Genomic DNA, 115,343 nt, shown 5'->3' with positions numbered 1-115,343 from the left:
TGAAGAGCTTTTTCCTATTCTTTACCGTTTTGTACGTTTGCGGGTACCGCAAAGTGATGTTGAGGATGTAACCGCTGAAGTGATTACTAAAATCTGGCGAGCATTGCCTAATTTTGAGGGGAAAAGTACCCTGAAATCCTGGGCGCTCCGCATCGCTTATCATCATATTGCCGACTTCTACCGAACCCGCAAGGGGAAAGGGATGCAAATAGTATCGTTAAGTGAGGAAATAAAATCTACCCAGGCGACAGATGATCATAGTGACCATTTATTGACCGTGCTGAGCGTAAGCGAAACACTGGCCAAGCTTTCTGAACAACAAGTGGCAGTGATACAACTCAGGCTTATTGAAGGATTCAGTGCCATCGAAGTAGCTCAGATTCTGGGCATAACCCAGCAAGCTGTGGATAGTCTCCTGTATCGAGCAAAGAAGAGCTTCCGGAAGTATTACGAGTTGGAGAATGCAGGGGGAATTCGATGATGAAAAAGGATGCATATAACTTATGGGAGCAGGAGGGCGATTTAGAGAAGATGAAGCTTTTCTTTCATGAAACTCGCCCTGATTCAGAGCAAAAAGAACGGATTAAACAGCTTACTCTGGAGAAGATTCGCGTGGAGGAGCTGAATGCTGCTGCCGTCGGTGAATCACCGCGGAATATTCTCATTCCCGATCTCCCGCCCAAGGAGTCATGGGGAGGCAGAGCCCAGAGAAGGCTGAAATCTTTTTGGTGGAGATGGCAATGGAAGCTGGCTTTGCCGGTGGCGGCGGTAGTTATGTTCGCCTTTATCGGGATTGGCATGGAAAGCCTTAAGGATTTCCCCAAAGGATTTGGGGCAGGCTTTACGTCAAACTCCTCGGCAAACACCGCGCCACAGGATTCAGGGAGCCGGGAAAATATCAGTATGGCGGCCCCCAAAGAATCGGCTCAAAAAAGAGCCCCGGAGAGCTATGGGGCAGGCGGAGCGCCTGAGGTTATGATCGGTATGTCGGATATGGCGGCGGAGGAAAGGGGAGCGCTTAAGGAAAGCCCCCAAAGTGCCCCAAGCACCCAAAACGCCCCTATTATGCCCATCCCCGAACCCCAGGCTCCTCCGGCCGCTGACGACCTGGCCAAGAAAATCACCTATACTCTGAATGCCAGCATCCAGGTTGAGGATGTCTCCCAGGCTCTCGCCCGGGTTACTGAGGAGATCACAAGCCTGGGGGGATATGTGGTGAATTCATCAGAAAGCAGCTATCAAAACAACAGTTCTGCTTACGCCACCTTTAAGATCCCATCCCAGCAGCTGGAGGGTTTCAAGGGCCGCCTGGAAGAGTACGGCAAGGTTTTGAATAACTCCACCGATTCTCTGGATGTTACCAATGAATACTATGATACCCAGTCAAAACTGAGGAATTTACAGGCTCAGGAAACACGCTATCTAGAGATTCTTAAAGAGGCCAAAACTGTGGATGAGATCCTGCATATCGAGAGCTATTTAAGCAGTACACGGATGCAGATCGAACAATTGCAGGGACAAGTCAAACTTTGGGATCATCAGGTTGCCTATTCCACAGTAAGCATCAACTTTCAGAACACCCCCAACCCTGTCAGTGTGGATGAGCCCTGGCGGCCTGTTGCCTGGGCCAATACCTGGCAGGCTGCCCAGGATGCTGTTCTGAAAACCATCAGCTCAACCTGGAACGGTATCAACTACCTTGTGGTCGGCATCGCTTATGCCTTGCCTTACCTTCTGGGAGGCGCGGTTCTCTTTGGAGTGTATAAGACAGTTAAGAAAGTCAGACGCCCCAAATAACATGGATCAATGTAAAGAGCTTACGTATAGGTGCGTAAGCTTTTTGTTTTAGAGAGGATGGTCGTATCACACTTCGCCGGACGCAGGCATATAGTATAGTGAGTTGAGGGTTTATCAGTTGTAATAGCCATTGTTCAAACTTTTCTGTCTGAAAGCAGAAACCCGGTTCACATTGCTGGCCGGGGCTTCTGCTTTTTATTTCACTGTCAGAAAGTATAACTTCGTTGCATACTTTCCTCCAGCATAAGTGCAACCAGCGACTTCACCTCATTTGCCAGCATGCGTTTAAGGCACGGCGAAGCCGGGTTTTCTTTACCATAAAAATGGGCTCTAACACTTGAAATAAGCGCTTCCCTTATTAACTTCGGGGGAATATAGTGTTATTATAGGCAAAAAGGGTTATTCTAAGGAACACATGACACCTTACAGTGAGGGAGCGTTATTGTGGAATAGGGAGGTACTTTGCTTGAAACCGTGGGACGTGATCAAGAGGATTGGCAAATTTATCGGCATCGCTTTAGGGGCGAGCATGGTGGCCTACAGTGTTCAGGGGTTTATCGTGCAGGCCGGCCTTGGCGGAGGCGGCATCGGCGGCATCGCTTTGCTTTTGTTCTACACTTTAGGCTTACCCATCGGCATTGTCAACTTCGTCCTCAATCTTCCCTTGTTTGCTCTGGGTTGGAAAGAAGTCAACCGAATTTTTGTCGCTAAAACCTTTTTTGGCATCATCATCTATTCCTTAGCTTTGGATTTTTTCCAAGGAATTCAGCCTTTGGCATTAAACGATGTCTTTCTGAGCGCACTTTATGGCGGTGTCCTGGGAGGGGTGGGTTCAGGCTTTGTGTTCCGTTTAGGCGGCAGTCTGGGGGGAACAGATATCATCGCTAAAGTTATCCAGCGCCGGTTTGGCTGGGCTATGGGCACGACGATGCTGGTCATCAATGCTTTGGTGATTATCGCTTCCTGGGCTATTTTGGGCCCTAAAATGGCCCTTTATACCTTAGTATCCATGTTCACCTTCAGCAAGACGGTGGATGTCATATCCAGTGGTCTTCCTGCCAAATCTGTAACCATTATCTCCAATCAATCGGATCAATTGATTCAGCGCATTCTCCAGGAATTAGGAAGAGGCGTGACCTTCCTGCATGGACAAGGCGGCTATTCTGCAGCGGAGAAAAATGTTATTATCTGTGTGGTCGGTATATCTGAGCTGGGACATTTAAAGCGAATCGTCCGGGAGGAAGATCCGCAGTCGTTTATTATCGTGCAGACAGCCACAGAGGTGGTCGGGCAAGGATTCGCCCTGGAGTAGTGGAGATAGGGTTCGCTCAATTCAATGATCATGGCCGTCTATTTGCCATTGGCCATTTAATTTGATTAAGGTTGCTTTTTGTGAGATGTTTTTGCCGTCATGGGTGGAATAGGTCACATCCACCACAGCCGTATTGATGTCCTCAAAAAGGCATTGGGTTACAGTTACCTTTTCGACACCAACATCATGAAAGACTAAATCATGGTAAATAAGCTCGGCAGCCTGCTTAGGGGTCAGGTCACCGGAGGCAGTGGCCGGTGGGGTAGCGCCGCACCCCGCCAGAAGGAATCCCATAACCAGCATAAGCCCTGCCCAGGTTAGCATTTTTCTTGCCTTTTTGATCATAATGGCCACTCCTTAGCTTAGGGATGCTCTCCCGTAATTTCAATAAGAGTTTCAGCATTCGTGGGTTCCCCCAGCCAACTGAGGGAGGAGAGGATAGTTCCCATGACTTTCAATTGCTCCTCATTAAAAGAAGTATCATTGGTGAGGAAGGCGATTCTCAGCACCTTTTGATTGGGCGTATACAGCCAGTATTCCTTGCCGGACAGTTTGGCCGCTTGTCCGAAGGAGGCTCCCCAACTATTCAGAATCCCTTTAAAATCCCCGATATGGGTGGCATCAAGGGAGAAAGTATAGAAATCAAAGGTGCTCATTTCCTTGCTTTTCTGAAGATAATACTCAAGATCATCGATCTGCCATAATTGAATATAGCCTCGCAATCCCAACGGTTCATCATTTAAATAAGCGCTGTAGTGCAGTTGCTGGCGATCCTCCAGCCAATGCTCCGCAATTTGGGTGGTGGCGGGTAGTTGGAGGCTGATTTCTTTATTCAGGACATGAGGGTTCATGTTGGGAATCGTCGTATCTGCTAACCGGCTTGGTTGCGGATAAAAGACCAGACAGACCAAAAAGATGAGGATTGCCCAAGGGATGATTTTTTTCACATTAATCCTCCCGGAAAGGTTTTAGTACATCTTATTTGGCCTGAGCTTTTTTTATACATAGAGAAGGGATAGTTTTTAGAGCGTCCCCGATAGATCAATCGAGAGAGGAGCACCTTGAGGTGAGTATGCGTTTTATAGTGGGGCGGGCCGGTACGGGAAAAAGCACACTTTGTCGGCAGGAAATACATAAGGAAAGCCAGGAGCATCCTGAGGGCTTACCGCTTATTCTGCTCGTTCCCGAACAAGCTACCCATCAAATGGAGATGAGCCTGGCTCATGATCCTCAATCCGGTGGAATTCTCAGAGCTCAGGTTCTGAGCTTTCGTCGCTTGGGCTGGCGGGTTTTTTCCGAAGTGGGCGGGGGAGGAAAGGCAGTGATTGGCGAAGTGGGCAAACGAATGCTCCTGCGCCGGCTGCTTTTAAACCATCGTTCCGATTTGCGGGTGTTTGCCCGTTCCGCTACCCGTCCCGGCATGGCCGACCTCTTAGCCCAGGCCATTGCGGAATTCAAGATTTACCGGATCACCCCGGACCAGCTGAGGGGAATTGAGGATGCTGATGAATTGCTGCTGCAAAAGACCCATGAATTAGCCTTTCTCTATGAGGAGTTGAATAAGTCTCTAGGGACGGCGGCCCGGGATCCAGATGACGAGCTGAACCTGGTGGCCGGGAAAATCTCTCAGGCACCCTTTCTGCAGGGGGCAAAAATCTGGGTGGATGGGTTTAAAGGATTTACCCCTCAAGAGCTTTATGTTATTCAAGCCATGCTGGGAACGGCTGCCGAGATAACGGTTTCCTTGCCCCTTGATCCTGAGCTGCTCAAAGCAGGAACTCCCCGCTTTAAACCTGGTGAGGAGCTTTTTTATGAGCCCAGGCAGACCTATCAAGGGCTTGTGGATTTAGCCCGGGAGGCTAAAGCCTCGATCAGCCATGTTTTCCTTACGGAAACCCATCGCTTTGAGAAGGCCGGCCTTAAGCATCTGGAACGATTCTATAATGCCTATCCCACTCAGACCTTTCCCGGGGGAGATGACTCCACAGCTCCCGATCCTCTGGGCATCGCCCTGTTTCCCGCCGCCAATAAAAGAGCTGAGGTGGAGGGAGTGGCACGGGAGCTGCGGCGCCTGGCCAGGGAAGAGGGCAGAACATGGCGGGATTGCAGCGTCGTAACCCGCGATTTACCGGGCTATCAGGGGATCATCGAGCAGGTTTTTAATGCTCATGAGATTCCTTACTTCCTGGACCATAAACGCCCGGTTATTCATCATCCTTTGTTGGAGCTGCTTTTATCGGCGATTGAAACGGTGCAAAAAGATTGGGCCTATGAGCCCCTCTTCCGCTGTTTGAAAACTGATTTTTTCCCTTGTTCTAAAGATCGGATCGACCGTTTGGAAAACTACTGCCTTGCTTATGGAATCCACGGCAGCGCCTGGAAGGGCAACCGCTCCTGGAGCTATTACCCTGATCCCAACCACAAGGAAGAAACGGCAGGCCTTAACGAAACCCGGCAGATCATCTATGATCTGTTCAGCCCTTTTGATCAGGCCATCCGCCCCCATCCGGAAGCCGGCGGCCCCTCGGTCACCGTCGCCCAGATCACGGAGGCGATCTATGAGCTTCTCATCCGCCTCAAGGTTCCCGAACATCTTCAGGAGTGGGCGGAGGCAGCCCACAGCCGGGGGGATCTAGCTGAGGCCCAATTGCAAAACCAGATTTGGGATGCCGTGATCCAGGTGCTGGATGAGCTGGTGGCAGGCTTAGGAGAGGAAGTCATGGACCTGTCCGACTTCGCCATGATCCTTACTTCCGGCCTGGAGAATTTGCAGCTGGGCTTAATTCCTCCCGGCTACGATCAGGTTCTGGTCGGTTCACTGGACCGTTCCCGCAACCCGGAAACAGCCGTGCTCTTTTTGTTGGGAGCCAATGACGGAATCCTGCCGGGAAAGCCCTCTGATGAAGGGGTTTTTGATGAATTGGAGCGGCTCCGCCTGGAGAGCAAAGGGATTATGCTGGCCCCCAAGGGTAAGGTGCAGGTGTATGAGGAGCAATACTTTATCTATACTGCCCTCACACGTGCCCGGGAGCAGCTCTATATCAGTTATCCTCTTACCGATGAAGAGGGCAGAGGGTTAACGGTGTCTCCGGTGATCCATCGGCTGAAGATGATTTTTCCCGGGTTGCCGGAAAAATATCTCAGCCTCGATGAGGAAGAACCAGGGGCCCTCCCTCATCCCTACGCTCTGTTGCCGGCTTATGCTTTGCACCTGCAGAAGCTCCGCCAAGGCAGCTCTCTTTCACCCCTATGGCAAGCCATACGGTTGTGGTTTCTCAGCCAAACGGCAGCCTTTCCCCAAGTGCAGCTGCTGGAAAAAGGGCTCCGGGATCAAAACGAGGAAGGGAAGCTGCCCCAGCCTTTGGCCAGGCAGCTCTACGGCAAACGCCTGGTCACCAGTGTTTCCCGCCTGGAACTCTTCGCCCGCTGCCCCTTTGCCCACTTTGCCCAATATGGGCTTAAGCTGAAAGAACGCTCCAACTACCGCCTTTCGCCGCCGGATATGGGACAATTCTTTCATGCCGTCCTCCATGATTATGCCATTGCCCTGAGAGAGAGAGGGCTTGATTGGGGAGAGCTCAGCAAGGAGCAGTCCTGGCAGCTGGTGAATGAGACAGCCGAGCCGATCGCCCTGCAATTGCAGAATAAAATTCTCTTGAGCAATGCCCGTTACCGCTACTTAACCCATAAGCTGAAGCGGACCGTTCATCATGCGGTCCGTGTCCTGGGAGAACATGCCCGGCAGGGAGTGTTTCTGCCCATGGAATTAGAGGTGAAATTCGGTCCCCAGGAGGCACTGCCGCCCTTGGAAGTACCCTTAAGCGGGGGCAACTCCCTTCTGCTCAGGGGTCAGATTGACCGCATTGACGGGGCCGTTCTCGGCCATGAAATCTACTTAAGAATCTTTGATTATAAATCCCGGGAAGCTCATGTCAGCTTAAATCAGATCTATCATGGACTGGATTTGCAGCTCTTGGCCTATCTTGATGCAGCCTTGCAGGGGGCCCAGATTTTAGTATCCTCCTCCGGTCTGGCGGAGGGCTCAAAGGGCTCTGAGGGTTCAGAGGGCTCCGAGGATTCTGAGGATTCAACGATCCACCCCGCCGGATTTTTATATTTCCCGGTTCTTGAACCTCAACTCAAATCCAAAACACTGCTCTATCCTGAGCAGTTGGAAAAGGATCGCATTAAAGCCGTTAAAGTCAAGGGCTATTTGCTGGCCGACCGTCAGGTCCTGCTGGCCATGGATCGGGATCTGGAGAATTCCAGCTTGCTGGGCATTAAACTCACGAAGAGCGGAGAATTCAAAAAAGGTTCGCCGATTCTTACGGAAGAGCAGTTTGCTCTCCTCAGGAAGCATCTTCAGCATTTCCTGCGGTGCAGCGGCGAGGCCCTCCTGGAGGGTGACATTTCCATCACTCCCTATCGGCAGGGCAAGCATACAGCCTGCCAATTCTGCTCTTACAAACCATTATGTCATTTTGATCCCTATCTGCCTGAGAATAACTATCGGAATTTGCCGGTCATCCAGGATGAAGAATTTTGGCAGCGTGTGCAAAGCCAGGACTCCGAGCAGTACCCTGAGCAGCACCCTCCCACCTCTGTTCCTGGGGAAACCAGCCGCCGGGCGCTCCAGAAGGATGGGGGAAATAGCCCCAGGGGTCAGGAGCTGATCTGGTTAGGAGAAGATGAAGCAGGCGCTGGAAAGGAGGATGACGGCCATGAATAATCCCAAATGGACCCCGGCCCAGCAGGCGGCCATTGACTTGAAGGGGCAGCTTCTCGTAGCGGCGGCTGCCGGTTCGGGTAAGACCGCAGTTCTTGTCCAAAGGCTCTTCAAGCAGATTACGGATGTGGATGAGCAAGTGGATGTGGATCGGTTTCTGGTGGTGACCTTTACGAAAGCGGCCGCCGCAGAAATGCGGGAACGCATCGGGAAAGCTCTGGATGAAGCGCTCTTTGGGGCGGCGGAGCCTGCTCAGGTGGAACACCTCCTGCAACAGAGGGCCTTGCTTTATCGGGCCAGTATCACCACCCTGCACTCATTTTGTATGGAACTGATTCGTCAGTATTTTTACCTTATTGAGCTGGACCCGGCTTTTCGCGTAGCCGATGAAGCGGAAGCGGACCTGCTTCGCCAGGATACTCTTGAAGATTTGTTTGAAGCGTATTACGGGGAGGAGACACCGGCCTTTCAAAGCCTGGTCGATGCCTTCGGCACCGATCGTGATGATCAGCCTTTGATGGCCTCCATTCTTAGGCTTCACGAATTTGCCATGAGCCAGGTCCATCCTGGGGAGTGGCTGGAACACCTGCCGGCAGCGTATGATTGGCACAGCCTTGATGACCTGATGGAAAGCCCCTGGGGGCAGGTGGTCCGGCAGGGGGTTCGGGATAAAGTGGAGGAAGGTCTTATCCTCCTGGAGCGGGCCTATCGGCTGGCCGAGTTGCCGGGAGGTCCTGTTCATTATCTGCCTGTTCTGGAAGACGATCAATCCAGGTTGGGTTTTCTGCGGGAAATGGCGGAGAAGGGGACTTGGAGTGACATCGAGACGGCCTTTAAGTCAGCGGCAGCCTTTCCCGGCCTCCCCCGGGGAAGCAAAAAAAATCTGCCGGACTCCTTGATTGATGAGGAAAACAGCAAGCGCTTGCGGGAAGAAAGTAAAAAAGCCCGTGATGAGGCCAAAAAGAAGCTGGAAGAAATCAAGAATACGGTGTTTTCAGTACCCCTGACCGATCAGCTCCCGTTCCTGAACAAGATGGGGGAATTGGTCGGCACTCTGGCTCAGGTCACCCAACACTTTGCCCGGGAGTATCAAAAAGCCAAGCGGCAAAGGAATTGCGTGGATTTTTCCGATCTGGAACACTATGCCTTACAGCTCCTGGCCAAGGATAAACAGCCTACGGAAATTGCCTTAAAACTCCAGGCCTACTATGCGGAAGTTCTGGTGGATGAATATCAGGACATCAATCCCGTTCAGGAGCGTATTTTGCAGCTGGTTTCCCGTCAAGAGGAGGGGAAGGCCAATCTGTTCATGGTAGGGGATGTCAAGCAGAGCATTTATCGTTTCCGGATGGCCGATCCCGGACTTTTTCTGCGCAAGTATGGGGAGTTTCCTCATTATCAGGAAGGGGGGGGAGCTGCCCCTAATTTGGTCATTGACCTCAACCAAAATTTCCGCAGCCGCCCTGAAGTGATCCAAGGGATCAATTATCTTTTCTATCAGATCATGACGGAGGGAGCAGGGGAGATCGTCTATGATGAGCAGGCTGCCCTGAGACCGGGAGCTAAATTTGTCTCCGATGGGGAGCTTAGAACCGCTGAAGGCCCCATTGAAGTTCATTTATTTGATCCTAAGGCCATCGATCTTTCCCTGGGTCAGAAAAGAGGAGCTGAAGATGCAGCCACGGAAGTGGATTCACCGGCTAAGGGTGAGGGTGAGGAATTTGAGCAGAATCGGGAGCCGGAATCAGGCGATGATGAATCATCACTGGAAGAGGCGGAAACAGCCCGTATTGAAGCCCGTTTAGTGGCAGCCCGCATTCAAAAAATGGTTCTGGAGAGGGAATTTCAGATTCATGATAAGGAACTGGGCGATTATCGGCCGGTACAGTATGCGGATATCGTGATTCTTATGCGCTCCCTGGCCTCGGTAGCCTCTGTGTATGCCGAAGAGTTCCAGAAGGCGGGAATCCCTGTCTATGCAGAAACCAACAGCGGTTACTTTGGAACCAATGAGGTGGACACAGTCTTATCCTTGCTCAAAATCATCGATAACCCACGTCTGGATATTCCCTTTGCGGCAGTGCTCCGTTCTCCTCTGGTAGGGATGAATGGAACGGAGTTAGGGAAATTGCGCTCGCTGCTTCCCCAAGGAGATTTTTACGAAACCCTGGTCCTGACCTTTTGGGCAGGTGATGCTCACCGACAAGAAGAGGGGCATGAATTTTACTCAGAAATCAGGGAGATTTTAGGCAAGCACTGGGAGAGCTTACCGCAACTGGAGGTTAAAGTCAGGCATATCCTGGAGACATCACCCGAGATCAAAGAGAAGGTGGATGCCTTTTTCCCCAAGCTGCAGGAGTGGCGGCACCGTTCCCGGCGGACCTCTCTGGCCGATTTGCTGTGGCATCTCTACGAAGATACCGGATATCTGGCTTATGTAGGAACCTTGCCTGCCGGTGCACAACGTCAAGCGAATTTACGAGTTCTCTATGATCGGGCCTGCCGTTACGAAGCGACAAATTATCGGGGCTTATTCCGTTTCCTGCGTTTCCTGGAGAAATTTCAAAGCCAGGGCAAGGATCTGGGCAATGCCAGCATAGTGGGGGAAAAAGAGAACGTGGTCCGCTTCATAACCGTGCATTCCAGTAAAGGGCTGGAATTCCCGGTCGTCTTCATAGCCGGGTTAGGGAAGAAATTTAATACCCGCAGCCTCAGCAGTCAGCTCTTGCTTCACTCACACTTAGGGGTGGGCATTCCTTTAATAGATATAGAGAATCAGGTTCGTTACCCATCTGTTATTCAATATGCCGTGAAAGAGCGTCTATGGCAGGAAGCCCTTGCCGAAGAGCTGCGGATCCTTTATGTAGCCCTTACCCGGGGCAAGGAGCGTCTCTTCCTCTTTGGGCATCAGCATAAGCTTGCGGAGGCTATCAACAAATGGCGGAGCTTAGCCCTGTCCTGCCCCGACACGGCCTTTCCCGACGGTCAGCTGCGGGGGGCCAAGACCTACCTGGATTGGCTCGGGCCGGCTTTAGTACGTCATCCTGAGGATTTGTTCAAACTCGGCTCTTTCCCCACAGCCAGTGAACTTCCTGATAGCTCATCCCAGTGGAAAGTGATCCTTCATGATCAGATCGCCGGCAAGGGACCTGTTCAAGAGGCAACCAGCTCTCAAGATGAAATCATTCTCCCAGATCAAGAAACCCTTGGAGAAAGAGAAGCTTCTGAGGAAACGGAAATTCCCGGAGAAACGGAAGCCTCGGGAAAAACGGAAATCCCTGGAGAAACAAAAAACTCTGAAGAAACGAAAACCTCTGAGGATAAGAAAAACCTTGAAGCCCAAACGCCTGAAACGGCGGACTTGGATACTAAAAATTTACAGGAGGAAGTTTTCCGGCAGCTTAACTGGCAGTATCCTTACCCTGAAGGGGTCAATCAATCCGCTAAGACCAGTGTCAGTGAATTGAAACGGCAGTCATTATGGTACATGGATAATGAATACTCGTCTCCATCTTCATCCTCATCTTCATCTCCGTCCGCCTTGTCCGCGCCCAGTTTTCTGCGCCCTCAATTCATTGTGTCCCGGAAGGAATTGACGCCTGCGGAACGAGGCACAGCAGTGCATGCCGCCATTCAGCATTTACCCTTGGCCCTATGGCGGGATACTTGGGAGGAGCTGGCTCAGGAAGTCCGCGAAAGCATGCTTCAAGAGCATATCGACTCCTTGATCCGGCGGGAGATTCTCAGTGCAGAGCAGGGGGGAGCGGTATCCGTTTCCCAGCTAAAGAATCTGCTGGACTCCACCAGCGGCAAACGTCTCTGGGAAGCTGAAGAAGTGCGGAGAGAAGTTCCCTTTACCCTCTCCTTGCGTCTCAGGGCCCAAAAAGAACCGGTGCTTGTACAGGGCATCATCGATGCAGTGCTGCTCTCTCATCAGGAGCATGAGGCCCAGGTTATGGATTTTAAGACTGATAATTTAGCAGGGGTGCCCGACCCGGAGCTGGTTTTAACCCAGCGCTACGGACTCCAGCTGGGGCTGTATGCCCTGGCGGTGGAAAGGCTGCTCAAGGTCCCTGTCCGGGAATGCATCATCTATGCAACCTCCCTTAATCGTGAGTTTGTTATGCAGAGAGAGGCTGTTCAAGCTGCTCTGGAGTCGGTGGTTATAGTGTAGCTTCAGCAGAGAGTGACGGGGGGCGTAGCTTTACGCACAACGTACCTTCGGGCGTGAGCTCCTGAAACCCTCCACTGGAGGCTTTCTTCATCGGATCTCACGTACTCTATAGCTCCACGGCTGGTTCACTCGCATTCTTAACAGCATCTGCGGCGGATGAGTACACTTTGGGGAATGCCGCCTTGAGCGAAACTGTCCACTGGACACTTTCGGAGCCAAACCTCCGGGTAATACCTGATGTAAACCAGTGGCTCGTCTATGTTAAGAATGCTTTGTTCACCCGACCGCCCCTCCGCTAAAGCCGTTCCCTTTTGTACGTAAAGCTACGCTTTGTGGGTCTCTTTCGGTTTTCTTTGGAGGCTGGAGCCGTTTGTGAGGCATTTCTGGGGGCAGTTCAGGTTTTCTCGGAGCCCTTCCTCAGAGCCTTTTCCAGAGGAGCGCCGACCTTGCCGCCTCAAGCGGCGTCGGTAAAGACGGAAAAGGCGGCTCAGGTCATCATACGAAATTCCCCTGCAGATCCTTCAGAGTCTTGCATGCAAAACCCCAAGAAGCAGCCCAAGGATTTTGCTTTACGAAAGGGAGCGAATTTAAGCGAGCGGAAACAAAACTTCGCGAAAAGCACGCAATCGGGTAGGAGGCTGACCATTATTTGGCCAGCCGACCTCCCACAGCACCGTACGTACCGTTCGGTATACGGCGCTTCCAAAGTTTACACCTTACTTTGCAGAATAACATCCCGTAAAACTGAGATATCCAGCTTGTTCGAATCGTTTGTTGGGTAAAGCAATCCTCAGTATTGGACTATGAGCTGTTCGCCAATATCCTTTTCTTGTGTTTGCCCACATCCACGCTTTTTCTTTGCTTACGCCTGCCTTCTTTAAGTAGTCATAGCGGCTTCGAATTCGTTTCCACTGTTTCCAGGCTACCATTCGTATCCGGCTTCTCATCCATTCGTCTATCTCTTTCAGCTGACTCTTTGCGTCTGCCAGCTTAAAGTAATTCGTCCATCCTCTGACCACTTGGTTCAGCTTGGTTTTCCTTTCTTCGATTCCCATCCCGTTACTTCGCCCTGTGACTTCCCGGATTTTGTCCTTGAGTTTTCTGATGCTTTGGGGATGGATTCTCAGTCGGCCTTCTCCTCGATAGATGTAAAAGCTATATCCAAGGTATTTCACATAGTTGACATGCGTGACCTTGCTTTTCTCTCGGTTGACCTTTAGAAATAGTTTCTTCTCGATGTAAGGCACGATATGCTCCATCGTTCGTTGGGCCGCTTTTCTGCTTCTGCAGAAGATCATGAGGTCATCTGCATACCTTACGAAGCGGTGGCCTCGCTTTTCCAGTTCATGGTCACATTCATTCAACATGATGTTTCCCAGCAGTGGGCTTAAGGGGCCCCCTTGGGGCACTCCCTCTGGACTTTCTTCGAACATTCCTTCGACCATGATCCCTGCTCTGAGGTATTTGTGGATGAGCGATATGACCCGCCCATCTTTGATTCTCTCCGATAGGATTTGGATGAGCTTGCTTTGGTTGACGGTGTCGAAGTATTTCTCCAAATCCATGTCCACTACGTATTTGTACCCTGCTGTAATATAGCTTTGGCTTTTCTTCAGCACATCATGAGCACTCCGGTTGGGCCGGAACCCGAAACTACTCTCTGAGAATTGTTTTTCGAAGATAGGACTCAGAATTTGGGCTATGGCCTGTTGAATAAGCCGGTCTACTACAGTGGGGATTCCCAACTTTCTGGTCTTTCCGTTTTCTTTGGGTATTTCTACCCTTCTTACGGGGGTTGGACGATAGGTTCCTTCTCGAAGAGACTCCAGGAGTTCATCCTTGTGGTCTCTCAGGTAGGGTAGAAGTTCATCCACCTGCATGCCGTCGATTCCACCGGCTCCTTTGTTCTTCTTCACCTGCCGGTAGGCTTGGTTCAGATTTTCGGAACTCAGGATTTGCTCGAATAGTTCTTCGTTCGGCTCGTTGGTGTTGGTGTTGTCGGTTTCAATCATCTTCAGTGGCACGCACGCGTCTGCATCCTCTCTCTGTTCCGCAGATATCCTTTGCAGCTCGCCTTCGTTTCGAAGTTGTCTGTGGTTTAAATCGCCATCTTCAGTAACTTTCATTGACCCACACCTCCTTTGGTTCAGCCCTTCCTTTGGTGTCTTTTCACCTCTGTACTATGGCTTCTGCTGACTCCTCACGATAAATCTTATTTCAACCGGGCTTCTTACTCTGTTTCCGCCCGTCCGTGAGGCCTCCCACGGTAAGATGATTCACTTTCATTCCATCTACCCGCACCATTTACGCTGACGTGTCCGTGTAGCTTTTGGGCTTCGACTTGTCGCGCAGTCTCACCCCACGTTTCGCGCCTGATGCTGTTTGTGTCCCTCAGGCCGGAACTTTGCCGCTGGCTTCCTTCAGATTCCATCTCACGATGGACACCCTTGCCTTAAGCTAATGGTTGGTCGCTACATACCCCCATAGCGGACTTTCACCGCCAAGTTAATCATCATGCGTGGCACACGCGGAGAAAGGTTGGAAACAGGACGTTTCCAACCGGCCATTGAGCAGGAGCGATTTGGCCGGGCACCTTTCGGAGCAGCGGGCTTTTCGCGTTAGTTTTGTCCGCGCAGCTTATGGAGCGACCGCTGTAAAGCAAAATCCTGGAGATTCCCTGGAGACTGAACTTTCAAAAGCCCCAATAAAAAATCCCGACAACGCGTGTCCCCACGCATCATCGGGAAAGAGGTGTGTTAGCACCAGAAAGCTTGCCATCCTCATTAACGAGTTCCGGCCAGCATCATCCGGTCATTATTCATATGAACCCCACTGGCTTTTTCAAACATATCCAGCAATCTGCCAATGGTCATATTCTGGCGTTCAACGCCGCGGATATCAAGAATAATTCGGCCTTCATGCATCATAATCGTCCGATTGCCTACAGCAAGAGCTTGTTCAAGATTATGAGTGATCATTAAGGTTGTTAGTTTGGAGCTTTGTGCCACTTTGCAGGTAAGCTCCATTACTTTTTCGGCAGTTTTGGGATCCAGCGCCGCAGTATGCTCATCCAGCAATAAGAGTTTAGGATTTTGAAGGGTAGCCATAAGCAAAGTTAAGGCCTGACGTTGTCCCCCGGATAAGAGTTTAACTTTTGTGGTTAAACGCCCTTCAAGTCCTAATCCCAGCTTGGATAGCTCATTGCGAAAATAATCCCGTTTATTGACATTTAAGGCCCAGCGCAGACGGCGGGACTCGCCCCGGCGCAAAGCCATAACCAAATTTTCTTCAATAGTCATCGAGGCGGCGGTGCCTGACAAAGGATCCTGGAATACCCGGCTGATCAATCCCGACCGTTTATAGGAGGCCCATTTGGTAATGGGGGTGCCATCAATAGAAATTTCTCCATTATCGGGGATAAACACCCCGGCAATAGCGTTCATCAGGGAAGATTTGCCTGCACCATTGGAACCAATGACAGTGACAAAATCTCCAGGGGCGAGCTCAAGTGAAAGACTGTCAAGGGCTTTTTTCTCGTTGATGGTGCCTTTATTGAAGACCTTAGTTAGATTCTGAACTGTTAGCATAGGAATCCCCCTTCCTCAAAATGCCGCCATTAAACGCGGAGAATTTCGATTTTAAACTGGGCGAGACGAGGGCGATCAGAACAATGACAGCGGTGAGAAGCTTTAAATCAGTGGGCTCCAAGCCGAGTCGGAGGACGATAGCGATAATAGTCCGGTAGATAATGCCGCCACAGATCACGGCAAGTATGGTCCGACCAATAGAGGAGGTTCCCACCAGAACCTCACCGATAATGACGGAAGCCAGTCCGGCCACAATCATACCGACTCCCATGCTGGCATCGGCAAATTGTTGGTGTTGAGCGACAAAGCTGCCGGAGAAAGCGACCAAACCATTGGATAAGCCCAAACCGAGAATTTTCATCACATCGGTATTTACCCCTAAACTCCGGATCATCAGTTCATTATCACCGGTAGCCCGCAAGGCCAAACCGATTTCGGTATTAAGGAAGAGGTAGATCAGGATACCGAGGATAATAATCGTTATAAGGCCCAAGATCAGGGTTCCATATTGATTCATACCGGGAAAATTTTTAAAATCAGTAAAAATAGTCCGTGTTTTGAGCAAAGAGATATTGGCTTTGCCCATAACGCGCAAATTGATAGACCATAAAGCGGTCATGGTTAAAATTCCGGACAGGAGAGCGGTGATTTTAAATTTGGTGTGAAAGATGCCGGTGAAGATCCCGGCGATACAGCCGACAAAAAAGGCAATGGCTGTGGCCAACCAGGGATTATAGCCTTGAAAGATAAGAGTGGCTGCGGTGGCAGCTCCTAAAGTGAAGCTGCCCTCCACAGACAAGTCCGCATAATTCAGTACTCTAAAGGTTAGATAGACTCCCAGGACCATGATTGCATACATCAGCCCGAGTTCCAGAGTTCCTACTACAATTTTTAGGGAGAACATTATTAACACACCTCAATATTTTATCTCTATAGTTTAATTTAGATTATTTAATGGTAGCTTTGCTCTTAATGTCGGCAGGGACTTCGATTCCGAGCAAGTCAATCGCTTCTTGATTTAAGACGATATCGAAGTTTTTCTGACCTTCCACAGGCATATCGGCAGGCTTAGCCCCATCAAGGATGCGGAGAGCCATTTCACCGGTCTGTGCCCCTAAGTTCGTGTAGTTGATACCAATGGTTCCCAGTCCGCCGGCATCGACAACGCTGCTTTCCCCGGAAATGAGGGGAATCTTATTTTCGTTGGCCACTTGAACGACGGATTGAGCGGCAGATACCACCATATTATCGGTAGGAACGTAAATAGCGTTGACTTTTCCGATCAAGGATTGGGCTGCCTGCAGAACGTCGGCACTGGAAGATACGGTGGCTTCAACAATTTCCAGACCCAGGGCAGGGGCTTCTTCCTTGACAATGCGCACTTGAACTTCAGAGTTAACCTCAGCGGCGTTATAGATTACCCCAACGGTCTTAGCATCGGGAACCAGCTTTTTCAAAAGGTCCAATTGTTCTTTAATGGGGTTCATATCTGTTGTACCGGATATGTTGCCGCCCGGCTTATCCATACTGTCAACCAGTTTTGCTTCCACAGGATCGGTAACGGCTGTAATCAAAATGGGGATCTCATCGGTGGCGCTGGCCATAGCTTGTGCTGAAGGAGTAGCAATAGCCAGAATAAGATCGAGATCACTGGTGGCAAACTGTTGAGCGATCGAATTGAGCATGGATTGATCGTTTTGAGCGTTTTGATATACTAATTTCAAATTCTTGCCTTCTTCATAGCCATTAGCCTTCAAGGTATCCAAAAAGCCCTGCCGAGCAGCGTCTAAAGCAGGATGCTCGACAATCTGGATAATCCCAATCTTCACTTGTTTCTCTTCAGAAGAACCTTGCCCTGTTCCCTGAGGGGTTTCACTAGTGCTTGGCGCAGTACCGCCACATCCGGCCAGACCCAGTGCCAAGACAAGACTTAAACCAATTCCCAACATTCTTCTTAAACTACCTTTTTTCATTTTCCTACAAACCTCCTCTTATTTAGGCAATAAAAAATACACCTCCGCAGGGGTGCACTTATGCCTCACACCTACTGTACTACTATTCTACAACTATTCTATTTTTTATTATCTTATAGTTTTATTGAATGAATGTCAATCCTCTTTTATAGAATTGTTTTGAAAATATCATAGTGTTATATACAGCTGTTATATACACCTGAAAGCCTTCATTTTATTACCATTCTATGGTATATCGTGCCCTTGGGGGCATGTTTCAAGCAAAAATAAAAAAATTGAAGGTACATACTCATTATTCCTGTGATTCCATATATTGCTATTAGAAAAGTGTCAGGAAGAATGGGCTTTAATTAGAACCCAAATAACTATGTGTTTAAATGTTTGTATAAATAGAGGAGGAAATCTTATGAATCATCCGATGAACATGCAAAATGGATATATGGGCCAGAATCAATATTTTCCTCAGGGGGGCTTTGCCACTTTAGATCCTAATTGTTGCCCTGGCCAAGTGACAATGGATGCCGGCCAGCCTTATCAATCCTGTTATGGACAGGAAAGTATGCATGGTATGCACCACAACCCTCATCATTGCTGCGTGCCGCCCTGTCCGCCCCCTTGCCCCCCGCCTTGTCCGCCGCCGGCACCGGAACCGGTCACCTATGTTGTCAGAAAAGGGGACAGCGTTTATAAGATAGCTCAGCAATTCGGCACGACGATGCAAGCGATTATCCTTGCCAACAATCTCACTAACCCCGATCTGATTTTCCCTGGTCAGGTTTTCATTATCCCCAATGCATAAGTTCTTTCCCTGATCAATTTGACCAAACGGTTTCCAAGCTAAGCGGCTGGGAATCGTTTGGTTATTTTACTTTTTGGTATATCGTCCGCTGATGAAGTAGCACCGCATTGAAATTGTGCTTATTTATAGGTGATTAGGATAGTTTAGTGCTGCCGCAAGCCGCATGGGGAGCACCAATTAAAGATCAGTCGCCAATATCCGGAGGAAAAGGAGCTCCACCTGACCTTGCAGCGTCAAAAAAGCCGAAAGTGATCCATGAGCTCAGAGAACATAGAGACCAACATGTAAAACACTATTTTAGCGATGATGGCAGCAGAACAGTGGATGTGTCCCCGATTTTAGTTCATGTAGAGACCATAATTCTGCTGCAACGTCAAAACGCTTGATATAAGCGGGGGCGCAGGATTGTTGTTGAAATATGCTTTGACGTGAAAGGATGATGCTTTCACGTCTTTTCTTTTGCAAAATATTAATGGGATTACTCTACCTTACATTAGATGATAAAGGAATGTAGATGAAAACTGTCAGGATTATCCCCACTATACCTAAAGAGAATATAAAGCTTAGGGTTGCCGCCTATTGCCGAATGAGCACGTATGGATCGGCGCAGCTCGCAGCCTGGAGCTTCAGATAAAAACTTATACAAGGATGATATAAAGTCATCTTGGCTGGATGTTTGCTGGCGTATTTTTTGACGTGGGTAAAAGTGGACAGCGGCGAGAATGGCATTAATACCTAAAACATTTTAAGAAGACCTTTAAATATAATAATATGTAGAATATTCCGAAAAGATGCACTATAATGTAAATGAGATAATGTAAATAAGATTAATATTTAGAGGCAACATTAAATTTTGTTGCTCAAATTGCATTAAGCGAAAATAAAAACAACCTTCGTGAATGCTTTATAACTCACAGAAGATGAGATCATGGGTAGTCTAACGGCAATCTGATCATCTCTGAAAGCAAATAAGATGTATGAGATCATACAAAAAGTACTGGGGGGCACAGTTGATGAAATAGTTAACCTCCATATCAAAAAAATTCGCGGAACATCCAAATTGACGTCCTCGTAAAAATCTGCAAGGTGCTTCAATGCGACGTATTCGATATTGTACAAATACAAACCGGCAAGGGGGAATCATAATGAAACTGCAACCGATTATACAAGCGAAGCTCGACAAATTTAAAACTTCCTATCAACTGGCTGATAGTGATGACATTCTATTCGAAAAATTCGTTAATCTTACAATATTGAAAATGCATAATCAGGCGGCTTTCAGTGCCAATGCTGATTTGCTTGACGATGTTTGTATTGGAGGAGCTAATGATACAGGTATTGACGGAGTATGCGTAAAGATTGACGGACGTTTTGTGTCATCAATTGACGACATTAAATCTATCCTTGAATACAACAAAAACGTAGAAATTGAATTCATCTTTATACAATCAAAGCATAAGGAAAAGTTTGAGCAGACTGCAATCCTAAAGTTTTTAAATGGTGTGAAAGATTTCCTTGACGAAAAACAGTATGCTCCTTCCAATGAAGATGTTAAGCGTTGGCTGGATATTAAGAAATTTTTATTCAGTGACGATGTGATTGCCTGTTGGAAGAGTCAACCTACCGTGAGAACATATTATGTTTCAATGGGTACTTGGTGCGATGATGCGAACATTACATCTGTTGGTGAACGGTTCAAGCAGGATATAGCACTCTTTAATTCATACGAAAAAGTATATGTATATTACATCGATGCTTCATCCTTGAAAAACATAAGCGACGAAAATGATAATAGTTTATCTGTTAATTTAAAGTGCATAGGCAGTTTGCCGCCAGCCGAGATAAAAGACGTTTCTAACTTTCTTATTGCAGTTGCTACTGCGGATGAATTTATGAAAATTCTAACCACGAAAGATGGGCTGTTTAGGTCTAACCTGTTTGATGATAATGTGCGCGATTATCAAGGGGATACTTATGTTAATTTGGATATTTCGGAAACGCTAAAAAATGAACCGCAGAATTTTTCACTTTACAATAATGGAGTAACGATTGTATGCAAAACCGCTACTTCTGCGAATGGCAGGATTTTGCTCGAATCCCCGCAAGTTGTAAACGGATGCCAGACATGCAACTCTCTGTATGTAGCAATGAAAAATGGCGTTGATATCAGCGAAGCCGTTATTTTTGTAAAAATAATTGCGACACAGGTCGATAGTCTTACAAACGGGATAGTTAAGGGGACAAACCGTCAAAACATTGTATATGACGAAGCGTTTGAGATAACAAAACCTTTCCATAAGAATCTTGAAGACTTTTTCGAATCAATGAAAGATTCAAGTGGCTCGGTTACTTTATTTTATGAACGACGCTCAAAGCAACATCCTAATATACCGCCGTACAAAAAAACTGTTTTTAAACAATTGATTCAGGGCTTCGTTAGTACATTTTTGTCCGAGCCTCATAACGGGCATATTCATGAGAATAAGTTACTAAAACTGTATGAGAATAGAATCTTTGTCGATTCTCAGTCTTTGCTGCCGTACTATGTCTCTGCCCTTTCTCTCAATAGGCTTGAGGCTTATATGCGTCGTAACAATAGTACGCAACGAGAATTTAAAAATTTTAAGATGCAAATTTTATTTATTTTTTATTTGCAGAATGCCGGAAAAGCAAAAGACATTAATCGTGAAAAAGATATCGATAAATACGCTAATGATGCACTTAACGCAATAAATAGCGCAGATAGCGATAAGAAATTCAAAGCCGCAATAGATAAATTCGTTGAATTACGCGAATCGTGGATAAAAGAAAAGGGCACTGCCTATAAGTTTGCAATAAAAGATAGTCGGGAATTCACAGATTTTGTCATTGAAAAGCTCACCAAATCTAATAGTGAGACAGTAGCCCTATTACCAGTCGGGCAAGTTGTAAAAATTAGTATAGATCGTTACGGACAGTACTATGGGTTCATTTCAAGAAATCCAAATGATATATTTTTTCACAGCGAAAAAAACCATCACTTGGATTTTGAAGAAATTGTAGGAAAAGCTGTCAATTACGAAATTCTGCCTGCAAAGGAAAGTTGGCAGAAAGAACAAGCAATCAAAGTAAATGTACTAGAATAAACTTGAATATCCATGCTACATTGTATGTATTTAAAATACAGGAGGATGATTTGGAGAAAAACTACAATTCCGGCTAACTAGATTCATGATGCATATGTGGCAGCGCTTTACGGGAGTTTTTACTAAAGTGATGAAAATAGGTGAATGTGAAAATCCTGATAAATCTTTTCCCTACAGCAGTGTAACTATCTTCATTTAGTGAGTTGCTATATTTAAGGGGCTGCCTTAGTGATATGCTCCCTTATGGTCAATGTCATTAAGTTAAGAACTCACAGTGCCTCTGTAAAGCTAAAACTCGTGCTTGCAGAGGCACTGATTTATGACTTTAACAATTACTAAATGTTTTAGGGCAACACAAAAACAGGTGCCCGCCCGCAAGCATCTGAAAAAGGTTATATGAAATTTGTTCAGATAATTCTATAGTTAAGACTCATAGCAGAAAGATGCTTTTGATATCTTGGAAAATTTCGGCCAGTACGCACGGGTGAAGTACATCGCAAGAGCATTTGCAGCAGAAAAGCGAACTGCCCAAAGACCAAGTTTTATTATAGATATCTATTTCATATCATCCATATATTGTCGGATACTGATGTTGATATTTCATTTGAATAGACTATTGCTTAGCTGTCTTGTTCGTTAAAAACAAACTTGGAATGACTAATACCAAACTAAGAACTAAAGCTAACATGAAACCATCGTGGTAAGCAGTGGTCATGAGTGGGATCGTTGGCGTTTTACCTTGGATTGAAAGGCTGACGGCCGTGGCCATTACTGCTGAACCAAACGCACCACCGATATTTTGCATGAGCCGGGTTCCGACACTGGCTTGGGCGATTTCTTGTTTGACCATACCTGTGTAGGCATCAGTCATCATGGGAATAGTGACGCCGCCGATCCCCACACCGCGCACAAATAAGACAAGACTGACAACAAAGAGTGAAGATGCCTCATTGATGAATATAAAGGGAATCGTGCCAACGATGGTCAAAGCCAAACTGACCAAGACAACATTACGCGCACCCCATTTGTCAGTTAGCTTACCAATCAAGGGGCGAGCAATCAGCATACCGATACCTTGCGGAATCAAAATCAAGCCGGTGTTCAAAACGGAGAAGCCCTTAATGTTTTGGAAAAACAAAGGCAATAACAACATTGGGCCGTTGGTGGCAATCCCCGCCAGGAACAAGCCAACCATGACAGCACTGAAATTTTTCAACCTAAACAAGTGCAAGGGGAGAATGGCTTGATCCTTTTTGAGAGCAGCGTAAATCATGTAGATGGCTAAAATGGCGATTCCGGCGACTCCATAAGCGATAGTCGTGCTGTTGTTAAATGTAGCACTTTTCGCTGCTTTAGTAATTCCATAAATCAAGGCAGCAGAGGCAGTGCCCAATAAAATGATACCGATGAAGTCGAATTTGGCTTTTATGTTTGCCGGCGTGAAGTCAGGCAGCTTCCAAATCATCAACGTGATGGCCAGAATACCGAGGGGAATATTGACAAAGAAAATATAACGCCATGACAAGAATTGGACAATCACGGCTCCAATAACCGGACCCAGGATTGGGCCCAAGACCGTTGGAATACCAATGGTTGACATCAAACGTCCCATTCGCTCCCTTCCAGCGGTTTCGACACACAAGGTAGTCACCAAGGTCATAATAAAGCCGGCACTGAAACCTTGAACAACCCGGAAAATAATCAATGAATGGATACTCCAGCTGAATCCCGAAGCAATCGAAGCGGCTAAAAATAAGATATTGGCACCAATCATTAACCATTTGCCGTTGAACCGTTGAACCATCCAACCGGCAAGCGGTACGGAAATTGCCATGGCTAACACATAACCCGTAATGACCCATTGAATTAAATCAAGTCCGATACTGAAATCATGACTCAAGTGATTGATCGCAATGTTGACCATTGTTGAATCAAGCAGTGGCATAATTGCCCCAAGCACTAAAATCCAAGCAATGTTCATGATATTCTTGGGAATCGGCTCAAGTTCCGGAGCCTTTCCACTCTTACCCATCATCAATAAACCCTCCCTATTTTGTTCAGGCGCTTATGCCCAGTGTTCTTTAATTTACAAAGCGCCCTCTTTTACTTATAATGAGAGCATAAACTGTAACGTTGCGTTCGAGTCAAGGTTTTTTGAAAAAATCCTGAGCAAGGAGAAAAGGCAATGAAAACTGTCAATGAAGTGAGTAAGCTCTCCGGCGTAAGCCGCCGCACCTTGCAATATTATGATGAAATCGGCTTGTTGCCGCCCAGTGCGGTGAAAGAATCGGGCTACCGCCAATATGATGAGGAGAGTTTGCGCCGCTTATGGAGCATTCTCTTTTATAAAGAACTGGGCCTTTCCCTTGACGACATTCGGCTGCTGCTGGAAAGCCCCAAGGAAATGGAAAAAGAGATCATGCGGCAGCATAAGCAAATTCTCTTGGCCAAACAATCTGCGTTACAAAAAATGATCCTGTCAGTTGACAGAATATTGAATGACGAGTTCGATATTTCCATGCTAAGAGATTTTGATAGAAATAGACTTGAAACCATGAAGAAAACCTATGCCAACGAAATCCGAGGGTTAATGGAAAGCAAATTTTTTCTTCCGTTAGTGAAAAGCGGCATCTTACCGGGCCGTGCATCTCTTGTAAAAAACGCCTCGAATATAATGAATTTGGATTTTGCTGAGCTCATTTCTCTTTGCGGGGATGTCATGCTAAAGTTTCGCGAAGCCATGAGGGATGGCCCGGAGAGTTCAGCGGCCAAAAAGGCGGTTGCTGCTTATAGTGAGTTGCTGAATATGTGGATTCCCTGCGATGATACAGTTTTTCGTAAAATCGGACAGGCGTATTCGATTCACAAAGAAGCATTGGACAAAAAGTCACCGGGGCTTGCCGAGTTTGTATCTAAAGCTATTTTGCATGTGTATCAGTAACCAAACATTCTTGGCGATAGCCAATCAATTCACATCCAGAGACCCCGTGGGTGTTCATAGGAGAACAGAGGAGTTGGATGCAAATAGTTTTTCGACTGATGATTTATGATTTGCCTGAAGTGTTCAATTCGAAAAGACCTTCGAAGTTTTTCGAAGGCCTTTTCTTGGTGCGCCCAGTATAGGCGCTATTGTTCAAAATCTTGACAGAGGACACTGCCGTACTTAACGAACGGGCGGCTCTCCTTTGCAGGATTGGATAAGGGACAGAGCGCTCTCTACTTCAGCAGCTTCACCCTCGATAACCAAGGTGACCGCCCCTTCAGAGCCGGCAACACCGCCGGCCCCGATGCATTTGGCCGTAACTTGATAAAGGGTTTCGAGGGCGGTGATTTCAGTAACGACGGTCGCTCCCAGCATAGGGACGAGGCCGGTTTTAGCACCCAGGGCGGTGTCCGCGGGAGCAGAAGCCATAAACTCAACAGCTTCACGGACATCGGGGATCAATTTTTCAAGGCCGATGGGAACGACCAACCGGACACCTCGGGCATAGAGGGGGCCTAAAGCCGCGCCAATGGTACCGGCCATGGAATTGGAGACCAATACTGCTGCCAATCCGGTGGAATCCAGAGCATTGCCTCCCTTAATGAACACATCTCCCGGTTCCAGCTGGGGAAGAAAATCTTTCCAATGGAGCGAGCGATCAAGGGCCTTGCCTTTAGCAATAATAAAGGGAGGGATGCGCTGCTCTTCTTTGCTTTCTCCGGTTTTGCCGTCGGCGATTAAGCCTACAGTGTAACGAGTTTTTTCTGCAAGGGTTTCATTGAGCAGTTCTTCCACAAGAAACCCATTGGTAGTTCCTCCGGCCAGAATGATCGTATGGTTTTGCAGTGCTTTCCGGAGAATGGGTAGAGCTTTTACTCCTTTGGCAATCAGCCGCTTTGATTCACTGGGGGTTAAGGTGAATTGTGCTTTCATCATCATTCCTCCAACTGATCAGTAAACTCTTATCTCTGATCTTTTTGAATTTTGAATTTTCCACTATTTACATGGCTTTAGGTATTGACTTTTTCTATTAACCCTTATATTATAAAAGTGAAGAAAAGATTCAGTCAAGTTTCTCGCAGAGCTCCTCCAAGTCGGTTTAAGAGTTTACAGGTTACCCATTTCGAGTTGTCTATCCTTATGGTGTTAAAGAACTTGAATCCTTAACCTTGATTTTTAGCTTTTTGGACGTTTTCGCTTTGTGGGAATCCGAAGAACCTTTCCAGAGTAACAGGCTCATGTGTTCAATCCTTAGTTAGTTTGCCCAACATCGTTTCGGTTCACTATCTCAGTTAATATTTTACCCAGGGAAATCTTCTTCGTTGGAGGAGCTTTGCGGGATTATAATTTACTCGAAACCTTTGATCAAGCGATCAAAGGTTTTTTATTTGCTTTTTTCATGAGGATAGTTGCCATTAATACCAAAATATAGTAACACCTTGGCGTCCTGCAACATAATTTAGACTAGGAAAAACATTCCAAAGCCTAAAGATACAGGAGGGAAATAATATGGCATTAGGTGCAGGTTTAGACGGTTGCGGACCAAACTATCTCGCTGGAATCGCTATTGTTGTTGTAATTATTCTTCTGCTCATTGCTATGGGCATCGTATTCTAAGTTGAGCGATATAAATACACTTGTCAGGAAAGGGGGATTACGTTTATGTACGGATACGGTGGCGCCTGCGGCGGTGGCGGCGGATTCGGCGGTTATGCCGGTGTCGGGATCATCGCTATTGCAATTCTTATCCTGATTGCTCTTGGTGTAATCTTCTAATCAATGCTTCTCCTGAGCGTCCCTGTGGGGACGCTCTTTGATTTTGATCTTGATTATGGTAATCTAAAACCAGTAGCAAGGGAAATTACTATGAAGCGGGGGATAATCTTGAAGCCAAGAGTTTTTATTACACGCAAAATTCCAGAAGATATACTTACATTAATAGAAGAAGTTTGTGAGGTTAAAGTTTGGCCTGAGGAAGACACTCCCATTCCGCGCTCTGTTTTGGAGCAGGAAATCCGCGAGGTTGATGGATTATACTGTCTGCTGACAGAGACTATAGACGCTTCTTTACTGGACTTAGGCAAGAATCTTAAAGTAGTCAGCAATATGGCGGTGGGCTACAATAATATCGATATCGAAGCGGCAACACAGCGCAATATTCTGGTGACGAACACCCCGGGAGTGCTGACGGAAACGACGGCGGATCTTACCTTTGCCTTGCTGATGATGACCGCCCGGCGTATGGAGGAGTCGTCCCAATATCTTCGTCAAGGTCACTGGAAGACATGGTCCCCCATGCTTTTAGCCGGTCAGGATATTTTTGGCGCCACGTTAGGGATAGTGGGCATGGGGAGAATCGGCGAGGCCTTGGTCAAGCGAGCGAAAGGCTTTGATATGAAGATCATCTATTATAACCGGACCCCCAAGCCGGAGCTGGAAGAAAGCCTGGGGATTGAATACCGTTCACTGGACGAATTATTGCAGGAAGCGGATTTTGTCTGTATTTTGACCCCCTATACTCCCGAGACCCGCAATCTGATCGGCAAAAGGGAATTGGAGCTCATGAAGCCTACCTCGATACTGATCAATACGGCCCGGGGAGGCATAGTGAATGAAGAAGATCTCTATGAAGCTTTAGCCCAGCAGAAGATTTATGCAGCCGGCCTTGATGTCTTTGAGCAGGAACCTTTGCCCACCGATCATCCCTTGCTGACTCTGACGAACTGTGTGGCCCTTCCCCATATCGGCAGCGCAACCGTTAAAACCCGTCGGGAAATGGCGCGGCTGGCTGCTCAGAATTTGCTTGCATATTTGCAGGGGCAGCGGCCGCCACACTGCGTTAATCCCTCTGTTCTCACCCCTAAACTATAGTTGGGATAAGGAGCCTGCCTTTCATGTTTTACTATTCACATCTGGCGGATGTCGGCATTGAAGAACTCACTCTGGCCTGGAATCGTTGCTGGCAGGGCTATGCTTACGAAGTCCGCTATTCAGCAGCACAAATGCAAGCCTGGTTGGAGAAGTGCCGGATTGACTTGTCCCATTCCACAGCCTTGAGAGATTCCCAGCGGATTCTCGGCTTTGCTCTTTTAGCCCTGGAAGACCAGATGGGCTGGATTGCGGGAACTTGTATCGATCCGGAGTTTAGGGGGCGGCAGCTGTTTCGCCCCCTTTTAGAGGATCAACTGGCAAGAGCGGAGTCCCTGCAATTAAAGGGGATTCAGCTTGAAGTTTTAAGTCACAATCATGCCGCTAAGAGCTATGAAGGGATTGGTTTTCAAAAAAAACGGGACCTTTATGTTTACCGGTACCATGACGGGATTCCTTTGGCCTGCGCCAATCCGGGCCGGGGGTGCTCTTTGCGGCAAGCGAACCTGTCCGATTACTTTCAGGCAAGACATGAAGCCGGTTTTCACCCTCCCTGGCAGAGGCAGGAGGGGTATCTCAGGCGCTATGCGGCACTGAGAGCTTGGCTGAATGCGGAAGGAACGGCTGGAATACTGATGCCCCAGGAAAGCCATGTGGTGTTGGATGCCTGGACCATGGCCTGGGAACAGGCGGAGAAGCTGATAAGCTCCGTTCTAAGCCTTAGCCAAGGGGAGTTTGTCCTGACCAATCAGCCTAAGGACTGGCTGACCGCCTATCTGAGCCGACAGGGAGTAAACCCCAGCGATATACAATATGAAATGCTCTATCCTATGCACCCTATCCAGTCTGCCAACATAGAATAAAAGTAAAATTATCTTTGCTGACATAATCATCAAAAGAGCGCATATACTGAAAAAGTGAGGGTGAAAGATGGGCAAAAGGAGATCCTGTATTTACCTATTGCCAAAAAATGATAAATTTGTTATGATTGAGAAATAGAAGTAGAAGGGGGGAGTTTAATGAGCGATAATGAAAAGCTTGTGATTGAAGCGATACTAGCTTCGATTGGATTGGAATCCATTAAGGGTCCTAATTCAAAAATCAGCTGCAAATCACAGTAATGGGCAGCAAGCCAATTGAATTCATAGAAAGGATCTGGTAATTTGTCGGTCACCCAACAAACGATGTCTAACCTAGATAGTTTCTGTGCACCCAGGTAAAGCGAGTTCCTCATCGAGTAGGCAACTCGCTTTTACTATTTATGGCATTTCATGTATAATACAGACATAATAATGTGAATAATGGGGTGACTTTTATTGAAACCACATATCTTAGGTATCGCTGGGAGTCCGCGGCGCAACGGAAACACGGATCGTTTATTAAAAACAGCTATGAATGCCTTGGCTGAAGCGGGCTATTCCACCGAGATCATTAATATCCGCGATCTGCAATACTCACCGTGTTTAGGATGCAATGCCTGTTCGAAAACCGGCCGGTGTGTTCAAAACGATGATATTCAATATCTTCAGGAACGACTTGTAGCCGCTGACCGGATCATTGTGGCAGCGCCTGTGTTTTTTATGGGAATTAACGCTCAAACCAAAGCAGTGATTGATCGCATGCAGACCTTTTGGGCTTTAAAATATGTCTTTAAACAACCCGTAATCACCGATCCGGAACGATTGCCCCGTTACGGCCTTTTTCTCTCAACGGCAGGGACTCAATTCCCGGATGTTTTTGCCTGCGCCGAGCGGGCTGTAAAGAATCTGTATCATGTCTTGGATGTCAAATATTATGGGAGTTGTGCCTATAAGGGGATTGATCAGAGCGGGGATATTGAGCAGCATCCTGCAGCTCTCCAGGAAGTTCGTGAGAAAGCCTTAATTCTTGCTCAGCTGTAAAATGAATGTGATTAAATTGTGAAACTTGATCTAAAAATAATGGGAGGACTGTGCTATACTTGCCTTAGGATGGATTAGTACATTATCCCGTTAAAAATATAGAATAGAAAGGATATTTGCGTATGGCGGAGCCAATTAATTCCCGGGAAACCAAAATTGCCATCGTCACGGACAGTGCTTGTGATTTAGAGCCGGAGCTTATTGAAGAATATGGCATTGAAGTCGTACCTTTACATATAATTTATCGTGACCGCGAGTACCGGGATCGGGTCGATATCTCGCCCCAGGAGGTTTATGATTCTTTGGAACAGGAGGTTCCCAAAACATCCTTGCCCTCTCCCGCTGAGATTCAGGCGGTCTTTAACCGCTTGCGGGAACAGAAGGTGACCCATATTCTGTCTTTGCATCTATCCAGCGGACTCAGTGGCACCTATCAGGCTGTCTCGCTGATCGCCCAGGAATTTAAAGACATGATCATTGAAGTTGTGGATACCAAGACCCTCTCGATGGGCCTGGGCATGACGGTCATTGAGGCTGCCCGGGAAAGCCGGCGTACTGTGGACTTTGAACATGTGGTGGCTTCAGCCAAGAAGGCTGTTGAGCAAATCAAGGGCTATTATGTGCTCTCTACTTTAGAGTATTTGAAAAAAGGCGGCAGGATCGGCTATGTCGCCGGTACCATTGGCGAATTGCTGAGCCTTAAGCCAATTATCTCGATTAATGAAGAAGGCAAATATTTTACGTTTGCTAAGGTTCGGGGACGGGAGCAGTCTTTGAAACGCTTAAAACAAGTGCTTCTGGACCATTTGAAGGAGAGTATCGCCAGTGTGGCCATTGTCCATGGCGGTTCAGAAAAAGAAGCCCGGGATTTAGAAAAAGTAGCCCGGGAGCACCCCAACGTGAAAGAAGTGTTTTTTGGCCAGATCAGCCCCGCTTTAGGTGTGCATACAGGGCCGGGCCTCGTGGGACTGTTGGTCTATCCCAGACTCGAAGGCAGTATTTAAAAGATAAGAGTTATGTTTCCAAGTAAGATAAGCTTACAGATTGCTCTGTGAGCTTCTTTTGCACCTTAGAGAGGAGAGAAGCCGATGATTCAAGAACGTTACCGATTTTGGCTGACCAGCCCCTACTTTGATGAGGATACCCGCTCGGAAGTGGCCGCTATTAACGATGAGAAAGAGATCGAGGACCGCTTCTATACGGATTTGGAATTTGGCACCGGAGGATTGCGGGGGGTGCTCGGTGCCGGCACCAACCGCATGAATATCTATGTTATCCGCAAGGCAACTCAAGGCTTGGCGGACTTAATCCTGGAAGGGGGAGAAGCGGGGAAGAACCGGGGTGTGGTGATTGCCTACGATTCCCGCCGCTTTTCCGATCGCTTTGCCAAAGAGGCCGCTTTAGTGCTGGCCGGCAACGGCATTAAAGCTTATCTGTTTGATGATCTGCGCCCCACGCCGGAGCTTTCTTTCGCGGTCCGCCACCTCAAGGCTCAGGCAGGCCTGGTGATTACCGCCAGCCATAACCCCAAGGAGTATAATGGCTATAAGGTGTATTGGGAGGACGGCGGCCAGGTTCCGCCGGATCGTGGGGACCGGATTCTGGCTCATATCAAAGCTCATCAGGCTTGGGATGATATCCTCCCCCTTGAGGAGGCAGAAGCCCGGGACAAGGGACTTTTAGTTGAGATTGGGGAAGAGATCGATGCAGTTTATCTGAGCAAGGTCAAAGAACTGGCCTTGTATCCGGAACTTTCCCAGGCCAAGGGAAGCAATCTGTCTATCGTCTATACTCCCTTGCATGGGGCGGGGAATGTGCTGGTCAACAGAATCCTCACCGAGATGGGCTATTCCGTATTTACGGTTCCTGAACAGGAGAAACCGGATCCGGAGTTTACAACAGTTCCTTACCCTAATCCTGAAATCCCTTCCACCTTTGATCTGGCCAGAAGTTATGGCAAAGCCAGAAACGCCCAGATGCTCATCGCCACCGATCCTGATGCAGACCGTTTGGGCATGGCTCTGCGCACCCCTCAGGGTGATTACCGGCAGCTCACCGGGAATCAGGTGGGGACCCTTCTGAGCTATTATCTGCTCACCCAAAAGAAGAGGCTGGGTATTCTGCCTGAGCAAGCCGTCGTCATCAAGACCATTGCCTCCACCGATCTGGCGGATCTCCTGGTCAAAGACTTGGGAGCCCGGGTGGAAAATGTCCTCACCGGCTTTAAATTCATTGCCGAGAAAGAGCAGGAAATGGAAGTTCAGGGCAGCGGAGATTTCCAGTTCGGCTTTGAAGAGAGCTATGGCTATTTAGCCGGGCATTTTGTGCGGGATAAGGACGCGGTGATCGCTTCGCTCCTGCTGGCGGAAGCCGCTCTCTACTATCAGGAAAAAGAAGGCCGTTCCCTGCTGGAGGTTCTGGAGGATATTTACGGCAAGTACGGTTATTTTATTGACGATCAGATCTCCATTACTTTAGAAGGCAAAGCAGGAAAAGAGCAAATGGAGAAGATGATGGTTAAACTCCGTGAGACCGATGTCAAGTCCTTCGGTGGGATTGCCGTCGCCTGCATTGACGATTATGAACTGAGAAAAGGAAGAAGGATGATTGCTCCCTTCCATAGTTATGAGCTTGCTCTTCCCCAATCCAATGTGATTCGCTATTCCTTCCAGGGCGGAGGGTTTGTGATGGCCCGGCCTTCGGGAACAGAGCCGAAAATTAAGTTTTACTTCAATATCAGGGGTGTTAATCCACAAGAACTCCCCACCACCTTGGAAGCTGTGAAAAAGGATTTGCTGGAACTGATTAAGGATTAAGCATTAAGCATTAAGCATTAAGAAATCTTTTTACCCTCTGGGCTGTTAGGCTTAGGGGGTTTTTCAACATATAAAGGTCAAAAAACATCAGAATTATCTCTGACCAATATTGACCTTTCCGGATAAAAGGATCTATAATAGAACTATAAAATTTTACCAAAACTAGTTAGGCATTGATCAAGGAGGGATTGCCATGTCTTTTGATACGAACCGCTTTACCCAAAAATCTCAGGAGGCCATTATTCAAACGCAAACGATGGCGGAGCGTAATGGCAACAGCCAAGTGGAGCCTGAGCACTTGCTTTTAGCTCTCCTGGAACAGGGAGAGGGGGTCGTTCCCCAAGTCCTGACCAAGCTTGATATCCCGGTGGGGGCTTTGGTTCAAAAAGTACGCCAGGAGGTCAACCGCCTCCCGCGCATGATGGGAGCTAATGTTCAACTGACCATTTCCCCCCGGCTGCGGACCGTGCTGGTCTCGGCTCACGATGAGATGGAGACCTTTAAGGATGACTATGTAAGCACCGAACATCTTTTGCTGGCGATCCTCAGCCAAGGCGGGGGCCCAGCGGAGAAAATCTTAAAGCAAGAGGGTCTGAATCGCGAGAAGCTTCTGCAGGCTTTGCGTGTGGTGAGAGGGACTCAGCGGGTGACGAGCCAGACACCGGAAGGAACCTTCCGGGCCCTTGAACAATATGGACGCAATCTTGTCGAACAAGCCCGCCGGGGAAAGCTGGATCCGGTCATCGGCCGGGACGAAGAAATTCGCCGCGTCATTCAGATTCTTTCCCGCAAGACCAAGAACAACCCTGTTCTCATCGGAGAGCCCGGTGTGGGAAAAACGGCCATTGTCGAAGGTCTGGCCCAGCGGATCGTCCGCGGTGATGTTCCCGAATCGGTGAAAGATAAGAAGATCATTGCCTTGGATATGGGTTCCTTGATCGCCGGAGCGAAATACCGGGGAGAATTTGAGGAACGGCTTAAAGCGGTGCTTAAGGAAGTTCAGGAACGGGAAGATATTATCCTGTTTATCGATGAACTGCACACGGTGGTGGGAGCAGGGGCAGCAGAAGGGGCCATGGATGCCGGCAATATGCTTAAACCCATGCTGGCCCGGGGTGAGCTGCATATGGTGGGAGCCACAACCCTGGATGAATACCGCAAGTATATTGAAAAGGATGCCGCTCTGGAACGGCGCTTTCAGCCGGTTACGGTGGGAGCTCCCAGTGTTGAGGATACCATCTCCATTTTGCGGGGGCTCAAAGAACGCTATGAAACCCATCATGGCGTAAGAATTACCGATGGAGCGATTATCGCCGCCGCAGTTCTTTCTGACCGCTATATCAGCGATCGTTTCCTGCCGGATAAAGCCATCGACCTCATTGATGAGGCCGCTGCCCGCATGCGTATGGAGATCACCAGTGACCCCTATGAATTGGATCAGATCAAGCGCCGGATTCTGCAGTTGGAGATTGAGCGGGAGGCCTTAAAGAAGGAAAAAGACGAAGGCAGCAAGGAACGCCTGGAAAAGATTGAGGAAGATCTGGCTAACCTCAAAGAAGAACGCAGTGCCCTGGAAGCCCAGCTGCAAGGGGAAAGAGAAGTTCTGACCAGAATCAACTCCCTCAAGGAAGACATCGATCAGAACCGCCTTAAGATGGAACAAGCCCAGCAGGCCTTTGATTATAACAAGGCGGCCGAGCTGCAATATGGCATATTGCCAAAGCTGGAGAAGGAGCTCAACGCTTTGGAAGAGCAGCTTCGCAACCGGAAGAACACCTTGCTCAAGCAGGAAGTAGGGGAAGAGGACATTGCTGAAGTAGTGGCCAAATGGACCCAGGTTCCTGTTGCTAAACTTTTGGAAAGCGAAATGGATAAACTGGTCCATATGGAAGCGCGCATCCATCAGCGGGTGATCGGGCAGGAGGAGGCTGTGAAAGCGGTAGCCGATGCTGTCCGCAGATCCCGGGCCGGCCTGCAGGACCCCAACCGGCCCTTAGGTTCGTTCCTGTTTCTCGGCCCCACAGGGGTAGGGAAGACGGAGTTGGCCAAAGCCTTGGCTGAATTTCTCTTTGATGATGACCAGGGGATCGTGCGCATCGACATGTCCGAATATATGGAGAAGCATACCGTTTCCCGCCTGATCGGCGCTCCTCCGGGGTACGTAGGCTATGAAGAGGGAGGCCAGCTCACGGAAGCAGTAAGGCGCAAACCCTATAGTGTGGTCCTCTTTGATGAAGTGGAAAAAGCTCATGGGGATGTCTTTAATGTGTTGCTGCAGCTCCTCGATGACGGCCGCTTAACCGACGGGCAGGGACGGGTGGTTAATTTTAAGAATACAGTGGTCATTCTGACCAGTAATATCGCCAGCCCCTTGATTCAGGAATTGACGGCCTCAGGAGCGGCCCAGGAAGTGTTGCGTTCCCGGGTTACCGAGGAACTCAGGCTGCATTTCCGGCCGGAGTTTTTGAACCGGTTGGATGAAATCATCGTTTTCCACCCTCTTGGTCAGGAGCATATTGGTTCCATCGTGCAGATACAGATCAACAAGCTGCGTGATTATCTGGCTCCCCGCAAAATGACTCTGGAGCTCTCCCAGGGAGCCTTAAATAAAATCATTCAACAAGGTTATGATCCGATCTATGGAGCAAGACCCCTGAAAAGGGTGATCCAGCAAAACCTCCAAAATCCTTTGGCCATGAAAATCCTGCAGGGAATCCTTCACGAAGGGGATCATGTCCTGGTCGACCTTGATCCTCAGGGCCAGCTTCTGTTTAAAAAGTCGGAATAAGGTGCTTGCATCCTGCCCGGGAACACTATAAACTAGAGTTGGCACCATGTTGTGGCAGATAGTATTGGCAAAAGGGAGTTAAGAAAGAATGAACAGGTGGGTTTTTCTGACCAATGTCACGACGGAAGTAGAAGCGGATATCGTGATCGGTCTGCTTGAGCAGGGGCATATTCCCGCTCAAAAGGCCTATCCTGGGCTGGGAAATCTGAAGGCGGCCTATGGTATTGTTAATGGGGTCGAGATCTATGTGCCTGAGGATTGTCTTAAGCATGCCAAGGAGATTCTTGCTGCCGAGGGAGCGGAAAATGCTCCGGATGAAGCCCCGGACCCCGATGTTGAATGTGATCGCTGAATAAAATAAGCAATAAAGCAAGAAGAAATCCCCGGAAATGTTCGTTGGTTCATTTCCGGGGATTTCTTAATGATCTGGATTTATCAACCGACTGCTTCGCGGTCGCGATAGGCGATCACTTTACGCCGTATTCTTTGGATGGTATTATCCAAAGACTTAGAACTTACACCAAGGTATTGGGTGATTTCCCGCTGCTTCATGCCGATAAGGTAATGATAGCGAAACACTTTGAGCTCTAATTCCGAAAAACCGTTCATAAGTCCCTGTAAAAAAAGGCGGGTTTCGTCTGATGCGATCACCTTTTTCTCAGGATCATCATGGGTGGCCACAAAGCTGATAAAGGAATCGGTCTTATCGTCAGCTAAAACATTATTCAAGGAATAAGCTTCATTGAGATTGAGGTGTTTCTGCCGGTTATGAGCGCGTAAGCTGTCAATGAGCTTGCGCTTAATCACCATGCGGAGAAAATGCAGGAAAGGAATCTCAGAGCTGGGATCGTAGGATACGATGGCTTTGTATATGGCAATCCGGCCTTCCTGGAGCAAGTCATCATATTCGGCTCGATTGAGAAAATACTTATAGGCAATTTTGCGGATTTCCGGTTCATAATATTGAATAAGCCAGTTCAAGGAATCCTGATTGCCAGAGCGCGCGGCTTCAAGCTGAGTATCGATGTCTGCCAAAAGGGTATTAGATGAAGTCATGCGCACATCTCCTTATCAAAGATATAGACTCAGTCTTTAGTCTAAGAAAATAAACCTGCTTTGACAAGGCACATATTATGGACAACTATCCAATTTTATCCCGAATTATCAAAGGTTTTTATTTATCGAAGGTTTTATTTATTGAATCATTTTTAACAGATTAACGGTTTCAATGGCGGTGATGGCAGAATCGAAGCCTTTGTTGCCGGCTTTTGTTCCGGCCCGTTCAATGGCTTGTTCGATGGTATCTGTGGTTAAGACGCCGAAAACAACGGGCAGTTTGGTTTCTAAACCGACATGGGCCACCCCTTTGCTCACCTCGGCACTGACAAAGTCAAAATGGGGTGTGGCACCGCGAATAACGGCTCCCAGGCAGATAATGGCATCGTATTTTTTGGTTTCGGCCATCTTTTGGGCAACTAAAGGGATTTCAAAGGCTCCGGGAACCCAGGCGATTTCAATATCGCTTTCCGCAACACCATGACGGAGGAGGGCGTCAAGGGCGCCTCCCACCAGTTTGTTGGTGATAAATTCGTTGAAACGAGCGGCGACAATCCCGAATTTTAATCCTTCAGCAATCAGTTTACCTTCATAAGTCATCATAGTTCTTCATCCTTTCTAATCATCGTGAATCACAAGTATGCTTAAAGTGTAAGCATTTTCTAAATACTAACGAACGCCGGGCAGGTAATGACCCAATTTAATTTTCTTGGTGTGGAGATAATGCTGGTTTTCAGGCTTAACCGGCATTTCCATGGAAACGCGCTCCTGAATCTCCAGGCCATAGCCTTCCAAACCGACGATTTTGCGGGGGTTATTGGTCATCAGCCGTACCTTGCGGATGCCTAAGTCCACCAGAATCTGAGCTCCTACGCCGTAATCCCTGAGGTCGGCAGGGAAACCCAAGGCAAGATTAGCTTCCACAGTATCTTTGCCTTCTTCCTGCAATTTATAGGCCTTCAACTTATTGAGCAGCCCAATGCCCCGGCCTTCCTGGCGCATATAGAGCAAGACTCCCCGGCCTTCTTTTTGAATGCTTTCCAGAGCGGCAGAAAGCTGCTCGCCGCAGTCACAGCGGCGGGAATGAAAAACATCTCCGGTCAGGCATTCTGAGTGGACCCTTACCAGCACCGGCTCACCATCGTCCACATCCCCCTTGACCAGGGCAATATGCTCTTGTCCATCCAATAAACTCCGATAGCCCACTGCTTTGAAGTCCCCAAAGTCTGTAGGGAGTTCAATACCGACCACCCGTTCCACTAATTTTTCTTTTTGGCGTCGGAAATGAATGAGATCTTTAATGGTAACCATTTTGAGATCGTGTTTTTTAACGAATTCCATGAGGTCGGGAACCCTTGCCATGGTGCCGTCGTCTTTCAAGATTTCGCAAATGACCCCTGCCGGTTGAAAGCCTGCCAAGCGGGCAAGATCAACGGCGCCTTCTGTATGACCGGCGCGGACCAGGACCCCTCCTTCCCGGGCTTTGAGAGGGAAGATATGTCCGGGACGGCGGAGATTCTCGGGGCGGCTGTGAGGATCAAGGAGGACTTTTACCGTATTGGCCCGCTCAAAAGCGGAGATTCCCGTAGTGCAGTCGCAGCCATCCACACTCACGGTAAAGGCGGTTCCATGGGGATCCGTATTGTGGGTTACCATGGGTTCAAGATTTAAGGCTTGAATGCGCTCGGCGGTCATGGGGACACAGATTAAACCCCGGCCATGGGTGGCCATAAAATTGATCGCCTCAGGGGTTGCTTTCTCTGCGGCCATCAGCAGATCCCCTTCGTTTTCTCTTTCCTCGTCATCCACGACGACAATAATTTTGCCTTGGCGGATGTCTTCGATGGCTTCTTCAATCGTATTAAAGCGAAATTCCATGTTGATCACTCCTGTCTAAAATCTAATCTAGATAAAGCCGTTTTCGGCTAAGAAACTCATGGATAAATCCTTTCGGGGGGCTTCTTTTTTCTCCATGAACCGTGCCACATACTTTCCGATCAGGTCGGTTTCCAGATTAACCACATCGCCCACGCCTTTAAAGCCTAAGGTAGTTTCTTGGCGGGTATGGGGGATCAGGGATACGGTAAAAGCCTGAGGAAGGAGCTCCACCACGGTAAGAGAAATGCCGTCAATGGCGATGGAGCCTTTGGGCAAGACATAGTTTAAAAGTTCCGGAGTGGCTTTGATGGTAAAGACCCGGGCAATTCCCACCGGGGTGATCTTTTGAATGGTGCCCACTCCGTCCACATGACCGCTTACCAGATGGCCGCCCAATCGGGTGGAGAGCTGCAGAGCCCGCTCCAGGTTGACCTGCGTTCCCCGGCTGCATTCCTTGAGGTTGGTTTTATGTAAAGTTTCGGCCATGACATCCACGGTAAATAAATTTCCCTGCATTTTCACCACCGTGAGGCAGATGCCGTTGACAGCGATGCTGTCCCCGATTTGGGTGCTTTCAAGCACTTTAGTTCCTTCCAGGGTCAATTGAGCGGAATCGGGCAGAACCTTCAGATCCGTTACCTTGCCTAACTCTTCGATGATACCGGTAAACATGTTCACTCACCTCTTTTGACTGTTTAATCGGATGACTGCTTAATCGGATGACTACTTAATCGGCATAATTTACTTTGGCCCGTACCCGGAGATCCCCGGTTCCTCCGTCGATCTCCAGAAATTCTAAAGGAATCGCCTGTGCCATCAAAGGAAGCTCAAGTCCGGTCAGGGGGGAAGGACCTTTGCCTCCGATGAGCTTGGGCGCATAGATAAACTCCACCTCATCGATAAGCTGCTCGCGGAGCAGGGAGCCGGCCAGCCCGCCGCCGCCCTCCAGCAATACAGAGTTCCAACCCCGTTTGACTAAATCTCCCAGCAGGTCTTTTAAAGGAACATAACGGGGGGAATCATACTGCCAAACCTCTACATTCTCCAGAGCCCGCAAGGCCTTCAGCTTATCCAAAGGAGCGGAGGCCGTGGTGGCGATGAGACAGGGGGCGGTACAGGAGGAAGCAAGTACGGCGGCCTGCAGAGGAATTTGCAATGTTCCATCCACGATCAAGCGCACCGGATCACGGCCTTCGTCAATCCGGCAATTCAAAGCAGGATTATCCTGGCGCACGGTTTCACTGCCCACCATAATCACATCGAAGTGATCGCGCAGCCGGTGGACATAGGCACGGGAGGCTTCATTGGTAACCCATTTGGAGTCACCTGACTCCGTCGCTATTTTACCATCAAGGGTTAAAGCCGATTTGTAGAGGACAAAGGGAAGGCCGGTCTGCATGGCCTTTAGAAAGCCCTTGTTTAAGGTCCTGGCTTCCTTTTCTTTAAGCCCCACATCAACCTGAATGCCGGCTGCCCGCAAGCGGGTGATCCCTTGTCCGCCCACTAAGGGATTGGGATCCACCATAGCCACGACAACGCGTTGGATTCCGGCTTTAATCAGTGCGTCGGCACAGGGAGGGGTTTTCCCGAAATGAGAACAAGGCTCTAAAGTAACATAGGCTGTGGCTCCCCGGGCATGTTCTCCGGCTGCCTGCAGAGCGTGAACTTCGGCATGGGGAGTGCCGGCTTTCTGATGATATCCTTCACCGACAATAGCGCCATCCTTAACGATGACACATCCCACCAGGGGATTGGGACTGGTTCTGCCCATAGCCAAGGCTGCCAATTCCAGGGCCCGGGACATGTAATGATTGTCAAGTTCCATGTGATCGCCGCCGTTTCCCATCTCTTTGAGTTAGTTTTGCTTAGTTTCCCATAAAAACACTATAAAAAACCCCAGAGTTCATTCTCTGGGGCCTAAAAACCATAGCAAATAAAAAGCGCATCAGCACTTTAATTTCCTCTTCTCATCCAGACTTTACTGTCGGCTCTGGAATTACACCAGATCTGCCATAATGGCTCGCGGGCTTGACCGCCGGTATGGAATTTCACCAATCCCCAGAGGTATTCAATTACTTATATATAATACTCTAACTTATTGATGAATTCAACCCTTTAAGAAAATTTAGATCCCTTGAGGAGGATGAGGGGGATGGTGCTCCAGATATTCATCCCGCAGCAAGCCCATGAGGATCCCATCGCGATACTCACCTAAGACAAAGCGCGCCTGCCTTAATCTGCCTTCAACCTTAAAACCCAGTTTCTCATAGGCTTTTAAAGCACGCAGATTCCCGTCCCATAAATCGAGGCTCAGGCGATGAAAATTCCACTGATAGAAAAGATAGTCGATCAACACTTTCAAAGCGTCCGTGCCATAGCCACGGTTCCAATAATCGCTTTCACCAATAACGATGAACAGTACCGCCGAGCGGGCGGGGAGATTGACATCCCGATAGCCTACGGTTCCGATGGGCTTTTGCTCTTCATTGAGAATGAGATAGCGGCTGCCGTCTTTCTGGGGGGTGAAAAAGCGTTCTTCGATTTCCTCTTCGCTAAGCATTGTGCTCAAAGGCCAGGCGGCATTCGCCCAATAATTAAGGTTTTGGTTGTTATACCATTGATAAAAAATGGGGATATCATCAAGCTCCAGCGGACGGAGAAAGGTCTTTTTTCCCTGCAACATGGCTTTGCCTCCCGTGATATTGATAGGATAGTGTCGTTATGTTTAAATTATACCATATCCGGTATTCCTTGCGTATCGCAACAAAAATAGGCTGACGCTATGTCAGCCTGATTTGCCCTATGAACATTCGGTGGCCATTCGTAGTGGAAATTTAGATTCGCTGAAATCAGTCGATTGATTCCACCATCTTTATCAGTTCATCGGCGCCTACATCGGCTTTCGATGCGCTGAACATATACATCACGCCATTGATATCAACATCTAAATTCTTTCTTCCCTGCAGCGCACTGTATCCATTGATTTCGGTCAGCTTCATATTGCCCAGTTCCGTTGCAAAGCTTGTTTTTTCGTTCATGAGCCTTGTCTGGAGATAGATAAGCCGCTTGCCTTTGGTAAAGAAAATGTCGGCATACTCTCCGCTGATGGCATCGTTATTGGTGGTATACAGGCTGATCCTGTCAAGCTGATAGCCTTCGGGAAGGTAGGTAGGGAGTTTCAGTTCAAAGTCGAGATACGCTTGCGCTTCGGCCAAGTCAGTGAACCCGGGGCGGCGGCTGTCGGTGTGGTTTTCTTCGCTTGAGTCCTTCATTAAGCTGGGATCAGGAACATCATTCGCCGGAACCGGGCCGGTTAAGTAGTATGTGTGCCCGCCCAAAACCACGCCGACAAATTTCTCATAGAACGAACTTCCATATGTGGTTTGAGAGAAACATGCCACAAATAGGGTCAGTGACGCTGCCAGAGCGAGCCATCTTCTGGGGAGCCGATAAGCTTTGGCTTTGGCTTCCGCAGCCGCTGAACGGGTGCAATTCTCAATCAGGCGCTGCTGTAGTTCAGCTGTGATATGTATGCCGCTAAATGCTTGTCTTAACTGGTGTTTTTTCATATCCGAAATCCTCCTCTGTGTATTTGAGCTTTAATTTTTCCCTGCCGCGCTGAAGACGTTTTTTCACCGCTGCAGGCGAAATATCTGCCATATGCGCGATACTGCCCACATCATAGCCTTCGACATAATGCAGAAACAAAACCATTCTGTACTGTGCGGGCAGCGAGAAGACTGCCTCCAATATACCTGAGTCTTCCTCAGATTTGCAGAACTCCGACAATCTCTCAATGTTCATGTGCTTATGACGGAAATTAAACCTGCGCATGTCTTTGCAGACATTTGCAGCCACGCGGATCAGCCAGGCTTTCTGATGTTCCGCCCCGGTGAAAACCGGTGCCTTTGAAATATATTTCACAAAAATATCCTGCAGAGCATCTTCAGCATTCTGCTGTGAGCCAAGCATTACCAAACAGATTCTGTAGAGCATATCGCTGTACTCTCTGATAACGCTCTCGATTTCTTCCGCTGATCGGGATATGCGGTTCATGCTCTCACCTCCTTACACCACTAACACGAATTGAAGGGGCGTTTGGTGACATATATTTTTTGAAAATTCCCCCCAAAAGCGTCGAATCGACTGATAATACTAATCCATACTATTCCGCAATTAAAAACATTTAATAATCCAATCGCGGGCAATATGTAATCCTATAGGTTTATCCGTAATCAATATCTCGTGTTGTAAGTAATCTAAACTCGTAAAGAAAAAAGAGCCCCGAAGGACTCTCTATTCGCCTATGTAGTGGTCGGGGTGACAGGATTTGAACCTGCGGCCTCTGCGTCCCGAACGCAGCGCTCTACCAAACTGAGCCACACCCCGTTTTTACCGAACGCTTTATAATATAACAAAATGCTCACAAGCTGTCAAGGTTATCAAAGCTAAGCGCTAAATTAAATGTTAATAAAATTTTCGTAGACATCATGCATTTAATAAAGAATAATACCGTATTTGATACTCCTTCGGACAATGGTCCGGGGGGTTTTTTACGGGGCGTGGTATATGAAAAAGAGAACGAATCAAGGGCAGATGACAACTTACTAGAGTTTTATAAGTTGTCATCTGCCCTTGATCATGTTAAAATTTTCTAGGAGGAGGTTTGAGCGTATATGATCAAATTCGAAAATGTCAGTAAAAAATACGATGATGGTACCGAAGCCGTGAAATCACTTAATTTCGAGATAAACAGCGGCGAACTGATGGTACTCATCGGCCCCAGCGGCTGCGGAAAGACAACGACGATGAAAATGATTAACCGCCTGATTCCTCATACAGGGGGAAAAATCACCATTGACGGGCAGGATATCGACAGCATTGACCCGGTGCCTCTCCGCCGCAATATCGGCTATGTCATTCAGCAGGTAGGTTTGTTTCCGCACTATACCATTGAAAATAACATAGCCCTGATACCGAGGCTGAAAAAATGGCCGGAGTCGAAGCTCAAAGAACGCGTTGCTTATCTGATGGATGTAGTGGGGCTGGACGCCGGAGTATTTGCCAAACGCTATCCCCGGGAGCTTTCCGGTGGGCAGCAGCAGCGGGTGGGGGTGGCCAGGGCCCTGGCAGCCAATCCCGATATTATTCTCATGGATGAGCCTTTTGGGGCACTGGATCCCATGACCCGGGAGCAGCTTCAGGATGAATTGCTGCGCATTCAGTCGGAAATGCATAAAACCATTGTTTTTGTTACCCATGACATGGATGAAGCCCTCAAGCTTGGCGATCGTATCGCTGTTTTACGGGATGGCGAGCTGTTGCAGCTGGACACCCCCGACCAATTGCTGAGCAATCCTGCCCATGGCTTTGTTGAGGAATTTATTGGCAAGAACAGAATCTACCAAAACCCGGATTATATTCCCATTACCGATATCATGCGTGACAACCCGGCCATCATTCTCCCCTCCAAGACGCCGGTTGTCGCCATCAGCTTTATGCGTCAGCGCAAGACCGATACCTTGATTGTCTGCGATGAAAAAGGAAAGTTGTTGGGGATTATACCCAGCTATGAATTGCATGCTAAAAAAGAAATGATTCAGACTTTAGCCGAAATCGTCCAACCGGTGGACAGGGTTCTCGCCAATACAGCTACAGCCAAGGATGCCCTGCAAATGATCAACACGGCTGCCTATGGCATTATACCCGTGGTCAATGAGCTGCAAAAAGTTGTCGGCGCAGTGACCCGCGGTTCACTGTTAAGTTTTTTTGCCAACCAGTGGTCCGGTGAAGGGGAGGGTGCAGATGAGAAATGAGTCTTTATGGACCCAGATTATACTTCAGTTGGAAATGCGTTGGCCTGACTTAACAGCGGCTTTGCTTCAGCACATTGAGTTGGTCTTCATTTCCATGCTGATTGCCATTACCATTGGTGTTCCCCTTGGTATTCTGATTACCCGTGTCAAAGCCTTGGAAGGGCCTGTTCTGGGCGTAGCCGGTATTCTTCAGACTATCCCAGGTCTGGCTTTGCTGGGTTTTATGATTCCTCTTTTCGGGATCGGTATCAAAACAGCGGTGGCGGCCTTGTTCCTGTACTCCTTGTTGCCCATTATCCGCAACACCTTTACCGGTATTAAGGATGTAGATAAAGCGACCATCGAAGCGGCTAAAGGCATGGGGATGACAGATTGGCAGATCCTTACTAAAGTCCAGCTGCCCCTTGCCCTGAGTGTCATGATGGCCGGGATCCGCACCGCTACCGTCATTAACGTTGGTACAGCTACCCTGGCGGCTTTTATCGGTGCCGGCGGTCTGGGGGATTTCATCTTTATTGGTATATCCAGAAACCTGGATGCCCTGGTGCTGATTGGAGCTTTTCCGGCGGCGTTATTGGCCCTGCTGCTTGATTGGCTGCTGGGCAGGCTGGAAAAAACAACCACACCAAGGGGGCTGAAGGTGTAGGGGGGACTTGATGCGGAGTGGACACTTCGCAAACTACCGAAGAGTATGAAGAGAAAGGAAAGGTGACTATGATGATGAAAAAGAACCTTATGATGTGGAGTTTGGTTGGTGTGTTGATGCTTGCTTTAGTGGGCTGCAGCAGCAGTGCGGCAAAGAGTGGCGAAAGCATCACAGTCGGCTCGAAAAACTTTACGGAGAACATTATTATTGCTCATATGATGGCTGACCTGGTGGAAGCACATACGGATCTAACCGTGGACAGAAAAGTTAATCTTGGCGGCTCCAATGTAGCCTGGACGGCTTTGGAGAACAATGACATCCAGATGTACCCTGATTACACCGGAACTATTGTAGCCAACTATTATCAGGAAGCAACCGGAACATCGGAGGAAACTATGGCCAAAACCTTGGAGTTAACGGCTGAAGATAATCTAAAGGCTTTGGGGTCGCTGGGTTTCAACAATACTTATACTCTGGCAGTGACTAAAGAGACAGCGCAAAAATATAATCTGAAAACCTACAGCGATTTGGTTGGAGTATCGGAACAGTTGGTTCTGGGCTGTGAATTTGAATTCAAAGATCGGCCGGATGGCTACCCGGGGCTTCAAGACACATACAATATGAACTTCAAGGAAGTCAAAGGTATGGACCATGGCATCATGTTCCGCTCTCTGGTCGAGGGTGAGGTTGATGTGGTCGATGCTTATGCCACCGACGGCCAGATTAAAGTCTTCGATTTGGTCATTTTGGAGGACGACCGGGAATTCTTTCCACCCTATGATTGTCTGCCTTTAGTTCGCCAGGACACCCTTGACCAATACCCGGAACTGGAAGAGATTCTGAATAAACTTGCCGGACAAATCAACGAGGCGGACATGCAAGAACTAAATGCTAAAGTGGATGACCAGGGCATGAAAGAAGATGTTGTCGCTCATGACTTTCTGGTATCCGCAGGGTTAATAAAGGAATAATTTAAAAAGTTCCGGCAGCTTATTCTTTGATAATGAGCTGCCGGGTTTTCTTTGCACTGGATTGCTTTCCATCCTCAGGATCCGCTCTTTTTTTTCGGCGAGGCTGACGGCTCATCTCTTCGTGATGCCGTTATTATTTGCTTACTTGCTTCCTGCTTGAGTTGATAGGATGTACGTTTTCCGATATACTTAAATTCAGACAGCGGAAAAGAGCGATACGTTTCCGAATAAAATAGATAAAGAGCGGGGGAGAAGCATTGAAAAAAACCGCAATCATTATGGATTCCACGGGATATTTAACAAACGATATAATTGAGGAACATGATATTCGTGTCGTCACCCTGAATGTGAACATTGGTGATGAAACCTTTCCGGAAATCGATTTAACCAACAGAGATTTCTTTGGTAAACTGGAGCAGCTCTCCGGTTCCTCAACGACCTCCCAGCCTTCGGTAGGCGCCTTTTTAGAAGTCTACAAGGCAGTGCTGGCTGAAGGCTATGAGGAGATTATAAGTATTCATCTGTCCGAAAAGATCAGCGGTACTTATGCCTCGGCCATTATGGCCAAAGATTTGCTGGAAAACCCGCATATCCATATTTTTGATTCAGGTTCTTCAGCTTTAGGATTAGGTTTGCTGACCTGGGCGGCTGCTGATTGGGCCAGGGAAGGGCTTAATGCTCAGGAGATTTTGGGAAAGCTGGAAACATTGCGCCCCCTCTGTGAGCTTTATTTCATTGTCGACACATTGGAATACCTGCACCGGGGAGGGAGAATTGGGGGGGCTTCAGCCCTTTTCGGCACCTTGCTGCAAATAAAGCCTATTCTCTACTTTAATACTGAAGGTATTATTGATGTCTTTGATAAAGTTCGTTCAAAAAACCGGGCCTTGCAAAGAGTTTATAAAGAGCTTGAACGAGCCTTAGCTTCGCAAAAGCCCCACCGGATTGCCGTGATGCATGTTGGCGCCGAAGCTGAAGCGGTCAGCATAGCCGAAGAACTGTCCCAGAAATACCAGGGTCAGGATATCCGGATTTTTGAGGCAGGTCCTGTTATTGCTACTCATGTAGGCCCGGGGGCAGTCGGGCTGGTTTTTCACCCCTGGCCGCACTGATCTTGAATGAGGTTGTTGGCAATGCTCAAGGGTGAACTGATTGAATTGAATGGAAATTGACTGTATATTGCCAATACTTTAAGTCAAGTATAGGCAGAATAATTGGTGGGAAGATAGAGGCAGGAACCTTTTGTGGAGGTGTTAACCCATGCTTAAAATCCCGCGCCGCTTGTTTTTTCAGGTTCAATCTCCGGCAAGACCCTGTGAACCCTTTGCTCCTGCACAATCCGGTGATTTTTATGATGAGGAGATACCTCTGACATCTTTAGATGATATCGAATGGGCAACCAATGTTTTAGAACCGGAACAGCAGCGGGGGCCGTCGGAAAATCCCTGAGCCATGGCTTTCTGCGTACTTTAGAATGGACAGTGATTAGTCTCAGCCCGCCCTTGGGCTGAGACTTTGTATATATTGCGGATTTCTGAATATTTAAATTTTAATTATTTCTATATTTTGAGAAGGAGTTATTGGAAATATAGGGAATACTATAATCATTAGAGCTTTATTTCACAATTTAAAAATATTTGTTAAAAAAATAACTAATCCATTTAATAAAATTTTCTGAATTTTTGAAGGAATTCAGTAAATTACGAAGAATACACTCTATACAGTTGTTGTATCATATTTAAATTAACAACAGTCATATAGTGGGAACATGTAGTAGGAAAAATTATTGTGAAACTATGCACAGAAGTAGATGAAATAGGAGATGAAGTCAATGAAGATTGCGATTTCAGGCAAAGGCGGGGTCGGCAAGACAACATTTGCAGCTAATTTGGCCCATTACCTGTCCGAACAGGGGATGAGAGTCCTGGCTGTTGATGCTGATCCGGACGCCAGCTTAGGAACAGTCTTAGGTATTGCAGAGGATGCTTTGAACCGTTTGCGTCCCATTGTTGATATGAAAGAACTCATCGAACAACGCATGGGCGGAAGCGGTGCCTTTTATCCCTTGAACCCCCAAGTGGATGACATTTTGGATGATTACTCCGTTCAAGTGGGTCCCATCCGCTTTTTCCGCATGGGCAATGTCAAAGGGGGAGGTACAGCCTGCTATTGCAAAGAGAACAGTTTTTTGCATGCTTTGGTCAACTCCTTAATTCTCTCTGAACAGGATACCGTCATTTTGGATATGGGTGCCGGCATCGAACAGCTTACCCGAGGAACTGCCCAGGGAGTTGATGTTTTAGTCATTGTCACAGAGGCCAGCACAGTGAGCGCTCATACTGTCCGGGTCATTCAGAAGCTTGCCCAAGAATTGGGAATTCCTAAAGTCTCCGTCATCGGCAACAAAATCCGCTCCAGCAAAGACGAGGATTTTCTCAAAGCACAATTTACGGAAGATGAGTTGCTCGGCTTGATTCCTTTTAGCGAGGAATTACTCGATATGTCTATTCATACGGATAATTCTTCTTTTCCCAAGGGTGCTCCAGGTTCCCAATTAGAATCTGTCTATAGAAAACTAATGGAGGGGAGGGACATCTAAAACCTAAAGGTGAGCACAGTTGCATGGTGGAAATCTACAGGTCAAAAAGAGGAGGTTAAACAATGCCAAGATATCGGGATTTGACACACACCTCACGGCCTTCCAACGCGCCCCGTGTGGTGGAACCCAAAAATCCATTGCGCACAACAGATCCAGGCACCATAGAGATGCTAAAAGTTGCGCAGGAAAACAAACTTGAGACAGTATTTGATCGCTTTGTTGCCCAGCAGCCCCAATGCGGCTTCGGGTATAAAGGTATCTGCTGTCGTATTTGTCTTGCCGGACCCTGCCGGGTCAAAGCGGAGGATGGACCGGCCAGCAGAGGTATTTGCGGTGCAACCGCCTATACCATTGTCTCCAGAAACCTTGTTCGTATGATCGCAGGAGGAGCAGCGTCTCACTCCGAGCATGCCAGACATGTGCTGCACACTGCCCATGAACTTGTGGAAGGAAAGACTAAAGACTATGAAATTAAGTCCCCGGAAAAACTTCATAAACTAGCCGAAAAACTGGGAATCGAGACCTTAAACAGAGATAATATGGAGATTCTTGGTGACGTAACCGAATTAGCTTATGAAGATTTCGGCAGATATAAAGATCGTCCGGCAGCATTCCTTGACTCTTTCCTGATTGAGCAGCGTCATAACAAGTTTTTAAATACGAATATTATGCCGCGCAATATTGACGGTACTGTAACGGAACTTATGGCGCAGACCGCTCAAGGGGTGGATGCCGATCCTGTTAATATAATTTTCGGTGGCTTAAAAGGCTCCCTCGCCGACTTAGTGGGGGAATATATCGGCACCAACCTCAGTGACGTTTTGTTTGGGATTCCGGAGCCCATTGTTTCTGAAGCGAACCTGGGAGTTATTGAAGAGAAGATGGTCAACATCGCCGTTCATGGACATAACCCTGTTCTTTCCGAAATGGTGGTAGGGGCTGCCCGTGAGTTAAAGGCAGAAGCTCAAAAAGCAGGAGCAGAAGGGGTCAATATCGTCGGTATCTGTTGTACCGGTAACGAACTCCTGATGCGTGAAGGGGTCTATCTGGCCACATCATCCGCCTCTCAGGAAATGGCCATTTTGACCGGTGTCCTTGATGCCATGGTTGTTGACATTCAATGTATTTATCCATCCCTCACCCAATTGTGCGATTGCTACCATACCAAGATGATCACCACGGAAGCCATTATGAAGGTTCCCGGTGCGCAACATTTAGCGTTTAATTCAGAAACTGCCATGGAAGACGCTAAAAAATTAGTGAGAATAGCCATTGAAGCTTACAAGAGAAGAGATCCTAAAAAGATCGCTCTCTCCAAGACGCGCAACTCCCTTGTGGCAGGATTCAGTATCGAAGCCTTGACCGATATTTTCGGCAAGATCAATCCTGAGCGCCCCTTCTCTGTTCTGACCGATGCTATTCTGAGTGGACAGATCAAGGGTGTTGTTCAGATGGCCGGCTGCAACAACCTGAAACGTCAGCAGGATGAATCCCATGTCGCCATTCTCAAGGAACTGGTGAAGAATGATGTCTTTGTGGTAGCCACAGGCTGCTCGGCCGGAGCCTTTGCCAAGATGGGCCTAATGAATTCGGAAGCTGTGGAAGAATATGCCGGAGAAGGCCTGAAGAGCTTTATCAGACAGCTTGAAGAAGCTAATCCTCAATTGTCCACTAAATTACCTTTGGTATTCCACCTCGGATCTTGTGTGGATAACAGCCGCGGTATGGATCTGGTTCAAGCTATGGCCAAAGAACTGGGTGTCGATACACCTAAGGTTCCCTTTGCTGCCTCTGCACCTGAAGCAATGCATGAAAAAGCGGTAGCTATCGGTTCCTACTGCGTCTCCATGGGCATTCCGACTCATGTAGGCACCATGCCTTATCTGGAGGGCAGCGATCTCATCTATGGCATTGCAACCCAAATTGCCCATGATGTCTTCGGCGGCAACTTTATTTTCGAAGTGGATGAGAAGATTGCAGCACAAAAGATCTTAAATGCCCTTGAATACAGAAGCTGGAAGCTGAAGATTCATAAGCAAACCGCTGAAAAATTTGATACAGCCATTGCTCAAGGGTGGTAAGGAAAGGAGGAAGTGATTATGTCCATGGAGCAAATTTACGCTGATGCGATCAAGGATCCCTCAAAAGAGCCTAAAAAATTACTTCGTAAGGCTTACGATGGCACGATTACGGCTATGAGCTATGCGGAGATTCTTTTAAACCGTGCCCTTAAAGACTATGGTCCCCAACAAACGGTTGGCTATCCGGACACCGCTTACCACCTTCCGGTTATTACCTGCCTCTCCGGGGATAAGGTAACCACACTTGGTGAGCTTGTACCGCTTCTTAACCGCGTGCGGAATCAGGTCAAAACGGAATTGACCTTTGAGAATGCCCGCCTCTGGGGGGAATCCGTCCTCTATGCTGCGGAGATTATTGAAATTCTCCACTATTTGCGCAACGACGAGCCCAAGGTAGCCCCTTGGACCGGTTTCCTGGGTGACCCTATTGTGCGTAAGCATGGCATCAAGATGGTGGACTGGACTATCCCAGGTGTCGCCGTTATCTTAGGCCGGGCTAAAGATTCCCCGTCGGCCAAGAAAATCGTCGATAACCTGATGGGCAAAGGCTTCATGCTCTTCCTCTGTGATGAAGTCATCGAGCAGCTATTGGAAGAAAACGTGAAGATCGGTGAAGATTATATTGCCTTCCCCTTAGGAAACTTTACTCAAGTTATCCATGCGGTGAATTATGCCTTCCGGGCCGGCCTGGCCTTCGGGGGAATTCCCGCCGGACAAAGAGAGCAGCATCGTGATTATCAGCATCGCCGGGTACGGGCTTTTGTGCTCCATCTCGGAGAGCTGGATGATGTTAAAGTGGCCGCTGAGATGGGAGCCATTTTCATGGGCTTCCCTGTACTGACAGACCAGGAACTGGGCGAAGATATGCAGATTCCAGACTGGTATCTCTCCGAGCCTGATTATGAAAAGATCGTGCCTCTGGCCCTTGAGGTGCGGGGAATTAAGCTGACCAATATCGAGATTCCCATTCCGGTCAACTTCGGACCGGCCTTTGAAGGGGAAACCATCCGCAAAGGGGATACCTATGTGGAGTTTGGCGGCGGCAGAACTACTGCCTTCGAGCTGGTAAGCATGGTGGGACCTGATGAGGTTGTGGACGGTCAGGTAACCGTCATTGGACCGGAGATCGATACGGTACCGGAAGGAAGCCGGCTCCCGCTGGGAATCAAGGTGGATATCTATGGCCGTAAAATGCAGGAGGACTTTGAAGGGGTTCTGGAGCGCCGGATCCACTACTTTACCAACTATGGTGAAGGAGTCTGGCACGTCGCTCAGCGTGATCTTTGCTGGGTGCGTATTTCCAAGGATGCCCGGGCCAAAGGCTTCCTAATGAAGCATATCGGTGAATTGCTGCTGGCTAAATTCAAGCAGGAATTCCCGGCTATTGTCGACCGGGTACAGGTTACCATCTATACGGATCAACAAGCCGTCGAGGAAAATCTGGTCAAGGCCCGGGAGCGTTATCGGGCACGGGATGCCCGCTTGAAGAGCCTGACCGACGAGAATGTGGAAGAATTCTATTCCTGCCTCCTCTGTCAGTCCTTTGCTCCTAATCATGTCTGCATTGTCAGCCCGGAACGGGTTGGTCTCTGCGGTGCTGTCAGCTGGCTTGATGCCAAAGCAGCCTTCGAAATCACCCCAACCGGCCCGAACCAGCCTATTCCTAAGGGTCTGGCTATTGATGAAGTCAAGGGAATGTGGCAGAGCGTCAATGATTATCTGCGGCCTTCTTCCAATAATACCCTTGAAGAAGTCAATCTCTATACCTTGATGGACCGCCCCATGACATCCTGCGGTTGCTTCGAGGCGATTATGGCCATTGTTCCTGAGGCCAACGGCCTGATGATCACTACCCGTGAGCATAGTGGCATGACGCCTTGCGGCATGACCTTCTCGACCCTGGCCGGAACGGTTGGCGGCGGCTTGCAGACACCAGGCTTTATGGGAATCGGCCGCAGCTATATTATCAGCAGGAAGTTTATTCCGGCTGACGGCGGCATCTCGCGGATTGTCTGGATGCCTAAAGAGCTGAAGGAGTTCTTAAAAGAAGATCTTGTAGCCCGTTCGATTGACGAAGGTTTAGGCGAAGACTTTATCGATAAGATTGCCGATGAGAGCGTCGGCACGACGGTGGAAGAGATCATTCCCTTCCTCGAAGAAAATGGACACCCATGCTTCAGTCTGGACCCATTAATGTAAGATAAATGTTGGAGACAGAGCATTATGCTCTGTCTCCGGTGAGAAAAAGTAATGATGGAAAGGGGTCACTGTTATGGCTTTAACAGGCTTAGAAATTTATAAACAACTCCCCAAGAAGAACTGCGGTGAGTGCGGTACTCCTACCTGTCTCGCTTTCGCGATGGCATTGGCTTCCGGTAAAGGATCCTTGGATGCTTGCCCTTATGTTACCGATGAAGCTCGGGAAGCCCTGGATTCCGCATCGGCACCACCGATTAAGGCTATCAAATTCGGCAACGGCTCGGTTTTAGGAGATGAAACGGTTCTTTTCCGTCACGATAAAACCTTTTATCATCCTACCACCTTGCTGATTGAGATTGCCGATACGTTATCCGATGAAGAAGTTCAAGGGAAGCTTCAGGAAATAGAAGGCTTGGAATTTGATCGGGTGGGATTGCATTATACCATCGACGGAGTGGCTGTGATCGAGGCCTCCGGCTCCCCGGAGCAATTTGCTAAAGTAGTCGCTCAAGTGGCCGCAGGAACTGAGCGTTCTTTGCTGCTTTTAAGCGACAACGCCGATGCTCTGAAAGCCGCTTTACCTGGAGTTGCCGGCCGCAAACCTCTGATCGGCTCGGCTACCGAAGCCAATTATGAGGCGGTTGTCAACTTAGCAAAAGAGCATAATGTTCCCGTTATCATCAAGGCGGATGGTTTGGATGCTTTAGCTGCCTTAGTGGAAAATGCTCAAAAACTTGGCTATAAAGAATTTGTCCTCGATCCGGGCGCCCGGACACCGAGCCAGACTCTTGCTAATCTGACTCATTGCCGCCGCCTGGCGATTAAAAAGAAATTCAGACCCTTCGGCTATCCGGTGATTGCTTTCACCAGCAAAACAGAACCGCTGGCCGAAATCACGGAAGCCTCGGTTTATGTGGCCAAATATGCCAGTGCCATTGTCTTAAAGGCATCGGCTAAGGCTCATATCCTGCCCCTGATGGCACTTCGTCAGAATCTGTATACAGATCCGCAAAAGCCCATTCAGGTGGAGCCTATTTTGCATACAGTGGGTGAAGTCAACGAGAATTCACCGATTTATATTACGACGAACTTCTCCTTAACCTATTACAGCGTTGAGGGAGAAGTGGAAGCCAGCAAGATTCCCAGCTATATTCTCCCCATCGATACAGATGGTACTTCTGTGCTTACAGCTTATGCAGCAGGCAAATTTGAACCGGAAAAGATCGCGGACATCTTGGCCAAGAGCGGTGTAGGGGATAAAGTAAACCATCGCAATTTGATCATTCCCGGCTATGTGGCTGTTATCTCCGGAAAATTACAGGAGATTTCCGGCTGGAAAGTCATCGTCGGACCCCGCGAATCCAGCGGTATTGTTTCCTTTACACGGGCAATGTAAGGTTGCAACGGCATGGAGGGGGGAGGAGGACACCATGGAGAAATACCAGGTTAAATTTATGCCGGATCAGCAAGTGATTGAGGTGGAAAAAGGAACCTCCCTGCTCAAAGCAGCTTCTCAGGCAGGTATTTTTATAAAATCCAGCTGCGGCGGCAAAGGTACCTGTGGTGCCTGTAAAGTTACGGTGATATCCGGTGAAGCCAAAAGTGAAAGAACGGGAAATTTATCTCCGGAACAACTGAGCCGTGGGGTGCGTTTAAGCTGCCACACCTTTGTTGAAGGGGATCTGACCGTTGAGGTCCCACCGGAATCACGCCTACAAGCACATCAGGTTCTTCTTGAGAATGCCAATGCAGCGCTGCTCACAGAAACCAGTAAAGATCTGTTAACTTATTATGGGTATCATCCCCTGGCCCGCAAGGTCAATATTCGTTGCTCTGAACCTACCCTAACGGATAATGCCGGCGACTGGGCTCGTTTGTCCCTTGAGTTAAAGCGGGTGCTTCAATCCGATAAACCTTTGACCATTCCCTTATCCGTATTGCAAACTTTGCCGGAAACCTTGCGTCAGGCACATTGGGACCTATCCGTTATTTTAACGGATTTAGAATTAGGGTACACTGTGCTCCATGTGGAGCCTGCCAATGACCGCCCGTGCTATGGTTTGGCAATTGATGTGGGTACCACCACCGTGGTTGTCTACTTGGTCGATCTGGATAGCGGAGAAATCGTGGATAAACAAGGCTCCTACAATAAGCAAGCCCAATTTGGGGATGATGTCATTTCGCGGATTGTCTATGCGGTTGATAGTAAGGAGAACATGGCTGAGATTCAAAAAGCCGTAGTGGATACCGTCAATGCCCTTATTGATGGAATACTTGAGCGGCAAAGCCTGACCAGCCAGGATATAGCCAGTGCGGTGATCGCCGGCAATACGACCATGTCGCAGCTCTTCTTAGGCATCAACCCCCGTTATATTCGCTTAGAACCCTACATCCCAACCGTCAATTCCACACCGGCGGTATCAGCGCGGGAAATAGGGCTTAGACTTCTTCCTGAGGCACTCATTCATACCTATCCTTCAGTGGCCAGTTATGTGGGCGGAGATATCGTTTCCGGTGCTTTAGCCACAGATATGGCCAACTCCGATGAGATTATTTTATTTATCGATATCGGAACCAATGGGGAGATAGTGCTGGGGAATAAGGATTGGCTTGTTTCTTGTGCCTGCTCGGCCGGACCGTGTTTTGAAGGAGGAGGAATTCTCTTTGGCATGAGAGCTATGCCCGGTGCTATTGAGCGGGTGGACATTGATCCGGAAAGCCTTGATGTCAAGCTGAAAGTGGTCGGCAAGATTGCTCCTGTTGGCATCTGCGGCTCGGGATTAGTGGATTGCCTGGCCAAGCTGCGCAAGGCAGGAATTATCGATCGTGCCGGAAACTTCCAATTGGAACATCCTTCCCAATCGGCGCGGATTCGTGCCACCGAGGATGATAAAGAGTTTGTTTTGGCTTGGGCCCATCAGGCAGGGGGAGATAAGGACATTGTCATTTCCGAAAATGATGTGAAGAATCTGATTCGGGCTAAAGGGGCGATCTATGCAGGGATTCGTTCATTGCTGCAAACAGTGGCCCTGGAAATTGATATGATCGAGCGAATCGTCATTGGGGGCGGCTTCGGCAATTACCTCAATGTTCACGATTCGGTAGAAATAGGCCTGCTTCCCGACCTGCCTCAGGAAAAGTTTGAGTTCATAGGCAATTCTTCTGTTAAAGGGGCACGTCTTGCCTTGCTTTCGCAGAAGGCTTGGAACGAGGCTGCCGATCTTGCCCGCAAGATGACCTATATTGAACTGTCCATTGGCACCACTTTTATGGATGAGTTTGTATCGGCCTTGTTCCTGCCCCATACTGATTTATCGTTATTTCCTTCTGTAGAAGGAACATTTTAGGAAGCATTGGAGGGAAGAATCATGACAAAATATGTTGCAGTTGCAGGTAAAGGAGGAGTAGGCAAAACAACCTTCACAGCTCTTTTACTGCGTCAAATGGTCAAAGGATTGCAGAGTAAATCCATTCTAGCGGTGGATGCAGACCCCAATGCCAACTTGAATGAAGCTCTTGGCCTCGAGGTCACAGCAACGATTTCCGAACTTCTCGAAGATACGAAGAATCCCAAGGCCATTCCCACAGGGATGCCCAAGGATGTCTTTGTGGAATACAAACTCCAACAAAGCCTCATTGAGTCTCAGGATATTGATTTACTGGTTATGGGAGGGCCCCAGGGTCCCGGCTGTTATTGCTATCCCAACGACCTGCTCAGAAAGTATCTGGAGACCCTGGGCGACAATTATGATTATGTGACAGTGGATACCGAAGCGGGTCTTGAGCATATCAGCAGGAGAACCATTCCCCGTGTGGACGTGATGTTCGTCATCAGTGATTCTTCCGCACGAGGGATTCGTTCGGCGGGGAGAGTCTACGAACTGATTAAAGGGTTGCGCTCTGCGGTCGATGAGGTGTACCTGGTAGTGACGAAAACCACAGAGGGAAGCCTGGATTCTTTATCAGGAGAGATTGAAAAAACCGGTCTGCAATTGATCGGCGATATTCCCCTTGATCCTATGGTAGTGACCCATGACTTGGAGGGGCGTCCGCTCTATACTTTGCCGGATGACTCCCTTGCCGTTCAAGCAGTAGAAAAGATTATGAAAAAAGCCTTTAAATGAAACTAGAGAGGAGAGAGGTTCAAATGGCCGTAGCCCTCGTCAAAGAAAGATACCAAAGTAAAGTTGGAGAAGTAGTTATCGGTGCAACCGCTGCGGAAGGTGGCACCCGTACTTCTGTTGTTAAAGTAGGTGGAGACTCCACCCTGCCGTTTCTTCATTTTGAAGGAAAAGTGGAGAATCGTGCCGCTATCGCCCTGGAAGTCACCGATGTTCCTCCCGCATGGAACGATATTGTCAAAAGTCAATATGGTGATGTGATCAATGATCCTGTAGCTTGGGCCAAGAAATGCGTTGAAGAATACAATGCCGATATGATCTATCTCAAACTGATCGGAGCTAATCCGGAAGGTGAGAATCGCAGCCCTGAAGAATGCGCTAAAGTGGTGAAGGATGTCTTAGCCGCGGTTGGTGTTCCTTTAATCGTTGCTGGGTGCGAAGATCCGGAAAAGGATAATGAAGTATTGGCTGCAGTCGCCGAAGCTACTTCAGGTGAGAATCTTTTAATCGGTATCGCTGAACAAGATAATTACAAATCCATTACCGCAGCCGCCATGGTGCATAAGCATAATCTTATCGCCCGTTCACCGCTGGACATTAACATTTGCAAGCAGCTGAATATCTTAATCTCGGAAATGGGCCTGCCCCTGAACCGTATCGTGATTGACCCTATGATCGGCGGTTTGGGGTATGGTATTGAGTATGCTTACTCGATCATGGAACGGGCACGGTTAGGATCCTTAGCCAATGATAAGATGCTGTCTATGCCGATGATTTGTACAGTAGGTTATGAAGCAAACCGTGCTAAAGAAGCCAATGCCGCTGAAGAAGAGTTCCCAGGCTGGGGAGATCTGAACGATAGAGCAATCCTCTGGGAAGCTTTAACAGCGGCCGGGCTTTTGCAAGTCGGTGCCAGCATTCTCTTAATGAGAAACCCTGCAGCCGTTAAACTTGTTCAACAGAATATAGCTGATCTCATGGAGATGAATGCCTAATCGGAAGTGTCGATCTATCCGGCCGACAGGGATTATCTCTTAAATATGAAAGGATGTGGCTCAATTGATTATTATTGGTGAACGGATTAATGGAATGTTTAAGGATATCGGAGACGCTCTTCGCAATAAGGATGCCAAGCCCCTTCAACATTGGGCATTGAAACAGGAAGAAGGCGGAGCCCATTACCTTGACGTTAACTCCGGTCCGGCAGTTCCCAAAGAGGAGCGTCCTGAAGCCTATGAGTGGATGGTTAAGGTTATTCAAGAAGTCTCCAACCTGCCTCTGTGCCTGGATTCCACGAACTATGATGCCATTGAAGCCGGTTTAAAGCATCTCAAACGCCCTGGCATGATCAATTCAGTTCCTGCCGAGCGTGACAAGATTGAGCGGGTTTTCCCCATGGCTGTCCAATATAATGCATCGTTAATCGGTTTGACCATGGATAAAGTAGGGATTCCCAAAGATGCCGAAAACCGTATTGTTTTCGCCATGGAATTGGTGGCTGCAGCGGATGAATTCGGCTTACCTACCGATGAACTCTATATTGACCCCCTGATCCTGCCTTGTAATGTTGCCCAAGAGCACGCACCTGAGGTTTTGGAAGCCATCAGAATGGTCAAAACCCTGTCCAACCCAGCCCCGAAAACCGTTCTGGGCCTTTCCAACGTGTCCCAGAAATCTCCGGACCGCCATCTGATCAATCGCACCTATCTGGCCATGGCTATGGCTGCCGGCCTCGATGCGGCGATTATGGATGCCAACGATGACGATTTGGTTGACGTAGCTGCAACCGGTCAAATCCTCTTAAATAAGAGCATCTATGCTGATTCTTACCTGAAGGTTTTCCGCCAGCGGTAGGAAGAGTCTGTGCTTCAATTATGATGCCGTCAACGGCACGCCTGGGAGAGCCCTCTCACGTTTAAGGTGAGCAGGGCTCTCCTTTTTGTGTGCGCTGGCTGGCTTTCATGTGGTATGGCGGTATCACGCTAGATGAAGGGCGTTGTCCGGGTCGCGTAGCTCTACGCACAACGGTCACTCTATAGCTCCAGAGCTGGTCAACTCGCCTTCTCAACAGCTCCGCCAAACCTCAGGGTAATACCTGATGTGAACCGGTGGCTCCGCTAAGTTAAGAAAGCCTTGTTGCCCCTAACGCTCCTTCGCTAAAGCCGTTCCCTTTTATGCGTAAAGCTACGTCTTACAGGTCTCTTTTAGCACTGCGTTTAGGAAGCCTTTGAGTATTTTTGAGGCCGCCTTCAGAATCATTCCCTGAGATAGCCGGCCATGCCGCCGCAAGCGGCGCCGGTAAAGACGGAAAAAGCGGCTTAGATCAGGCGACTTGCCCTGCATTTTCCACAACGCTCTACTTATTTTGACCTGCAAAGCAGCCCAAGGATTTTGATTTTACACAAGGGAAGCGACTTTAAGCGAGCGGAAACAAAACTTCGCGAAAAGCCTGCAGCGGAGTCGGGTTGGAAACAGGACGTTTCCAACCGGCCATTGAGCAGGAGCGATTTGGCCGGGTACCCGACGGAGCGGTGGGCTTTTTGCGTTAGTTTTGTCCGCGCAGCTTATGGAGCGACCGGTGTAAAATCAAAATCCTGGAGACACCTGCCTAAGAGAATCTGCATAAAGTAGCTGTTTTTCCGGCCAAAAATCAGACATACTCTGCCGCCAAACCGCATAGCTATCATGGAAAAGATGTATGCGGAGGTGGACAATCTTGGAAGCCTTTTTCAAAGAGGATCAAGAAATTCGCGAATGGATCGACTTATTCGTGGAAAAATTACTTACTGTGAATCTGTTATCGGGAAACGAAGCTGATGGTGAATTTCATCAAGGCAGGCAGGCCATTGAAAAAATCGCATCATCATTTCAGGAGATGCTCGATCTACCGAAAGAAGTGCTCATGGATGGGATTCGCCAATTGGTGGAACAGAGATTACCGGACCATCGGGTCATAGAGAATTTTCCTGATTTTTACCGGCTTATGAATGATATGATCAGTGCAGGACTACAAAACGTAGAAATGCAGGAACAGGAGTATTTTCCCCAGCCGCTGGCTCATTTAAGGGTCCTGGGCAGTCAGGCGGAAGGTATCACTGTGCCCAGCTCCAAGGTGCCCCTTAATGGCGGGGGAGCACAAACGAAGGAATTGGATTCCTTTTTTTCACTTAAGCAGCATGTGTTGAAAACTACGGATTCACCACAAACTCTGAGCCCTAAAGAGCCTCTTAACAAGGGACCGGCGACGAATACAGAACCCCCTCCCACTTACACCGAGGTTGATGAGAAGAAAGAGCTTATGAAGCAGGAACCTCTGGATCAAGAATTGAGTGAGGATATTAAAAATAAATCAGGTTCAAATGAGCTTGGCTTTAGTCCAAACTCAAACCCAAGCCCAGCCCCAGCCCCAGCCCCAGCCCCGGGCCCGGACGAAATGGACAAAGGTATCGATGATGCAATCGACGAAGTGATCGGCGAACCCCTGACAGATCCTATCGCCAAATCCCTTCATGAACTTATTGACGAGTCCTTAAAGCAGCTCTTGCTGGAATCTCATAGTGTCATTGATGAATATACTTCGGTCTATACCCAACCTCTGGAAAACCTTGAACCTGACTCAAAAGATGAGGTTCACGAGGAAGCTGTGCCGTCTCTGAGTGTTTTGACCGCCCTGCCAAAAGAAAATGAACCGGTAAAAGTGAAAAGTCATGGTGTGCCGCCGGTCAGGGATCCATTTCGCTTCAATGCCAATAAAAAGAAAAATAATCGGGCTGTGATTGAGCCGCCAGTCAAACCTGCAGCCGCGCCCCAGGAAATTCCTCAGAGCGGTAAAGCTCTTGCTCAAGTTCTCAAGCATCTCTGTGGAGATGCAGCGATTCAATGGAATGTCTCGGTTGATGAATATAGCTTTTTTGCTAAAATAGATAATATACTCATTCGGGTGATATCAGAGGATGACCCGTCTTTAGAAGACGGCCTTACAAAAGAGATAAATGTAAAAATGAAAAAACAAGGCTATAAGGTCTTTGCTTGTAGTCAGGAGGATTTAATGTACCCGCGGCGTTTAGAACGGGAAATTCGACGCGTACTGCGTTAAAAGATTGAATTTCAGCACCAATTTTGCTCAAAATTAGTAGGAGATTACAGAAATCATGTCGAATACTACCAAGAGTATTGTGGTGAAGAGAGGGACGAGAGTGGCAGACCGATTGGGTCTCATAATGAGCAACACTTTAAAAGCTATTGAGACAAGCAAAGAAGAGATTTTCTACATAGCAGAAACGACACGTGCAGAAACCCAGCGGCTTATTCAAGAGCTGGCTCAGCTCAAGGAAGAAATTGTCTATACCATTGCCGAGGTGGATAAATACCAAAAATTAGAGCGCCGGCTCCGTCAACGCTTAATGGAAGTAAGCAGAGAATTTGGCAATCATTCTGAGCAAGAGATGATAAAATCTTATACTGAAACGAAGGATGTCCAGGTTCAGCTTCAACTTATGCAATCCAAGGAGATGCAATTGCGGGCACGGCGGGATGAAATCGAACGTTCTCTGATCCAGATGGAGAAGACTATCGAGCGAGCCGAAAACTTACTCAATCAGGTAACCATGGCGATCAATCTTTTGCATGGTGGAATTTCTGAACTGAGTCAAAACAATAATCCCGAACACCGGCAGGAAATTGCCCAAAAGATCATCAGGGCTCAAGATGAAGAACGACGTCGGGTTGCCCGGGAGATTCATGATGGACCGGCTCAAAATCTGGCCAATATTGTTTTACGCTTAGAAATTGCTGAAAAACTGCTCGCACTGGATCCAACTCGAGTGCGGGCAGAGATCACGGATCTTAAAGGATTGGTCCGTTCAAATCTGCAGGATATTCGACGGATTATTTTTGACCTGCGCCCCATTGCGCTGGACAATCATGGGTTTATTTCTGCCCTGGAAAAGTATCTCATGACATTTCAGGAAACCTATCATTTGACCTGTGATTTTAAAGTGATCGGCAAAGAGAGACGTTTATTGCCGGCAGTGGAGGTAGCCTTATTCCGTTCCCTTCAGGAGGGATTGACAAATATCGCCAAGCATGCCCGTGCTGATTGGGCCAGGGTCCTTATCGAGTATGAGGAATGCCAAATTCAGATTCAAATCACGGATCGGGGGATCGGATTCAATGTGGAGGAGGCATTTGCCAATCCCGGTGACCACTTTGGGCTGGTAGGGATGAAAGAGAGAATTGAGATGTTCAATGGCCAAATAATCCTTACCTCAATTCCTAAGAAAGGGACTACGGTGAAGCTCATTGTGCCGAATTATGAGGAGGGATGGGAATGATAAGAGTCGTTATCGCAGATGATCATCCGCTCCTTCGTGAGGGATTAAGACGAATTCTTGAATTTGAAGAAGGAATCCAAGTTGTCTGTGAAGTAGGAGACGGCCAAGGTGCGATTAATGTTTCACGCACCTTGGATTTTGATATTTTATTAATGGATTTAAATATGCCTGGGGTAAATGGTTTGGAAGCCTGTCGTGTCATTCGCCGTGAAAACGAGACGATTGGCATTCTGGTGCTGACTGTGGATGATTCCGATGAAAAAGTATTTCAGGTTCTTCAATTGGGGGTTGCAGGCTATCTGTTGAAAGATGTGGATCCCAAGACCTTGATCGATTCCATTCGCAAAGTCCATTCGGGCCAGCCGATTCTTTCACCTGCAGTCACCGGTAAATTGCTGGGGCAGCTTGTTCATCCTACCCAGAACAGGGATACCTGTGGATTAAGTGACAGAGAACTGCAAATCCTAACTTATGTGGTTAAGGGGTCATCCAATCGTGAGATTGGACAGGCCTTATTCATCAGTGAAAAAACCGTCAAAAATCATCTTTCCAGTATTTTTCGCAAACTGGCGGTGGAGGATCGCACCCAAGCTGCGCTCAAAGCAGTGAAACTTAAACTTGTTCAACTGGATTAAGCTCCGGATTGAACGTTCATAAAGCAAAGTCAGCTCTGCAAACGCGATCGGGGTGAATGCTTGCTTTAAAACAGGAGGATTTCATGAAACTATATTTCTATGGAGCCGCTCAAGTCGTCACCGGATCATCTTATCTGGTTGAATCCGAAGGCTATCGAGTCCTGATCGATTGTGGACTTTTTCAAGGCTCAAAAGCCTTGAAAGAGCTGAATTATGGTGATTTTCCCTATAATCCCGCGGAACTTAATGCCGTGATCCTGACCCACGCTCATACGGATCATTCGGGCTTAATTCCGAAGCTTATCAAATATGGGTTTCAGGGAAAAATTTATGCCACCCCGGAAACCATAAAATTGTGTTCGGTGATGCTCCCGGACAGCGGTCATATTCAAGAGATGGAAGTTGAGCGCAAAAACCGCAAGCTGAAACGGGCCAGTCAGGATTTGCTAACCCCCATTTATACTGCCCAAGATGCTCAGGATTCCCTTAAATTCTTCACACCGGCTCAATATGATCAAAGCACTCAGCTTTCTCCGGAGATCAGCTTTACCTTTCACGATGCGGGCCATATCCTGGGTTCGGCATTTGTCCAAATGACAGTCAAGGAAGGTGAACTGGAGAAGACCCTTGTGTTCTCCGGGGATGTGGGGAATTCCGAGCAGCCCTTTATTGAGAATCCCCGGATTATTTGCGGCGGAGACATTGTCATTGTCGAAACAACTTATGGGGATCGCCAGCATGAGAACAGGGCCAATCGCATTCAGCATTTAGCCGAAATCATTCGCGAGGCTCACCAAGCAGGGGGAAACCTTGTCATCCCGGCTTTTGCTATCGAACGTACGCAAGACCTTTTGTTTTATATACGTAAACTGCAGACTGAAAACGAGATTCCGGTGATGCCTATTTATGTGGATAGTCCCTTGGCCATCGCCGCGACCAAGATTTTTCAGGAAAATCCTCAGAATTTCGATCAGGAGACTTTGGATATGATCCAAAGGGGTGAGCACCCCTTATTGATGCCCAATGTTCATTATAGCTTAACCAGCGAAGATTCCATGGCCATCAACTCTATTCAGGGCGGCGCCATCATCATTGCCGCCAGCGGTATGGCTGACGCCGGGCGGATTAAGTATCATCTCAAATATAACCTATGGCGGGAAAATGCCACCGTTTTATTTGTCGGCTACCAAGCCCAGGGAACGTTGGGGCGGAGAATTATTGAAGGAGCCAAAGAGGTAACCATTCATGGGGAAAAGGTGGCTGTGCGCGCCAATATCCGCCGCATGGAAGGTCTATCAGCCCATGCCGATCAGCCCCAGCTCCTGGAATGGTTGTCCTGTCTGGGTGAGGATGCCGAAAATATTATCTTAGTCCACGGTGAACCTGATGTCCAAAAAACCTTTGCCCAGAAGATTCAAGAGAAGTTTGGGAAAATCCCCTGGATTCCCCAGTTGGGCGAAGTATTGGAAATTAAGAACAGGGAAGTTATCCCCTATCCGCCGTCAAAACCCTGGCTGCAGGTCATCGAGGCGGAAGCCCAACAAGCCTCAGAAACCAGGCAGGCTATGGCTCATGGCGGAGCAGAAGTAGCTCAGCTTCCGACCTTAAGCAGGGGAAAATCCGGTCAGGCTAAGATTACTCAGGCTCAGATTAATAGGGCAATGCAGCGGCTTCGCCATCGTTTAAAGGTTCTGGTGGATAACGGAAGGCGGTCGAATAATCTGGAGCATACCTTAGCTGTTATCGATACCATCACCCGCTGGCTGGACGATATGGACAACAAGAAAAAGAAGTAGGGCGATAAGCAGCCTATAAATTCACAAACTCAGCAGTTTGTTTCCTGATGCCGGAGAGGAATCTTAAGATCTCCTCTCGGCGTTTTACTGCCAGCCGTTTTCCCGTTTTCGTATAGACCTTATTAGGTAAGGCTTCAGCAAAGGTTCTGGCCCGCTCCAAGGCATCTTCAGGTGTACGGATCAACTCATCCTGGCCGATCAAGCTGAATAGACGGGTGATACCGATATTGCCCAGGTTATCCAGAATATCCGAATCCCTTAGATAAACGGCTTCGTCGCTGCGGCCCGGCTCGGAATAGTACATGTGAGATTCGACAGCTTCCAGGACAATGGGCAGTTTATCGCTGGGAAAGGCCATCCGCTGCAGTATATTGGCGGCAACCCCTTTGGAACGAAGAGAATGGTCCACATTGGCTAAGGCATAGACGGGATATCTTCCCGTATCATGAAGCATGGCTGAAAAAAAGAGGATGTCATCATCAAGGTCCAGATGCTGGGACAGTTCTTTGGCCAGAAGGTAGACCCGGTTGCAGTGCTTTAAACCCCAGGCGGGGTGAGCACCGGATTGATTAATGATATGAACAAGTTCTTTTCTTTGCTCCATATTGATATCGACCTCCTAAAAATTGTATAATTATATATACGCCAAAGAGTCAATGGAGTCCTTCATAATTTTGCAGGTAATGGTATTATTTACCTATATCTTTTCGCGCTCATCAGCCTTATTGTCTTAAATAGGGCAAATATCAGGAAGAAGTTTCGATAATTCGTAGTAATAGGTTATATTAATCGCTTGAGGAGTGAATTTCGTGCCTAGAGCCAATGTTTTTGGGAGCTTTGTACAAGCTCTTTTCTTTTCCGGTACAGTAGGAGTGCCTAAGTATTTTCTGAATCACTATTCTGAACTGGAGATCAGCCATATCGAGGCCTTATTGATTATTCAAATTATGGGAGAAATCGAGAGTAATCCTTATCCCTCTTCCCAGCTTTTAGCTCAGCGCATGAATCTTGATGTGACCCGGGTGGAGGAGATGATAGCTCATTTAATGGCACGCAATTATCTTTCTCTTGAGCAGCAATGGGATTCTGCAGCGGGGAAATCTACCATGTCCTACAGCTTTGTCGGCCTTATCGATGAATTATCAGAACGATGGGCCATTGAGCAAGTGAAGCGCTATGAGGCCGAACAGAGTCAGCAAAAAGAACGTTTTAACCAGCAGGAAAGCTTATCCTCTCCCAACACTACCATCGGCCAGATCATCAAAACCTTTGAACAAGAATTAGGCCGCCCTCTGACTTCGATAGAGTGCGAGGTCATCGAGACCTGGATTGCCTCAAAATTCTCTGAAGAACTCATTCTGGCCGCCTTTAAGCGCGGCGTCATGGCCGGCATTCGCAACTTCCGCTATATTGACTCCATTTTGAGAGAGTGGGAAAAGAAAGGATTAAGAACTCTGCATGAGGTTGAGGCCGATGATGCCTATTTCCAAGCAAAGCATGAGAAATCCCGAGGGAAAAAGACTCCACAGCAACAGCCGGCCCGGAAAGTATCTCCGGGTAAGTATGAGGATTTTTACCTTTCCTAAGCTTATGGCCATGATTGAGTAATGAAAGGGGAGAGAGCGCCCATGAAATCCGTTAAACATATTATGCAAGAGAGTTATCTTGACGAACTTAAACATAAACGGGAACAATCTGAGTCGCCGGCAGCTCATAGCCAGCTCAAGCCGTCTGTAAACTGCCCCCTCTGTGAAGACCGGGGGATAATTTTCGATGGGGAATCGGCGCGACCCTGTGCCTGTATGCGGCAAAAACGGATGGAGAACCTGTTCCGCCACGCGCGCATGGCCCGTGGCTTGCTTAATTGCCGTTTTGAGGCCTTCAGACAGGAGTATTATCTGAGCCAAGCCAATCCCCAGGACCGGAGTTATCTGGAGGGAGCCTTAACGGCCTTGCATGCTTCAAAGGAGTTTGTGGCCCGTTGCCTCGACGATTATCATGGCTTAGGTTTGATCCTGATCGGGCCGGTGGGGGCCGGGAAAACCTTTCTGGCGGCAGCCATTGCCAATGCCTTAATGGAACAGGAGCATCAAGTCCTTTTCCTGGTTGTTCCGGACCTTTTGGACCAATTGCGCGCCACCTATAAAACCGATGAGAATGAATTGGATCTTTTGGATACGGCCCGGGAAATTCCTATTCTCATTTTGGATGATCTGGGGGCCCATAATTACACCGACTGGACTCGCAATCGTCTTTATTCTATTATTAATTATCGTTTGAACCAGCAGCTGCCGACGGTGATCACTTCCAATTTGTCTTTAGAGGAGATGGAAGAGCATTTGGGGGCGCGAACCACTTCGCGGCTCATTCAATCCTGCCGGATCTTCAGAATGCATGTTGAACAGGATATTCGGCTGCGCCAATATCAGGATAGAGAAAAAGAACGAAAAAAATAATAAATAAGTTAAAGAAAGTATGCATGTCTTCTTCAGGACATGCATACTTTTTCATAGAGAAGAATCCGAATGGAGGTGCCTGAAATGGCCAAAATTATTGCGATTAATCGCAAATACTTTACGTTGATTTTAAGTGCTTTGTTAGTCTGCTTAATCGGGATTGCTGGAGTAACCCTCTGGAAAACGGCACAAGTAAGTGCAAATGGGCCTGTCCCAGAAGTAAAGATGCTGGGAGTTGCCGTCGAACCCGGTTCTTTTACCCAGGATTTAACTTATGGAACCGTCACAATTAAGTCCAGCCAAGTGATCAATGCCAACAAATTTGACCTCATTGCCACGGTTCAAAATACAACAAGCGGGAAGATGGCGAATATACCTGTTGAGCTGGAAGTGTCATTAGTAGGAGATAACGCGCAGAAAGTCAGCAAAATTGGCACACTGCCCTCGCTTGATCCAGGCGCTACGGCAAGAGTAGCCTTCCGGGATATTAAAGCATTAGGGGATGCTGCCGGTAAAAGCGCCACTGCCGGACAGCACAAAATCACCCTGAGAATTAAGCCCAATGCAGAAGGGGGCATTACCCAAGCCACTGAGGCCAGTTTTTTCTTTAATGTAGATTCCACTGTAAAAGCGCCTAACGCTGCGAAATAAGATAATGAATTATTAAATGCAATATTGATATCGGATGTGATGCTAATATCAATTATGATATTAGTATCGAGAATGGTATAAGTATCGCACATGATAATGATATCGAACATGATAACAACTTCTAATATGATACTATAAAAAAATTGTTGAGGTGCAAAAAATTTGTACCTCTTTTTCTATTTCTTCTCTAATGGGACATAATAGGCATAGAAGTATATTCCTGCAGAAAAACCATCTCCGGCTGCCAAATTTCCGAACAGGACAATAGCAATTACCATATATTGCTAAAGAGGGGAGAGGGTGACTAAATGAATTTCCATGAATTTCTAATTTCTGATCAATGCGATACGCCGCAAGATGGTGGGCTGCAAAATATTATTGCGGGATTTGCCCTTCTAACCCGTATCAGCGCTATGCCGGGGAGCCCTGTCTTGTCATTTGTTCAACCTCTCATTATCAGTCGCTTGTTTCAGGCTTCTTGGGTTCTCCTGGGCTCCCAAATTCTCTTGCTTTTGGCAAAACATATTTTTCATCTCGAGAAATTGCCTGTTCTTGATCTGGCCAGAGGACAAAAGCTCCAGATACCTATCGAGGAACTGCAGAATTTAATTCAATATTTAGGCACCAGGCAGAAAGCTGCACCATCCAATCAGGGAGCCGCTTTTAATAACACCACCAACGGAACCGGCGCACTTGCCTTTCCCACGGAGCTGCCCCCCGATAGTCCGGTTTATGCAGCTATTTTTATATCTGTGGATTATGCAAATGAGGTGTACACGCCAACCCTGCTTGTTTATGTACCGATCTTGAGTTTTCCGGGCTTAAGAGGGGCATTGCCCTTTCTTATCCTGGCCCTATTGGCTGTTATCTTGGTGCGCTGCGTCGTCCCGCCGGAGACTACAGGGGCGAAACCGGTCCCAAAACCGAGAACGGGACAGAATCAATCCTTTAATCTCTCCTCAGAGGATGTGATGGCAATTCTAAGGCGTTTTGGCAGGTTTTTTGGCTCTCCGTAATTTGTTCGCTCCGCGAAATTAGTGTAGAATTGAGCCTGTGACGATATCTTAAAAATATTAAAGGAAGTGTATTGCTTCATGGTACAGGATAATAAGCTCGGGCGGGAACGTCTATCCAGCTTGATCATAATTTTTTGTCTATTCCTAACTGTTTTGACTTCAATAGGAGTAAATTATTTGGATGTAAAAGTACTCAATATTGAGCTCATCGATCGTGAACTCTATACAGTAATAACGGAAAAAGGCAATGTGAATATTCATCCGGATGATGTCCTGCGGATTGAACGAACCTATACCAAGGAAGCTTTCACCGGTGAATCCGTGGAATTAGACAAGATTTACACTGACAAAGGTTTTGTTTATCTTTCTTCTCAGGCACCTTACGCTGAACTCGGTCAGAAATTAATGAATACAGTGGATTATTACGGCTTTCCTCTGTGGGAGCGTTCGGGAGTGGACTGGAATTCCCTAACAAAATACAGTTATGCTGTGGGGACTCCTGCCCAGCAGGTTCCGCTGCTCTTTTTCCTGCTCTCGCTTCAGTATGCTGCTTTAACCATAGGTGGGATAGCCTTAATTGTCCTTGTTTTTCCTCTGCGCTTAGGGGAAGAAGAGTGGGAGAGTTCTTCAGCTTTTGCTCAGGGTGAGGAGGAGTCAAACCAGGAGGAACAGGATGAACTGCGGCAGGAAGTCATGAAATCCCTGGCTAAATAATAATTCCAAAGGGTAAAAAGAGTTAAAAAAAGAGCCTGACGGCTCTTTTTCTAGATCTGGCGACTGACATATTCGACAAGGTCGACGACACGGCAGGAATAACCCCATTCATTATCATACCAAGAGATGACCTTAATAAGGTTATCCTCCATAACCATGGTGGACAGACCATCGACGATGGATGAGGCGGAGCTGCCATTGAAATCGCTGGAAACGAGGGGAAGATCGGTGTAGTCCAGGATTCCCTTCAGTTTATTTTCGCTGGCGTGGCGCAAGACTCCGTTGAGTTCTTCAATCGTGGTATTCTTCTCAATTTCGGCGACTAAATCAATCACAGAGACATTGGGTGTAGGGACACGCATGGAAAAACCGTTGAGTTTTCCCTTAAGCTCAGGCAGTACAAGGGCTACAGCCCTCGCCGCTCCTGTAGTGGTGGGGATGATGGAAAGTCCCGCCGCCCGGGCCCGGCGCAAATCTTTGTGAGATTGATCCAAAATTTGCTGGTCATTGGTGTAAGAATGAACAGTGGTCATTAATCCCCGTTTGAGTCCGAAGTTTTTGTGAATCACTTTGGCTACAGGAGCCAGACAATTGGTTGTACATGAGGCATTGGATATGATATGGTGTTTTTGCGGATCATAGATTTCTTCATTGACGCCCATGACAAGGGTAATGTCTTCTTCTTTGGCGGGAGCAGAAATAATAACTTTGCGCGCCCCATTGTTGAGGTGTTTTTGACAGGCCGGCCCATTATTGAATTTGCCGCTGGATTCAATGACAATGTCCACACCTAATTCACCCCAAGGAATATCTCCGGGATCTGTGTGGGAAACTACTTTAACCAGTTGTCCATCCACAGTGAAGCCATCTTCAGTGTGCTGGATCTGAGCAGGGAAGATACCATGTACGGAATCGTATTTTAAGAGATGAGGTAAAATCTCACCTGTCGATCGATTATTCACTGCAACGATTTCAATGTTTTCTCTTCCAAAAGCCGCTCGAAAAACGTTTCGTCCAATTCGACCAAATCCATTAATCCCAATTCGAATTGTCAACTTACCGCACTCCTTTAATCTAAATTCATATGTCCATGTGATAGTTTAACATCTTTTTCAGTATGACACAATTACTTTTAAGCGGTAAATGTGACATACTTGTGTAACTTAAAGGCAAAAATTATTGGCATATTTTTACTTTGAGGCGTTCGCGCAGTTACATGTCTATAAAGAAGGAGGTCGTTCAATGCAAGTCACGGTAACTCATATTAAAGGAATGCACTTCGAAGGAGAAGGTCAGTCCAAGCTAAAGACACAAATAGACAGCAGTGTAACCACAGGGGGCTCAGGATACGGCTCCAGCCCTATGGAGCTTGTGCTGATGGCCGTGGCAGGGTGCAGCGGCATGGATATCGTTACGATCCTGGAGAAAATGCGGATTACCTATGAACGGTTGGAAATCTCGGTAGTAGGAGAGCGGGCGGCAGAGCACCCCCGTATTTTTACCGATGTTGAATTGACATTTAAATTCTGGGGCAGTAACCTACCCCAGGAAAAACTGCTTAGGGCCATTCAATTATCCATGGAGAAATATTGCAGCGTGGCCAATATGATCGATAAAGTTGCCAACCTCACGTACAAATTGGAAACTTATCCAAATTAAAGGGGTCGTTAATAAATAATTAATATTGAGAGAGTTGAACCCATAGTGAGCATTTGCTATACTAATCGTGTTTAGGTTACCATTAGGATAAGCATTCTACTTAAGCCGCATTGAAACTGCGGCTTGTTTTTAGCTGTTCAGAAGGAAATTTCATGGTGCACAAGGGCAACCAAGGACTTCGCCTTTTTGCGATACGTGGAGATAAAACTCGGCGAAGCCGGGTTTTCTTTCACTGTCGAGAAGTGTAATTTATTTTCTTTACACTCTGCCCCAATATGATAAAATAATCGATGCTGAAAGATAGTAATGAAAAAGAACACAATTAAGGAGTGATCAGGGCGCATGATGAAGAAAAAGCGCAGGGTCCGTTGGAAAATGATTGTCGCATTTCTGGTTTTTAATATCATCTTTGCCGGTTGCCTCGTGCCCTTTGTGCTGTTTTGGGGACCCTTTGAAGCTTTAAAAGTTATGGCGGTAGGTGCTGTAGAAACATCACGTCACCCTCAGGTGGTGCGCTTCTTTCTTTCCGAGGAAAAAATCAGTGAGATTATGCACACTTATGATGATCACGGTAACCAAGTGGGCGGGAATATTGACAGACAAACCGATGTTGAGGATACTTCTTCCGGTATTGTCATTGAGGATATACAAGGTAAGAATTTTAAAGGAAAAGTTATGCTGATCAGCGATCCTAAGCGGGTTAAGTTAGCTGTTACTCAGGAAATCGGCGTTGCTGGGGAGCGGCTTTCGGATATGGTGAAACATGCTGGGGCCATTGCGGGTATCAACGCCGGAGGCTTCTATGATCCCGATGGCTCAGGCAATGGCGCCTTTCCTGATGGAATCACTGTTCAGAATGGGGAAGTCGTCCACAACAATGCAGGGAATAAAGTGGTTGATTTTATCGGGATTGATGCCGAGGGCAAACTGATTATTGGGCCTATGGATGTTAATCAAGTCAAAGAAAAGAACATCCAGGAAGGAGTAAGTTTTTACCCTCCCCTGGTTAAAAATGGCAAGCCTGCTGTCTCCGGGGACGGCGGCTGGGGGATTGCCCCCCGTACCGGAATCGGACAGCGCGCAGACGGGACCATTATTTTTGTAGTGATCGATGGACGCCAGCCCACCTGGAGTATCGGAGCAACCTTAAGAGATATGATGAATGTCTTTTTGGAGTATGACGCCGTAGAAGCGGTTAATCTGGATGGCGGCTCCTCTTCGGAGATGGTCTATAACGGCAAGATCATTAATAAGCTCTGGAATATTTTTGGCGAACGCTATATCCCCACCGGATTTGTGGTGACGCCTTAATGTGGGAAAGAATGAAGGGGGTGGATTCGTGAAACGAAAAACGCGCGCTCTGCTCAGAACAATAACCAGTTGGATTATGGTTTCATTAATGCTGCAGTTTGCTTTTTACTATTTTCTTAATTATAAAGTTGAAGGGATCATGGCGCCGGTTAATGCTCAACCCATTGTCGTTAAGAGTTTGGAAACAGAGATACCGGGTACGAATCTGGAGAACCTTCAGCTCTCTTATGGCAAAGATTATTTAGCTTATCAGGAGAATGGTGTACTCAAGGTCTATAATCTGCAACAAGAAAAAGTTGTCTTTGAGAAGTCTCCCCAAGGGGAGAGTGAATATGATATGGGGCCGATCTATTATCAATGGCTCCCGGACCGTGACACCCTTGTTTACTTCTATGCCCGCAGGAACCCCAATCCTACCACGACGGTGGTCGTTCCTGTCGAAGAGGAGCCCACGGAGCAAGGAAGCACCGGCAGCAATAACACTGCTGAGCCCGATGCCGTGGAGGATCCCAATCAGGCGCCTCCCGTTAAAAAGACCCCCAAGACCCGCACAGAAGTCCGCTATAACAATCCGCAAATCACTGAGGTTTATACTTTGGAGCTGCCTCCCAGCGATGAAGAGGAGACGGCACCCGATGATCGGTATAACCGCAGCATTGATAGTTTCCCTGCGGTTGGACAGATCAAGCAGATGGTGGTATCCACCTTTACCAACCTGCTCTACCTTGCCATTGAGAACAATGGGAAGTTTCAGCTGATGGAAATCGATATTATGAAAAATGTCCGCACCTTAAACCAGGCAGGGGAAGTCATCACCCAAATGGCCGCTTCGGATAAGTTCGGCACCCTGTATGCGAAAAGCACTTCCGGGAAATCAGAGCGAATTATTGGTTTACAGGGATGGAACAGGGAAGTGGTGTCTGATGATGCTGATGATGTGATTTTAGGCAACCGGGAAGGCATGCTTTACCTGGGGAATATTAAAGATGGCAAGTTGGTAAACATCCGCAGCGGTGAGGAAAATTCCGAAGAAAAAAGCCTGAAATTCAAAACCGTTTGGGAAGGGTCCATACCTTACGATGATGCCAAAGATGTTATTATCGGGGCCAATGGTGAAATCATTGTCTATAACGATTTGACTGCCTATATTATCAAGGAAGGCAGCGATAAAGAAGTAAAGCTTGACGGGGAAGAAAACTATATCTCTTCCGATGGTGTGGAAGTCATTCAAGTTACACGGGTAGGGATGTCCACCAAAGTAAAACTGCATCCTCTGCAATAAGCTAAAAGGCGGAAGAATAACATCTTCCGCCTTTGGCAATCATGGGTTGGTTTTCGACTGCTCTGAGCTCACAGAGCCCTCAGGATCGGTTTGAACATCATGAACATCTTCATCGGCTTTTTTGCCGCCTTCCACATCCACAGAGTCTCCGGTTATCTTTTTGAATTGCTGCTCCAACTGATTCAGCATCTCCCGTATCTGTTCGATTTGCTTTAAGAGAGCCTGAGTATCCTCCTGCGGGTCGATGGGTTCTTCAGTCTCTTCAGTTGTCTCTTCAGTCTCTTCTGGTTTCAGTTCGGCGTTCATAGGGGAAACTGCTAAGGCGGATACGTTAGCCGGAGGAGGAGGAGAGAGCTTTAAACGAACCCCAAAGAGTTGGGCAAGGGCTTCTTCGAAGGTCTCGCTCATCACAATTTTATCCCCATAAGCCACAATAACCCGTTTCATTTCCGGAATGCTGCCGGCTTTTTCGGATTGCAAATAAATCGGCTCAACATATAAAAAATTGCCTGCCAGGGGAAGGACCACAAGATCGCCGCGAATGACACTGGAGCCCTTTTGATCCCATAAAGCCAGCTGTCTTGAGATTTCAGGAGCCTGGTCAATTCGTGATTCAACCTGCAGAGGGCCGTCCACTTCCGTATTTTTCGGGACTTTATAGAGTTTCAGTTCTCCGTAATGTTCACCATCCATGCGGGCCGCCAGCCAGGCAACCATATTATTGCGAATATTGTTGGCGTTGGATGAGGGAGTAAAAGGAATCATCAGGACCGACTCGGGCTGTTCGCTGTCAGGGAGCCGCATTACGCTGTAATAAGGGGCAATATTCTGAGGCTCGGAACCAAAGAGTTCTTTGGCAATATCCCAGGTGTCTTCCTTGTTATAGAATACCGTAGGATCCGTCATGTGAAAATTTTTCAGCATGGTGCTCTGAATCTTAAAAAGGGTCTCCGGATAGCGAAGGTGTGTCTGGAGAGTGTCAGGCATGGCGGATAAATCTTTAAAAACCCCAGGGAATATTTTGCAATAGGTCTGTAAGATGGGATCCTGGGCATCCACAGCAAAGAAGTCAACCGTGCCATCATAAGCATCCACGACGACTTTCACTGAGTTGCGGATATAATTGAGTTCCCGTTCGGGGTACATGCTGGAATAAGGAAAGGTCTTGGAAACAGTATAGGCATCAATAATCCATTTGAGCCGTCCTTCATCAACAACCAAGTAGGGGTTATCATCATATTGCAGAAAGGGCGCCAGCTTTTCCACACGGTCCATGATATTGCGATGAAGGAGGATGCGGCTTTGGGAATTGATCTCATTGGCTAAATAGAAACGCAAGGTGCCATGCTTTATGGAAAGCATAAGCCGGTTGAAGGGAGTCAGTTTAATGCCCGATTTGCCTTCATAGCGTGTTTCCGCATTGACTTTGCCTTCCGGATAATCGAATTCTTTTAAATCCGTATTGACCACAACCCAGTCATGGGTCATTTCTCCGAAATAAATGCGGGGCTGACTGATTTGAAGCTCCTGGTAGTCCGTAGTCGGCGGCACATCTTTAATAGTAAAGGCGGGAAGCCCTTCCGGTGTGACCGCATTGGCAAAGGAGGCCACCACACCAAAGCCATGGGTGTATTTGAAGCGTAAATTAACGAAGGTTTGAGCCGTTTTTTCTAAATCCTGATAAGAGAACTCACGGGGAGCAAGCATGACTTGCCGATATTCCCCATTGATCCGATAGCGATCCATATCGATATTATAGAATTTGTAATAAGGCCGGATGCCCTGTTTCTGCGTATAGGTTCGGAGCAGGGGGTGAGGGTCATTAAGGCGGACATTATTCAAAGTCGGCAGCTCTTTCTGGAGAGTTTCCGAAGTCAGAGGCTGGTCGGCCTGATAGTCTTCTTCGCTGATTTGATCAAGGCCATAAGCAAAGCGGGTTAAAGCGATTTCGTTTTGGATATAGGGTGTTTCTTTCTCCAATTCATTGGGAATGACCACCAGAGATTGAAGGACCATCGGTCCGAGACCGGAAAGAAGGGGAATGCTGATAAAAATCGCCAGAATAGGGAGGGTCAGCAAACGCACTTCGTCTTTAAAAAAGGCTAAGCCCCCTCCGATAACGCCTAAGGCACATAAAACCATCAAGGCTTTTAAGGCCGGCAAAGTGGCATGGAGCTCTGCGTAGCCGGCACCTAAGACTAAGCCATGCTGAGAATACAGCAGGCGGAAGGTATCGAAATAGCAGCCAAATCCTTTGAAGAGAAAAAGCACCGTAATAAGCAGAGCAAGATGGCGCCGTGCAGCAGAATTGATCTCAATGGCCTGTTTCTTCCAAATAAGCAAGGATTGAAAATGAATAACTCCGGCAAAACTATAGAACACTATCGTAAAAAAGGTGAGAAAAAAAAGCGGTCCGAAAAAAGCATTATAAATGGTAATGAAAAAAGGTAATTGAAACACATAAAAGCCTAAGTCTTTAAAGAAGATAGGATCTCCCTGCCCAAAAGGAGTGGCATTCAAAAAAGTCAGGACCTCAAGCCAACCGGTGAAACCGGTAACAAAACTGACCCCAAAGCTGATCAGGACGGAAATGATAATGAGCCAAAGAGTCATTTTGCGCTGGCTTAAGTGATAAAGAGGACGGTCCATTTCATGAACCAAACGGAGGCGCTTGCGTAACCGTTCATTGACGAAAGTCAAAATTGCGTGACGTATGGAAAAAAGAGTGCCCGCTATGAACGTAAAGAGAATGGTCCCATTGATAATTTGAATGATTCCTTTGCTGATTAAGGGGGTCCAGAAAAGTTGACTGTACCCCAGGTCGGAGTACCATAAATAATCTTCGAACAGGCCGCTGAGTGCAATAAAAAGAATTAATCCTATGCCCAGTAATACCAACATGATCCGTGCTGTTCGTCTCAATCCCATACCCCCTTTACACTTGAAATTGCTGCCTAATAGTATTCTGCCCAATCCTAGAAAAACCCTGCACCCCTATCTTCTTATATTCAAAAATTACTAAAAATAGTTAGGGTTTTTATTTCCTTTGTGATATAATTATCTTTGTTTTTATTTGGAATATTTGCTCTTCAGTAATTAAGTAAATTTTTATTATATTCTGTTAATTAAATAACTTGTCTTTTTTCTCCTGTTGTACTATGCTGTACATGTGGGATTATGTATATCTTTATAAGCAAAAAGGGTTAGAGGAGGGAGTTTTTTGCATTTCGTAGTTTGTCTAAAACAAGTTCCGGACTCATCTGAAGTTCGGATTGACCCCAAAACGAACACGCTAATGCGTGAAGGGGTACCGTCTATTATTAATCCATATGATGCCCATGCCCTTGAAGAGGCAATCCGTCTTAAAGAGAAAATGGGTGGGAAAGTTACTATTGTCACAATGGGTCCTCCCCAAGCGAAAGAAGCACTCCGGAAAGCCATGTCCTTTGGGGCGGATCGCGCTATTCTGTTAAGCGATCGGGCCTTCGGTGGTTCAGATTCGTTGGCAACAGCTTACATTATCACTCAAGCCATCCTCAAAATCAATGAAACAGATCCTGTCGATTTGGTATTGGCCGGTAAAGAAGCTATCGACGGGGATACTGCTCAGACAGGCCCCGGCATTGCCAGCCGTTTGGGTTTTCCGCAATTGACTTATGTTATTAAGGTTACCGATATTAATAAAGACACCATAACCGTTCAGCGCAAGCTGGAAACAGGTAAAGAAGTGGTGCAGGCTAAATTACCGGCCCTGCTCACTGTTGAAAAGGAGCTTAATGATCTGCGTTATGCATCCTTGCCCAACATGATGAAGGCTGCTTCTTATGAGCCGGAGATGATCGACTCCAAGTCCTTTGAGTTCGATGTGACTCAAATGGGACTTAAGGGATCCCCCACCAGCGTGAATAAGATTTTTGCCCCGCCGGCCCGCTCCGGTGGAGAAACATTCGATGGCACCAAGGATCCTCAAGGTGTAGCAGCTCAAGTGGTAGAGAAAATGTTCCAGCATAATATTATCATGGTTAATCCCGCTGCGAAGGGAGGCAATCGGTAATGGCAGTTATTATTGGACCTGGTTGTATTAGTTGTGGACTCTGCGTGGGGGAATGCCCCTCTGAGGCCTTAGAATTAGGGGATAGCGGCGTAGTCGTCGATGCCGGAAAATGTACCGAATGCGGAGACTGTGTAAGCGTTTGTCCCAGCAATATCCTCTCTTTGCCTGAGGGAGCCGGAAAAAGTGCCGAGGAACCCAAACAAACCTCCACTGAACCATCTCCAGCAGCACCTGGGGCAAAGGTGGAGAAGAAAGCAGCGCCGGTTCCCGGCGGCGACGTTTGGAGCGGGGTATGGGTCGTCATCGAATATAACCGTGGCGAAGTAGCCCCTGTTTCCTGGGAACTTTTGGGCGAAGGACGCAAGCTGGCCAATGATATTGGTTGTGAATTAGCCGGTGTTCTGGTTGGGCATGATGTGGAAGCCGTGATTCCGGAAGCCTTTGCTCATGGAGCGGAAAAAGTCTATGTGGTGGATGATCCCGTTCTCAAGGATTATCGGACACAGCCCTATGCTGAAGCGGTTGCCGATCTGGTGCGCAGGTATCAGCCGGAGATTATCCTCATGGGTGCTACGGCCATGGGCCGTGATATGTTCCCCGTGGTGGCCACCAAGATGCAAACAGGCTTAACCGCCGATTGCACCGTCTTGAGCATCGATCCTGATTCCAAGCTGTTGCTGCAAACCCGTCCCGCTTTTGGCGGCAATATCATGGCGACGATTCTTTGTAAAACCCGCCGTCCCCAAATGGCTACGGTCCGTCCCCGGGTTATGGCTATGCCTGAACGGGTCGAAGGACGCACAGGGGAAGTGGTTCGCGAAGAACTGGGCATGACGGAAGATCAAGTGCTGACCAAAATCGTCGATTTTATAAAAGGGGATGCCAAAAGTATCTTCTTAGACAAAGCCGAAATCCTTGTGGCAGTCGGCTTAGGTCTTGGTTCTAAGAAAAACATGGTTCTGGCGGAAGAATTAGCCGAAGTCCTGGGCGCGACCCTGGCAGGAACCCGTGGCGCCGTAGAAGCAGGCTGGATTACCCATGACCGGCAAGTCGGTCAAACAGGTGTAACCGTCCGGCCCAAGCTCTATATTGCCATTGGTATCTCCGGAGCCATCCAGCATTTGGTAGGAATGGAAACATCCGACAGCATTATTGCGATCAATAACGATCCCGACGCGGCAATCTTCCGTGTTGCAACCTACGGCATCGTGGGAGATCTTAATGAGGTCGTACCAGCTTTAACAGCTGAGTTTAAGAAACGCCTACAGCACGGCTTGGCGAAATAAGGAGGGCCAACATGGAAAAGTTTGATGTAATCGTCGTTGGCGGCGGTCCAGCCGGCCTATCTGCTGCCATTAGTGCTGCACAAGCCGGCATGAAGACTGCTGTTATTGAACGGGGAGACTATCCCGGTACTAAAAATGTCATGGGTGGGGTACTCTATACTGAGGCTACCAATGAAGTCGTACCTGATTTTTGGAAGGAAGCTCCGCTGGAAAGACCGGTTATTGAGCAGCGCTATGCTTTCTTAAGCAAAGACGAGATACTCTCCGCCGGTTATCGCGATCCGGCCTGGGGACAACCGCCTTACAATGCCCACACCGTATTGAGAGTAAAATTTGACCGCTGGCTGGCCGATCAAGCGGTCAAGGCCGGAGTTATGATCATCACGGAGACGTTGGTTGAGGATCTCCTCTATCACGGCGATGATGTGGTCGGCGTTCGCACCGGTCGTGCTGAAGGAGACCTGGGAGCGCAAGTGGTCATCTTAGCGGAAGGGGCGAATAATTTCCTGGCCTGCAAGGCTGGACTGGCTAAGCCTCTGCGCCCTGAGAATATGGCCGTGGTCGTTAAAGAAATTATTGAACTTCCTCCTGAGAAAATCGAAGACCGTTTCTGCCTGGAGCCTCATGAAGGGGCAACCATCGAACTTTTCGGTGATTCGACAGATGGCATGATGGGAACATCCTTCATCTATACCAACAAAAACTCTCTTTCCATTGGGGTGGGGGCCATGGTTCACTCCATGTCTGAAAAAGGCTGGTCCCCTAATGATCTCCTGGAAAACCTAAAGGCCAAACCTTATGTCAAACGATTGCTGCAGGGTGGGGAAACCAAGGAATACTTGGCTCACCTGATCCCGGAAGGCGGTTACAATGCTATACCCAAGCTTTATCGGCAAGGGGTTATGGTCGTCGGTGACACAGCCATGTTCGTTAACGGCTTGAACCGTGAAGGCTCCAACTTAGCGATGATTTCCGGTAAAATTGCCGGAAAAGTAGCTGCTGAGGCCATTCAATCCGGAGATCTCAGCGCCCATGGTATGAGTGTCTATGAGAGCCGTCTCCGTGACTCGTTTGTGATCAAAGACCTCTACAAGTTCAGAAAGCTCATGCCTTTCATCGAGTCCAATCCCCACCTGCTGGGCCAATATCCGGAAATCCTCAACCAGGCAGCCCGGATGTACTTCACAGCAGATGGCACACCCAAGGCACAAGTGTTCAGCAATATTATGGATATGATGTTTAAGAAGCGGACCAAGACCGGACTTGTCAAAGATATGTTTAATGCTTGGAGGGCACTGAAATGAAATTAGATGATAAATTGTATTTGGTGCGCTTTAACACAGACAAATTAAATCACATCAAAATCAGCAACGGCGAACTTTGTTTAAAGTGCAAAGACAAAGTATGCACCTTTATTTGCCCGGCCCATGTCTATGACTGGGATGAAGAAGAGAATCGCATTGCTGTCGGCTATGAAGGCTGTTTGGAATGCGGTACCTGCCGTGTAGCCTGCCCCCATGGCAATATTCAATGGGATTATCCACGGGGCGGTTTCGGAGTCTCCTGGAAGAACGGCTGAGCAAAGCTTGATAATTTTTAGTGGGTATAAAGAGGGGGGCAGCGGAATTTCCGCTGCTCCTCTACTATTTTGACAAACCCCCCGTCATCCCTATAAAATAAGATCAACATAGAGAAAGACCTTAAATTTTGGTAAAGGAGGGGCTTGTTATCCTCGAGCGCATTATTCAAGGGCTTCATGAGGATCTCTGGTCCATTGAAAAGGATGGGAATCAGTGGATTATGGCCCGTAAAGGGGAAAATGGGCTGCTTTTTTCTTTCTTAAGGAAAGGTGCTCCCTTGGAAGGACCCCAGGGTTCATTCGCTGCAGATGCTTCTATAAAGCACTGGGAAGCGATTATCTTATGTCCGGAAGGTTTGTCTTCCCAGGATTTAAAGCAACCTGCCTTAAAAAGCATCCAAGCCTGGTTTATTGACCTGCAGACGGGTTCTATTTTTGCTGCTCCGGCCACAGCCAAACGAGAGCATTTAAATAGGGTATTATCCTATCTTGAAGTCAATTCTTCCTCATCAGCCTCAGTGTATGAGACTTCAGAATCCACACCCTCTGCCCGGAGCGGCCAAGGACCTCCCTATCTTACTTACACGCTCATCGCCATTAACCTGATTGTCTTTGGCCTGATGACCTTAGCCGGAGGCTCAACCCGGACCGGAGTTCTTATTTTATTTGGGGCTAAAGTCAATGCTCTGATTATCCAGGGTGAATATTGGCGGTTATTTACCAGCATGTTCCTCCATATTGGTTTTCTTCATCTCGCCTTCAATCTTTATGCTCTCTGGGCCTTAGGAGCTATCGCCGAAGAATTGCTGGGACGGGTTCGCTATATCACGGTTTATATTCTCAGCGGCATCCTGGGTTCGGTGGCCAGCTTCTTCTTTACGGATGCCATTTCGGCTGGGGCTTCCGGAGCCATTTTCGGCATTTTGGGCGCTTTGGTGGTGTATTCCCGCCGCAAGCCCTTTCTCTGGAAATCAGGTTTTGGCAAAAGTCTGGCTGTCGTTGTTTTGATCAATTTAGGCCTGGGCTTTTTTCAAACCGGAATCGATGTCTATGCTCATCTGGGCGGTTTGGTGACCGGCATGCTTTTTACTTGGTTAATTTCCATGAAATAACACAGCAATGATCGGTATGCAATGATTGATAAAGGACAAAATAATGACAAAGCTCATGGTTTCTTAGCAAGGTGGTCCTTACAAAACCATCGATAGTTAAGAAAACATGGGCTTTCTTTGCTAAATAATCTCTTAACTCTCAGTAAAGAGTGATATAATAGTGTTTGCATGAAAATAGGTTAGAGACGGTGGGAAGGGTTATGAAACGCAGCTACTTTGCTCGGGAAAAAGTTCTTTATCTGGTCTTGGTTCTTATGGCGACGGTCATCGTCGGCCGGTTATTTATGCTTCAGGTCATTGACGCCGCCGAGCTCAAAGCCAAGGGGATCGAAAGAAGAACCAGCAGTGCCAGCCTGCTGCCTGAACGGGGAAAAATTCTGGACGCCCAAGGCAATGTTTTGGCGCAAAGCATACCTGTCAAAGAGGTTTATGGAGATCCACGGGCAATCAATGAACTTATAGAGAGCAAACAAACCAAGTGGACCAAAGAAGAGATTGCCGCCAAACTTAGTGAAATCCTGTCGATAGAGCAAGAAGTTATTCTGGAAAAACTTAATAGAGACCTGGCTTGGGTAAATATTGCCAACCATGTGGAGCTGGAAAAAGCGGATCAGATCAAGGCCCTTAAACTGCCGGGCATTGGCTTCAGCGATCAGCAGAAACGTGTTTACCCTATGGATAGACTGGCCGCCTCCGTATTAGGGATCGTGACCTTGGACGGGAATGGTGCGGAAGGGTTGGAAGCCTTTTATAACAAGGAACTCTATGGCACCCCGGGCTATTCCTCACAGCAGTCTCTCCTCAATCCCTCGCAGCTCAATGAGCCGGCTATGAGAGGAGCTGATCTCCGGCTTACTTTGGACGCCACGATCCAATATCTTATTGAGCAGCAATTGGATCAGCTTTTGGAGACGACCCAGGGCAAGCATATCGCCATTTTAGCTATGGATCCCATGACCGGAAGGATTTTGGGAATGGGGTCGCGGCCTACCTACAATCCCAATGATTATTCAACCACGGATCCCGAAGAACGCCGCAATTTAACCATCAGTATGTCTTATGAACCCGGTTCCACTTTCAAAATCATCACAGGCGCCGCTGCCTTGGAAGAGGGAACGGTCCAGCCGGATGATCTCTTCGAAGATCCGGGTTACATTCAAATTGGCCCCCGCTACATAACCAACTGGGATTCCGATTTCCGGCCCCATGGTAAAGTGACCTTTACCGAGGGCATGATGCTGTCCTCCAATGTGGTCCTGTCTCAAGTGGGGATGAATTTAGGCAAAGAGACCTTTTATACTTACTTAAAAGCCTTTGGCTTCGGCAGCCGGACGGGGATCGATATTATCGGGGAAGATAGCGCTCTCCTGGTGCCTCAGGACCAGGCCCGGGATATCGATATGGCCACCATGTCCTTCGGGCAGGCCAACCTGGTTACTCCCCTGCAGCTGTTGACAGCCATCTCCAGCGTTGCCAATGGGGGAACCCTCTACAAGCCCTATATCGTTGACAAAATCACCTTTCCAGACGGAACGGTTCAAGAAAAGAAGCCGGAACCGGTCCGCCAGGTTATCTCCAAAGCCACAGCAGAACAAATGACGGCTATTCTCGAAGCGGTGGTCAATGAAGGCACCGGCGCAGCAGCCAAAATCCCCGGTATCCGGGTCGCCGGTAAAACAGGAACCGCCCAAAAAGTGGATCCGGATACCAAAGGCTATTCCAAAACGGATTTTATTGCTTCTTTCGCAGCCTATGCTCCGGCCGATAATCCGAAGATCGCGCTCTTGATTCTCATCGATACCCCTCAGGGAGAAAGCCATCAGGGGGGAACTTTAGCGGGGCCTGTTGCTAAAACGATTATCGAAGGGACACTCCAATATTATGGCATTCCTGTGTCCGGTGAGACCCCAAGTGAAGTGAGTGAGATCCCGGAAACAAGCTTTGAGCGTCCGGCACCGGGGGAGGTCGTTCCGGAACGAACACCTTTGAAGGGTGAGAGCGTTGTTCCCGATCTAACCGGGTTAACCATGCGGCAGGCCGGGGAAAAACTGGCGGCAGCGGAGCTTCATTTTCATTTCTCTGGAACCGGCCTGGTCCGCGGACAAAACCCTCAGCCGGGTAAAGTGGTTAATGCGGGTACCGTGATCAATGTGGAATTTGCTACTTTGGAGGAAATTTTGCAGCAAGGCTCAGAGGCAGAGCCGCCGCCCAATCCTTAAACTTTACTATAATTTCTTGGTTAAAAGGGGTATCCTAGCATAAGATGAAGTTTGCATGATTCAATGAAGTGGAGGAAATGACTATGCATGATGAAAATCTGAACCAACATATTGACGGCCTTAGAGATGAATTGATTAAGGCCGTCCAGGACTGCGTCCAATTTAAAAGTGTCAAAGATATGGACCATGTTTCCCCAGGTGCTCCCTTTGGGCCTGGGATCAGGGATTGTCTGGAATGGACCTTGAGTCTTGGCGAACAGTTAGGATTTGAGGTTAAAAATATTGATGGTTATGCCGGTCAAATTGAGATGGGCAGCGGGGAACTCCTGGGCATCCTGGGGCATTTGGATGTGGTTCCCGAAGGTGATGGCTGGTCTGTCCCGCCTTATAGCGGAACCATTAAGGAGGGCAGAATATATGGCCGGGGGGCTCTCGACGATAAAGGACCGACTCTGGCAGCTCTCTTTGCTATGAAAGCCCTTAAAGATGGCAACATCCCCCTTAAGAAAAAAATCCGCCTGATCCTGGGCACCGACGAGGAATCAGGATGGGAGGATATGGACTATTACAAAACGAAAGAAGATATTCCTGTCCTCGGATTTGCCCCCGATGCAGAATTTCCCTTAATCCATGCTGAGAAAGGTATCTTTCACCTGGAATTGAGCAAGCAATTCAACCCCTTGCCTCACCTGATCAGGATCCAGGGAGGAGAACGGGCCAATGTGGTTCCCGATTCCTGCCAGGTTGTGCTGAAAGGGTTTACCCGGGAAGAGCTTGCCCGGAAGCTTTCCCAGTACACTTTCCCCGAAGGGGTCACAGGAGATCTGGAGTCCCTTTCCGGAGCAGAAGAGGAGGGTCTGGTCCTGATCTTTAAAGGAGTGGGGGCCCATGGCAGCCTGCCCCAAAAAGGTAAGAATGCCGTACTCTATGCTCTGCAATTTCTCGCCGGCCTGGATTTGAGCCAAGAGGAGGCTGAACTCATCACTTGGTTAAACAACCGGCCGGGAACAGGATTTTTTGGGGAAGGCTTTAATATTGCTTTTGCCGATGAACCCTCAGGAAAGCTGAGCTTAAACTTAGGCATTATGGATCTTAACCCTCAGGGGCTTCGTTTTGTTATTGATATAAGATATCCTGTCACTTTCCAGGGTGATCAGATCCTTAAACCTGTGGAAGCATGCGGGCAGGAGATCGGCTTGGAAATGAAAGTCCTTACCCATCAGAAAGCCCACCATGTCCCCAAGGACAGTCCTTTGGTAACTTCTTTACTGAAAGCCTACTCCGATGTAACCGGTCTGGAAGGGTATGCTTTTGCGATTGGCGGCGGTACCTATGCTAAAGTATTGCCCCAGGGAGTGGCGTTCGGGCCCTTGCTTCCCGGGGAACCGGAGGTTATTCATTGCCCGGATGAATATATGGCCATTGACAGCCTGATTCTGGCGTGCAAGGTGTATGCTCAGGCTATTCTCAATCTGGCAGGGGAGTAAAAGCTTGTCTGGGGCGAAGATCCGATCTGGGTCGCGTAGCTTTACGCACAACGCGTACTCCATAGCTCCGGGGCTGGCTCACTCGCTTTCTTAACAGCTCCCGCCAAACCCCGCTGTTTTCTGCATGTGAACCGTGGCTCCGCTACGTTAAGAAAGCCTCGTTCACCTGACCGCCCCTCCGCTAAATCCGTCCGCTTTTGTACGTAAAGCTACGTCTTTCGGGTCTCTTTTCGTTTTTCTTTAGGGTCCTGAGGCTTAAAGCTTTCTATGGGGAATTACTGGAGTCAACTTTGGGGATCTTCAGGGCCTTTCCCAAAGAGCCGGCCCTGCCGCCCCAAGCGGCGCCGGTAAAGACGGAAAAAGCAGCTTGGGTCAGTCACTTGCCCCACATTTCCTGCAATCTTACCACCTTACAACGCCCTGCATGCAAGCCAGAAAAGCAGCCCAAGGATTTTGATTTACACAAGGGAAGCGACTTTAAGCGAGCGGAAACAAAACTTCGCGAAAAGCCTGCAGCGGAGTCGGGTTGGAAACAGGACGTTTCCAACCGGCCATTGAGCAGGAGCGATTTGGCCGGGCACCCGACGGAGCGGAGGGCTTGAGCGTTAGTTTTGTCCGCGCAGCTTATGGAGCGACCGGTGTAAATCAAAATCCTGGAGACTTAGCTTTCATGCTTTCTCCAGCAGGCAAGCAGCAGTAGAAAGCATAAGTCTGCCCTTACATATGCGACGACTACATAGGCAAGATAGGAGGCTGAGCCCATTGAATAACGCGCAATTATCCAGCGCGAAGGAATTTCTAAAACAACTCTCGGAAAATTCCGGTGTATCAGGATATGAGGAAACTCTTGCTCCCTTGGTCCTGGCAGCGTTCACCCCCTTAGCCGATCAGGTCGGCCAGGATGCCTTGGGCAATATTTATGCCCACAAAAAGGGGACCCAGGGGCGCTATAAAATCATGCTGGCCGCCCATATGGATGAAATAGGCCTCATGGTCAAAGGGATCGAACCCAGCGGCTTCCTGCGTTTTACCCCAGTAGGGGGTGTGGATCAGCGTACCCTGCTTTCCCAGGAAGTCATCGTCCATGGCAGAAAGCCTGTCCTGGGGGTCATCGGCTCCACTCCGCCCCATTTAATGACCGCAGGTGAAGAAAAAGCCGTGAAAGCAGAACAGATGGGGATCGATGTGGGAATGACTTTTGAGCAGATCAAGGAGGTCATTCAGGTGGGGGATATCATTACCCTGCGGCGCAATACTTTGGAATTACTGAATCATGTCCTGGCCGGCAAGTCCTTTGATGACCGGGCAGGAGTGGTCGTTATGAAAATATGTCTGGAAGAACTGCAAAGGCTGCAGCATGCTCATGATGTCATTGCCGTCAGCACCACTCAGGAAGAGGTTGGCTATAGAGGGGCAACCACCAGTGCCTATAGCTTAAATCCGGATTTGGCCATCGCTATCGATGTCACCCATGCCAGCACTCCGGATACCAAAGGGCAAGTAGAAAAAGAGTTGGGGAAAGGTCCGGCCATTGCCCTGGGGCCCAATATCCATCCCTTCGTCTATGAAGAATTGGTTAAGGCGGCCAAAGAAGCCCGTATCCCTTATCAAAACCATCCCGTTCCGGGACGCAGCGGCACAGATGCCTGGGCTATTCAGGTGACACAAGCCGGTGTGCCCACGGGCTTAGTGTCCATACCTTTACGCTATATGCATACCTCTGTGGAAACCATTGATATGCAGGATGTGATCCTGACCGGAAAACTGCTGGCCTATTTTATCGCCGGACTTCCTGAAGATTTGGAGGGAAGAGTATGCTACTAAAGATATTGTCGGAGCTTAATGGCACCTCGGGAGCGGAAAAGGAAATACGCCAGGCCCTGGCCGCGGAGCTGGAACCTTGCGTGCATTCCCTGAGCACGGATAAAATAGGCAACCTCATCGTCCAAAAAAATCCCCCCCTTTCCGCTCCCAAGGTGATGATCGCCGCCCATATGGATGAAGTGGCCCTGATGATCACCGCCATCACTGCAGATGGTTTTCTGAAATTTCAACCTGTAGGGGGTATCGATCCGCGGATCCTGGTCTCTAAACCTCTGAAGATCAACGCCCTGACGGGAGTGATCGGTGCCAAAGCCATTCATCTCCAGAAACCTAAAGAGCGGGAGCAGGCTTTGACCATCGAGCAATTGTATATTGACATCGGCGCCAAATCGAAAGAAGAAGCAGAAAAACATGTGAAGATCGGGGATTATGCCTATTTCTTTACAGAGATGGAAAAGCTGGGCCAAGGCTATTTAAAGGGCAAAGCCTTTGATGATCGGGTGGGCTGCGCCATACTGGCCCAGCTGTTAAAACGGGATTATGCCCTTAATCTGATCGGTGCTTTCACCGTACAGGAAGAAGTAGGGCTCCGGGGGGCGACGGTAGCCGCTTACCACGTCCAGCCGGACTTTGCGATTGTCCTAGAAGGGACTGTGTCCGCCCAGATGATGGAAGTGGAAGAAGGGGAGTGGGTTACTGAACCGGGCAAAGGTCCCGCCCTCTCCATGCTGGATAACGCCACTCTATATCAGCCGCAGCTGCTCCGGCAGGTCATCGATCTTGCCGAAAAGATGGGCATCCCTTACCAGCTGCGCAGAGGGCACAGCGGGGGAAATGACGCCGGCAGAATTCATCTGAGCCGTGAAGGCATTCCCACTATCGCCCTCAGTGTCCCTTGCCGGTATATTCATTCCACAGCCTCTGTCCTGGCTGAAAAGGATATTGAGCATACCCTGAATTTAGTGGATGGTATCTTAAAGGCGATTCCCCATGAATTTTCTTTCCGCTGAATGAGATTAAAGGAGGACATTCCATGCCATACGATCACAAACCTTTGGATTATACACTTTTGGAACGATTAACCCAATGTTTTGGTCCATCGGGTGTTGAAGGCAATGTAAATTCGCTGATTGCTGAAGAAATCCGCCCCTACTGCGATGAGATAAACACAGATGCCTTGGGAAATCTTATGGCGGTACGCCGGGGAACAGGCAAAAAAATTATGATCGCCGCCCATGCCGATGAAATCGGAGTGATGATCACCCATATTGATGAAAAGGGTTTTTTGCGTTTTGCCCCCCTGGGCGGTGTCTCGATTCAGGGGTTGCCCCACCGCCGCGTTCAGTTTCAAAACGGGCTCATGGGCACCATTGGTGTCGAGAAGCTTGAAAAACCCACCGATTTAAAGCTGAATAAGCTCTATATTGATATCGGAGCCACCTCCTTAGAGGAAAGCAAAGCTAAGGTGCAGGTGGGAGAAAGCGCTGTCTTTGTGGGAAGCTTCCACAAACAAGCCAAGCGCCTGACTGCCAAAGCTCTGGATGACAGGGTGGGCTGCTTTATCGCTATTGAAGTGCTGAAACGCCTGCAAACCCAGCATGAAGTGTATTTTGTCTTTACAGTACAGGAAGAGGTGGGAGTTCGCGGTGCCCAAACGGCAGCCTTTGCCCTGGAACCCGATTTAGCCCTGGCGGTGGATGTTACCGGAACAGGGGACACTCCCAAGTCCCACCCTATGGATGTGAAGCTGGGCCAGGGGGTGGCGATCAAGGTATTTGACCGCTCCATGATTACCCATCCCAAGATCAAGTCCTGGATGGCGCAAACCGCTGAACAGCATCACATCCCTTATCAATGGGAGGTTCTCGAATTTGGCGGTACAGATTCCGGGGCCATCCATCTCACCAAAGGAGGGATCCCTTCCGGGGTCGTCTCCATTCCCACCCGCTATATTCACAGTCCCTCGGAAATGGTGGATCAAGGGGATATCGAGGGAGCGGCTCAATTGCTGCTGGCTCTTTTGGAAGGACCTGCTGAACTGTAGGTTCAACCGTGATTCCCTGTTCATCATGTAGCGTCGTTTATCATGGATCAGAGAAAACGTAAAAGCCGGATTCCCACTGCTGCTTAGGAGGGAGTCCGGCTTTTGCTTTTAAAGGATTCCTGGTGCTGCTGGCGGGATGAAAGGTAAAGGGCAATATCATACAAGAACTCCAGTACCGCCTGTGGTATGCTAAATAGCAGATAACCGGGAAGGGAGGATAAGTTTCATGAAACAGGAAATGAGAATCGTAAAATATGACCCGGAATTAAAGGTTGAAGCCTATCATTTTCAAGGGATTATGCAGAAGTTTCCCAACCATTTTCATGAGTATTATGTGATTGGGTTTATTGAAAAAGGTCAGCGGTTTTTATCCTGCAAAAATAAGGAATATACCATTGAGCCGGGTGATCTTCTGATCTTCAATCCCCGCGACAATCATATTTGCGAACAAATTGACGGCAAAACATTGGATTATCGCTGTATCAATATCCAGCCGGAAATTATGAGCAAGGCGGTCTTGGAAATAAAAGGGGAAGAGTATTTGCCTTATTTTACCTCTCAAGTCGTTTTTCATAGCGAGTTGGTTACTATACTCCGGGAGCTGCACCAAATGCTTATGGAGGAAGAAAAAGATTTCAGGAAAGAAGAACTATTCTTTTTCCTTTTAGAGCAGCTCATAGAAGAGTATACAGAGCAGGCAGCAACGACTGCAACTGCAGAACAAAGCGCGGAAGCACGGGCTATCTGTGAATTCTTAGAAAAACACTACATGGAAACTATCACCCTGGCCGACTTAGGCAATTTGACCGGGCTGAGCAAATACTATCTGCTTCGTTCCTTTACAAAGCAAAAAGGCATCTCTCCCTATAGCTATTTGGAAACGATACGGATTGATAAAGCAAAGAAAATGCTGGAGAGGGGGGGTGTTGCCCATTGACGTGGCATTGCAGACCGGGTTTACTGATCAAAGCCATTTTTCTAACTTTTTCAAAAAGTTTATCGGGCTAACCCCAAAACAATACAGGAGCATTTTTAAGGATTCTCAAAGCTGATTTTTTTTGAATGGAAAGGGGTTTCATGGACACAAGAAAAGAGCTTCAAGGACATTTGCTGGCATTTATGACGATTTTTATTTGGGGTACAACCTTTATATCCACCAAGTTGCTTTTAGAATCCATAACGCCTGTGGAAATACTTTTCTTAAGGTTTGCGATTGGTTTTCTTATCTTGCTCCTCGCTTATCCTCACAGGCTCAGGATCAGGGAAAGAAAGCAGGATCTATATTTTGCCGCCGCCGGTTTATGCGGGGTTACCCTGTATTTCCTGCTTGAAAATATAGCATTAACCTATACTTTCGCCTCCAATGTAGGGGTAATTGTCGCAATCTCACCTTTTTTTACCGCTTTGTTTGCTCATCTGTTTTTAGATACTGAGAAATTGAGGGTGCGGTTTTTTATAGGTTTTAGTGTTGCTGTTGTCGGGATTATCCTGATCAGCTTTAACGGAAGCAACAACCTGCAACTGAATCCCTTGGGAGATATACTGGCTGTTTTAGCTGCCGTGGTATGGGCCGCCTATTCTGTGCTGACCAAGAAAATAAGCGGGTTTCACTACAACACCATTCAGGCAACACGGAGAATTTTCTTCTATGGGTTGGTGTTTATGATACCCGCTTTATGCATATTGGGGTTCAATCCGGACATAACTGAATTAACACGACCAAATAACCTATTCAATATTCTGTTTTTAGGGTTGGGGGCATCGGCGCTTTGCTTTGTGACCTGGAACTCGGCGGTGAAACTATTGGGCGCAGTCAAAACCAGCGTTTATATTTATCTGGTTCCTGTCATAACCGTTATTACTGCCGTTATTGTGCTGCGTGAGGAAATTACCGGAGTTTCAGTATTGGGAATTGTACTGACATTAACAGGGTTATTGATTTCGGAGAGGAAAGGCAGGCATATCCCTCAGCAGACAGAAGCGAGTAAAGCTTAGCAACCCCAAATGACATTTTAAGCATAGTCAAATGGCTATGCTTTTTATTTGCCGCTGTGAACTTGAGAAGTGTGACCCAAAACACAACACCAGAGTCTGGGGATGGTACAATAAGTTCAAATGATGAGCAATGGAGGAGGCATAATGATCGATCATCCTGGCTTTGTCCTGGAGCACTGCCGGAGAAACTGCGGTAAATCTGCTCAGGACTGGTCTTTATTACACCAACAGTTAGAGCAGATGCTCAAGAATCTGGATTTATTATCCCATTTGAAGCAAAAGTTTCCGGTGATTCATTATCATCATTTACCGAAGATCAGCATAGCCGGTTGTCCTAACGCTTGTTCCCAGCCCCAAATCAAAGATATCGGTCTGACCGGTTTTCTTATGCCTAAGCTTACGGAGGCGGGGTGTACGGGCTGCCAGGCCTGCTGCCGTTCTTGTCAGGAAGGTGCCTTATCCTGGCAGGGAGAGCTGGAATTTGAGCCGACGAAGTGCATTGGCTGCGGGGATTGTGTCCGTTCCTGCCCCACAGATAAAATCCTCCCCGGGGAATCGGGATGGACTCTTCATCTCGGCGGACGCCTGGGAAGGCATCCCCAATTGGCGCGATTGTCCAGGGAAAAGCTCCAGACTTCTGAACTTCCCCGGATCATTGGCCGCATCCTTGAAGACTATATAGACAATGGCCTGCCTCAGGAAAGGCTTACTCATTTTCTGGACCGCCGACCGCACCTGTAAGGTTTTACAAAGAGTTTTGGCGTTCGTGAATCCAGCTCCTCAGTTGCTCTAAATCGCTGATGGTGATTTGTTTTTTCTCCATTTTAAGTATTCCTAAATCCCGCAATTCGCTTAAGATGCGGCTCACGGATTCCCGCGCTAAGCTGCACATTCCCGCCAGCTCGGTAGCGGTCAGAGGAACAGTGATCAGAATTCCCTCAGGGGTCTCCTGGCCGTGGACATGAGCCAGGGCAAAGAGTTTGGCCCCCAGCCGGGAACGAGCATCCCCCAGAGCGATGTTTTTGATTTGCCGGTAGGCTCTGCGGAGATCCAAAGCCATGTTTTGATAAAAAGGCAGAAGGGTGGAAGGATTTTCCTTAAAATACTGGACCAGTGCTTTGCGATCCAAAACGAAAACATCGGAGGCTTCAGCAGTGAGGGCTGCATAAGGATAAGTTTTACTATCTAAAACAACTTCCGGAAAAAATGCGGGCGGCTGCAGAATCCGGAAAATTTTTTCGGTAAATTCACTCATAAGCAGGATTTGAATGCGGCCTTTGAGCAAAAAATAAACTGAGTTGCTTTCTTCTCCGAAAAAGAAAAGGAATTGCTTTGCTGCATAATGGCGAACCCGTCCATGAGCAGAACAAAACTCCCAAAATGAATCGGGCAGTTCCTGCCAGTTAGGATTGCTTTTAAATAGTTCAAACCCGGTGATATTACTAGCCATACTTCTCTTCCTCTCATAAACTATCATAGAAGTTTATTATGAAGAAAATTCTCTATTCCTTGGCAGAAACCCTTTAAAAGTAGAAAAAACTATTTTCTTGAGCAGTGAGACATTCCCTGATTGCTGCTTATGGTTTATAATAGGGAATGGCCGAGCCATATTTCCTACTGACTGAAGCAAGTCTGACGCTATCTACGGAATTTTGGCCGTTTCAGAAATATCTGAAACCAGGGTATGCTTAGAAATGAACATGCCTTCCGTAAAGAAAAGGAGGAACCCCTATGCAGAAGATTAAAGTACAGGATGCGATTGGATCGGTGCTTATGCACGATCTGACACAAATTATTCCAGGAAAAACAAAAGACGCCCGCTTTAGAAAGGGTCATGTGATCAAAGAAGAGGATATTCCCACCCTGCTTAGTATGGGAAAAGAGCATATTTTTGTCTGGGATCAGACTCCGGGTCTTATTCACGAAGATGAAGCGGCGGAGCGCCTGGCCAAGGCTGTGGCCGGTCCGGGGCTTTCTTTCAGTGAAACGAAAGAGGGAAAGGTCAATCTGATTGCTGAAGAGGATGGTTTAATCTATGCTTCGGAAGAAGGGATCTACGCCCTTAATTCTTTGGAATATATTATTCTTGCCACCCTTCATAATCACCGCCCGGTGAAGAAAGGGCAGAAGATAGCCGGGACCAGAGTGGTTCCTTTGATGATTGATGAAAATGTCGTGATCGAAGCGGAAGGAATCGCCCGCCGCTTCGAGGAACCCATTCTGCAAATCCGCCCCCTGCAATCCAAAAAGGTTGGGGTGGTGACCACGGGAAGTGAAGTATACCATGGCCGTATCCAGGATAAATTCGGACCGGTTCTGCAAAGAAAAGTGGCTGAATGGGGTTCTGTCCTGCTGGGGCAAACCTTCGCCGACGATGATGTGGAGATGATTCAGGAACGCATCCGCGAGCATATCGAACAAGGCGCGGAAATGGTCCTGGTCACCGGCGGCATGTCCGTGGATCCCGATGATTTAACCCCTACAGCCATCAAAGGTCTGGGGGGAGAGTTGATCACTTATGGCACTCCTGTTCTTCCCGGAGCCATGCTGTTGCTGGCTTACCTGGATGATATCCCGATTCTGGGATTGCCCGGATGTGTCATGTACTCAAGAAAAACGGTCTTTGACCTGGTGGCCACCCGCATTCTGGCCGGTGAGCGGCTTACCCGCCTGGAAATTGCCAAATACGGTCATGGCGGCTTGTGCCTGGAGTGTCCGGAATGTACCTATCCTCACTGTCCCTTCGGCAAATAAGCGTTAAAAAAAACCCGGCTTCGCCGTGCCTTAAACGCATACTTACGAAGGAGGCGAAGTCGCTGGTTGCCCTTATACTTTCTGATAGTGCAAGGTAAGGGAGCCTCGCCCAACGGCTTTAGGTAATTTAAAGCAGTTGGCGAGGCTCCCTTTTTTACAACCTTTGCTCAGCCAAATTACCAACCTGTTGGCAATTTGGCTGAGCAATGGACCGTTGATAAAAGAGCTGGCGCCGCTTCTTCAGGAGAAGACTTTTTTAGAGATCTGCCATAGATCACTGAGGTTCCGGCAGGGAAAAACCCGGGTGCAATAGTTTCTGTACTCGTCCATAAGATTGTCCGGCAAAGTCCAATCCTTTTCAGCCAAGGGGTTCAGCCAGAAGACATGCTTAATCTTCCCTTGGATCTCCTGCAGATAGTCTGCTTGGGCAGGGCGGAAATTGTTGCGGCCATCTCCCATAATCAACAGGGTTCCCCGGGTAGAAAGTGAAGGCAGGACATCCCGGGCAAAGTCTTTAAATACCTTGCCATAATCGGTAAAGCCGGAAGAATGCTTACGGCCCCAGGAACGGATCTCGGCCATGGAGTCGCCGCTTGCCAGCCATTCTTCATGGGTGATATCCCAGATGCCATCGATGAAAAGGTAAAGCCGCACTTTACGAAAGCGGGATTTCATACGTTGGCATAAGTAGAGAAGGAATTGAGAGAAGGGAGCCACAGAGTTGGATACATCGCATAAGACAATGAGCTCGGGATGCTTTAAGGCGGGAGTTTCATACTCGAAGCGAAAGACAGCGCCATTCCCCCGCACCATTTCTTGGAGCAAAGAGGAGAGGCGCAGCCTGCCCCGGGAGGCCTTTTTTTTCCGCAAGCCCCGGTGAACGGCCAATTGGTTGCCCATTTGCCGGAGGGCTTGCTGGACCATCCCTTCTTCAGCGGCGGTAAATGAATTCAGGGGCTTAAAGCGCCAATTTATTTCACGGAAGCTGTCCCAGCGATTCTGCTCGGATAAACGTTCCTGCCAAAGGACCTGGTGAATCCGGCGCTGCCAGAAGTCCTGATAAGCTTCGAATTTCTGCCACTGGTCTTCCGGGACTTCCCCCCGCTCTCTAGCCAGCTCCAAAGAATTGGACCAAGTCAGAAACCCTGACTGTCCCAGGATGAATCTGGCCTGCTTTCCCAAATCAAATTCCTTAGTTTCTTCTTCCTCGATGGTACTGGGGAACCCCTTAAGTCCCATCAAATAGTGGAGATCCGGCATTTGAAAGGAAATGGACCGGGCTGGAGAGGACTCTCCCGCTGATTTAAGGTGCAGGGTGATTCCTCCTTGCCCGGTACCGATGCCCTGGTGGGAGCCATCCCCAGCCTCCCCTTGGTCTGAGCCTGTACATTGCCCAGGAGCGGTAGGCTCTGAATCCGGAGAGGATGGAGCTGGGGCCAGGAGTTCATAGACCATGTCAAAAAGCTGCTGATCCTCCTGGCGATGGATGAAGAGAGATTTAAGCACGAGCTTAGGCGCCAGGTCCGGGTACCGGGTTAAGGCCTTTAAAGCATCCTGAATCTCATCCAGGGTGATATGGATGCCCACCGAACGCAGTGCCGAGATAAGCTTCAGCAGCTGCCAGCCGTTGATCGTTAATTCTTTCATGGCTGCACCCCGCCTTAAGCCTGAGTTCTTCTGGCAGCTTCCTGCTGCCAGGCTTTTAAACGATCCTCAAGTTTTGCCAAATCACTGGGATATTTTAAAAGTATGGATAGGGTACCTTCCAATTGCTGCATATCGAGGGAGTCCTGGCGCAGAATATGGAGAGCCCGGGCAAAGTCCATGCTTTCGGAGACACTGGGCAATTTGCGCAAAGGGATCTTGCGGATTTTGGCCACAAATTCACAGACATCCTGAATTAAGGCTGCGGCAACTTCCGGACACCGTTGGGCAAGAATCCTCATTTCCTGTTCCACATCGGGATAAGCTAAGAGCAGATGAACACACCGTCTTCTTAAGGCTTCGGAAAGATCCCGGGTGTTGTTGCTGGTTAAAAGGACGATAGGAGAATTTTGGGCTTTAAAGGTTCCTACTTCCGGAATGGTGACTTGAAATTCGGCAAGCAGCTCCAGCAAAAAGCTTTCAAATTCTTCATCGCTTTTGTCCAGTTCATCAATTAAAAGAATAACGGGCTCTTCCGCAAGCACAGTTTGCAGCAAAGGCCTGGCCAATAAAAACTCCGGTCCATAAATATTCTCCTTAATCTCTTCCCAGCCGGAGATTCCCACCTGCAGACGCAGTAATTGTTTGGCATAATCCCATTCATAAAGGGCTTTATTTAAATCCAGCCCTTCATAGCACTGGAGGCGAATCAGTCTGCGGCCGGTGCTGCGGGCCAGAGCCAGGGCCAGCTGAGTTTTGCCGACTCCCGCCGGTCCTTCAATAAGACAGGGCTTGTGAAGGGCCAGGGCCAAAAATAAAGTGGTCCCTTTATCCTGATCAAGGATATAACCTTCCTGTTCCAAAGCATTCATTAATTCCCGAGGAGATTCCCACATCATGAATCCTCCCTTCCAGACTTTACTAGAATTTTACACGCTTTATCAAAGATTGACAATTATAAATAGGGGAGTTAGGATAAGCTTGACATCCTCTGGTACTCTGAAACGCTTAAACTATTGAGGGGTTATCTCACATATACATATGGAAAGGCAGGTAGAATTTCATGAACAAAAAAATTGCCATCCCTACCGAAGGGGAGAAGGTTAATGCTCATTTTGGCCGCAGTCAGGCCTTTACCCTTTTCCTCATTGAAGAGGGTAAGGTGTCCGGTCAGGAACGGATTGATACGGCTGATTTCCAACATCAGCATGAAGGAATCGCCCAGCTTCTCAAGTCTAAAGGAGTGGAAACTGTCATCTGTGGCGGGATTGGCCCCGGAGCCATCACCGGCTTGGAAAATGCCGGAATAGAGGTGTTAAGAGGAGCCAATGGCCCGGCTTTGGAAGCAGCTCAAGCCTATGCGGCAGGGACCTTTGTCTCCACCAATGCTGTCTGCAACCATAGTCATGACCACGATCACCACGGTCACGGTCATGACCATGATCACCATCATCATCATTAATGAGATTAATCTTTAACTTCAGATAACTGCATATTGATCAGCAAATTAACTCAGAATAAATCATGGGTGCTCAAACTATAGCGTAGAAAGGGCTGATTACGGCATGGGAAAACATAAAAAAGTCTCACGTCCAAAATCTCCTGTTACCGTGAGAGACCCCCATTATCAGGAGTATGATAAGCAAAAAGAGCGGAACATCTACGACTACAAAGGATACAGGCATCCGTAAACCATGGGGGGACAGTCCAACTGTTCCCTCTTTTTTATCATTCGACAGGGATTTTCGTCACTCTTGCCCCTGCTCCTGAATATACTTAGTGTTGCAGGAATAAAGCATGGAAAGGGGAGTCCTTATGGCCAAGAATCCAGTCATTAGAAAAATGTTCCCCGGTGGTGTTACTTATCTTGGTTTTTACTCCTATTATCATTACCTGGCGGACGCTACCGCCCGGCATATCTATGTGATCAAGGGTGGCCCAGGTGTGGGGAAATCAACCTTCATGAAAAAAATTGGGGAAGAAATGCTCAAAGCAGGTTTTGATCTGGAGTATCATTGTTGTTCCTCCGATAATCAGTCCATAGACGGTATTGTTATTCCAGAGTTGGGGATTGCTTTACTGGACGGTACTGCTCCCCATGTGGTGGACCCCAAGATCCCCGGTGCGGTTGACGAAATCATTAATCTGGGCGAATACTGGGATGAATCCTTGATCCGGCCTTACAAAAAAGAGATTATTGTTTGCAGTCAGGAGATCAGCCGCTGCTTTGAAAGCGCTTATTTTGCCCTGAAGGATGCCAAAAACGCCATGGATGAATGGGAATTCTATATTAAGCCCGATCAGGATTGGCAAACGATCAATCAAATCTACCTTAAAACGAAGCAGGAGCTTTTTAAAACTCCATCAAGCAAAGGCACCGGCAAAACCCGTCATTTATTTGCCTGGGCTCATACTCCCCAAGGCAGAACCCAACATATTGACAGCCTTATTCAAGGCATGGATTCTCTGTACTCCTTAAAGGGGCAGGCGGGAACGGGAAAATCGACCCTTTTGGCACGCCTGGCCGAGGAGGCTAAAGTTCTCAATTATGATCTGGAAATCTATCATAATGCCCTTGAGCCGGATAAGATCGATCTGCTCCTGATCCCTGAGCTGCATACTGCCCTGGTTATTTCTTCAGAGCATTATCCCTATCATCCGGAATTCAGCGGTACCCTTCATTCCCTTGACTTGGACAGTGGGCTCCATAGAGCAGGGCTCAACGGCACCCTGGATTTTATTGACTCGTGCCGGAACAGGGTAGAGGAGAGCATACTGCGGGCCCAATCCCACTCGCAAAGGGCCAAAACCCTCCATGATCAACTTGAAGAATATTATATCCCAGCCATGGATTTTGAGGCTATCGATGAGAAACGCCGTTCTATTTTAAAATCGATCATGGAAAATTATTCATAAAGTCTGGACCATAAACACTTTATCAGGTATTCTATAAATAAGGGGAGAAGACTTTAATGCAGAGCAACAGGCTGTGCAATTTTTTTACCCTGCCGGGGAACTATAACTTGGATATGAAGCATAAACATCCCAATATCTGGCCAAATCATAAGCTAATAAGGTTGATTTTAAGGAGGGTTTTCCTGAATGAGTGTGCGAATTGCAATTAACGGCTTTGGGCGAATCGGTCGGCTTTCCATGCGGGCAATCCTGGAACGAAAAAGTTCCCTGGACATTGTTGCTGTTAATGATCTGGGGAGTCCGGATCTGTTAGGTCATTTATTCAAGTATGATTCAATTCATGATATCCTGCCTTATGATGTTGAGGTCAAGGAAAACACCCTTGAAGTTTTGGACCAAAAGGTGGCTTTTTTGGCGGAAAAAGATCCTGGGAAACTTCCCTGGCGGGAGCTGGGGGTAGATCTGGTGATTGAAGCTACGGGGCGCTTTACCAAGCGGGAGCAGGCGGCGTTGCATCTCCAGGCCGGAGCGAAAAAGGTGATCATTTCCGCTCCGGGAAAACACGAAGATATCACGATTGTGATGGGGGTAAACGAACATCTCTATAACCCCGCTGAGCACCATATCCTCTCCAATGCCTCCTGTACCACCAATGGTTTGGCCCCCCTAGCCAAGGTTTTACTCGAAGAATTTGGGATCGAGCAGGGCATGATGACCACCACCCATTCGGTGACCAATGACCAGCGGATTCTGGATTTGGAGCATAAGGATTGGCGGCGGGCCCGGGCGGCCTACGAATCGATGATTCCTACGACCACAGGAGCAACCAAGGCGGTGGAACTGGTGCTTCCCGACTTAAAGGGCAAGCTCAAAGGATTAGCGGTGAGGGTTCCTACCCCTAATGTCTCGCTTATTGATTTTGTGGCTAATTTAAGCCGTTCCACCACCAAAGAAGAAGTAAATCAAAAACTTAGGGAAGCCGCCGAGGGAAGCCTCAAAGGCTACCTGGCTTATTCCGAGCTGCCTTTAGTTTCCCACGACTTTAATGGCAACCCTCACAGTGCCATTGTTGACGGGTTGTCTACGCTGATGCTGGGAGAGCGCATGGTCAAGGTCCTGGCCTGGTATGACAACGAGTGGGGATACTCCAATCGGATTGTGGACTTGGTGGAATACATCGCCGGCCAAGGACTATAAGAAGCCTCTATCTTTTTGTGGAAAAGAATAGTAAACTTTCAATGTATGGTTTTTTATAGCAGATTTCTAACATTCTACAAAATAAACGACGGAGGTAATCTATGCGCCGCACCAAAATAGTATGTACCATCGGACCGTCCAGTGAATCCAATGAGAAGATTCGCCAATTACTTAAGGCCGGCATGAATGTAGCCCGTTTAAATTTCTCTCATGGAACCCATGGTGAGCATGGCAAGCGGATACGAACCTTAAGAGAAGAAGCACAGAAACTCGGTGTTCATTTAGGGGTTCTTCTGGATACCAAAGGCCCGGAAATCAGAACGGGAACGGTTCCGGAGGAGGGAGTTCAATTAAACAGCGGTGATACCTTTATTCTTGATACCGATCTATCGACTCTGGGGTCCGCAGAGCGGGTGGGTATAACCTACCTTCAGCTTTGGCAGGAGGTTCATCAGGGTACGCATATCCTTCTTGATGATGGTCTCATCGACCTTGAAGTCATTGCCAGTGAGGAAGGAAAGATCATCACCAAAATCCAAAATGGCGGAGTTCTTAAATCGAAAAAAGGGGTCAATGTGCCAGGTGTTCCGATTCAGCTGCCGGCGATTACGGAAAAAGATCGTGATGATATCATCTTTGGCTTAAGGGAAGGAATCGACTTTATTGCTGCTTCTTTTGCCCGCAAGGCTGCCGATATTTTGGCCGTAAGGCGTTTGGTTGAGGAAGAAGGGGCCAATGTCAAGATTATCGCTAAGATTGAAAACCGCGAAGGTATCGAGCATTTAGATGAGATCCTGGAGGTTGCCGACGGTCTGATGGTAGCCCGCGGGGATCTGGGAGTGGAGGTGCCTGTAGAAGAGGTCCCCATTCATCAAAAGGACATGATTGAAAAATGCCATCATCTGGGTAAACCCGTCATCGTGGCTACACAGATGCTGGATTCCATGATCCGCAACCCGCGGCCGACCCGGGCGGAAGCCAGTGATGTGGCTAATGCCATTTTAGACGGTACCGATGCCATCATGCTTTCCGGGGAGACGGCTGCCGGACAGTATCCGGTAGAAGCTGTGGAGATGATGAATAAGATAGCTCTGCAGATCGAAAAACATTATGAACCGCGGAAGATTTATGACCCCCATATCAATATTGCCGAAGCCATCAGTCATGCCAGCTATACCGTAGCCAGAGATCTGGAGGCGGCCGCTATTCTTACTCCTACTCATTCCGGGTTGACGGCCCGCATGATCTCCAAGTACCGTCCCACCTCCCTGATTATTGCTGCCACACCTTTTGTTCATGTAGCCCGCCAACTCTCTTTGACCTGGGGAATTTATCCTTTGCTGATTCCCGAGAGCTTAGGCACGGATCAGCTTTTATCTGTTTCTGTGAATGAAGCGATTTCCCATCACCTGATCAAGACCGGTGATGTGGTTGTCATTACCGCAGGGGTTCCCGTTGGTAAAGTAGGGACCACCAATATCATCAAAGTTCAGGTCATCGGGGATGTGATCGCGAAAGGAACGGGGATTGGCCGCAAAGCTTATTCCGGAACGGCACGGATAGCCACTTCGGCTGCTTTGGAGCTTTTCCAAAAAGGAGATATCCTGGTAGCGCCTTATACCGATAAAGAGCTGATCCCCTTAATCGCCAAAGCCGGGGCAATTCTGGTGGAAGAAGGGGGACTCACCTCCCATGGGGCGATAGCCGCCTTAAACTATGGCATTCCGGCTATTGTCGGTGCCGCCGATGTGCTGATGAAGGTTAAGGATGGGCAAGTGCTGACTGTGGATGCTTTGGCAGGTGTGGTCTATGAGGGCACCGTCAGTATTATCTAGTCAGGTCGCAGCAACTCAAACCAGGTAATCTACAACTCAAATCAGGCAATCTATACAAATGCTCCCTCAAGGCCGCTGCTTTGTCAAACAGCTGACCTGGAGGGAGCATCGTTGATCTGGAAAGGCTTCCTGTTGGATAGATGTCGGTTACTATAGATGTCGATTGCTTTCCTGCACTTCTTCAGTGTTGACTCCGGCATTGGGAGTCTGGGTATCCACGGTATCCTGATCGATGGTGCTTTGTGTGCGTTCATTCAGTATTTCAATCATCCCTGCATCGCTCAATTCCCCGGCGATTTCAAAGAGTGAGTCCTTTTGATCGGGAGCCAGCTGATTAACAAAGCGGTTGATTTTGACTGGAGGCACAAGATTACGAAATTTTACTCCACCATATTTCATGACTCGTTCCGGCAAAGACAATCCCTCCTCAAGAAAGCATAATCATGTGTTTAGAATTAGTATGCTTGCTTGAGGATTTATCATACGCCGGCGAGAAAAAACAATCCGGTCCGCTTAGGATTTTTCAACCTTTACCTGACTGAGACTATCAATGACCTGGCCGCGAATAAAGCCCAGATATTCCTGCCGAAGAGCTTCCTGCTCAGCTTTTTCCCATTCTTCCAAGCCAATTGTTCTCTGCTTCCGTGAAAGCTCATTAATGCGCTCAATAAGAGTATTGATTTCCATGGTTGTAACTCCTTTTTCTTTTCAACCCTCAGCCAAGGGCAAGATAATTTTCTTTAATCGTGGCGATTCTATGATATAATATTTAATGAGACTTGTCCAATTGGAAAGGGGGCTTAGACGGTATTAGTCAGAGCATAAAAGAGAACCTGACTAAGGTGTTGGGAAGGTTTTCTGAGTCAAAGGTAGCTTGGGAATTTCCCAAAATCGTCCTTGGGGTGATGGGACTGATGGTAGTATTAGGTGGCGGCCTTTATTACAGCCAGACAACCACGGCAGCCGCACTGATGCTTAATGGTCAGGAAATTGGGTATGTAGCATCCCCGGACGCAGGCAAACAATTGGTGGATTCCATCCTTGTTTCCCAAGGGGATTCCTCAGATCTTGTTGCAAAGACTCATGATCAAATCGAGTTCCAGGACACGCGGATCAGGAAAGGGACTCTTCAGGAGAACTCTGTAACAGAAGCTAAGCTGAACAATTTAATAAGTACATATTTTGAAGGAGTGCAATTTTCTATCGAAGATGCTCCTATAGCAATCCTGCCCAGTGAAGACGATTTCCAGAAGATTCTCCAAGCTTATCAAGAAATCTATGCCAAACCCAGTGAGAATAATACCATCACTTCCGTAGAATTCAAAGAACTGATTTCTTCTCAGCCTGTGGAAGTGCAGCAGGCGGAATTTAGTTCGCCGGAGATGGTTCTGGAAACCTTAAGGAAAGGACATGAAGCCAGAACAGAGTATGTGGTTCAACCCAATGACTCCTGGTGGCTAATCGCCCGCAAAAACGATATGCTGACCAAGGAAGTATTGGCCGGGAACCCGGGTATGGATGAAGATAAGACTCTTCAGGTTGGTGAAAAAATAAACTTGGTCAAAGTGACCCCTTATCTCACCGTAGTAAGTAAGGGAATCTATACCGGTACCGAGACGATTCCCTTTGATGTTGAATCGAAAACCGATTATAGTTTGCCCAGCGGTTCTTCAGTGGTTCGCCAGGAGGGAAGCGATGGCAGCAAAAAAGTCACCTATTCCTATGTTCAGGAAAACGGCAAGAACATAGAAAAAGTAGTGTTGGAAGAAAAAATCATCCAACAGCCGGTGACTCAAGTTATTGCCAAAGGACCCACCTACGCATCGGCCAATGTGGCCCTTTCCCGGGGAAGCGGCAAAGTCAGCGGCTTGGGTTGGCCTCTCAGAGGAGGGCTTAATTCCTATTACGGCTACCGCTGGGGAAGTTTTCATACCGGTTTGGATATTGGCGGCGATACAGGACAGCCTTTTGTGGCTGCAGCCGGCGGCACAGTATCCTCGGTGGGCTGGAGCGGCGGCTATGGCAATATGATTCTTATCGATCATGGCAATGGTGTGGCTACCCGTTATGCCCACGCCTCCAAAGTAAGCGTTTCCAATGGACAACAAATAAGCAAAGGGGAGTCCATAGGCCTTGTGGGCTCAACCGGCCGTTCAACAGGACCTCATTTGCACTTTGAAGTGATCATTAATGGCGATACAGTCAATCCTCTTAACTATTTACCGTAAAAATAGTGTAAAAATCGAACTAATATGTAAAAGGTAGACACTTCAAAAATGAGGTGTCTATTTTTTTACCCAATTCTGGAATAAATCGTTGGGTATTCATACTTAGCAAAACGGGAACAGCTTCTTTTATATATTACTGTTATAATAAAGCAATCCTATGGGAGAAAGGCACAGGTGCTGGGCATTGAATTATAGGAAAGAAATTGAAAAATGTATTGAATTCATTGAAAACCATATAAAAGAAGATATTACTATTGAAGAAATCGCTAATCAATCAGGGTATTCTCTTTACCATTTTTGCAGAGTTTTTAGTCTATGTAAGGGTATATCTGTTATGGAATACATACGAGGACGCAGGTTAGCTTTAGCAGCAACAGAATTATTCAAGGGCAGAAAAATTATTGATATTGCTTTTGATTATGGATTTGAAACACCCAGCGGATTTGCTAAAGCTTTTCGTAAAGCTTATGGTTATAGTCCCACACAGTATATGATGCGGATGCCTCAATATGCTGATACAAAAACAACATTTGAAATTGGCGGCTATATTATGAAGCCTGTTATGGTTAAAAGACCTGCATTTAAAGTTGCCGGTTATGGAATCAAAACCAATATTACCGGGGTTACTTATACAAAAGATATTGCATCTTACTGGAGCAATTATGAAGGTAAAAATTTAGAAAGCAAAATGTACAAAATTTTAAATCCGGCTGAACATGGTGAAGTGGGCTTGTGTGTTCCGTTATCTGAAGATGGAAATGTAATATATCTCAACTTTCGCAGCGCGAAAATCTGTTCAAACTCAGTCTACTACTGGATTAGGCTAAAAATATTTTGTTCATTGACAGAAAAACACCTTTCGAATTGGTAAAATGGAAGTGACCAAACAACCATAATTTCCAAAACAGAAAGGTGCGTATCTCCATGTTACAACACAACTCTCTGCCTGAACAGCATCAAAATCAGCTTTCTTTAATTTTTTCTTCCCTTAAGCTTAGTCAGCTGCTTCGAGCCGCTGGGATCCGCAAGTCCTATGGGGTTTCAAGCTTCGTTGTCTTCCAAATCATTTTCCAACTCGTTTTTCAAGGTCGAAATCTGTTTCGGCTGTTAGAAGGAAGCCGGGCAGAATCTCTTCCAGGTAAAGATGTTGTTTATCGGTTTCTCAATGACTCTCGGTATAACTGGAGGCGTTTTTACCAGTTACTCAGCCTCAAGATGGTCGGACGCTTTGAAAAGCTCACCTCTGCGCAGCGTATCCGTGTTTTTATCGTAGATGATTCTGTAATGGAGCGCGAACGAAGCAAGAAAGTTGAACTCTTAGCCCGAGTGTTTGACCATGTTTCGGGCCGCTTTGTTCGCGGTTACACCTTACTAACCTTGGGCTGGTCTGACGGGTTCAGCTTCGCACCCCTTGATTTTACATTGATGAGTTCTGCAAAAGCTAAAAATCGTCTTTGTGAAATGAGAGAGGACTTAGACAAACGCTCCGTAGGCTATAAGCGTCGCCTGGAAGCGATGAGCCCTAAACCGGACACCGTGGTTCAAATGCTTGAACGAGCTCTCAAAGCCGGATTCTCAGCGGATTACGTCCTAATGGATAGTTGGTTTACCCATGCTCCACTTTTGCAAAAGCTAAGGGATAAGGAGCTTCACGTTATTGGAATGGTTAAAGAACTTAAGCAGCGTTATCTCTTTGAAGGAAAATCACTCAGTTTACGAGAGCTCTACGCGAGAGTCCCAAAGAACCCGAAAGCAGAAATACTGGGTTCAGTGCGTGTTCATACCCCTTCAGGCTTAGCTTTAAAAGTTGTTTTCGTCCAGAATCGAAACAACCGAAGAGAGTGGTTAGCGATCTTAACCACCGATCTTTCCTTAGAAACTACTGAAGTCGTAAGAATTTACGGGATGCGTTGGAGTATCGAAACGTTTTTCAAAATGGCCAAATCGCATTTGAAGCTAGGAACTGAATTTCAGGGCCGATCCTTCGATATGATGGTTAGTCACACAACCATAGTCTTTACCCGTTACCTCATCCTGGAGTGGGAACGAAGAGAAAACAATGATGAACGCTCTCTTGGGGGACTCTTTTATCTTTTTGCTGATGAGGTTATGGATTTAGACTTGAAAACAGCACTACGTCAGTTAATGACGTTTGTTCTTAATCTACTACCCAATAAACCAGAGAATAACGAATCACTCAGTCAATTACAAAAGTGGATTGCTGCATTACCCAGTTATATCAAGGCTCTATTCCCTCAACTGGGGTGCGAAAGTTGAGTAATATATCTTTTAGGTGTAATTGTTGATGACTTTTCAAAGGTAGAGGAAGATATGCTGACAGTAGAGGTTCCGGAGGCCGAGTATGCAGTTTTTACAACGGTTCCTGTGGATACTTCAAATGACAAAAAACAAATAGAGTTTGCAGAGATTATTGCAAGGACATGGAAATATATTTTTGAAGATTGGTTTAAAGGTAGTGAGTATATTTACGATGAAAGTAAAATTGATTTTGAATTCTACGATGAACGCTGTCATCACAGAAAAGATACCGTTATGGATATTTATATTCCCATTAGAAGTGGAATAAAGTAAAAAGTTTAGAATAAACAAAGAACGAAAGGCGCTAAAATATGTTAAGTTATTATGGCAGATTATCTTCAGAGGTATATGATATAGATAAACCCATAGATCATTCTTTTAGAGATGTGGAATTTTACATTGATAGATTAAACTTGTGCAGGGGGCATATTCTTGAGCCTGCAACTGGAACTGGCCGTGTGCTGGTTCCACTTTTAGAAAAAGGATTTAAAGTAGATGGATTTGACAGTTCGAAAGACATGCTGAATATATGCCGTGACAATTGCAGAAAAAAGGGTCTTAATCCTAAGCTTTTTGAAGCGAAGATGGAATCTTTTATACAGGATACGAGATATGATGCAATTATAGTTCCAGCGGGAACGTTCCTGCTGCTGCACCAAAGAGCGGACTCAATAAGGGCATTGCAGAATTTCCATAAGCATTTATGTACCGGAGGACGATTAATTATTGATATATTAATGCAGACAGATTTTTCTACAGGTACGGTTTCTACAAGAACATGGGTCTGTTCTAATGGTGATCTAATTACTTTAGAAAGTAAAGTCGTGGAAGTTGACTATATAAATCAATATACTGTTTCTCACAACAGGTATGAAAAATGGCGTGAGGGAGTGCTTATTCAAACTGAATTAGAGCGCTTTCCGTTACGATGGTATGGACTGGAAGAATTTAAATTGATACTTGAAAGCACGGGGTTTAAAGATATAGTGATTTCTTCAGATTATAAATTTGGACAGTATCCATCAAATGTTAAAGATGTCATTACTTTTGAAGCTGTTGCTATTAACTAAAAATAGTATTTTCATAATCCTGAAAAAACTCTGAACAAAAGTAGCATTCTATGCTAAAATAAAAAACATAGAATGTTATTTTTACGGCAAACAAAAAGCGCCATGGTGGCGCTTTTTGTTTACATCACATCCCAGCCAGGATGAGAAAGGCTGTTCTGAAAAAACTCAGAAAAGCCCCTAAGCGTTGTAAACCCAATTAAAGATAAAAATAGAGGGTATTAAGGAGGACGTGTTATGTTTTTAACCCATCAGACTCCGGTACGAGTCCGTTATGCCGAAACAGACCAAATGGGCGTCGTCTATCATTCCAATTATTTCATCTGGTTTGAGATAGGCCGGGCCGAACTGCTGCGCAATGCCGGATTAGCCTATACCACCTTTGAAGAACAAGGTCTGGCCGTTGCGGTGGTTGATGCCGGCTGTCGTTATCGCCGCCCGGCACTCTATGATGATCAGCTGGTCATTGAAACAAGCCTGGAAAGCTTTTCCTCGCGCAAACTCACTTTTACCTACAAAGTGCTTAGAGATGACACCTTGTTAGCCGAGGGAACAACGATTCATGTCTTTGTGGATCGCACAGGAAGAAGCACTGATGCCCGGAATTATCCCATCTGGAAAGAATTCGAAGAGATTGTCAATGAAAACAAAGAGAGCGAAAAGGCAGAGGCAGGAGCGCAGGTTTAATTCCATCTACCGCTTGGTTGGGGGTGTCGCCAACTACTTCAGTATAAGTAGTGACGATGCTCCCTTTTTAATTGAGCCGCCTGGTTAGAAAAAGGCCAGGAAATTCTCTCCGCTCAGGGTAAGGTTATTGAAATAGTTAAAGAATTATGGTATTATGTATACACAATACAATGTGCTGATAAGCAAGGAGGGATTTCCATGTTTCTGGTCACATGGATAGAAGCGGAAGAAATCAATTATCGTTTGGTTAAGAAACATGAGCTCTCACAGTTTATTTCGACACATCTCATTACTCCTTTGGATAATCATCTGATGGTCCAGGAATTAATTGTCTAGTGAGTATTTAAAATGGAATATTGTGCATAAAATAGGATAAGCCCACGTAAATGTGGGCTTTTTTGTATAATAAAGTATTAGCAAAGTATAAGATACAAAGCAGGAAAAGCCCTTAATTTTCACGAATAATATTTACTTAGTACAAAAGGAGGTAAAGATATGAGTTATATAGTCCTTGTCGACAGTTCCTGTGATTTGCCAAGCGACTTAAGCCAAAAAGAAGGCATTGTGGTCGTCCCCATGCCTGTTAGCATAGAAGGAAAGACCTATTCTGAAGGGGTCGATATTTTCCCTGCTGGGTTTTATCCTCGGTTTTCTGAGTTCAAGGAACTGCCGAAAACATCGCAGCCGAATCCGGGGACGCTCAAAGATGCCTATGAGGCAATCCTTGCCCAGGGGCATGAAGTGGTGGCCATTCATCTTTCGTCAGGCTTGAGTTCCACCTTCAGCACGGCCCAGATGGTGCGCGAGATGTGTTCTCAGCCGGAAAAGATACATGTTATCGATAGTTTAGGGGCATCCTTAGGTTACGGGCTATTGGCTCTGGCGGCCAATCGGCTTGTGAAAGAAGCTAATTCCTGGGAAGAAGCTGAAGCAGAGATTTTCCAGGTGCGCCGGCAAATGCGGTATGTTTTTACTCCCGATACTTTGGATTACCTCGTCAAAGGCGGCCGGGTCAGCAAGACGGCCGGTTTCATCGGCGGCTTACTGGATGTTAAGCCTATTCTCAATATTACTGCCGAGGGCCGCATCGAGCCTCTGACCAAAGTGCGTTCCCGGAAAGCTGCTCTGCGCAAATTGGTTGAATTGATTCAGGAAGAAATCCGTCATCCTGAAGAGCAGGAGATCGGTATTTCTCAGGCGGCGTGCCCGGAGGAAGCCAGAGCGCTGGCTGAGGAAATTAAAATGAAAGTACCTGTCAAGGATGTTATCATTAGTGACATAGGTTGTGTGGTAGGAAGCCATACCGGTCCTGGTACTATCGCATTATTCTACCAACGCTAATAGGGGGAACATCATTGAAACGCATAATTGCTCTCATCACCTTATTATTATATTTTTTCATCTTTGTCCCGGCTCTGACAGCGGCGCCTGAAACACAAACAGCAGCCCCTCCGGAAATCAGCGGGGAAGCCGCCTACCTGATCGATGTGCAATCAGGACAGACATTGTATAGTAAAAACGGTGATCAGCTTATGGCTCCTGCCAGTACGACCAAAATCATGACAGGGCTTTTAGGGATAGAATTGGGGAATCCGGAGGATATCGTTACTGCCAGCGAAACTATGCTGGATTATAACACAGTTTATGGGACACGGATTTATTTGGAACCCGGGGAGCAGCTTTCTCTGGAGGATATGCTCTACGCACTCCTGCTCAATTCAGCCAATGATGCCGCAGTAGCCATCGCCGAGCATATCAGCGGCAATACCGCCGCTTTTGTCAGCTTAATGAATCAGAGGGCCGCAGACCTGGGGTTAAAAAATACCACCTTTAAAAATCCCAGCGGCTTGAATGAAGAAGGACATTTAATCACAGCTCATGATCTGGCCCGCATTGCTCAAGCCGCTTATGCCAATCCAGTGTTCAGGGATTACATAAAAACCAAGTCCCATGTTATCCCCAGGGCAAAAGAAAATGTACCCATCGAAATGATCAATGAAAATAAGCTCCTTTGGCGTGATGATACGATTACAGGGATGAAGACGGGATATACTTCCGTCGCCCAGAACTGTTTAGTCGCCTCGGCATCCCGGGATGGTCGTGATGTGATTGGAGTGATTCTCAAATCTCCCGGCCGGGAAATCTACACAGATATGCAGGCTTTATTGGACTATGGATTTGAACAGTTTGAGAACACGCTCTATAAAGGGGTAGGGGACTCCTTGGGTCAGCTGGAAATTCAAGGCCAGCCGGTTAATCTCCTCATCGATCAAGCCCTGTGGATTACGCAAAAAAAGGATAACACCTTGCCTCAGCCGCGGATCAACATTCTGCCTATAGATGGGGAATTGGCAGAAGTTGCGGAGGGACAAGTCCTTACCCGCCTTGAGGTGTGGGAAGATGAAGAATGCTTAAGAGTCGTTCCTTTAGCCGCGGATCGGAATATCATAACTGAAGCCGCCGTTGAAAAAAAATCCTATGCTTTATTCACCGGTTTGGGACTTATGGTCAGCGGGGTTATACTTTACGGAGCAGTACAGCAAAGAAAACATGCGGAACGGAGAAGAGAGCGGGCTAAACTGCGGCAAGACAGAATTCAGGATCCTAACAGATGCCAGCGCCGATGAGAGTATTTCAAAAAATGAGATACTCTCATTTTTTGTTAACAAAAAAGGCAGGCGATATTTAGAAATGTTCGTGAAAGAACTTGCAAATTTTCGTGAATATTTTAACATAGTCTGAAAAATCTAAAAATTATCAGTAGCGTTGCATAAAGCTAACAACAAAAATGTCAAAGCTCAAATTTAGCTAAATTTAAGCAAATAGACCCGAAATCAGCGTATATTCCTGATTATCACTGTAAATACACATAAAAAATCCTTATAATAAGAGATAGGGTAGTCCTTGCCCAAATCTCAAATTATAAGGAGATTTAAAATGCAGGACAAGGATACTACGCATTCCACATTTATGCAAGCCTTTCAGCCGCTTTTTTCAAAAGATTTATGGAAAGATATCCATCAGCAGGTCCCAGACCTCGATCGCAGGACCCAAAAACTAAAGACAAATCAACTCACTCTCCTCATTAGTAACGCACAACTTCAAGAATACAGAGCTTTACGAAAGATCAGTACGAGCGTTCTAAGTGACAATCTTGGTCAAGCCATCGGTTTAAAGAGCATTAGTCACAGTCAGATTTCTCGAAGGTTAAAGACTTTGCCTACTAAGGTTTCGGAAATGCTCTTTAGGCGCACTTTACACAAAGTAGCTCAAAAGCAAGGGTATGGGAAGATTCGGCAGCAACTCGGTAAATTGTACATGATTGACGCATCGACTATCAGCCTATGCCTTTCCCGTTATCCCTGGGCCGTGTTCAGAAAGAGCAAAGCCGGTGTAAAAATACATCTACGCTTAAGCTTTGATGGAATAGCTCTACCCGATGAAGTGGTCATTACCCCAGCCAAAATAGCCGATCGCAAGAAGCTGGATGAACTTATTGTTGAAGATAAGGATGCCCTCAATATTTTTGATCGAGGTTATGTGGACTACGAGCTATTTGATGATTACTGCGAAAAAGGGATACGCTTTGTTACTCGTCTCAAAAACAACGCAATCATGGAGTTTACAGGCGTTGAGCGTCCCGTAGAAGAAGATGGGATTATCGAGGAAGACGTGGATATCATCCTAGGAACAGGTTCCCGAAAAATGAAGCATACCCTCCGGGAAGTGACCATAGATGATACCATCAACGAACCCTTTACGATCTTGACCAATGATTTTGAACTAAGTGCCGAAGAACTGGGTGAGATCTATCGTTATCGCTGGCAGATTGAATTGTTCTTTAAATGGCTCAAGCAGCACGCTCAAATTAAACACTTTTACGGTACAAGCGAAACCGCAGTAACCAACCAAATTCTATTAGCACTGATGACTTATTGTTCTTTAATGCTGCTTAAACTTGAAGTGGAATATCCAAGAGACTTGCTCACCTTGCAAAGACTACTGATTACCTGTCTCTTTGAGAGCTATGAGGAGTTTTTAGAAAAACTCCGACGACGAAGAAGGAAAGCTGCCAAAAGGATTAACCATGAAAAGATCTACCAAATGACAGAGCATTACATCATCACTGAGGAAGACACAGGATGGTTAAATGACTTGATATATGACCCTGTGATTCTGTGAGATAATATGTGTAAAAATGTGGAAAAGGGCTATCTGTTGCCTGGTCTTTCTTTGGACTGAGGGGAGTAAACTCGGATGGTTGTATACACCAATTATGATAAATAATTGAAGGAGACCTGAGGCGAATTTTCCCTTGACAGTAACCATCTTAATTTAATGCAACGCTACTGAAAAATTATAGCAAACTTTGCAGGATTTTATGTGGTGGTAACGAATATAGATTTTTATAGATTAGAAACCCTACAGATTCAGAGGTCTACAAGGGGTATATGGAGGTATTGTAATGGGAAAATCAGATTTTCTTCAAGCCCGTGGAATCAGTCGTCGTGACTTCATGAAGCTCATGGCCGCCACAACTGCAGCTCTTGGCCTGCCTGAAGTCCTGGCTCCGCAAGCGGCAAAAGCTGTGGAAGCAGCAATGGAAAAACCCCCTGTCATTTGGCTGCATGGTATGGAATGTACTGGCTGCAGTGAATCCTTACTGGCGACGCTTAATCCCAGTATCGAATCATTAGTACTTGATACTCTTTCCATTCGATACCATGAAACCATTATGGCCGCATCCGGTCATGTAGCAGAACAAGCTTATCAGGATACTCTCGATGAGAAGTTTGTGCTTGTGGTGGAAGGTTCCGTTCCGGCATCGGAAGCAACCGATTCGTACTGTATGGTGGGAGGGAAACCTTTCCGGGAAACAGTACTGGAAGCTGCTGCCAAAGCCCAGGCGGTTATAGCGGTTGGAAGCTGCGCCACCGACGGGGCTGGGATCCCTGGTGCATGTGATATTAAGCCCATTGGCGTCAGAGAGCTTTTGCAAAAGCACAATATAGCGACTCCTGTGATTAATCTTCCCTGCTGCCCAGTCAAACCCAATACTCTGATTGGCACCATTGTTTATTATCTGACCTTTAGCGCTGTTCCTGAACTTGATGAGCAAGCCCGCCCCCTGATTTACTACGGCAAGCTGCTTCATGACAACTGTCCCCGCCGTGGTCAGTTTGAAGCCGGAAATTTCTTGTCCGATTGGAATGATCCTGCTCAAAAGGATTATTGCCTGCTCCTCAAAGGGTGCAAAGGACCAAAAACCTATACCGACTGTGCTCAAGTCTGGTGGAATGATAATGCGAATTTCTGCATCAACGCCGGTTCTCCTTGTTCCGGATGTTCAGAATCCGGTTTCTATGGCCAATTCAGTCCTCTTTACGCCAAACAAGAAAACTTCTCCTTGCCTGGACTCGGTCAGATTCATGCCGATACCGTTGGCAAAGTTGTGGGTGGGGCAACTGTCGTAGGGCTTGGTGCACACCTGATCGCCACAGTTGCCAGCGGCAGACTAAAAAATAACGACTCGGAGCAGAAGAAGGAGGACTAAGAGATGGGTAAAGTAGTTATTGATCCCGTGACTCGAATCGAGGGTCACTTAAAAGTAGAAGTAGAAGTTACCAATGGTGTGGTTACGGATGCGAAATCAATCGGTACTATGTATCGCGGCTTTGAACCCCTGTTAAGAGGAAGGGATCCCCGGGATGCCACCTATGTCACGGAAAGAACCTGTGGTGTATGTGCGGGCTCCCACGGATGGGCATCTTCCTTGGCCTTGGATCAGGCCTTTGGCGCAAAAGTCCCTACGGGGGGCCGGCTGATCCGCAATCTGATGATCGGTGCCATGTGGCTTCATGACCATCCGCTGCATTTTTATCATTTAAGCGCCTTGGATTATTTGGATATTACGGCGGTAGCAAAATATCAAGGACAAGATCCCGGCCTTTTGCGTGTTAAAGACAAAATCAGCAAGCTGATTGCGGCTGGGGATACAGCTCCACTGACACCACGCTATGAACCCGATGCGTTTTGTGTCAATGATCCTGAACTTGTTACTCTCGCTGTTTCCCACTATCTGCACGCTTTAAATATGCAGGCCAAAGCCAAAAAGATGTCAGCTTTGTTCGCCGGCAAACAGCCTCACCAATCGTCTATCGTAGCAGGCGGCGTAACCATGCTGCCCAATATTGAAGTGGTGGAGCAATTCCGTTCCATGCTGCTGGAGCAAATCGATTATCTCGAGAATATCTATTTGCAGGATGTGCTGACCTTTGGAACCGGCCCCTTACTGCCCCTTGCTCAAGCCGGAGTCGGCGGCGGCTATGGCAACTTCCTTGCTTACGGCGGATTTGGCCTGGATGATGAAGGTAAAGATTTTCTCTTTAAGCAGGGAATTGTCTTGGACGGCAACCTCAGCAATGTGATGCCTGTCGATCAAAGCAAGATTACCGAAGGAGTAACTCATGCTTGGTATAAGGATAATCCGAAGGGGGATCATCCCTATGATTCGGATACGGTTCCCGATCTGGCCAAAAAAGATGCCTATTCCTTTGTTAAAGCTCCCCGCTATGACGGGAAACCTATTGAGGTTGGCCCCTTAGCCCGTATGCTGGTTATGCAGCCTCAAGGGCTGATGGATATCATTGCCAAATACAATATTAAACCAGGTGCTGTGGCCCGTCACGCCGCCCGTGCTTTTGAAACGGTCATCCTGGCTAAAGAAATGATTAATTGGGTTAACCAGCTGGAAGCAGAAATGGGCAAAGGCCTGAGAATTCATGATACCGAGCACTGGAATCCGCCGGCAACAGGGCAAGGCATTGGGTTGACGGAAGTTCCCCGCGGCGCTTTAGGCCACTGGATCAAAATCAAGGATCATGTTACCGAAAACTATCAGATGGTCGTTCCTACCACTTGGAATTTCTCACCTAAAGACGCCCAGGGAAATTATGGCCCCCTTGAAAAAGCTCTGATCGGTGTGCCTATTCCTGATGAGAACAATCCGATTAATATTGTGCGGGTTATCCGTTCCTATGACCCTTGCCTGGCTTGTGCTATTCATCTTATTGATCCCCAAACCAATGAAATCCGCAAATTCAAAGTCAACTGATCTTTCAGTGGACGGCTCAAGAGGATTGATGAAGGGATCAATAGAAATGGAATAGAAAGCGAGGGAAAACTATGGCGAATCCAGCCGATCATCCGTTGTCTCACCGGATTACCCATTGGATTAATCTGATCAATTTCATAGCCTTGATTATTACCGGCATGATGATTCATTCTCCCTATCAGGGAATGCCCATGAATCTTGTCCGCAATATCCACTTTATCTTTATGTTTAGTTTAATTTTCACCGGTATCGTGCGCTTCTATATCTCTTTTTTCACCAAACAGCGGGATTACCGGAAGTTTCTGCTTGATTCCTATGATATTAAGACGTTCATTCCCCAGATTAAGTATTACTTGTTCCTGCAAAAGGACCATCCTGTTAACCCCAATCCCTATAATCCTCTGCAGAAGCTTGCTTATATCGGTCTGCCTATTCTGGCTGTGCTGCAAATCCTTACGGGGGCAATTCTTTATCTGCCCATGGTCTTTCCCGGCTTAGAAGCCACCCTGGGCGGTCTGGCAGCTATTCGTGGCTTCCACTATGTGATTACCTGGCTGTTCATTGCGATTATTGCAGTTCATGTCTACATGGTATTCACGGAAGCCGTGGATCAATTCTGGTATATGTTTTTCGGCAAAACCCGTAAGAAAGATAAGGTCCCGCCTTCTGATAAGGCGACCACAGCCCGTTCTTAACCCTGCCCTTGACGGTGCAGCCTGAGCCGCGTATTATTGTAGAAAAGACAAAGGTTTTAGAAAGGGTCAAACACCATGCTGCAACCAAAGATTATGGTCATGGGAGTAGGGAATGTGCTTCTTTCCGATGAAGGACTCGGGGTTCAGTTCCTCACCCTATTAGCCCAGGAGACTCTGCCGGATCATGTCGAACTTCTGGAAGGCGGAACCGCAGGACT

At 47.5% G+C, this 115,343-nt stretch carries 94 protein-coding genes, 1 tRNA gene, 4 pseudogenes and 2 riboswitches (2 of these 101 only partly in view); of the genes and pseudogenes, 74 read left to right on the top strand and 25 right to left on the bottom strand.

The annotated features are described in order from the left end of the window. The 3 genes from DHAF_RS14190 to DHAF_RS14180 form a co-directional block, all read left to right on the top strand. On the top strand, positions 1-481 hold the 3' portion of the coding sequence (locus DHAF_RS14190) for an RNA polymerase sigma factor (protein WP_005816082.1). 29 nt of this gene lie to the left of the window's left edge; 481 of the gene's 510 nt are visible here — the last part of the coding sequence; its start codon lies beyond the left edge, outside the window; it ends in the stop codon at positions 479-481. After that, positions 478-1,797, top strand: coding sequence for a DUF4349 domain-containing protein (locus tag DHAF_RS14185; protein WP_011459836.1), 1,320 nt, complete (start codon positions 478-480; stop codon positions 1,795-1,797). The genes DHAF_RS14190 and DHAF_RS14185 overlap by 4 nt, the downstream gene beginning before the upstream one ends. Before the next feature lie 415 nt (positions 1,798-2,212). Continuing rightward, entirely contained in the window at positions 2,213-3,109 is an 897-nt protein-coding gene (locus DHAF_RS14180; RefSeq protein WP_173361714.1) for a YitT family protein, read from the top strand. A gap of 21 nt (positions 3,110-3,130) precedes the next feature. Here DHAF_RS14180 and DHAF_RS14175 read toward each other — a convergent pair whose 3' ends face one another. Together DHAF_RS14175 and DHAF_RS14170 are read right to left on the bottom strand one after the other, a co-directional pair. Continuing rightward, on the bottom strand, positions 3,131-3,454 hold the full coding sequence (locus DHAF_RS14175) for a DUF4878 domain-containing protein (RefSeq protein WP_015944255.1): 324 nt from the start codon (positions 3,452-3,454) through the stop codon (positions 3,131-3,133). A 17-nt stretch (positions 3,455-3,471) separates the two neighbouring features. Continuing rightward, complete coding sequence (locus tag DHAF_RS14170) at positions 3,472-4,056, bottom strand: hypothetical protein (RefSeq protein WP_011459833.1); 585 nt, start codon at positions 4,054-4,056, stop codon at positions 3,472-3,474. Positions 4,057-4,181: 125 nt separating this feature from the next. Between DHAF_RS14170 and addB the strand changes: the two genes are divergently transcribed. Together addB and DHAF_RS14160 are read left to right on the top strand one after the other, a co-directional pair. Beyond that, on the top strand, positions 4,182-7,838 hold the full coding sequence (gene addB, locus DHAF_RS14165; protein ID WP_005816091.1) for a helicase-exonuclease AddAB subunit AddB: 3,657 nt from the start codon (positions 4,182-4,184) through the stop codon (positions 7,836-7,838). Next, a complete protein-coding gene (locus DHAF_RS14160) occupies positions 7,831-12,009 on the top strand; it encodes a UvrD-helicase domain-containing protein (RefSeq protein WP_015944254.1) in 4,179 nt (1,392 codons plus the stop codon). Before addB ends, DHAF_RS14160 begins: the two co-directional genes overlap by 8 nt. Positions 12,010-12,725: 716 nt before the next feature. Here the strand turns inward: DHAF_RS14160 and ltrA are convergent. From ltrA to DHAF_RS14140, 4 genes are all read right to left on the bottom strand, one after another. Beyond that, positions 12,726-14,135 carry a group II intron reverse transcriptase/maturase gene (gene ltrA, locus DHAF_RS14155; RefSeq protein WP_015944253.1) on the bottom strand — a complete coding sequence of 470 codons (1,410 nt, stop codon included), beginning with the start codon at positions 14,133-14,135 and terminating at the stop codon, positions 12,726-12,728. Positions 14,136-14,792: 657 nt separating this feature from the next. After that, the gene (locus tag DHAF_RS14150; RefSeq protein WP_005811779.1) at positions 14,793-15,596 is read right to left on the bottom strand and encodes an ABC transporter ATP-binding protein; all 804 of its coding nucleotides are present in this window, start codon (positions 15,594-15,596) and stop codon (positions 14,793-14,795) included. Continuing rightward, positions 15,571-16,500 (bottom strand): ABC transporter permease, encoded by a 930-nt coding sequence (locus DHAF_RS14145; RefSeq protein ID WP_005811777.1) that lies wholly within the window; start codon positions 16,498-16,500, stop codon positions 15,571-15,573. The genes DHAF_RS14150 and DHAF_RS14145 overlap by 26 nt, the downstream gene beginning before the upstream one ends. 43 nt (positions 16,501-16,543) lie before the next feature. Next, positions 16,544-17,569 carry an ABC transporter substrate-binding protein gene (locus tag DHAF_RS14140; RefSeq protein WP_005811776.1) on the bottom strand — a complete coding sequence of 342 codons (1,026 nt, stop codon included), beginning with the start codon at positions 17,567-17,569 and terminating at the stop codon, positions 16,544-16,546. Between the two features lie 406 nt (positions 17,570-17,975). Here DHAF_RS14140 and DHAF_RS14135 point away from each other — a divergent pair, with 406 nt between their 5' ends. The 3 genes and pseudogenes from DHAF_RS14135 to DHAF_RS14130 all read left to right on the top strand — a co-directional run bounded on the left by DHAF_RS14135 (position 17,976) and on the right by DHAF_RS14130 (position 21,493). Then, a complete protein-coding gene (locus tag DHAF_RS14135) occupies positions 17,976-18,368 on the top strand; it encodes a LysM peptidoglycan-binding domain-containing protein (RefSeq protein WP_005811774.1) in 393 nt (130 codons plus the stop codon). 1,047 nt (positions 18,369-19,415) lie between these two features. After that, positions 19,416-19,514, top strand: a pseudogene (locus DHAF_RS26780) (helix-turn-helix domain-containing protein); the annotation flags it as partial. Next, complete coding sequence (locus tag DHAF_RS14130; protein WP_005811771.1) at positions 19,514-21,493, top strand: AIPR family protein; 1,980 nt, start codon at positions 19,514-19,516, stop codon at positions 21,491-21,493. The pseudogene DHAF_RS26780 and the gene DHAF_RS14130, both read left to right, overlap by 1 nt. A gap of 613 nt (positions 21,494-22,106) precedes the next feature. Here the strand turns inward: DHAF_RS14130 and DHAF_RS14125 are convergent. Further along, positions 22,107-23,528 (bottom strand): MDR family MFS transporter, encoded by a 1,422-nt coding sequence (locus DHAF_RS14125; RefSeq protein WP_005811769.1) that lies wholly within the window; start codon positions 23,526-23,528, stop codon positions 22,107-22,109. Positions 23,529-23,678: 150 nt separating this feature from the next. Here DHAF_RS14125 and DHAF_RS14120 point away from each other — a divergent pair, with 150 nt between their 5' ends. Next, positions 23,679-24,434, top strand: coding sequence for a MerR family transcriptional regulator (locus DHAF_RS14120; RefSeq protein ID WP_005811767.1), 756 nt, complete (start codon positions 23,679-23,681; stop codon positions 24,432-24,434). 222 nt (positions 24,435-24,656) lie between these two features. On the opposite strand, the gene DHAF_RS14115 is transcribed toward DHAF_RS14120, so the two are convergent. After that, a complete protein-coding gene (locus DHAF_RS14115) occupies positions 24,657-25,415 on the bottom strand; it encodes a hypothetical protein (RefSeq protein WP_080518279.1) in 759 nt (252 codons plus the stop codon). A gap of 927 nt (positions 25,416-26,342) precedes the next feature. On the opposite strand from DHAF_RS14115, the gene DHAF_RS14105 reads away from it, so the two are divergent. The 7 genes from DHAF_RS14105 to DHAF_RS14075 all read left to right on the top strand — a co-directional run bounded on the left by DHAF_RS14105 (position 26,343) and on the right by DHAF_RS14075 (position 35,201). Beyond that, entirely contained in the window at positions 26,343-27,347 is a 1,005-nt protein-coding gene (locus DHAF_RS14105) for a 2-hydroxyacid dehydrogenase (protein ID WP_015944249.1), read from the top strand. Between the two features lie 23 nt (positions 27,348-27,370). Next, positions 27,371-28,207, top strand: a complete 837-nt coding sequence (locus DHAF_RS14100) for a GNAT family N-acetyltransferase (protein WP_015944248.1) — start codon at positions 27,371-27,373, stop codon at positions 28,205-28,207. Positions 28,208-28,660: 453 nt separating this feature from the next. Further along, positions 28,661-29,245, top strand: a complete 585-nt coding sequence (locus DHAF_RS14095) for a flavodoxin family protein (protein WP_015944246.1) — start codon at positions 28,661-28,663, stop codon at positions 29,243-29,245. A gap of 122 nt (positions 29,246-29,367) precedes the next feature. Continuing rightward, the gene (locus DHAF_RS14090) at positions 29,368-30,249 is read left to right on the top strand and encodes a DegV family protein (RefSeq protein ID WP_015944245.1); all 882 of its coding nucleotides are present in this window, start codon (positions 29,368-29,370) and stop codon (positions 30,247-30,249) included. Positions 30,250-30,333: 84 nt separating this feature from the next. Further along, positions 30,334-32,061: a phospho-sugar mutase gene (locus DHAF_RS14085; protein WP_015944244.1), complete on the top strand. Its 1,728-nt coding sequence runs from the start codon at positions 30,334-30,336 to the stop codon at positions 32,059-32,061. Positions 32,062-32,254: 193 nt separating this feature from the next. Next, entirely contained in the window at positions 32,255-34,849 is a 2,595-nt protein-coding gene (gene clpB / locus DHAF_RS14080) for an ATP-dependent chaperone ClpB (protein WP_015944243.1), read from the top strand. Between the two features lie 88 nt (positions 34,850-34,937). Then, entirely contained in the window at positions 34,938-35,201 is a 264-nt protein-coding gene (locus DHAF_RS14075; protein WP_015944242.1) for a putative signal transducing protein, read from the top strand. Between the two features lie 83 nt (positions 35,202-35,284). Here the strand turns inward: DHAF_RS14075 and DHAF_RS14070 are convergent, their stop codons facing one another. The 9 genes from DHAF_RS14070 to DHAF_RS14030 form a co-directional block, all read right to left on the bottom strand. After that, positions 35,285-35,905 (bottom strand): sigma-70 family RNA polymerase sigma factor, encoded by a 621-nt coding sequence (locus DHAF_RS14070; RefSeq protein ID WP_005811754.1) that lies wholly within the window; start codon positions 35,903-35,905, stop codon positions 35,285-35,287. A gap of 138 nt (positions 35,906-36,043) precedes the next feature. Continuing rightward, complete coding sequence (ribH, locus tag DHAF_RS14065) at positions 36,044-36,508, bottom strand: 6,7-dimethyl-8-ribityllumazine synthase (protein WP_005811752.1); 465 nt, start codon at positions 36,506-36,508, stop codon at positions 36,044-36,046. 66 nt (positions 36,509-36,574) lie between these two features. Beyond that, positions 36,575-37,783, bottom strand: coding sequence for a bifunctional 3,4-dihydroxy-2-butanone-4-phosphate synthase/GTP cyclohydrolase II (locus DHAF_RS14060; protein WP_015944241.1), 1,209 nt, complete (start codon positions 37,781-37,783; stop codon positions 36,575-36,577). A gap of 27 nt (positions 37,784-37,810) precedes the next feature. Further along, positions 37,811-38,455 carry a riboflavin synthase gene (locus tag DHAF_RS14055; RefSeq protein WP_015944240.1) on the bottom strand — a complete coding sequence of 215 codons (645 nt, stop codon included), beginning with the start codon at positions 38,453-38,455 and terminating at the stop codon, positions 37,811-37,813. Between the two features lie 55 nt (positions 38,456-38,510). After that, positions 38,511-39,629 carry a bifunctional diaminohydroxyphosphoribosylaminopyrimidine deaminase/5-amino-6-(5-phosphoribosylamino)uracil reductase RibD gene (gene ribD / locus DHAF_RS14050; RefSeq protein ID WP_080518278.1) on the bottom strand — a complete coding sequence of 373 codons (1,119 nt, stop codon included), beginning with the start codon at positions 39,627-39,629 and terminating at the stop codon, positions 38,511-38,513. A gap of 109 nt (positions 39,630-39,738) precedes the next feature. Then, positions 39,739-39,853: riboswitch (FMN riboswitch) on the bottom strand. Positions 39,854-39,908: 55 nt separating this feature from the next. Beyond that, a complete protein-coding gene (locus DHAF_RS14045) occupies positions 39,909-40,466 on the bottom strand; it encodes a GNAT family N-acetyltransferase (protein WP_015944238.1) in 558 nt (185 codons plus the stop codon). Between the two features lie 166 nt (positions 40,467-40,632). Continuing rightward, a complete protein-coding gene (locus DHAF_RS14040) occupies positions 40,633-41,352 on the bottom strand; it encodes a DUF4367 domain-containing protein (RefSeq protein ID WP_015944237.1) in 720 nt (239 codons plus the stop codon). Beyond that, a complete protein-coding gene (locus DHAF_RS14035) occupies positions 41,321-41,839 on the bottom strand; it encodes an RNA polymerase sigma factor (protein WP_015944236.1) in 519 nt (172 codons plus the stop codon). The genes DHAF_RS14040 and DHAF_RS14035 overlap by 32 nt, the downstream gene beginning before the upstream one ends. Positions 41,840-42,095: 256 nt before the next feature. Continuing rightward, positions 42,096-42,172: transfer RNA gene (locus tag DHAF_RS14030), tRNA-Pro, on the bottom strand. A 287-nt stretch (positions 42,173-42,459) separates the two neighbouring features. Here DHAF_RS14030 and DHAF_RS14025 point away from each other — a divergent pair. The 17 genes from DHAF_RS14025 to DHAF_RS13945 all read left to right on the top strand — a co-directional run bounded on the left by DHAF_RS14025 (position 42,460) and on the right by DHAF_RS13945 (position 63,980). Beyond that, positions 42,460-43,599, top strand: a complete 1,140-nt coding sequence (locus tag DHAF_RS14025) for an ABC transporter ATP-binding protein (protein ID WP_015944235.1) — start codon at positions 42,460-42,462, stop codon at positions 43,597-43,599. Then, entirely contained in the window at positions 43,589-44,245 is a 657-nt protein-coding gene (locus tag DHAF_RS14020) for an ABC transporter permease (protein ID WP_015944234.1), read from the top strand. Before DHAF_RS14025 ends, DHAF_RS14020 begins: the two co-directional genes overlap by 11 nt. A 17-nt stretch (positions 44,246-44,262) precedes the next feature. Next, a complete protein-coding gene (locus DHAF_RS14015; RefSeq protein ID WP_015944233.1) occupies positions 44,263-45,216 on the top strand; it encodes a glycine betaine ABC transporter substrate-binding protein in 954 nt (317 codons plus the stop codon). 257 nt (positions 45,217-45,473) lie between these two features. Further along, positions 45,474-46,328, top strand: a complete 855-nt coding sequence (locus tag DHAF_RS14010) for a DegV family protein (RefSeq protein ID WP_011459812.1) — start codon at positions 45,474-45,476, stop codon at positions 46,326-46,328. Between the two features lie 148 nt (positions 46,329-46,476). After that, complete coding sequence (locus DHAF_RS14005) at positions 46,477-46,665, top strand: hypothetical protein (RefSeq protein ID WP_005811734.1); 189 nt, start codon at positions 46,477-46,479, stop codon at positions 46,663-46,665. A 382-nt stretch (positions 46,666-47,047) separates the two neighbouring features. Further along, a complete protein-coding gene (locus DHAF_RS14000) occupies positions 47,048-47,815 on the top strand; it encodes an ATP-binding protein (RefSeq protein WP_011459811.1) in 768 nt (255 codons plus the stop codon). 62 nt (positions 47,816-47,877) lie between these two features. Further along, complete coding sequence (cooS, locus tag DHAF_RS13995; protein ID WP_011459810.1) at positions 47,878-49,896, top strand: anaerobic carbon-monoxide dehydrogenase catalytic subunit; 2,019 nt, start codon at positions 47,878-47,880, stop codon at positions 49,894-49,896. Between the two features lie 18 nt (positions 49,897-49,914). Continuing rightward, positions 49,915-52,095: an acetyl-CoA decarbonylase/synthase complex subunit alpha/beta gene (acsB, locus tag DHAF_RS13990; protein ID WP_005811727.1), complete on the top strand. Its 2,181-nt coding sequence runs from the start codon at positions 49,915-49,917 to the stop codon at positions 52,093-52,095. 73 nt (positions 52,096-52,168) lie between these two features. Beyond that, complete coding sequence (acsC, locus tag DHAF_RS13985; protein WP_005811725.1) at positions 52,169-53,491, top strand: acetyl-CoA decarbonylase/synthase complex subunit gamma; 1,323 nt, start codon at positions 52,169-52,171, stop codon at positions 53,489-53,491. Positions 53,492-53,525: 34 nt separating this feature from the next. Continuing rightward, positions 53,526-55,442 (top strand): ASKHA domain-containing protein, encoded by a 1,917-nt coding sequence (locus DHAF_RS13980; protein WP_005811724.1) that lies wholly within the window; start codon positions 53,526-53,528, stop codon positions 55,440-55,442. A gap of 21 nt (positions 55,443-55,463) precedes the next feature. Further along, a complete protein-coding gene (locus DHAF_RS13975; protein WP_005811722.1) occupies positions 55,464-56,219 on the top strand; it encodes an ATP-binding protein in 756 nt (251 codons plus the stop codon). A 23-nt stretch (positions 56,220-56,242) separates the two neighbouring features. Continuing rightward, positions 56,243-57,211, top strand: coding sequence for an acetyl-CoA decarbonylase/synthase complex subunit delta (locus DHAF_RS13970; protein WP_015944232.1), 969 nt, complete (start codon positions 56,243-56,245; stop codon positions 57,209-57,211). 64 nt (positions 57,212-57,275) lie between these two features. Continuing rightward, positions 57,276-58,070 carry a methyltetrahydrofolate cobalamin methyltransferase gene (locus DHAF_RS13965; protein ID WP_015944231.1) on the top strand — a complete coding sequence of 265 codons (795 nt, stop codon included), beginning with the start codon at positions 57,276-57,278 and terminating at the stop codon, positions 58,068-58,070. A gap of 862 nt (positions 58,071-58,932) precedes the next feature. After that, the gene (locus tag DHAF_RS13960; RefSeq protein WP_015944230.1) at positions 58,933-60,312 is read left to right on the top strand and encodes a hypothetical protein; all 1,380 of its coding nucleotides are present in this window, start codon (positions 58,933-58,935) and stop codon (positions 60,310-60,312) included. Positions 60,313-60,367: 55 nt separating this feature from the next. Further along, entirely contained in the window at positions 60,368-61,549 is a 1,182-nt protein-coding gene (locus DHAF_RS13955; protein WP_015944229.1) for a sensor histidine kinase, read from the top strand. After that, positions 61,546-62,184 carry a response regulator gene (locus DHAF_RS13950; protein ID WP_015944228.1) on the top strand — a complete coding sequence of 213 codons (639 nt, stop codon included), beginning with the start codon at positions 61,546-61,548 and terminating at the stop codon, positions 62,182-62,184. Before DHAF_RS13955 ends, DHAF_RS13950 begins: the two co-directional genes overlap by 4 nt. An 83-nt stretch (positions 62,185-62,267) precedes the next feature. Then, entirely contained in the window at positions 62,268-63,980 is a 1,713-nt protein-coding gene (locus DHAF_RS13945; protein WP_015944227.1) for an MBL fold metallo-hydrolase RNA specificity domain-containing protein, read from the top strand. Positions 63,981-63,993: 13 nt separating this feature from the next. Here DHAF_RS13945 and DHAF_RS13940 read toward each other — a convergent pair whose 3' ends face one another. After that, the gene (locus DHAF_RS13940; RefSeq protein ID WP_005811706.1) at positions 63,994-64,584 is read right to left on the bottom strand and encodes an HD domain-containing protein; all 591 of its coding nucleotides are present in this window, start codon (positions 64,582-64,584) and stop codon (positions 63,994-63,996) included. A 205-nt stretch (positions 64,585-64,789) separates the two neighbouring features. Here DHAF_RS13940 and DHAF_RS13935 point away from each other — a divergent pair, with 205 nt between their 5' ends. From DHAF_RS13935 to DHAF_RS13915, 5 genes are all read left to right on the top strand, one after another. Continuing rightward, entirely contained in the window at positions 64,790-65,566 is a 777-nt protein-coding gene (locus DHAF_RS13935; RefSeq protein ID WP_011459806.1) for a DnaD domain-containing protein, read from the top strand. 42 nt (positions 65,567-65,608) lie between these two features. Next, positions 65,609-66,436 carry an ATP-binding protein gene (locus tag DHAF_RS13930; protein ID WP_015944226.1) on the top strand — a complete coding sequence of 276 codons (828 nt, stop codon included), beginning with the start codon at positions 65,609-65,611 and terminating at the stop codon, positions 66,434-66,436. 84 nt (positions 66,437-66,520) lie between these two features. Beyond that, the gene (locus DHAF_RS13925) at positions 66,521-67,087 is read left to right on the top strand and encodes a hypothetical protein (RefSeq protein ID WP_015944225.1); all 567 of its coding nucleotides are present in this window, start codon (positions 66,521-66,523) and stop codon (positions 67,085-67,087) included. A gap of 308 nt (positions 67,088-67,395) precedes the next feature. Continuing rightward, a complete protein-coding gene (locus DHAF_RS13920) occupies positions 67,396-68,103 on the top strand; it encodes a hypothetical protein (protein ID WP_015944224.1) in 708 nt (235 codons plus the stop codon). Positions 68,104-68,181: 78 nt separating this feature from the next. Next, positions 68,182-68,817 (top strand): hypothetical protein, encoded by a 636-nt coding sequence (locus DHAF_RS13915; RefSeq protein WP_005811695.1) that lies wholly within the window; start codon positions 68,182-68,184, stop codon positions 68,815-68,817. Between the two features lie 50 nt (positions 68,818-68,867). Here DHAF_RS13915 and gap (DHAF_RS13910) read toward each other — a convergent pair whose 3' ends face one another. Then, a complete protein-coding gene (gene gap, locus DHAF_RS13910) occupies positions 68,868-69,872 on the bottom strand; it encodes a type I glyceraldehyde-3-phosphate dehydrogenase (protein ID WP_015944222.1) in 1,005 nt (334 codons plus the stop codon). Positions 69,873-70,059: 187 nt separating this feature from the next. Between gap (DHAF_RS13910) and DHAF_RS13905 the strand changes: the two genes are divergently transcribed. From DHAF_RS13905 to DHAF_RS13895, 3 genes are all read left to right on the top strand, one after another. Further along, the gene (locus DHAF_RS13905; protein WP_005811690.1) at positions 70,060-70,476 is read left to right on the top strand and encodes an OsmC family protein; all 417 of its coding nucleotides are present in this window, start codon (positions 70,060-70,062) and stop codon (positions 70,474-70,476) included. Between the two features lie 342 nt (positions 70,477-70,818). Continuing rightward, on the top strand, positions 70,819-71,787 hold the full coding sequence (locus DHAF_RS13900) for a phosphodiester glycosidase family protein (protein ID WP_005811688.1): 969 nt from the start codon (positions 70,819-70,821) through the stop codon (positions 71,785-71,787). 1 nt (position 71,788) lies between these two features. Continuing rightward, a complete protein-coding gene (locus DHAF_RS13895; RefSeq protein ID WP_242659885.1) occupies positions 71,789-73,069 on the top strand; it encodes a hypothetical protein in 1,281 nt (426 codons plus the stop codon). Between the two features lie 39 nt (positions 73,070-73,108). On the opposite strand, the gene DHAF_RS13890 is transcribed toward DHAF_RS13895, so the two are convergent. After that, complete coding sequence (locus tag DHAF_RS13890; RefSeq protein ID WP_015944220.1) at positions 73,109-75,991, bottom strand: UPF0182 family membrane protein; 2,883 nt, start codon at positions 75,989-75,991, stop codon at positions 73,109-73,111. A gap of 298 nt (positions 75,992-76,289) precedes the next feature. On the opposite strand from DHAF_RS13890, the gene DHAF_RS13885 reads away from it, so the two are divergent. The 14 genes and pseudogenes from DHAF_RS13885 (at position 76,290) to DHAF_RS13820 (ending at position 91,410) form a co-directional block, all read left to right on the top strand. After that, positions 76,290-77,123 (top strand): electron transfer flavoprotein subunit beta/FixA family protein, encoded by an 834-nt coding sequence (locus DHAF_RS13885; protein ID WP_015944219.1) that lies wholly within the window; start codon positions 76,290-76,292, stop codon positions 77,121-77,123. Further along, the gene (locus DHAF_RS13880; RefSeq protein WP_005811679.1) at positions 77,123-78,409 is read left to right on the top strand and encodes an electron transfer flavoprotein subunit alpha; all 1,287 of its coding nucleotides are present in this window, start codon (positions 77,123-77,125) and stop codon (positions 78,407-78,409) included. The genes DHAF_RS13885 and DHAF_RS13880 overlap by 1 nt, the downstream gene beginning before the upstream one ends. A gap of 11 nt (positions 78,410-78,420) precedes the next feature. Further along, positions 78,421-79,713, top strand: a complete 1,293-nt coding sequence (locus DHAF_RS13875) for an FAD-dependent oxidoreductase (RefSeq protein WP_005811677.1) — start codon at positions 78,421-78,423, stop codon at positions 79,711-79,713. After that, positions 79,710-79,988 carry a ferredoxin family protein gene (locus tag DHAF_RS13870; protein WP_005811676.1) on the top strand — a complete coding sequence of 93 codons (279 nt, stop codon included), beginning with the start codon at positions 79,710-79,712 and terminating at the stop codon, positions 79,986-79,988. Before DHAF_RS13875 ends, DHAF_RS13870 begins: the two co-directional genes overlap by 4 nt. A 128-nt stretch (positions 79,989-80,116) precedes the next feature. Beyond that, a complete protein-coding gene (locus tag DHAF_RS13865) occupies positions 80,117-81,100 on the top strand; it encodes a rhomboid family intramembrane serine protease (protein WP_005811674.1) in 984 nt (327 codons plus the stop codon). 200 nt (positions 81,101-81,300) lie between these two features. Then, positions 81,301-83,319 (top strand): penicillin-binding protein, encoded by a 2,019-nt coding sequence (locus tag DHAF_RS13860; RefSeq protein WP_015944218.1) that lies wholly within the window; start codon positions 81,301-81,303, stop codon positions 83,317-83,319. 83 nt (positions 83,320-83,402) lie between these two features. Beyond that, positions 83,403-84,806 (top strand): dipeptidase PepV, encoded by a 1,404-nt coding sequence (pepV, locus tag DHAF_RS13855; protein WP_015944217.1) that lies wholly within the window; start codon positions 83,403-83,405, stop codon positions 84,804-84,806. 526 nt (positions 84,807-85,332) lie between these two features. Beyond that, on the top strand, positions 85,333-85,506 hold the full coding sequence (locus DHAF_RS26095) for a hypothetical protein (protein ID WP_015944216.1): 174 nt from the start codon (positions 85,333-85,335) through the stop codon (positions 85,504-85,506). Positions 85,507-85,568: 62 nt separating this feature from the next. After that, positions 85,569-86,630, top strand: coding sequence for a M42 family metallopeptidase (locus DHAF_RS13845; RefSeq protein WP_011459800.1), 1,062 nt, complete (start codon positions 85,569-85,571; stop codon positions 86,628-86,630). Continuing rightward, the gene (locus tag DHAF_RS13840; RefSeq protein WP_005811665.1) at positions 86,621-87,640 is read left to right on the top strand and encodes a M42 family metallopeptidase; all 1,020 of its coding nucleotides are present in this window, start codon (positions 86,621-86,623) and stop codon (positions 87,638-87,640) included. The genes DHAF_RS13845 and DHAF_RS13840 overlap by 10 nt, the downstream gene beginning before the upstream one ends. Before the next feature lie 23 nt (positions 87,641-87,663). Next, a complete protein-coding gene (locus tag DHAF_RS13835; protein ID WP_005811663.1) occupies positions 87,664-88,674 on the top strand; it encodes a M42 family metallopeptidase in 1,011 nt (336 codons plus the stop codon). 226 nt (positions 88,675-88,900) lie between these two features. After that, a pseudogene (locus DHAF_RS13830) lies at positions 88,901-89,726 on the top strand (AraC family ligand binding domain-containing protein). A gap of 25 nt (positions 89,727-89,751) precedes the next feature. Continuing rightward, on the top strand, positions 89,752-90,669 hold the full coding sequence (locus tag DHAF_RS13825) for a DMT family transporter (RefSeq protein ID WP_015944215.1): 918 nt from the start codon (positions 89,752-89,754) through the stop codon (positions 90,667-90,669). A gap of 144 nt (positions 90,670-90,813) precedes the next feature. Further along, positions 90,814-91,410 (top strand): 4Fe-4S dicluster domain-containing protein, encoded by a 597-nt coding sequence (locus tag DHAF_RS13820; RefSeq protein WP_005811656.1) that lies wholly within the window; start codon positions 90,814-90,816, stop codon positions 91,408-91,410. Positions 91,411-91,414: 4 nt separating this feature from the next. Here DHAF_RS13820 and DHAF_RS13815 read toward each other — a convergent pair whose 3' ends face one another. Further along, positions 91,415-92,119 carry a Crp/Fnr family transcriptional regulator gene (locus tag DHAF_RS13815; RefSeq protein WP_015944214.1) on the bottom strand — a complete coding sequence of 235 codons (705 nt, stop codon included), beginning with the start codon at positions 92,117-92,119 and terminating at the stop codon, positions 91,415-91,417. 136 nt (positions 92,120-92,255) lie between these two features. After that, positions 92,256-92,408: riboswitch (molybdenum cofactor riboswitch) on the top strand. Here DHAF_RS13815 and DHAF_RS13810 point away from each other — a divergent pair. Beyond that, the gene (locus tag DHAF_RS13810) at positions 92,401-93,423 is read left to right on the top strand and encodes a molybdopterin-binding protein (protein ID WP_005811650.1); all 1,023 of its coding nucleotides are present in this window, start codon (positions 92,401-92,403) and stop codon (positions 93,421-93,423) included. It overlaps the preceding riboswitch by 8 nt. Positions 93,424-93,663: 240 nt before the next feature. On the opposite strand, the gene DHAF_RS13805 is transcribed toward DHAF_RS13810, so the two are convergent. Then, positions 93,664-95,070, bottom strand: coding sequence for a VWA domain-containing protein (locus DHAF_RS13805; RefSeq protein WP_011459795.1), 1,407 nt, complete (start codon positions 95,068-95,070; stop codon positions 93,664-93,666). A gap of 14 nt (positions 95,071-95,084) precedes the next feature. Then, the gene (locus tag DHAF_RS13800) at positions 95,085-95,966 is read right to left on the bottom strand and encodes an AAA family ATPase (RefSeq protein WP_005811646.1); all 882 of its coding nucleotides are present in this window, start codon (positions 95,964-95,966) and stop codon (positions 95,085-95,087) included. Positions 95,967-96,130: 164 nt separating this feature from the next. Here DHAF_RS13800 and DHAF_RS13795 point away from each other — a divergent pair, with 164 nt between their 5' ends. The 4 genes from DHAF_RS13795 (at position 96,131) to pyk (ending at position 101,015) form a co-directional block, all read left to right on the top strand. Continuing rightward, positions 96,131-96,529, top strand: coding sequence for a NifB/NifX family molybdenum-iron cluster-binding protein (locus DHAF_RS13795; protein ID WP_005811644.1), 399 nt, complete (start codon positions 96,131-96,133; stop codon positions 96,527-96,529). 353 nt (positions 96,530-96,882) lie between these two features. Further along, a complete protein-coding gene (locus tag DHAF_RS13790) occupies positions 96,883-97,983 on the top strand; it encodes a PRK06851 family protein (RefSeq protein ID WP_041272101.1) in 1,101 nt (366 codons plus the stop codon). A gap of 186 nt (positions 97,984-98,169) precedes the next feature. After that, the gene (gene gap / locus DHAF_RS13785; RefSeq protein ID WP_005811636.1) at positions 98,170-99,180 is read left to right on the top strand and encodes a type I glyceraldehyde-3-phosphate dehydrogenase; all 1,011 of its coding nucleotides are present in this window, start codon (positions 98,170-98,172) and stop codon (positions 99,178-99,180) included. A gap of 101 nt (positions 99,181-99,281) precedes the next feature. Beyond that, the gene (gene pyk / locus DHAF_RS13780; RefSeq protein WP_005811634.1) at positions 99,282-101,015 is read left to right on the top strand and encodes a pyruvate kinase; all 1,734 of its coding nucleotides are present in this window, start codon (positions 99,282-99,284) and stop codon (positions 101,013-101,015) included. Positions 101,016-101,165: 150 nt separating this feature from the next. Here pyk and DHAF_RS13775 read toward each other — a convergent pair whose 3' ends face one another. Further along, positions 101,166-101,429: a hypothetical protein gene (locus tag DHAF_RS13775; RefSeq protein WP_015944211.1), complete on the bottom strand. Its 264-nt coding sequence runs from the start codon at positions 101,427-101,429 to the stop codon at positions 101,166-101,168. 99 nt (positions 101,430-101,528) lie between these two features. Then, positions 101,529-101,702 carry a DUF896 domain-containing protein gene (locus DHAF_RS25175; RefSeq protein WP_005811630.1) on the bottom strand — a complete coding sequence of 58 codons (174 nt, stop codon included), beginning with the start codon at positions 101,700-101,702 and terminating at the stop codon, positions 101,529-101,531. Between the two features lie 92 nt (positions 101,703-101,794). Between DHAF_RS25175 and DHAF_RS13770 the strand changes: the two genes are divergently transcribed. The 14 genes and pseudogenes from DHAF_RS13770 to DHAF_RS13710 all read left to right on the top strand — a co-directional run. Next, positions 101,795-103,243, top strand: coding sequence for a M23 family metallopeptidase (locus tag DHAF_RS13770; protein WP_015944210.1), 1,449 nt, complete (start codon positions 101,795-101,797; stop codon positions 103,241-103,243). Positions 103,244-103,427: 184 nt separating this feature from the next. After that, a pseudogene (locus DHAF_RS13765) lies at positions 103,428-104,015 on the top strand (helix-turn-helix domain-containing protein); the annotation flags it as partial. Between the two features lie 152 nt (positions 104,016-104,167). Beyond that, complete coding sequence (locus tag DHAF_RS13760) at positions 104,168-105,520, top strand: IS4-like element ISDha5 family transposase (protein ID WP_005808317.1); 1,353 nt, start codon at positions 104,168-104,170, stop codon at positions 105,518-105,520. After that, positions 105,521-105,835 (top strand): annotated as a pseudogene (locus DHAF_RS13755) (GyrI-like domain-containing protein); the annotation flags it as partial. Positions 105,836-105,873: 38 nt separating this feature from the next. After that, positions 105,874-106,632 carry a class I SAM-dependent methyltransferase gene (locus DHAF_RS13750; RefSeq protein WP_015944209.1) on the top strand — a complete coding sequence of 253 codons (759 nt, stop codon included), beginning with the start codon at positions 105,874-105,876 and terminating at the stop codon, positions 106,630-106,632. A 234-nt stretch (positions 106,633-106,866) separates the two neighbouring features. Next, the gene (locus DHAF_RS13745; protein WP_015944208.1) at positions 106,867-107,316 is read left to right on the top strand and encodes an acyl-CoA thioesterase; all 450 of its coding nucleotides are present in this window, start codon (positions 106,867-106,869) and stop codon (positions 107,314-107,316) included. A gap of 198 nt (positions 107,317-107,514) precedes the next feature. After that, positions 107,515-107,652 (top strand): hypothetical protein, encoded by a 138-nt coding sequence (locus DHAF_RS26090; protein WP_005811620.1) that lies wholly within the window; start codon positions 107,515-107,517, stop codon positions 107,650-107,652. Positions 107,653-107,811: 159 nt separating this feature from the next. Continuing rightward, complete coding sequence (locus DHAF_RS13740) at positions 107,812-108,657, top strand: DegV family protein (RefSeq protein WP_015944207.1); 846 nt, start codon at positions 107,812-107,814, stop codon at positions 108,655-108,657. A gap of 14 nt (positions 108,658-108,671) precedes the next feature. Continuing rightward, complete coding sequence (locus DHAF_RS13735; protein ID WP_015944206.1) at positions 108,672-109,943, top strand: D-alanyl-D-alanine carboxypeptidase family protein; 1,272 nt, start codon at positions 108,672-108,674, stop codon at positions 109,941-109,943. A 310-nt stretch (positions 109,944-110,253) separates the two neighbouring features. Beyond that, positions 110,254-111,498 carry an IS4-like element ISDha2 family transposase gene (locus DHAF_RS13730; protein ID WP_015943229.1) on the top strand — a complete coding sequence of 415 codons (1,245 nt, stop codon included), beginning with the start codon at positions 110,254-110,256 and terminating at the stop codon, positions 111,496-111,498. 283 nt (positions 111,499-111,781) lie between these two features. Beyond that, entirely contained in the window at positions 111,782-112,870 is a 1,089-nt protein-coding gene (locus DHAF_RS13725; protein ID WP_015944205.1) for a hydrogenase small subunit, read from the top strand. Positions 112,871-112,873: 3 nt separating this feature from the next. Further along, positions 112,874-114,430: a nickel-dependent hydrogenase large subunit gene (locus DHAF_RS13720; RefSeq protein WP_015944204.1), complete on the top strand. Its 1,557-nt coding sequence runs from the start codon at positions 112,874-112,876 to the stop codon at positions 114,428-114,430. A gap of 71 nt (positions 114,431-114,501) precedes the next feature. Continuing rightward, the gene (gene cybH, locus DHAF_RS13715) at positions 114,502-115,125 is read left to right on the top strand and encodes a Ni/Fe-hydrogenase, b-type cytochrome subunit (RefSeq protein WP_005811610.1); all 624 of its coding nucleotides are present in this window, start codon (positions 114,502-114,504) and stop codon (positions 115,123-115,125) included. 75 nt (positions 115,126-115,200) lie between these two features. Further along, positions 115,201-115,343, top strand: partial view of a HyaD/HybD family hydrogenase maturation endopeptidase gene (locus DHAF_RS13710; RefSeq protein WP_015944203.1) — the 5' portion only. The gene runs 352 nt beyond the window's last position; 143 of the gene's 495 nt are visible here — the first part of the coding sequence; the start codon lies at positions 115,201-115,203; its stop codon lies off the right edge, out of view.

It is taken from the genome of Desulfitobacterium hafniense DCB-2, assembly GCF_000021925.1.
GTDB lineage: Bacteria > Bacillota > Desulfitobacteriia > Desulfitobacteriales > Desulfitobacteriaceae > Desulfitobacterium > Desulfitobacterium hafniense.
The sequence above is the reverse complement of the archived record's forward strand: the minus strand, read 5'-3'. Positions and strand labels throughout refer to the sequence as shown.

Coding starts and splice junctions, on each gene's coding strand:
- DHAF_RS14185 (WP_011459836.1), top strand. CDS start 478: ATGATGAAAAAGGATGCATATAACTTATGGGAGCAGGAGGGCGATTTA.
- DHAF_RS14180 (WP_173361714.1), top strand. CDS start 2,213: ATGACACCTTACAGTGAGGGAGCGTTATTGTGGAATAGGGAGGTACTT.
- DHAF_RS14175 (WP_015944255.1), bottom strand. CDS start 3,454: ATGATCAAAAAGGCAAGAAAAATGCTAACCTGGGCAGGGCTTATGCTG.
- addB (WP_005816091.1), top strand. CDS start 4,182: ATGCGTTTTATAGTGGGGCGGGCCGGTACGGGAAAAAGCACACTTTGT.
- DHAF_RS14160 (WP_015944254.1), top strand. CDS start 7,831: ATGAATAATCCCAAATGGACCCCGGCCCAGCAGGCGGCCATTGACTTG.
- ltrA (WP_015944253.1), bottom strand. CDS start 14,135: ATGAAAGTTACTGAAGATGGCGATTTAAACCACAGACAACTTCGAAAC.
- DHAF_RS14150 (WP_005811779.1), bottom strand. CDS start 15,596: ATGCTAACAGTTCAGAATCTAACTAAGGTCTTCAATAAAGGCACCATC.
- DHAF_RS14145 (WP_005811777.1), bottom strand. CDS start 16,500: ATGTTCTCCCTAAAAATTGTAGTAGGAACTCTGGAACTCGGGCTGATG.
- DHAF_RS14140 (WP_005811776.1), bottom strand. CDS start 17,569: ATGAAAAAAGGTAGTTTAAGAAGAATGTTGGGAATTGGTTTAAGTCTT.
- DHAF_RS14135 (WP_005811774.1), top strand. CDS start 17,976: ATGAATCATCCGATGAACATGCAAAATGGATATATGGGCCAGAATCAA.
- DHAF_RS14130 (WP_005811771.1), top strand. CDS start 19,514: ATGAAACTGCAACCGATTATACAAGCGAAGCTCGACAAATTTAAAACT.
- DHAF_RS14125 (WP_005811769.1), bottom strand. CDS start 23,528: ATGATGGGTAAGAGTGGAAAGGCTCCGGAACTTGAGCCGATTCCCAAG.
- DHAF_RS14120 (WP_005811767.1), top strand. CDS start 23,679: ATGAAAACTGTCAATGAAGTGAGTAAGCTCTCCGGCGTAAGCCGCCGC.
- DHAF_RS14115 (WP_080518279.1), bottom strand. CDS start 25,415: ATGATGATGAAAGCACAATTCACCTTAACCCCCAGTGAATCAAAGCGG.
- DHAF_RS14105 (WP_015944249.1), top strand. CDS start 26,343: ATGAAGCGGGGGATAATCTTGAAGCCAAGAGTTTTTATTACACGCAAA.
- DHAF_RS14100 (WP_015944248.1), top strand. CDS start 27,371: ATGTTTTACTATTCACATCTGGCGGATGTCGGCATTGAAGAACTCACT.
- DHAF_RS14090 (WP_015944245.1), top strand. CDS start 29,368: ATGGCGGAGCCAATTAATTCCCGGGAAACCAAAATTGCCATCGTCACG.
- DHAF_RS14085 (WP_015944244.1), top strand. CDS start 30,334: ATGATTCAAGAACGTTACCGATTTTGGCTGACCAGCCCCTACTTTGAT.
- clpB (WP_015944243.1), top strand. CDS start 32,255: ATGTCTTTTGATACGAACCGCTTTACCCAAAAATCTCAGGAGGCCATT.
- DHAF_RS14075 (WP_015944242.1), top strand. CDS start 34,938: ATGAACAGGTGGGTTTTTCTGACCAATGTCACGACGGAAGTAGAAGCG.
- DHAF_RS14070 (WP_005811754.1), bottom strand. CDS start 35,905: ATGACTTCATCTAATACCCTTTTGGCAGACATCGATACTCAGCTTGAA.
- ribH (WP_005811752.1), bottom strand. CDS start 36,508: ATGATGACTTATGAAGGTAAACTGATTGCTGAAGGATTAAAATTCGGG.
- DHAF_RS14060 (WP_015944241.1), bottom strand. CDS start 37,783: ATGGAATTTCGCTTTAATACGATTGAAGAAGCCATCGAAGACATCCGC.
- DHAF_RS14055 (WP_015944240.1), bottom strand. CDS start 38,455: ATGTTTACCGGTATCATCGAAGAGTTAGGCAAGGTAACGGATCTGAAG.
- ribD (WP_080518278.1), bottom strand. CDS start 39,629: ATGGGAAACGGCGGCGATCACATGGAACTTGACAATCATTACATGTCC.
- DHAF_RS14045 (WP_015944238.1), bottom strand. CDS start 40,466: ATGTTGCAGGGAAAAAAGACCTTTCTCCGTCCGCTGGAGCTTGATGAT.
- DHAF_RS14040 (WP_015944237.1), bottom strand. CDS start 41,352: ATGAAAAAACACCAGTTAAGACAAGCATTTAGCGGCATACATATCACA.
- DHAF_RS14035 (WP_015944236.1), bottom strand. CDS start 41,839: ATGAACCGCATATCCCGATCAGCGGAAGAAATCGAGAGCGTTATCAGA.
- DHAF_RS14025 (WP_015944235.1), top strand. CDS start 42,460: ATGATCAAATTCGAAAATGTCAGTAAAAAATACGATGATGGTACCGAA.
- DHAF_RS14020 (WP_015944234.1), top strand. CDS start 43,589: ATGAGAAATGAGTCTTTATGGACCCAGATTATACTTCAGTTGGAAATG.
- DHAF_RS14005 (WP_005811734.1), top strand. CDS start 46,477: ATGCTTAAAATCCCGCGCCGCTTGTTTTTTCAGGTTCAATCTCCGGCA.
- DHAF_RS14000 (WP_011459811.1), top strand. CDS start 47,048: ATGAAGATTGCGATTTCAGGCAAAGGCGGGGTCGGCAAGACAACATTT.
- cooS (WP_011459810.1), top strand. CDS start 47,878: ATGCCAAGATATCGGGATTTGACACACACCTCACGGCCTTCCAACGCG.
- acsB (WP_005811727.1), top strand. CDS start 49,915: ATGTCCATGGAGCAAATTTACGCTGATGCGATCAAGGATCCCTCAAAA.
- acsC (WP_005811725.1), top strand. CDS start 52,169: ATGGCTTTAACAGGCTTAGAAATTTATAAACAACTCCCCAAGAAGAAC.
- DHAF_RS13980 (WP_005811724.1), top strand. CDS start 53,526: ATGGAGAAATACCAGGTTAAATTTATGCCGGATCAGCAAGTGATTGAG.
- DHAF_RS13975 (WP_005811722.1), top strand. CDS start 55,464: ATGACAAAATATGTTGCAGTTGCAGGTAAAGGAGGAGTAGGCAAAACA.
- DHAF_RS13970 (WP_015944232.1), top strand. CDS start 56,243: ATGGCCGTAGCCCTCGTCAAAGAAAGATACCAAAGTAAAGTTGGAGAA.
- DHAF_RS13955 (WP_015944229.1), top strand. CDS start 60,368: ATGTCGAATACTACCAAGAGTATTGTGGTGAAGAGAGGGACGAGAGTG.
- DHAF_RS13950 (WP_015944228.1), top strand. CDS start 61,546: ATGATAAGAGTCGTTATCGCAGATGATCATCCGCTCCTTCGTGAGGGA.
- DHAF_RS13945 (WP_015944227.1), top strand. CDS start 62,268: ATGAAACTATATTTCTATGGAGCCGCTCAAGTCGTCACCGGATCATCT.
- DHAF_RS13940 (WP_005811706.1), bottom strand. CDS start 64,584: ATGGAGCAAAGAAAAGAACTTGTTCATATCATTAATCAATCCGGTGCT.
- DHAF_RS13930 (WP_015944226.1), top strand. CDS start 65,609: ATGAAATCCGTTAAACATATTATGCAAGAGAGTTATCTTGACGAACTT.
- DHAF_RS13925 (WP_015944225.1), top strand. CDS start 66,521: ATGGCCAAAATTATTGCGATTAATCGCAAATACTTTACGTTGATTTTA.
- DHAF_RS13920 (WP_015944224.1), top strand. CDS start 67,396: ATGAATTTCCATGAATTTCTAATTTCTGATCAATGCGATACGCCGCAA.
- DHAF_RS13915 (WP_005811695.1), top strand. CDS start 68,182: ATGGTACAGGATAATAAGCTCGGGCGGGAACGTCTATCCAGCTTGATC.
- DHAF_RS13905 (WP_005811690.1), top strand. CDS start 70,060: ATGCAAGTCACGGTAACTCATATTAAAGGAATGCACTTCGAAGGAGAA.
- DHAF_RS13900 (WP_005811688.1), top strand. CDS start 70,819: ATGATGAAGAAAAAGCGCAGGGTCCGTTGGAAAATGATTGTCGCATTT.
- DHAF_RS13880 (WP_005811679.1), top strand. CDS start 77,123: ATGGCAGTTATTATTGGACCTGGTTGTATTAGTTGTGGACTCTGCGTG.
- DHAF_RS13875 (WP_005811677.1), top strand. CDS start 78,421: ATGGAAAAGTTTGATGTAATCGTCGTTGGCGGCGGTCCAGCCGGCCTA.
- DHAF_RS13870 (WP_005811676.1), top strand. CDS start 79,710: ATGAAATTAGATGATAAATTGTATTTGGTGCGCTTTAACACAGACAAA.
- DHAF_RS13860 (WP_015944218.1), top strand. CDS start 81,301: ATGAAACGCAGCTACTTTGCTCGGGAAAAAGTTCTTTATCTGGTCTTG.
- pepV (WP_015944217.1), top strand. CDS start 83,403: ATGCATGATGAAAATCTGAACCAACATATTGACGGCCTTAGAGATGAA.
- DHAF_RS13840 (WP_005811665.1), top strand. CDS start 86,621: ATGCTACTAAAGATATTGTCGGAGCTTAATGGCACCTCGGGAGCGGAA.
- DHAF_RS13835 (WP_005811663.1), top strand. CDS start 87,664: ATGCCATACGATCACAAACCTTTGGATTATACACTTTTGGAACGATTA.
- DHAF_RS13825 (WP_015944215.1), top strand. CDS start 89,752: ATGGACACAAGAAAAGAGCTTCAAGGACATTTGCTGGCATTTATGACG.
- DHAF_RS13820 (WP_005811656.1), top strand. CDS start 90,814: ATGATCGATCATCCTGGCTTTGTCCTGGAGCACTGCCGGAGAAACTGC.
- DHAF_RS13815 (WP_015944214.1), bottom strand. CDS start 92,119: ATGGCTAGTAATATCACCGGGTTTGAACTATTTAAAAGCAATCCTAAC.
- DHAF_RS13810 (WP_005811650.1), top strand. CDS start 92,401: ATGCAGAAGATTAAAGTACAGGATGCGATTGGATCGGTGCTTATGCAC.
- DHAF_RS13805 (WP_011459795.1), bottom strand. CDS start 95,070: ATGAAAGAATTAACGATCAACGGCTGGCAGCTGCTGAAGCTTATCTCG.
- DHAF_RS13800 (WP_005811646.1), bottom strand. CDS start 95,966: ATGATGTGGGAATCTCCTCGGGAATTAATGAATGCTTTGGAACAGGAA.
- DHAF_RS13795 (WP_005811644.1), top strand. CDS start 96,131: ATGAACAAAAAAATTGCCATCCCTACCGAAGGGGAGAAGGTTAATGCT.
- DHAF_RS13790 (WP_041272101.1), top strand. CDS start 96,883: ATGGCCAAGAATCCAGTCATTAGAAAAATGTTCCCCGGTGGTGTTACT.
- gap (WP_005811636.1), top strand. CDS start 98,170: ATGAGTGTGCGAATTGCAATTAACGGCTTTGGGCGAATCGGTCGGCTT.
- pyk (WP_005811634.1), top strand. CDS start 99,282: ATGCGCCGCACCAAAATAGTATGTACCATCGGACCGTCCAGTGAATCC.
- DHAF_RS25175 (WP_005811630.1), bottom strand. CDS start 101,702: ATGGAAATCAATACTCTTATTGAGCGCATTAATGAGCTTTCACGGAAG.
- DHAF_RS13760 (WP_005808317.1), top strand. CDS start 104,168: ATGTTACAACACAACTCTCTGCCTGAACAGCATCAAAATCAGCTTTCT.
- DHAF_RS13750 (WP_015944209.1), top strand. CDS start 105,874: ATGTTAAGTTATTATGGCAGATTATCTTCAGAGGTATATGATATAGAT.
- DHAF_RS13745 (WP_015944208.1), top strand. CDS start 106,867: ATGTTTTTAACCCATCAGACTCCGGTACGAGTCCGTTATGCCGAAACA.
- DHAF_RS26090 (WP_005811620.1), top strand. CDS start 107,515: ATGTTTCTGGTCACATGGATAGAAGCGGAAGAAATCAATTATCGTTTG.
- DHAF_RS13740 (WP_015944207.1), top strand. CDS start 107,812: ATGAGTTATATAGTCCTTGTCGACAGTTCCTGTGATTTGCCAAGCGAC.
- DHAF_RS13730 (WP_015943229.1), top strand. CDS start 110,254: ATGCAGGACAAGGATACTACGCATTCCACATTTATGCAAGCCTTTCAG.
- DHAF_RS13725 (WP_015944205.1), top strand. CDS start 111,782: ATGGGAAAATCAGATTTTCTTCAAGCCCGTGGAATCAGTCGTCGTGAC.
- DHAF_RS13720 (WP_015944204.1), top strand. CDS start 112,874: ATGGGTAAAGTAGTTATTGATCCCGTGACTCGAATCGAGGGTCACTTA.
- cybH (WP_005811610.1), top strand. CDS start 114,502: ATGGCGAATCCAGCCGATCATCCGTTGTCTCACCGGATTACCCATTGG.